The following is an 81,889-nucleotide window of genomic DNA, read 5'->3' as shown; positions in this document are numbered from 1 at the left end:
CCGCTAGGCGCACTATATAAAATGAGCTGCCGCACGTTAGTGCGACAGCCCCTTTTTCGTACTTATTAAACAATACCCTGGGCGTTCATCGCATCTACGACTTTCTCGAAGCCTGCAATGTTTGCGCCTACAACATAATTTCCTGCTTTGCCATATTTCTTGGCTGCATCATCCATGTTGTGGAAGATGTTGATCATGATCTGCTGCAGCTTTGCATCTACTTCCTCGAATGTCCAGCTCAAACGTTCGCTGTTCTGGCTCATCTCCAGTGCACTGGTAGCTACGCCGCCTGCGTTTGCTGCCTTGCCGGGAACGAATAAAACGCCATTTTCCTGCAGATACTGGGTAGCTTCCAGAGTGGTAGGCATGTTAGCACCCTCGCAGACAGCGATCACACCATTTGCAACCAGTGCCTTCGCATCCTCTAACTGCAGCTCATTCTGAGTCGCACAGGGAAGTGCGATATCAGCTTTCACACTCCATACGCCCTTGCCCTCATGATATTCCGCGTTCGGACGATACTTGGTGTACTCAGAAAGTCTTGCACGTTTCACTTCCTTGATCTCTTTTAATGCTTCCAGATCAACACCTTCCGGATCATAGATCCAGCCGGTGGAATCTGTGGCAGTAACAGGCTTTGCACCCAGCTGATATGCTTTTTCAATTGCATAGATCGCAACGTTTCCGGCACCGGAAACAATTGCAGTCTTTCCTGCGAGTTCAATGCCATTTTCCTTCAGCATTTCACGGGTCATGTACAGCAGACCATAGCCGGTTGCTTCTTTTCTAGCAAGAGAGCCGCCGTAGGTAAGGCCTTTTCCGGTCAGCACACCTTCATACAGACCGCGGATTCTCTTGTACTGTCCATATAAATATCCGATCTCTCGGCCACCTACACCGATATCACCGGCAGGAACGTCTGTGTCTGCACCGATATGACGATACAGCTCTGTCATAAAGCTCTGGCAAAATGCCATGATCTCACGATCAGATTTGCCCTTCGGATCAAAATCGCTGCCGCCCTTACCGCCGCCGATCGGAAGACCTGTCAGCGAATTTTTAAATACCTGTTCAAAGCCCAGGAATTTGATAATACCAAGATTTACGGAAGGATGGAAACGCAGTCCGCCCTTGTAGGGTCCGATTGCACTGTTAAACTGTACGCGAAAACCAGTGTTTACCTGAACCTGTCCCTTATCGTCTACCCAGGGAACGCGGAACATAATCTGTCTTTCCGGATTCGTCAGTCTCTCCAGGAGCGCGTTTTTACGAAATTCTTCTTCGTTTGCCTCTACAACGACGCGCAGAGACTCCAGTACTTCTTTTACTGCCTGATGGAATTCGGGCTGAACAGGGTTTTTCTCAACAACCTGCGCAATCACCTCATCAACATATGACATAAATCTTTCCTCCTTGTCCAGTTGTTCAGTTTCGAAGCTATTATATACTTATTGTTTTTTCAATGCAAGCACTTTATCACATTAAACTAAAAAATTTCCGAAATTTTTTGAACTGCTTTTGCGTTAAAGATACCTTTTCAGCTCTCGGATATTGTTTTCCTCAAAATCCAGCAGCTCCCCGGCAAGCTCCAGCGCTTGTCCATCCGCTTTTTCATTCCGGTTCATCGCTTTCCAGAGACTGGTCATCCCCATGCTGCTGCCGCGGATCAGCATTTCCGCCATATGGCTCGTAGTGGCATTAAACAGCGTGTTCCCATGAATGGACGCAGTCAGCATCAGCTGCTTTACCTTGTTGACTGGGTCCGGCGTCTGGTTTTTCGAAAACAGCACCGCCCTCGCGCGGTCGTGAAGTTCCCCATATTTAAAGGATTCCCGCGCCAGCATCAGCGCCATCGAATTGTCGTACACCTTCGGGTTAATGACCTCCAGAGCATGCATCCCCATTTCCGCATTCTTCTGAACCTCCCGAAGCAGTTCAATATCGTCATTTTTCATATCCGGTATTCCTCCCTTTTTCTGTCCCGAAAACAGGATAGCATCATTTCCTGTAACGTAAAAACCGGAAGTGTATCTCACTGTCAGAAACACTTCCGGTCTTAGCGTTCCCAAAAATCGGGAAAGAATACCGTTTTTCTTATTTTAAAACTTTTAAAACTTCGGTCTTTACATAGCCGGTTTCGCCGTTATATTTGACTCTAGTCCAGCCGTCCGCCTGCTGCATCACAATTTCCAACGTTTCGCCTGGAAATGCGGTTCCGATCTTGTCCGCAGTTTCGCTGCAGGCCTTCCGGATGTTGATTGTCTGTGCGATCTTGATCTTGCCGGATGCAGGCAAATCCGAGGACGTCGATGTTGTAGCTGCAGAAGACTCTGCCGTCTGTGCAGCTTCGGAAGCGGAAGACTCTGCCTGAGCCTCCTGTGTTTCTTCCACGTCCTTTAAATACTCCGATTTGATATAGCCTTCTTTGCCGTTATATTCGACCTTAGACCAGCCATTTTCCTTCTTCTCCAGCAGTTTCAGCACTTCGCCGACTGCCACCTTGCCAAGGCGCTCTGCCTGTTCACTATCGGAGGAACGCACATTGACAACGTCTGTCGCTTCTACCTTTGTTACAGTGGTCTGAGCTTCTGCTGCCGCCTCTGCAGGCTGCGTCTCCTCTTCAGAAGCCGTCTCAGCCTCTGCCAAAGCTTCACCGACCTCTACCTGCAGATCTTCTTTTAGCTGCGCCAGATAATTGTTGAGTGTATCGTCCTGCATAACCGCTTCATTAAAGACAACCTGTACCCGATTCATCAGGTCAATGACGTCGTCCTGCGCGGAAATATCTTCCAGATACTGATTGACCGAATCCTCCACATCGCCTTCATAAATATACAGGCTTCCGTCCTCTCTGGGATAAACCAAATACGGGCTGATGCCGGGCACTGCAGTTTCCAGGTCTTTAAACTTGATTTCATAATAAGCATAGACCAAATAAGAACCGTCTACCGGGCCTGTCTTTGTATAGCAGACCACGTTCTGGTACGCTTCAATATGCTCGCTCATCTTCTGCAGATAGATCTGCGTCTCCTGATCGTAGGTATTGACGATGGAATTGATCGTATCCATGTCACCGGCAGCAGCCGCATTATAATATTCGGTAATCAGCTGCGTTACTTCCGGCACGGTATTTTCTTCCAGCGGCATCTGCAGCGTTGTCTCCGTTTCCGCTGTCTCTGTCGTCGTTTCCGTCTGCGTCTGTGTTCCGGTGTTCGAAGCTGTCGTCTTTGCACCGTTTCCGAGCGTGATGCCGACCGCAACACATACCGCAATTACTGCAACACCTGCGCCTGCACCAATACAGGTCTTTTTCTTGTTATTCCGAAAAAAATCCAGAATTTCTTTCATCTTTTCGTTCTTCATACTTTCCGCTCATTTCTGCGCACGCTTTTTTGCGCATATCGAGTTTGTGTCAAGTGCGCGCAGACACAAATCTCGCGATTGAAAAATGTTATTTTTCAATCTTCTATCACAACCGTTTTGTCTGTTCTGTTTAATTTACGGGTTTCTGTTCTGTTGTTACAACAAAAAAAGTGATGCGATAAAATGCAACCGACAGGAATCGAACCTGCATTAAAGGCGTCGGAGGCCTTCGTTCTATCCGTTAGACTACGGTTGCAAGACTGCAATATACGAATATATTACAAATGTATTACGCATCACTATTTTGTATCTTATCACAGGCATGCCGGATTGTCCAGCACTTTTTTGAATTTCACAGGGTTTTCACGAATGACGTGGGGGAACTGTAACAATTCCGACCAGACAGGTTTCGCATGAGGCATCCGTTTCCCATGCGGTAAAAACGCCAGGCGCACAGTCACAGCTGCACCCCCGGCGATTCTTTCGTTCTCGATAACAAAATGTCCGCAGAACGCGCTTTTGCGAATGGTGCGAGTGAACTGTAACTATTTCAGTCCATGCTCCAGGCGCTCCTTATAGCCATCTGCATGCTTGACATCCAGCTTATTGTAACACATCTCATATTCCGCGTCGGAATAACATTTGTCGAACGACTCTTCCACATTCGTACGGTAAACCAGACCAATCGCAAGGGAAGGTGCGAGATACGGATCTTCATAGTTCGTACACGCCTGCTGGATTCTGTCACAGAACGCTTCCGCTTCTCCGTCCTCCGGTGTCGGAATTACGATTTCGAATACATCTCCGTCCACACGGCCGATCAGGTACTCTTCCTTCGCTTCCTTGCGGATCAGACCTGCAACGGTCTTGATCAGGCGGTCACTCTCCTCGTTGCCGAAATGGTCATAGACAAATTTCCAGTCGTTAATATTGGCGCAGATCACTGCAGCCGGAGCGGTCTCCTGCATTTCCAGAAGGCGTCCTTTCATATAGGTCTTATTCAGCAAACCAGTCAGGGCGTCTTCGTGTTCGCCGCGCTTGATGCGGTAAGCCTCCTGCTCCATCGCCTCTTCCAGCTCGTCTGCATAGATCGCTGTCTCACGGTAACGATAATGGTCACACGCCAGTGCTTCATACTGCAGCATCATATGTTCAACAATGCGCTCTGCAAGCTCCTGATCGGAAGCCTGATCCATTTTTACATAGAGATGACCAATCGTCCGATTGAATACGCGAAGCTTTCTGCCCGGATCGTTTACAACATCCGGCTCAAAGCCTGCAAAATTGCCGACCTCCACTGCGATTTCCCCGTGGCGCTGCGTCAGCAAAAGCTCGATTCCGAGCACTTTGGAAATATCCTCAAAACATGCCTTTACCAAAGAAAGATCCAGCAGATTCTCCAGGCTGTATTCTTTGATATGCTCTTTTAACCGTTCCTCCATTGTCATTGAACCGTATGCCATAAATGCTCTCCTTCCTGAATCTGATCCATCCTGTTCTTTCCTTTTTGACCGGTTGTTCTTTCTGATCATGATACGCTCTTTAAATTATAGTATCCAGAAAACCTTTTGTCCAGTAAAAAGCTTGCCCGGCGGTCATTTTTCACTTGAAATATTCATGATTTTCTGTAAAATAGGAAAGGATTGATATCATATTGTAGTTTTTTATGTATTTTCAGGAAAAGAAAGGTAATTCAACATGATCAGTGCAAACAACGTGACGCTGCGCCTCGGCAAAAAGGCGCTGTTTGAAGACGTAAACATCAAATTTACAGAGGGCAACTGCTACGGCCTCATCGGTGCCAACGGCGCCGGCAAATCCACCTTTTTAAAGATTCTTTCCGGACAGCTTGAGACCACCAACGGCGATATTGTCATCACTCCCGGACAGCGTCTTTCCGTGCTGGAGCAGGATCATTTTAAATATGACGAATACCCCGTTATGGACACCGTCATCATGGGTAACTCACGCCTGTATGAAATTATGAAGGAAAAGGACGCCATCTACGCAAAGGAAGATTTTACCGATGAAGATGGCATCCGCGCTTCCGAGCTGGAAGCAGAATTTGCAGAAATGGACGGCTGGAACGCAGAATCTGACGCTGCTACTTTATTAAACGGTCTTGGCATCGACACCGACCTCCACTACAGCATGATGCGCGACTTAAACGGCAGCGAAAAGGTCAAAGTCCTGCTGGCACGCGCACTGTTCGGCAACCCGGACATCCTGCTGCTCGATGAGCCTACCAACCATCTGGATCTGGATGCAATCGCATGGCTGGAAGAATTTTTGATCAATTTCGAAAATACCGTCATCGTCGTATCCCATGACCGTTATTTCTTAAATAAAGTCTGCACCCATATCGCAGACATCGACTACGGCAAGATCACCCTCTATGCCGGCAACTACGATTTCTGGTATGAATCCAGCCAGCTGCTCATCAAGCAAATGAAGGAAGCAAACCGTAAGAAAGAAGAAAAAATCAAGGAGCTGCAGGAATTTATCTCCCGTTTCTCCGCAAATGCTTCCAAATCCAAGCAGGCGACTTCCAGAAAGCGCGCCCTCGAAAAGATTCAGCTGGACGACATCAAGCCCTCCAGCCGGAAATACCCTTATATTGACTTCCGCCCCGACCGCGAGATCGGCAATGAAGTCCTCACCGTAGACGGCATCTCCAAGACCGTAAATGGCGTAAAAGTATTAAACAATATCTCCTTTATCGTTGGTCACAACGACAAGATCGCATTTGTCGGCAGCAACGAGCTGGCAAAGACCACGCTGTTCCAAATCCTTGCAGGCGAGCTTGAACCCGACGAAGGAACCTACAAATGGGGCATTACAACCTCCCAGGCGTACTTCCCGAAGGATCCTGCCGCAGAATTCGACAACGACGATACGATCGCAGACTGGCTCACCGGATACTCTCCTGTCAAGGACGCAACCTATGTCCGCGGCTTCCTCGGACGTATGCTGTTTGCAGGAGAAGATGGCGTGAAAAAGGTAAAAGTCCTTTCCGGTGGTGAAAAGGTGCGCTGCCTGCTTTCCAAAATGATGATTTCCGGTGCAAACTGCCTGATTTTAGACGAGCCGACCAACCATCTGGACATGGAATCCATCACCGCACTGAACAACGGTCTGATCAAGTTCCCGGGCGTTGCGCTGTTTGCCTGCCACGACCATCAGTTCGTACAGACGACCGCAAACCGCATTATGGAAATCCTGCCCGACGGTTCCTTAATCGACAAGATCACCACTTATGACGAATACCTGGAAAGCGATGAAATGGCGAGAAAACGTACCGTTTACACCGCTGACAGAGAGGGTGACGAAGATTGAACACCGTAGACCTTCATGTGCATTCCAACAAATCCGATGGAAGCTTTACGCCCTCCGAGCTTGTCGATATGGCGATTGCAAAGGGGCTGACCGCTTTTGCCCTGACCGACCACGATACGACTGCCGGTGTTAAGGAGGCCGTCGCATACGGACAGGAAAAAGGCATCGAAGTCATCCCCGGAATCGAATTTTCCACAGAATACTATGGAAAGGACGTCCACATCGTTGGTCTTTTTATCGATGAGAATGCTCCCGCTTTTCAGAAGCAGATCGGAAGCTTTGTTCGTGCGCGCGAAGAGCGAAATGAAAAAATGTGCGCCCGCCTCGCTGCAGACGGCATCGATATCAGCTATGAAAAGCTGCTGGAAGCCTTTCCGGACTGCGTCATTACAAGAGGGCATTACTCCAGATATCTGCTCGACCACGGCTATGTCAAAAGCCTGCCGGAAGCGTTCGACCGCTATCTCGGGGACCATACCAAATATTTTGTTCCCCGGGAAAAAATCACGCCCGCCCAGGCGGTTTCCCTAATTCTCGCCGTCAAGGGCATCTCGGTTCTCGCCCATCCGACGCTCTACCATATGGGAAAGGATAACCTTTCCTCCCTCGTCCGCCACTTAAAAGAAGCCGGACTGGTCGCGCTGGAAGCGGTTTATTCGACCTATTCCGCCGGGGAGGAGCGTCAGATGCGCCAGCTGGCTGCCCGCTATGGGCTGTTGATTTCCGGCGGCTCCGATTTTCACGGAAAAAGCAAACCCGGACTGGAGCTTGGAACCGGCTATGGCAAGCTTTTTATCCCGGAAGATATTCTGATTGCCCTCAAGAAAAAAAGGAAGGAACTGTTCGATGTCTGAAAAAATACTGTTTACCGACTTAGACGGCACGCTGCTCAATTCCGCGAAAAAAGTTTCGCCCGGTATGCAGCTGCTGCTTTCCAAAATGGTGCTAGCAGGCAACCGTCTGGTACTCACCTCCGGCCGTGCCCTGCCAAGTGTTTTAAAGGTTGCGAAAAATGCTGGTCTGCTCTTTCCCGATACGGTTATCATCGCTGCGAACGGAAACGAGGTCTATGACTGCGACACCAAAACCTTTCTGATGCGTAAAAGTGTCCCAATCGAAATCGCCGAGGATATCATTTCGATGGCGCAGGAAGAAAGCCTGTACCTACATTCCTACAGCGATACCTGCGTTGTTGCCCCCAAAGACGGCGTCGAAGTAAAACACTACTGCTCCCGCACCGGAATGGAATATCAGGTCAGCGACGATCTTTTAAAGACGATCGGACACGCACCCTGCAAGCTTCTGGCGATCGATATGGAAAACCACGGACGTCTGGAAGCGTTTCGCAGCAGAATTCAGGAAAAATACGGCGACAAGATCTCCGCAATTTTTTCCAATCCGATTTATCTTGAAATTTTCGATAAGACCGCCGGGAAGGGAAACGCTGTCCGTTTCGTCTGCGAGCATTTTCAGATTCCGCTTTCCAACAGTGTCGCTGCCGGAGACGCCGAAAACGACATTTCCATGCTGCAGGCTGCCGGAACTGCCGTTGCGATGGCAAACGCTACGCCCGAGGTCAAAGCCTGCGCCGATTTTATCACGCAGCAGGATAACGACCACGATGGACTCTCGGAAGCGATTTTACAGCTGTTTGAGATGTAAAAAGTATCATGAATAAAAAGCTCAGGGAACGTCACCTTTGTGACAAATTCCCTGAGCTTTTTAATTCGCTTTTATCCTTCTACGATCAGGTAGCGCCCATCTCCGACGTCGAAAACCTCTGCTTCGTCCAACACCTGATCCGGGTTCTCCACGTCGATTCCCGCTTCTTCAAAATACTCCATCACCGCAGCTTTGGAATCCACAACAACCGCCATGCAGTCCTCCAGGAAGGCTTCCGCTTCTTCCATTCCCTCTGCTACCGGCTCTGGAAACAGCCTGTCCTGCTGCTTCAAAAAACACTTCAGTACCGCCTCATCATACTCGTAACCCATAGAATCCTCCTTGTTTTTCTTTTTTGTTTTCATTCATTTCCACACTCATCTTCCAGTCCGTCCAGGAACACGGCAAGCGGGACGTCCAGCGCCCTGCAGATCCGCATGATCGTATAAATTCCCGGATTTTTTGTCGACCCGTCCGCGATGTGCGCGATCGTTGTCAGCGGCACACCGGATGCGGCTGAAAGCACATACAGCGACCAGCCTTTTCTCAGACAATACTCTGTCATCCGCCTGCCGAGCCGATTGGGCAGCTGCGCACACCACGATGGCGTGCGTCGTTTTTGTTTTGGGTTGTTTTCCGCCATGAAGCTCTCCTTTTCCAGCTGCCGTTTTATTTGTTCAGACAATAGCATGTTCGCAGAGCGTGCATTCTATTGCTTCAACGTCCCAGAATCGGAGTTTGCACCGGCAGCCTATACTTCTATATCCTGCCAAAGCGGTAAAACGTTACAGAAAAAAATAAAAAATTTCACAGCAATTCCAGCAGCTCGCCCGGGGCTGTAATCACCGCGTCCGCATGATGTGCCCGCAGCTCTTCCTCATCCCGAAATCCCCACAGCACGCCAACGGCGAAGTTGCCTGCGGCTCTGCCTGTTTCGATATCCACCCAGCTGTCGCCGACGTAAATCGTTTCCTCCGGCGAAACGTCGAGCCGTTCCATAATCGCGTATACGCCGTCCGGCGCGGGCTTTTTGGGGACATTCGTTTTCTGTCCCTGCACAGCATCAAAAAAGCCTTTGCCGAACAGCGTTTCTACCACATCAACCGTGTTGGCATGCGGCTTATTGCTGAACACGGCGATCTTAATCTTCTTCTCCTTCAATGTATCTAAAAGCTCTGGAATGCCGGGATAGGGCTTGACCTCATACAGGCAGTCCTTTGCGAAATATTCCATGTATCGGTCATAAACCTCGTCCAAAAGGCACGGAACCGCCGCAAAACCATCATCGTCCCGGACAGGGGAGGGCTGCTCTTTTGCCCCTACATAACGCAGTGCCCGCGTAATCTGCATGCGCGCGCCGTTTCCTACGAATTTTTTATAACATTCCTGTGGGATCGCCTGCAGTCCAAAATCCTCCAGCGCCCGGTTCGTGCAATAGGCGAGGGAAGTCAGCGTATTCGCAAGCGTTCCGTCCAGATCAAAAATCACTGCTTTTTTCATATGCATTTCCTCGGGTAACCTCTACTTCTTTGTTTCAAACTTGCTTCTACATCCATCCGCGGCTTTTCAGTTCCTGGTACAGACGCCCAACCGGCAGTCCTACCACATTGTTATAGTCACCACGAATGCCTTTGACAAACCGCGCGCCCAGTCCCTGAATGCCATAAGCGCCCGCCTTGTCCATCGGCTCTTTACTGTCAATGTATTCGGAAATTTCCACTTCCGTCATCGGATAAAATTCCACCTGCGTGCACTCGAAAAATGTGACCGTCTCGCTTTGACTGTAAAGCGTTACGCCGGTATAGACTTCATGACTGCGCCCCTGCAGAGCTGTCAGCATTTCTGCTGCCGCTTCTCTGCTATGCGGCTTTCCGAGGATCTTTCCCTCACAGCATACCACCGTGTCCGCGCCGATCACCAGCAACTCCGGCTGCCGTTTTCCGTTAAGGTTCGGCTCCTGTGTTTCCTCAGAGATCTGCTCCTGATCTGCGTCAGGATTCTGCCCCTGCCCGCCAGAAAGCTGCTCCCAGATATCCACCGCTTTCTGACGGGACAGCTCCTGCACCAGCGCACCTGCCTCCGTCGTTTTTGCATTTTCTTCTTTTGTGCTCGGCATAACGGTAAATTCCAGTCCGATCTGCGAAAGCAGCTCCCGGCGCCGCGGGGATGCGGATGCCAGTACCAGCCGAACGTTTTGCTCTTTTTGCATGTCCTTACTCCATTTCCACATGGGTTTCCGGAATGAATACCCGTGTGTCCCGATATTCTTTTTTGACGCTCATCTCCTGTGCCTCTTTGCAGAACACCTCCTGTGCGCAGTAGGGTTCCTTGCCGCGGCCGTCCGCCTTTTCATAGCTGCCGTCCGGCTTTAAGATATGTGCTTTCTTGTTGTCGCGCAGCTGTCCCTCCAGAATGTGCCAGAGCTTTTCTTTCAAAGCAGGTGCTTCGACCGGGAACAAAATCTCCACTCGGCGCTCCAGATTTCTCGGCATCCAATCTGCGCTGCTACAGTAAAATTCCGGATTGCCATTATTTTCAAAGTAAAATACGCGCGCATGCTCCAGGAAGTTTCCGACGATCGAACGCACGGAAATATTTTCGCTCACTTCCGGAATTCCGACTTTTAAGCAGCAGATACCGCGCACGATCAGCTCAATCCTTACACCCGCGCGGCTCGCCTCATACAGCGCCACGATAATATCCCGATCGCACAGGGAGTTCATCTTTGCAATGATATGTCCCTCACGCCCAGCTTCCGCGTTTTTCTTTTCCCGCTCGATCAGATACAGGAAACGATCTTTTAACCACAACGGTGCAAGGCTCAAACGGTTCCAGGAACGCGGCTCTGAATAACCGGACAACATGTTGAATACCGCCGTCGCATCCTCACCGATCGCTTCGCTTGCCGTCATCATGCCGATATCGGTGTAGAGCTTTGCAGTTGCATCGTTATAGTTTCCGGTTCCCAGATGTACATAACGGCGGATGCCATCCTCCTCCTTTCTGACAACCAGTGTAATCTTGCTGTGGGTCTTCAAGCCGACCAAACCATAGATAACATGACAGCCCGCTTTTTCCAGCTTTCTCGCCCAAACGATGTTGTTTTCCTCATCGAAACGCGCCTTTAATTCTACCAGAACGGAAACCTGCTTACCGTTCTCCGCAGCCTGCGCGAGCGCCGCGATGATCGGCGAATTTCCGCTGACACGATACAGTGTCTGTTTGATCGCAAGCACATCCGGGTCTTTGCTCGCCTGCCGGATAAAGTCCACGACCGGCACGAAGCTCTGGTACGGATGGTGCATCAGCACGTCGCCTTTTTTGATTACATCGAAAATATTGTCGGTACCGTCGAACTCCGGCACGGGCGCAGGCGTATATTTCGGCGCACGCAGCTCGTCAAAGCCCTCCAATCCGTATACCTTCATCAAAAAAGTCAGGTCAAGAGGTCCGTCGATTTCAAAAACGTCCTCCTTACGCACGGAAAGCTCGCGGCACAGAATCTTTAACAGCCGTCTGTCCGCAGCTGCCTCGATTTCCAGGCGGATTGCCTGTCCCCAGGTTCTCTTTTTGATCTGTTTTTCAATTTCCAAAAGCAGATCTTCCGCCTCATCCTCATCAATTGCAAGATCGGCATTTCGTGTAATTCGAAACGGATGTGCGCATAGAACGTTATAATTTAAAAACAGCTTGCTGATGTTGCGCTCAATGATCTCTTCCAGAAGCAGCACCGCAACCTCTGTGTCCCCCTCCTTCGCCGCCGGAATCCGCACAACTCTCGGCAAAACAGACGGAACCTGTACGGTTGCGAACTCGATTTCCGTATCCTTTTCTCCCTTTTTGGCAACCAGCGCGCCGATATTCAGCGTCTTGTTGCGGATCAGTGGGAACGGTCTGGAAGAATCCACCGCCATCGGTGTCAGAACCGGATACACATTTTCTTCGAAATATTCATCCACATACTGTGCCTGGCGCTCTGTCAGCTGCTCGTGATGCTCCACAAAATTTAACCCATTTGCCCGAAGCTGCGGCAGAAGCATCCGGTTGTAGGTGGAATACTGCAGCGCCGCAAACTTATGGGTTTCCTCCATCAGCGCGTCCAGCTGCTCTTTTGCAGACATTCCGGCGATGTCCTTTTTGGTATATTCGGCATGGATCATATCCACAAGGGAGCCGATCCGCACCATGAAAAATTCATCCAGATTGGAAGCGGTAATGCTCAAAAATTTCAGTCGTTCAAACAACAGAAGCTGTTTGTCGCGCGCTTCCGATAACACTCTTTTATTAAATAAAAGCCAGCTCAGCTCCCGGTTTGTATACAATGCGGGATTCTGAAGTTCTTTCTTATCCATATTTTCTGACCCTTTCTTTTTATTCATGACAATAGAATGCTCGCAGTGCGTGCATTCTATTGTTCTTTACTGCGATAGTTCCCGCTGCAGTCAAAGCATGTGCAGGCACAGTTTTACAAAATCCGTTTCTGCCGGATCACCGGCTCGATGCTGTAAACCTCCCGGAAAAACTCTGCCCGAGAACCGAACAGACCTCTTTCCAATGTAATATCCTCGTTGGTAGTGATTGTCAAAATCAGCTTGTCGTCCTTGCGCACCGCCTTGATATCCCTGCATTTCTGCTTGTGGCTGCGGTCAAGCGCGTTCGCGATCTGCAAAATCGCAGTCAGCTTGACGATCGTTAAGTATTCCTCCCGGTCGATCCCCTCGCTGTTTTCCATGCTGTAGTCGAATTCCAGGTGATTATAGCGCACGATATTGGCGACGATTTCCCGCTCCCGGTGCGACAACCCGATGATCTCCGTCGCCATGATGATCGCATAGGAGCACTCTCCGAGATTGACCATGCTGATATATTTGCCGCAGTCGTGCAGAAGCGTTGCGATCCGAAGCAACAGCCGTTCCCGTCTGCCCATACCATGCACGCGCTTCATGCTGTCAAAAATCGTCAGTGCGATCTGCTCCAGCGTCTCCGCACGGCGCTTGCTGCCCATATAACGCTTGCTGATGCCGCGCGCACAGGTCACGATATCCTGTTCGAAATCATGCACCTGTGCCAGAAGTTTATATTCTTCCGCATATTCGTATACCATGCCGTCGCATAGCGACACGCCCGGTGCCCAAATCATCTTTGCATCCGTCATCAGCGCGACCTGACGGACAATTGCGGATGAAATTCGAAGCAAAGGCACATTTTCTTCCGGTGTATCAAAATAGCGCACGATTTCCATATCCGTATGATCGTGCAAATAATTCATATAAGATGCCATCGAATCCCGGTCCAGATATCCGCTTCCGGCTACTTTACCGAGCTTTCCCAAAATCAGCGCGGAAATATAGTCATCCACTACGATGATATTTTCGATCACGCGATCCTTTAAATACATCTTGCGGAAGACAGAAAGCTGTGCTTCCAGAAGTTCCTCCAGAAGCGGACCGTTCTCAGAGGGGCGCACATTTAAGCGGCTCATTTTTTCCTGCAGCCGCAAAACGCCAAGGCGCATGTTCTGCGTCGCGGAAAGCTTATCCTTATCAAACAGTGACATCTGAATGCTGCCGCCGCCGATATCCAGAACAAGGGTTCCTTTTTCGATGATTTTTTCGAAGCCGCCGCGGCTGGCGATCGATTTATAATCGAGGAAACGCTGTTCCGAGTTGCTCAGCACATCCAGCTTGACTCCGGTACGCTGCATGATCTGATCCAGAACGATCGCCGTATTTTTTGTTTCCCGGATGGCGCTCGTCGCACAGGCGCGGTAGTCATCCACCCGATAGCCTTCCATAATCGAAACAAAATTGCGCAGTACCGCGCACAGTTCGTCCATCACCTCATGGCTCAGCTTTCCGGTCGCAAAGGTACCGCCAAGATCCAGACGATTCCGAATCCAATCCACCTCCCGGATGCCGCTGTTTTTGGTGATCGTATAAATTTTCAGGGACTGCTCATAAGAGCCCACGTTGATTGCTGCAAACGTTTTCATATGCCAGAATAATCCTTTCTGCCGCTTTTCCTGCCGTATACAACAGAATGCACGCTTACTGTCCTAACAGATAATCGATAAACTGCTGCGCCGTCCGTCCGGAAAGTCCGCCGTGGGACAGCTCCCACTGGTTCGCCTTTAACAAAAGCTCGTCTTCGCTCATCGCTACACCATAACGGTCTGCCAGCGTCTGAACGATCTGCTGGAACTGCTTTTTGTCCGGAGAGCCGAAATAAATGCTGACGCCGAAGCGCGACACGAGGGAAAGCTTCTCCTGCACGGTATCGTTGACATGCAGCTCTTCATCCCTGTCCTGTTTGTCCTTAAAGGTCTCCCGGATCAGATGCCGTCTGTTGGAGGTTGCATAGATCAGGACGTTTTCCGGCTTCTTTTCCAGACCGCCCTCGATGACCGCCTTCAGATATTTATATTCGATCTCAAATTCTTCAAAGCTTAAATCATCCATGTAAATAATGAACTTGTAGTTCCGGTTTTTGATCTGCGCGATTACATCGTTTAAATCCTGAAACTGATGTTTGTACACCTCGATGATACGCAGCCCGCTGCCGTAATATTCGTTGGCAATCGCCTTGATACAGGAAGACTTTCCGGTTCCCGCGTCGCCGTAAAGCAGGCAGTTATTCGCCTTTTTGCCGTTGACAAACGCTTCGGTATTGTCCGTCAGCTTCTTTTTCTGGATCTCATAGCCAACCAGGTCGGACAGCTTCACATGCGCGATATTGGTGATCGGCACGATTTCAGCGCGCCCGTCTCTCTTTTCAATCCGGAATGCCTTATGTAGCCCGAACCGTCCCACGCCGTATTCCTGATAAAATTCTGTAAGAGTCTGCTTCATTTCTTCCGGCGTATGGTCCAGACAGAACCGCTGCGCAAGATCGCAGATCCGGTCTCGGATACGGGTATTATATACTTTGCTCTCCTGCGGATTGCCCTCGTAGAAAAGCACGATAGAAAACTCCTCTGCTCCGAGCGCTTTTGCTACCGTTTGCAGATCATAATCATAAAATTCCTTGAAAATCCGGATATCGTGAAGCGCCGCCAGATTCACGCTGCCTTCCACGCTGCCACGGATTTCCGCGCTGCAGCTATAGCTGTTTTCCTTATTTACCAGAAGATTTGCAAGATAGCAGTGCCAGAGATTTCCATAAAAGCCGTATCTGCCCGCCATGTCTAACAGCCGATGCATGCAGTCGTATAAGAGCCCCGCCTTATCCGACAGATTGTAAAAATCGTCCGCATAGTTTTCTGCCAGCCAGACCATGTCTGTCAGCAAATCCCCTTCTTCAAAATCCCGGTAAAGGATCAGCTGTTCCGTTTTCATCTTGTTGTATTCTCCCTTTCCCCTTATCCGGCTGTTTTCAACCGTTTAGTAATTTCCCAGAATCTTCATGTTCGAGGCCTCTTCCCGAAGTCCCCGCAGCGCGTTCTTCACGGCGCTGTCTTCCAGATTTCCCTCAAAATCCAGGAAGAACCGGTATTCCCACGTCCGTCCCTCGATCGGACGGCTCTCGATCTTTGTCAGATTTAAATGATTGTAAATAAAATGCGACAGCATATGGTACAGCGAGCCGCTCTCGTGCGGTACTTCAAAGCAGATGCTGATTTTCTTTGCATTCTTCTTAAAAATCTTCTGGTTCGTCACGATGATAAACCGGGTTGAATTGTTGGAAACGTTGTTGACCGGCTTCTGTAATACCTCCAGCCCGTAAACCTTCCCGGCATACTCACTGGCGATTGCTGCCTGGGTTTTTAAACGATCTTCTGCAACCTTCCGCGCTGCAAACGCATTATTCGGCATGGAAATCTGCTGCCAGGAATGCCCGCCTAAAAAGCGCGAGCTCTGCATCAGCGACTGCGGATGGGAATATACGGTCTGAATGTCGGAAATCTTCGTCCCCGGAACACCCAGCAGGCAATGCTTGATTTTTAAAATCTGCTCACCGACGATATAGTTTTCAAATTCTACCAGAAGATCGTAAATCTCGCTAACGATCCCTGCCGTCGAATTTTCAATTGGAAGAACCGCAAACTCCGCGCTTCCCTCTTCGATCGCGCTCATTGCGTCCCGGAAGCTGCCCACATGGATGCTGTCGATGCGTTCCCCGAAAAAGCGCATCATCGCAGCCTGGGAATATGCGCCCTCTGCGCCCTGAAATACGACTCTCGCCTTTTTGGTATCCAGATTTTCGACCGGGATAAAGGGCAGCCTGCCGGTGCGTCCATGGCTTTCCAGCATCTGGTACTGGAGCTTTCGGCTCATCGCCATGATCTGTTCAAACAGCTCCGTCACACCCTGACTGTTAAAATCATTATGGGTCAGGGAGCGTACCCGCGCCAGCTTTTCTTCCTCTCTGGTTTTGTCAAATACTTTTTTTCCATTTTCGATCTTATATTCTGCCACCTGACTGCAGATTTCCATGCGCTGCTCGTACAGCTGCACCAGCTGGCTGTCAATCCGGTCTATTTCATTCCTGAGCGTAGACAAATCCATGAACGCTTCCTCCATCTGTATTTTTTACTCTTAATCTTAGCACAGTTTGCATGGAATTTGAAGTTTTGCACATACTATTTCCATGAAAAAATTGTGTAAAGATTTTTTAAAATGCGGCACCCTCGGCTGGTGCCTCGAAATCCTTGTATCTGGTGCAGAAGCGCTGCGCCGTCAGGACAAAACGCTGACCTGCCATACTTCTTTATGGATGTTTCCGATCTACGGCTGCGCCTGTCTGATCGGCCCCGTCTACCGGATTTTAAAGCATTTGCCAAAAACCGTGCGCGGGCTGATCTATATGACCGGCATCTTTTCCGTCGAGTACGCCACCGGGCGTTTTCTGGATAAAAAAGGCCAATGCCCCTGGAGCTACCAGAAAAGCCCCTGGAACATCAGCCATGTGATTCGCCTCGACTTCGCGCCGGCGTGGTTTTTAATCGGACTACTGTTTGAAAAAGCGGTCGCTGCAAACGATTCGCGGACGTGACAGCACAGGGCGGTTCGATCCCCCAGCAGACACCGGCAGCTGTTGCAGCAAAAAAGAATCCTGCGAAGCAGGATTCTCCGCCTGCGGCGGGTCGCGTAAGCGACATTCTACCATTCCGCCGCAGTGCGATCCGCGCGGAGCGTTTTTGTGTCATAGGACGAAGTTTCCTATGACACAAAAAAACTGCACCGAAGACCGGATCGTTTGCATCCACAGCAGCCGCGGCTGCTAAAGCTGTCGTGGCTGCCATAGCTTTCCGTCTGTGCTCAGCCCTTTTTGCGCTCATATTTAAGGAAATGATAGGTCAGGTCGAAGTAATACTGCTCGTCACTGTCGGCTGTTATCTCCCAGTCCGGATCCTCGTCCAGATTCGGGAACCACGCATCCGCTTCATAGGCATGGTCAATTTTAGTCACATGCGCGGTATCACAGTATGGCAGCAGCTGCTCGTATACGCTGCTTCCGCCGATGACATAAACCTCCTTCGTGTCATATCCCTTGACCGCCTCCAGAAGCTCTTCGACGGAATGCACAACCTGCGCATCCTTCTGCTGATATGCCTCGTTGCGGGACAGGATAATATTATCCCGGTTTTTGAGCGGCTGTCCGCCCGGAAATGTATCCATCGTCTTTCTCCCGAGCACGACAACCTTTCCGGTCGTCTCCTGTCGGAACATCTTATGATCTGCCGGAATCCGCACCAGCAGCTCCCCTTTATTGCCAATCGCCCAATTTTTATCCACTGCTACAATCAGATTCATGCGTATTCTCCTTTTATCGTCAAATTGCGATCGGGATGTCATTGATCTGCTCCCCGGTCACATAATCGTCTGCGCGCACGTCGTTTCTTGTGAACTGATAAAAATCCTTGATCTCCGGATTTAACCAGAATTTCGGTGCCGGATAGGGCGTCCGCGAAATCAGTTCTTTGATAATCGGCACATGGCGGTCATAGATATGCGCATCCGCAATGACATGCACCAGCTCGCCGACCTCCATATCGCACACCTGTGCCAGCATATGCAAAAGTACAGAATACTGCACCACATTCCAGTTATTCGCCGCCAGAACGTCCTGAGAACGCTGATTTAAAACTGCATTTAAAGTCAGTTTATCGTGTCCTATCTTCTGCGTCACATTAAAGGTCATGCTGTAGGCACAGGGATACAGGTTCATTTCATGCAAATCCTGATGCACATAAATATTCGTCAGGATTCTTCTCGAAAACGGATTGTTTTTCAGATCGTAAATCACGCGGTCCACCTGATCAAACAAGCCCTCTTTATACAGATGCTTTACACCAAGCTGATAGCCGTAAGCCTTGCCGATGCTGCCGTCTTCATCCGCCCATTCGTCCCAGATATGGCTGTGTAAATCATGGATATTATTGGATTTCTGCTGCCAGATCCACAAAATCTCGTCCGTCGCGCTCTTTAAAGCGGTGCGGCGAAGCGTCAGGAGCGGAAATTCCTTCGATAAGTCGTAGCGGTTGACTACGCCGAACTTTTTGATCGTATAGGCGCTGGTTCCATCCGGCCAGTGCGGGCGTACCTTTTCACCCTCCGTGCTCGTTCCATTTTCCAGAATATCCCGGCACATATTGATAAAGATTTCATCTGCCATGCTCATATGCTTATCCTTGATTCCTCCTGATTTTAATTCCATTTATCGCAAAGCGAATTGATCTGGTCTGCAAATTTCGCCAGATCCTTATTTGCCATTCCTTTGCAGTGCCCAATCAACGCCATCAGGCGCTGTCCTGCAGCCACAAGACGGTTGTATGCGCTGCTCTGCCCGCCGGATGCTGCAGCGGTCTTCTTTTTCACAGCGACAGGCTCTGTAATCTTTTCAAACGTCTCCGTCGTCAGATTAAAGACCGTTCCGCTGTAGGGTGCAAACGCATCGATCCCGTGTTCATCCTTTAAGCAGTCCGCAAACGACATCGTAACGAGATCCTCACCGTGCACAATAAACACTTTTTTCGGCTTTGTTTCAAAGCCCTCGATCCAGTCGATTAAACCGTTTTTGTCCGCATGTCCGGATATTCCGGTTAACACCCTGATCTGTGCGTTTACATCCACCGTCTCTCCGAACAGTCTCATTTCTTTCACTCCGTCTACCAGTGCCCGTCCCGGCGTTCCGACCGACTGATAGCCAACAAACAGAATCGTACACTCCGGTCTCCAGAGGTTGTGCTTTAAATGATGGCGCACGCGCCCGGCATCGCACATGCCGGAAGCGGAAATGATGACCTTCGGCGTTTCATCGAAATTGATCGCCTTGGATTCGTCGCTCGTGATCGCAAGGCGCAGCCCCGGAAACGTGATGGGATTGATGCCCTGTCTGACAAGCTCCATCGCCTCTTCGTCAAAGCAGGTCCGCTCGTTTTGTTTGAAAATGCCGGTTGCCTCCACCGCAAGCGGACTGTCCACATAGACCGGAAAATCCGCATGATTGGAAACCAGTCCATCTGCCTTGATTTTGCGGATAAAATACAGCATTTCCTGTGTGCGCCCAACCGCAAACGACGGAATGACCACATTTCCACCCTTATCCAGCGTCTCCTGGATGATCTGAGTCAGCTCTCTGACATAATCCGGGCGCGTACTGCCGTGCAAGCGGTCGCCATAGGTCGACTCCATCACGACATAATCTGCCGTTTTTGTATATTCCGGATCTTTTATCAGCGGCTGGTTTTTGTTGCCGATATCCCCTGAAAAAACAAGTTTTCTGCTGCAGCCCTCTTCTTTGAGCCATACCTCGATGCTGGCGGATCCAAGCAGATGCCCGACGTCTGTAAACCGGATCGTCACGTTATCGTTTATTTCCAATTCTTTCCCATACGGGCATGGTACGATACAGTTGATGGTGCCGATCGCATCCTCCATCGTATACAACGGCTCCTCCACTTCGATTCCGGCATGGCGTTTTGCCTTCCTGCTCTTCCACTCCGCCTCCTGCTGCTGAATGTGGGCGCAGTCCCGGAGCATAATGCTGCATAAGTCCGCGGTCGCTTCCGTTGTATAAATCTTGCCGCGGAAGCCGTGTGCGTACAAAAGCGGCAGCATGCCGGAATGATCGATATGGGCATGCGTTAAAAACACAAAATTGATCTGGGATTCCGGAACCGGCAACGGGCAGTTTTCAAACCGGTTGACGCCCTGTTCCATTCCGTAATCGACCAGCATATAACTGTCTCCTGCCTGCAGGTAATGACAGCTTCCTGTCACTTCATGATTCGCACCGATAAACTGCAGCTTCATACACCATTGCCCCCTTTTTTTTATTTCAATTCGTTCGCCATCCGGTAGAATTGGTCATATATGCCATGCTTTTCCAGAAGCTCTTCATGATTGCCTTCTTCCACGATGCCGTCATGGGTCAGCACCAAAATACGATCGGAATTTCGGATAGAAGAAAGCCTGTGTGCGATGGTCAGCGTCGTGCGCCCTTCAGACAGCCTGCCAAGGGATTTTGCTACCTCGTATTCGCTCTCGTTATCCAGCGCACTGGTCGCCTCATCCAAAATAATGATCGGCGGGTTCTTTAAAAAGACACGGGCGATGCTGATTCTCTGCTTCTGTCCGCCGGAAAGCTTTACGCCCCGCTCGCCCACGTAGGTGTCGTAGCCATCCTTCAACTCTGTGATAAACTCATGCGCGCCCGCACGTTTTGCAGCTTCCATCACTTCTTCACGTGTCGCATCCGGTCTTCCGTAAACGATATTGTCATAGATCGTGCCCGAGAACAGATAAACATCCTGCTGCACGATGCCGATATTATGGCGCAGGCTCTTTAACGTAAAATGTTTGATCGATTTTCCGTCAATTGTGATCTTGCCACCCGTCACATCATAAAAACGCGGGATCAGATTGCACAGCGTTGTTTTTCCGCCGCCGGAAGGTCCTACCAGTGCTACCTTTTCTCCCGGATGAATTGTCAGGTTTAAGTTTTTGAACACCTGATTGTGATCATCCGGATATTCAAAGCTCACATTGTGGAATGCGATTTCGCCCTTCGGCTCTCCCATTTCCACAGCGTCTGCCTCATCGAAAATTTCGATGTCCGCATCCATGATCTGCAAAAACCGTTCAATTCCTGTCATGCCGCGCTGGAACTGTTCCGCAAACTCGATAATCCTGCGGATCGTCGCAATCAGCGTCGTCACATACAAAAGAAACGCCACCAGGTCGCCTGCCGCGACCCATCCCTTTATCATAAATATGCTGCCGAAAAGCAAAACAGACACATACATTGCGCCATCAAAAGCGTGGGTTGTCGCATTAAAGACCGCCATCAGATGATAGGAATCTCGTTTGATGTCAAAGAACTGTCTGTTGTCTGTCTCAAACTTGTTCGTCTCCATCTGTTCATTTGTAAATGCCTTTACAACCTTCTGCCCCAGCAGGCTGTCCTCAATGCGGGCGTTTAATTCACCAATCTGGTTTCTCTGTCTGCGAAATACATCGCGCATTTTAAAATTCAGATGCATGCACACTGCAACCATGATCGGAACAATCAGGAAAATAATCAGCGTCAGAAGCACATTGATCCGCATCAGGATGATAAATGCGATCACGAGCTTAACCCCGGCAATAAAGAATTCTTCCGGGCAGTGATGCGCAAATTCGGTCACATCAAACAGATCGTTCGTAATCCGTCCCATGATCTGTCCGACCTTGGTATTATTATAATAGGTATTCGACAGCTGATGCAGATGCTGATACGCGTCCCGGCGCATGTCTGTTTCGATTTTCGCGCCCATGATATGTCCGACGCCCGCCATATAATAAGTGGCAACGCAGTCCACTATGCGCAGCGCCAGATAAATCGCAACCACGCCCAGAATTGTCTGAACCGAAAGCTCTGCCAGATGATACAATCCCTGATTGGTAATGTAACGCATAATCATCGGCAACACCAGCTCGCACAGTGTCGTCAGCCCGGCGCAGAATAAATCCAGCACCAGTGTTTTCCAGTATGGTTTAAAATATGGCTGAAAGCGCCGGAATAGCTCTTTTGTTGTATATTGCCTGTCTTTCATGGCAATTTTCTCCCCTCATCACTCGTATTTTACAGACGGACTATACCATCCGTTTTTTTTAGTATAACACAAAAACAGCTCTCATGTAAACGGCAGGTGAAACTGCTTCCCGCTTCGTCACCCCCTGTTTTTCTTCTTCATAAGATAAGAAAAAAGGCAGTGTCTTCCCCGTCTTTTGTAAGGAGACTTCCATGATGGCTTTCTGTTCTTCCTGCTGCCGTGCAGACAACGTTTCCAGCCGCTGCAGCGGTGATTCTCCGGGCTGTTGTACGCAAACCGCCTGCCCTGCTTCCGGCCGTCCGGCCTGCACGCTGCCAACCGCCTGCCGTCCCGGCGCTTCCTGCATATCCAGACAGGACATCGAACGCCTGCTTCTATGGAAGCTCGGGCTTATGAAATGCCAAAGCAACCGGTTTTGCTCCGGTTGGCAAAAGCGCCCAGGCGTGTGCCGTTCCGATTCCTTTTTTCACTGACGCAGCTTTGGCTGCCGGGATGCCTACAGCTGCCAAATACAGTCCGTATCTGCCTATAGCGTCCTTCCGGCGGCGGTATATAACAGGGCATTACAGATTGCCGCCGCTACGTTCGAACCACCCTTTCGTCCACGCGCCACAATATACGGCACCGGATCCTTCAGAATTTCTTCCTTGCTTTCCACTACATTGACAAAGCCCACCGGAACCCCGATGACCAGCACAGGATCCACTTTTTTCTCCAGGATCAGCTCATGCAGGCGAATCAGCGCGGTCGGCGCATTCCCGATCGCAAAAACCCATCTGCCCGGAAGCCTGGCCGCTTCCTCCATACTCACCCACGCGCGGGTCGTCTGTCTTTCTTTCGCAAGCCTTGCCACTTCCGGATCGCTCATAAAACAACGTGCGGTCCCGCCAAAGCTCTCCAGAGTGCTTTTATGGATGCCGGAAAGGGCCATCTGCGTATCTGTCACAATTCCAGCCCCGGCTTTGAATGCTTCCACAGCTTTTGTTACCGCGCCGTCCGAAAAAACAAGGTTGTCTACATAGTCAAAATCCGCCGTCGTATGAATCACCCGTTTGATAACCGGCTCGTTTTCCGGTAAAAGCTTCCGGTCACCCAGCTCCTTCGTAAGGATCTCAAAACTACGTTTTTCAATTTCACCCGGCAGTACATATTGATAGCTCATCTGTCGCCCTCCTGCTTCTCCATCATCCGGTAAATCTGTTCCATATCCAGTGCTTTTCTGACTTCAGCTGCCAGAAGATCATACTGACTTTCCTTAAATGCCGCATAATCCTGTGTCAGCGCCTCTGCACAGATTCCCTTTTTGGAAAGCAGCGCGCTACACAGATTTTTTGTCAGCGACCCGTCTTCAAAAAGTCCGTGCACATAAGTACCGGCAACATTGCCGCAGACTGCGCCGTCTGCCTGCCAGTCCTCCTCTGCTTCTGTGCTTCCGTTTGTCAGCGTCCGGATTCTGGAGAACGGGTTTTTTCCGTTTCCTGTTGTATGTCCCATATGAATTTCATAACCGGAAAATACACTGCCGCAAAGCGCAGCGAACAGTCCGTCTCCTGCGCCCGGGTTTTGAAGAATTTCTCCTGTCACCCGCGTCTGCACCTTTTCTTTTTCAAAAACGGTTCTAACCGGCAAAAGCCCCATTCCATGCAGGCTTCCGCCCTCTTCTTCCCCGCCCGGGTCTTCGATGCTTTCGCCCAGCATCTGATAGCCCCCGCAGATTCCCAGCACCGGCACGTTTGCTGCCGCAAGCTTCAAAATGGCGGCTTCCATACCATTCTGGCGCATCCATTTCAAGTCGCTCATCGTATTTTTGCTTCCGGGTACAATCACCATATCCGGCTGCCCGAACGTTTTTACATCCCCTGCATAACGCAGACTGATTCCGGGCTGCTGCTCCAACGGGTTAAAATCGGTAAAATTCGAAATATGCGGCAGGCGAACCACTGCGATATCCACGCCTGCCCCCGCCTGTACCCGGGACAGACGAGGCGCGAGACTGTCCTCATCATCCAGCTTTGCATAAATCCACGGAATGACACCTGCTACCGGAATTTTCGTCAGCTCCTCCAGCGTTGCAAGTCCGGGTTTTAAAATCTCAACGTCTCCCCGGAACTTGTTGATAATCAGTCCTTTCACCCGTTTTCTTTCTTCCTCTTCCAGCAGGGCAACTGTCCCGTAAAGCTGCGCAAAAACGCCGCCCCGGTCAATATCTCCGGCAAGCAGCACCGGCGCGTCCACCATCTTCGCCATGCCCATGTTGACGATATCGTTTTTCTTTAAATTGATCTCTGCCGGGCTGCCCGCGCCCTCAATCACAATAATGTCATATTCCTCTTCCAGGGATCGGTAAGCTTTCATGATTTCCGGGACAAGCTGCTTTTTATATTTAAAATAAGACGCTGCAGGCATGTTTCCGAGCACATGCCCGTTGACAATAACCTGACTTCCCACATCACTGGTAGGTTTTAACAGAATCGGGTTCATCCTCGCATCCGGTCTGATTTTCGCAGCTTCCGCCTGCATGACCTGCGCGCGCCCCATCTCTGCCCCGTCTTCCGTGATAAAACTGTTGAGCGCCATATTCTGGCTTTTAAACGGTGCAGTCTTAAAACCATCCTGCGTAAAAATACGGCACAGTGCCGCGCAGATCAGGCTCTTTCCGGCACTCGACATCGTGCCCTGAATCATAATATTTTGCTTCATTGTTTTTCCTCATTCCATTTCCGCAAACGCCTTCAGACAATCCCGACGCAATCGGGTTCAAAGCTGCTTTTTTCCCTGACACAAAAAAAGTGCCTCCAGAAACCCACGGTTTTCTTCCTCTGTGCGCACTGCAATCCGGTAGTCCCCGGGCTGCAGGTTATGATAATTGGAGCAATCCCGCATCGGGAATCCTGCTTCTTCCATTCTTTTTCCAAGCGTCGCATCGTGACTGCGAAACAACAGATAATTGGCTTTTCCCTCCCAGACTGTAAATCCTGCCTGCCGCAAACCCTTTACCAGAATCGGACGCTGTTGTTCCACCAGTTTTCTCACCCGGTCTGCATATGCCTGCTCCGAAAGTGCGGCGACTCCGGCTTCCTGTGCCAGAAGCGACACTCCCCACGGCTGTCCGCTTTCCATCAGCTGTTCTTTTCGTTTTGCATCACTGCACACGCAATATCCAAGCCGGACCCCCGCCATCGCATAGAGCTTCGTAAACGCCCTCAGAATCACTAGGTTCGGATACTGTCCAAGATACGGCAAAAGCGTCCGCTCCTTCCGATCCGGTAAAAATTCCAGAAAACACTCATCCAGCACAAGAAGTGCACTGCATTCCCGACAGCGCTCCAGAATTGCTGTCAGCAGGCTGTGTTTTGTGCACTGCCCGGTCGGATTATTCGGTTCACACAGAAAAACAAGATCTGTATCCGGCGTAATCTGTCCCAGAATATCCTCCTGAATCTGAAACTGATCTTCTTCTTTTAGTTCATAAAAATAAATCCTGCTCCCGACAAGTCCTGCCGCCTGCTCATACTCCGCAAATGCCGGAGCTGTCAGCAGCACTTTTTTCGGTTTTTCCGCCTGAAACAGCCGATAAATCAGATCCGCTGCCCCGTTGCCACAGACAATCCATTCTTCCGGACAGGAAAGCTCCTCCGAGAGTTTTTGAATCAGTTTTCTGCATAACGGATCCGGATAACGGTCTATTTTCCCTGCCGCCCGGCAGATCGCCTCCCGGACGCCATCCGGCACGCCCAGCGGACTGACATTTGCAGAAAAATCCCGGATGCTGCGGTTTCCCAGACGCTCCTTTTGTCCTGCCCAGTCTCCGCCATGAATCAGTTCCATTCTTTTCTCCCTCTGCCTGCGCACAGATTACACAGCTTTCTTTTGTGCATTCTTCTGCACCTTCCCCGCAAGCCATCTATATATTCTATAACAATATACACAGTACACATCTGACCGCAAGAAACAACACGAGCGCGATCAGGCTCGCTACGATCATCATCCGGTTAATCCGCATAATATCTGCTGCTTCCACCGGCCGCAGATTTTCTCCAATCGTCGGCTTTTTTACCAGCTTTCCAAAATACCATGCATCCCCTGCAAGCAGGATGTCCAGCGCTCCTGCCGCCACACTTTCTGTCTGGGCGGAATTCGGGCTTGCGTGATTGTAACGGTCGCGCTTCCAGATCTGAAACGCATGCTTTGCGTTCTGCCCGCTCAGACATGCTGCAAACATCATCAAAAAAGCAGAAATCCGCGCCGGAATATAGTTTGCAACGTCATCCAGCTTTGCTGCCGCGCGTCCAAAGTACAGATACCGGTCATTTTTATAGCCGACCATGCTGTCCATCGTATTGATCGCTTTATAGCAAAGTCCCAACGGCGCACCTCCGATCACCAGATAAAAAAGCGGTGCTGCCACACCGTCCGAAAAATTTTCCGCCACCGTCTCAATCGCAGCCTTTGCAACTCCCGCTGCGTCCAGATTCTGCGTATCCCTTCCGACAATTCTTGCCACCGCGCTCCTGGCGCCGGGCAGATCCTGTTCTTCCAGCTTTTTTTTCACCCGCATGCTCTCTGTATACAGTCCCTTCACCGCAAGCGCCTGCCAACACCACAGCGTTTCCAGCAAAAATGCCAGCACGGGATGCACCAGACCTGCCAGATAAATTGCGGCTGCCGCCATCAGAAAGCTTCCAAGCGGCAGAATCGCTGCCAGGGCTGCTCCCGCCATCAGAAGTCCCTTTTGAGTATCCGGAAACCTCCTGCGCAGAAATTTTTCCAGCGCGCTGATTGCTTTTCCCATATAAATAACCGGGTGCGGCATCCAGTCCGGATCCCCCAGGCATAAATCCATGAAAAAGCCGCATAAAACGGCTGCTGCTATTCTCATCTTTTTCCTCTCTTTTCCTGCTGCCTGCGAAACGAAAGCTGCCCCTTTATCCAGAGCCTTTCGTTTTCCCAGACAAGCTTCCAGCCGTCCCCGGCCTGCGTCTGTCCTTCATAATAACTTCTTTTCGGTTCTCCGAATTGTTCTAACAGAGCCATCTGCGTGCCGCCGTGAGCCACAACCGGATAAACTGCCTGCGGTTCTTTCTGCTGCCATTCCTGGGTCAGCTCCAAAAAAGCGCTGCAGACGCGGCTGCAAAAAACTGCTTTGCTCTCCCCGCCCGGACAGACATCCAGGCAGCCGCTCTCCACCCAGCTCCGATAGGCGCTGTCATTTTGCATCTCTTCAAAATTTTTTCCTTCAAAACTGCCGAAATTCATTTCTTCCAGCCCCGGTACAAGGATCTGCTTTGCTCCCGGAAACAGAATCTGCGCCGTTTCCTGTGTCCTGCGTCTGTTCGTCACCCATACTTTGGAAACGGTTTCCGAAGCGCGGATAAGCTCCGCTTTTCCAACACTTCCGAGGGAGGAATCCAGCCACCCGATATAACGGTGCTGCTCATTTTCTGGCGTTTTCCCATGACGGATCAGCCAGATTTCTATCTTCTGCTCCATATTTTCCTCTCATTTCTGCCACACCTTCCCTGTTGCCGGCCGGTCCAGACAGCTGTTATCGAAGGCTTTCCGGCAGGCCGCACCAGACACGAATGACTTTCTGCGCCCGTTTTGCAAGCAGAATCGACAGCCGTCCGGCTGCTTCTCTTGCCTCCCGCTCTGCAGCATCTATCGGCACGACACCACACCCGGTTTCCGTTGCGATGACGACTTCTTTTCTGCAAAGCTGTTCCGCCAGCTTTTCCAGCTCTTCCGGCCGATTTCCGACTTTGGAAGCCAGCTGCTGTGCATCGTAAAGCACCCTGCAGTTATCCTCTGCTTTTGTCGAAAAATCTGCTTCCGTATAGCCGAAAGTTTCCCGGACATACTCCCGTTTTCCGGCTGCATATGGTCCAAAAATATAAATCATGCCTGTTTTTTTCCCTTCTCCTGCAAAAACTACCCTTCGCCAGCGCCATTTACAAGATCGCATCTGCGATGTTTTCTGCCGCACTACAGATACTCTGTCAGTACCACTGCTGCCAGCATGAAAAGTTCGCACATCTGGACAAACCATCCTGCCAGGTCCCCCGACAGACCGCCGAATTTTCCAATCAGCCGGAACCGATAATACAAAAAAGTCCCGATTGCGGCAATGCTTACGCCAATGCCTTTTTTTCCGCAGCAAATACAGCAAAGGACACAAAGGACTGCTGCCAGGACAGCAAGAAACGTTCGCACCTTCTTTTTATCCGCGTACTCTGCAAAAGTATATGCCAGACCACTGTTTTTCGCAAGAGGAAAGCTCGCAACTGCAAGCCCGGAAAGGCTTCTGCTGATACAATAGCCAAACGCCAGCGCCGTCAGATCTGCCTGCATTTGTGCTGCCGTCACTGCAAGAGCAAGCTGGGCGATAAAATAACAGCCCAGCCAGATCGCCGCGAACGCGCCCATATGCGGGTCCTTTAAAATCTGTAGTTTTTTTTCTGTATCCTGATGACTTGCCAGCGCATCTGCCGTATCGCAGAAGCCGTCCAGATGAATGCCTCCGGTCACAAGCACCGGAAGTACACAGATTCCCGCCGCCAGTATCCATTCCGAAAACTCCATCCGCAGGCACACAAAACGCCACAGGCACACCAGCGCACCGATCACTGCGCCGATCAGCGGGAACGCGCACAACGCATAGCGCATACTTTTATTTGTCCATTCTGTCTGCGGCATCGGAATTGCCGAAAACATCGAAAATGCCACGATCACTGTCGAAATCATTGGATTTTTCCTCCCTGCTTATGCCAGATCCAACATCCTGCTGTAATTTCCGCTGCCGCATCCGCCATTTTTGCAATTTCCCGGTTGATTTTTCCGAGGATATCCAGATACCGCACCGTAGACGGATCATAATTTGTCCCGCCCTCGAACACTTCGTTGCTGACAATGATCAGATGCCTGCACTGGTTTTCCAGAGCTTTTACGCCTGCCAGAATTTCTTCGCTGCACCGATCCTCTCCGACGCCCTCCGGCGCGTAGATTTCATTCGCAGTCAGGTTGCTCATACATTCCAGCAAAACGACGCTGTCTTTCGGAACGCGCACCTGTTTTAAACCGGTATAACATTCCACAGTCTGAAAATTTTTCTGTGCGCGCATCCCACGATGTTTTTCAATCCGTGCCAGACATTCGTTGTCCATCGGCTGCATCGTTGCGATGTAAATACGGTTTTCTCCGGCTTCCATCGCGTAATTTTCCGCAAAAGCGCTCTTTCCACTCGCGCTTCCGCCCACAATCAATGTCAGCATATCCTTCCTCTTTTCCGTTTTCTGCTTCCTTACGGCTGGCTGCCCTGCTCTTCATACGCCTCGATCGAAAGCTCTCCGAATGTAGAACCCTGATAGACGCTGCACGCCATATCCAGCATCGGAATCGCGCACAGCGCACCGGTTCCTTCTCCGAGACGCATGCCCGCCGTGATCATCGGTTCCAGACCGATTGCATCCAGAATCATGCATCCGGCCGGTTCCGCAGATACATGAGTTGCCAGCATTGCCTTTTTGGAAGCCGGGCAGATTTTTACCGCCAAAAGTGCCGCCACTGCAGAGATCACACCATCAATCAGCACCGGAACCTGATACAGCGCGCCGCCAAGGTAGAGGCCGACCATTCCTGCAATATCGAACCCGCCAAGCATAGAGAGCACACTGAGCGGATCTTCCGGATCCGGGTGGTGAAGCTTTATCGCTTTTTTTATTGCCTCCAGTTTACGGGAAAGCCCGCTGTCAGACAAGCCTGCACCGCGTCCCGTCACAAGCAGCGGATCACAGCCAAGCAGAACCGAAGCAACCGCGCTGGACGTCGTCGTATTGCCAATTCCCATTTCTCCGGTCACCAAAAGCTTTACCCTATCCTCTTTTGCGCACTTTGCAAGCCCGATTCCCGTTTCGATACAGCGGTACAGCTCTGCCTTTGTCATCGCCGGCTTTTGTGTAATATCCGCCGTCCCGTTGGCGATCCGACAGTTTCGGACTCCAGGATTTCCCGGATAATTTAAAATTCCGAGATCGACCGCCTCTATCTGACAGTTCGCCACCTTTGCCATCCTGCAGGCGCTGCTTTTTCCGGCGGCAAAGCTGTCTGCCATCCGCGCGGTCACTTCGCTTCCGGTCTGTGTGACGTTCTGTGCCACTACGCCGTTATCCGCACACATCAGATACAATCTGCGCACCGACAGATCAATGTCCGCGCTCCCAGTCAGCGCTGCAATCCGAATCAGCGCATCCTCCAAAAGCCCGAGGCTTCCCAGGGGCTTCGCCACACTGTCCCATCGTTGCTTCGCTTCCGACGCTGCCTTTTTGTCCGGCTCCGATATCTGATTCAGCTGATTTGATAACCTTTCCAAATTCACAATGCCTTCTTCCTTTGCTTTTCCTGCCATTTTGCCGCTGCCCTGGCAAACCGTTCTGCCAGCCTTGGCTCTGCCAGAAAATATAAATGCGGAAAGCCTGCATACAGACTGCTTCCTGCTACGCTTCCCTCCCAGGTTTTGTTTCCGACCGGCTTTTTCATTTCAAACGCTGTCCCGTTCTGCGTACAGTCCCAGTAATGAAATTCATGCACCGGAATGCTTTCCCCTTTTTCAAACAGCATGGAATTTTCTTTTGCTGTCATGACCGCGTATCCAAAGCGCTGCAGGCGGTTCGTCCGAAATCCGCTTCCATCCAAAACGCCTGTCATCTCCCAGACCTGTCCGTCAGCGTCTTCCAGTTCCTTTTGCAGATACAGGAAGCCGCCGCATTCCGCAATCGTCGGCATTCCATGACGGACCGCCTCAAAAATTGCATGACGCATCCCACTGTTTTCAGAAAGCTTCCCGGCGTGCAGCTCCGGGTATCCGCCGCCCAGATACAATCCGCAGATGCCTTCCGGCAGCTTTTTATCTTCCATCGGCGAAAATTCCACAAGCTCCAATCCCTGTTGCCGCAGCGCTCTTTTGTTTTCTTCATAATAAAAACAAAACGCTGTGTCCTGTGCAATGCCGATTCGAAGGCACCCTTTATCCGGGGCAGGAAACTGTGGAAAATCCGGACAATCCGGGCTTTTTAACGCTGCTTCGCTTTTTATTGTCTCTGACACGCTGTCCGCTGTCGCTGCGATCCGCAGCACTTGCTCCAGATCAACATGTTGTAAAAAAGCATCTGCCAGCCTGTCCACCTTTTCCGACAGCGCTCCGACCTCCTGCGCTGTCACAAGCCCTAGATGTCTGCTTTCAAAAGAAGCATCCTCCACATAGGGCAAAAAACCAACAACCGGCAGCCCGGTCTGTTCCTCCAGCATCGGTGCAAGCAGCCGCGCCATCCTTTCCGAACAGCCATTGAGCAAAATGCCTGCAAGCTGGTTTCTTTTCCGGAAAGAAAGCATTCCCTGAACTTGTGCGGCAATCGTCAGGCTCGCACCTTTCGGACGCACAACAAGAATTACCGGAGTATTTGTTGCACACGCAACATCCCATGTAGAGTCCCGGTCCGACACGCCGCCCAGACCGTCATAATATCCCATCACGCCCTCCAGCACTGCAATTTTACACCGCTGTTCATAGCAGGCAATCTGGCGCTGCAGTGTTTTTTCATCTGCAAAAAACAGATCCAGATTTTCTCCCGGAATGCCGAGCACACGCTGATGGAACATCGGATCGATATAGTCCGGTCCGCACTTAAACGAAGCCGCAGAGATTCCTTTTTTCTGCAGCGCCCGCAGGCACGCACAGGTAACGGCCGTCTTCCCGCTTCCGCTGGACAGACCTGCAAATAAAATCCTATTCATCTGCACATCCTCCGGCACTGATTATAAAGATCGGATTATTGGCGCAAAGCATATGACCTTTTCCTGCCTTTTTCGACCGCGAAACCTGAAGCTGCATGATTTCTGCCGGCTTTAAGGTAAACGCTTCCAGACTTTCACATGCCTGCAGTGCTGTTTCCAGCAAAATCGCGGTCACAACGATCCGGACGGACGGATTTTTTTCAAAAAGGATGGATAAAATTTCCGGCAGATTCCCCTTCGTCCCGCCAATAAACACAGCGTCCGGCGCAGGAAGGGAGTCTAATGCCTGCGGCGCTTTTCCAAAAACCACATGCAAATTCCCGCAGCCAAACCGCTCCCGGTTCTTCCCAATCAATTCTACTGCTTTTTCCTCACACTCAATCGCATACACGTCTGCCTGTCCTGCCATCAGCGAAAGTTCGACAGAAACAGAACCGGTTCCTGCACCGACATCATAAAGGACTTTCGCGCCTGCCGCCCCGAGCTTTGCAAGCGCAGCTGCACGCACCTCCTGTTTTGTCATTGGAACCTCTCCCCGGACAAACCAGTCATCCAAAAGTCCGGGACCATGTGTTTTTGCACGCTCCCGCCAGCAAGATCCCGTAACAGAATTCTCAGAATCCTTTTTCGCAGATACCGTATCGTTTCCGATATCGTCTGCCGTTTTCTCCCGCTTCACCACCAGCACCGCCAGTGGCGCAAATATCTTTTCTGCTATTTCCCGAACTGTTCCGGACACAATCCGTTCTTCCGGATAGGAAAGCTTTTCTCCGACATACGCCCGGCACCCGCCAAATCCCGCCTGCATCAGCTGTCTGCAAAGTTCCTGCGCCGTATTGTCCGGTCCGGTCAAAAAAAATACTTCCGGATTTTCTGTAACTGCCGCAACAGGATCACAGGCTCTTCCGTGGGCACTCACCACTTTCCAGTCCTGCCACGGCAGCTGCAGTTTCGCAGCCAAATAGGACATACTTCCGATCCCGGGCAGAATGGAGAGCTCTCCGTCCCAGTATTTTCCAAGCCCGGTACAAAGGCTGTAACAGCCGGTGTCCCCGGTACAGACCACGCAGGGAAAGCTGCTGTCAGAACCATACACTGCATCACAGACCGCCTGGGCGGAAACCGCTAATTTCCGATTCTTCGAGCATCCCTCCGGAAGTGTTTCAAGCAGGCGCCCTGCCCCGACAATCAGGTCTGCTTTGCGTAACGCTTCCAACGCTTCCAGTGTCAGGCAGGACTGGCTGCCGGGTCCCATTCCAACGACTGTCAGTTTTCTCATTCCACAGCACCTCCTTTTGCATACAGGCTCTCCAGTACAAGGTTCCAGGCTTCTTCTACAGAATACCCTTCTTCCTGCGTCGGTCTGCCAATCACGACAAGCGCAGCCTTCTGCAGACGCGCAGCCTCCTGTTTTTCCAGAAAGCCACCTTTTTTGCCGCCATCCTTCGTCACGAGGATGCCGATATGGTACTGCTCCATCAGCGCAATATTTAACGCAGTTGTGAAGGGTCCCTGCAGCGCAAGAATGTGGCTGTGCGGAATCTGAGCCTTTTCGCACAGATCAAGCGCTTCTTTGGAGGGAAGCACCCGCACATAGAGCCGCTCTTTTTCCACGCCTTCAAATGCCGCAAGCTCCTTGCTGCCCGTCGTCAGCAGGACATTTCCAGAAAGCGTCTGCAACAGTCCTGCCGCTTCCTTTGCATCCTGCACCCAGTAACAGTCACTGCCGACCTTTGAAGCTCTCCGGCAAACCCGAAGCAGACGGATTTGCTCCTGCTGCGCTGCCTGACGGATATTTTCGCTCACCTCTGCCGCATAGGGATGGGTCGCATCAATCACAAGATCATAGCCCTTTTCCATCTCCTGCTCCATCTGTGTCCGATTCATCCGCCCTGCCAGAATCGTTGCCTGCGGCAGATCCTGCAGCAGTTCCTCTCCATATGGAGTTGCTACACTGACTTTGAAAATGACTGGAAGAGTCAACAGACGTTGTGCCAGCTCTCTGCCCTCCGTTGTTCCGCCAAACAGCAGGATTCTGAGCTTTTCCTTTCCGCCTGCCCGATTGACCGCCACCCGCTTTTCATAGCCGCGCTTTGTTACCAACAGACCGTTTTGGAAGCTTGTCCTGCTGCTGCCGATAAAGACCGTCGTAAACATATCCACCTGCTCTTTGGTAAGCTCCTGCAGCGTACAGGTTTTCTTCTCTTCATCCTGTCTTCCGATCATCCGCACCCAGCCACAGGGCGTATCCGGTGCATAATACTCGGATACAATCCGGCACGCCCAGCTTAAATAGTCCGCCCGCTTTTTGCTCGACGGATTGTACAGACAAATGGAAAAATCTCCCGCTGCCGCCGCACGGAGCCGCTTCTCGATCACGTCCTTTGGCGTCAGAAGGTCGGACAGGGAAATCACGGCAAAATCGTTCATCAGCGGTGCGCCCAGCCGAGCTGCCCCGGAAAGCGCCGCTGTCACGCCCGCAACGATCACAACCTCCGTCTCCGGATACTTTTCTGCCAACGACAGTACAAGCCCTGCCATTCCGTACACGCCTGCATCCCCGCTGCAGATCATTGCCGTCGTTTTTCCGTCCTGCGCTGCCAAAAGCGCCATATGACAGCGTTCGACTTCTTTTGTCATACCGCTGACCAGATATTCCTTCTCCGGATAATCTTCCCGGATTAAATCCGCATAGGCGGTATAGCCGCAGATTACTTCTGACTGTTCCAGCGCTTTTTTTGCCTCCAGCGTCATACCATCCCTGCCGCCAGGCCCAAGCCCTACTACAAAAAGACGTTTCATCGTTTTTCTCTCCGTCAATCGATATTTCACTGCATACAACTATCCTGAAATTTCTTCCCACAAAATAGAATTTTCAGGATACCATTCGCTTTAGAAGGAAATTTTGACCTCGTCCAGTACAAATGCTGCCGTCACGCCGTTTTTCGCCATTTTGGAAATCAGAATTTTCCCATTTTGGCTGCCCGCCATGGCACTCCGTTCACAGACATTGTCCACGCCCGTCACCTGACTGACAAATGCCGATGCGGTAAACTCCCCGTCCAGGTTTCGGAGCGTTTCCGCATCATAGGTTTCCAGCAAAATACCATGTTCTGCACAAAATAAAAGCAGCCCCGGTTCCTCTTTTTTTAAATCGATGCTGCATATTTTCTGAACCGCCTGCTGCCAGACATTGTTCTGCTCCAGCACTTCCTCAAACAGCGCATCCAGCTGTTCCCGCCGTGCACCTTTCCGGCATCCGATTCCTGCGATCAGCGCTGCAGGAATCAGATAAAGAGGCTCCTGCTTTCGGTCTGTCAGCCTGTGGATTCCGATATAAATATCGCAGGACGCTGCATCGGAAAAAACAAGCCCCTCCGGCAGCTTCCCGGAAATGGGAAATTCGCTGAACAGCTTTTTGGTCTGTCCCTGCAAAAGCCCTGCAGAAATTTCTTTAATTCCGGAAGGATTTGCAACCGTCAGCCCTTCCTGTTTCGCCCAGCTGTCCACCGCCCAGACGCCCCGCACATCTGTTGCCGTCGTAATCGCCGCCTGCGCGCCTGTCATTTTCGCAAGCTTATTGGCAAGAAGATTTGCTCCGCCGAGATGCCCGGACAAAATCGGGATGCACCAGTTTGCCTTTTCATCCATCACGACCACAGCCGGATCGCTTTGTTTTTCCCGGACATAAGGCGCGATCGCACGTACGGCGATTCCTGTCGCACCGATAAAAAGCAGATTGTTGCCCGGCTGAAAAACCCGCTTTGTCCAGTCCGACAGACTTTCGTGATCTGCTCCGAAACACTGTGTAAGTTCCCAGTCTGCAGCAAAGACATCCTCTCCCGCCAGAATCCTCAGCCCGAGCGTTGCGCCGCTTGGGCTGAAACAGATGATATGATTACTCATTTGCGTTTCCTTCCGTATCCGTGCCCTGCCGGTACTTTGTCGTAAACGCCGGGTCATACAGACACGATCTGTCATAAACATCCCCGAGGAAATTTCCGACCATTACAAGCGCCGTTTTGGATATGCCAGCTTCTTTCCCACACCGGGCAAGGTTTCCCAACGGACAGCGCAGCGTACGCTCTTCCGGCCAGCTTGCTTTGTATACAATCGCTGCCGGTGTCTGCTCCGTGTAAGCGCCCTTTAACAGCTCGCGCTGTAGTCCCTCCAGCATCCCGGCGCTCAGGAAAATGACCATCGCGCAGCCGTGCGCCGCAAGGGAGGCGATCGACTCTGCTTCCGGCACCGGCGTCCGCCCCGCCATCCGGGTAATGATCACGCTCTGCGTAATGCCCGGCAGCGTGTATTCTGCATCCAGAGCTGCTGCAGCACCACAGAAGCTCGAAACGCCAGGCGTCACATCGTAAGAAATCTCCTGCTCTTTCAGGCAGTCGATCTGCTCTCGAATTGCCCCGTACAGGCTCGGGTCACCCGTATGCAGCCGCACTGTCATCTGCTGTCTGCTTTCCGCCTCTTCCATGACGGCAATCACTTCTTCCAGCGTCATCTGCGCGCTGTTGTAAATTCTGCAATCTTTTTTTGCAAACCCGAGCAGTGCCGGATTGACCAGGCTGCCCGCATAAATAATGACATCCGCTTCTTCCAGAAGTCTGCGTCCCCGCAATGTGATCAGATCCGGCGCGCCGCAGCCTGCCCCAACAAAATGAACCACTTCTTTACTCCTTTACAATCACAGTTGTGAAATATCCATAAGCCTCGTTTTCCAAAAGGCCGTCCTTGACGACTTCTCCCGGCAGACCGCCTGCTTTGCAATTTCCAGCGCGGTTTTCTGTTTTCCCATCACACGTGCCGCTGCGATGACGTCTGCTTCCTTCAAAATGCGTACCGCCTTGACCGTCATCAGCTCCGGATCTCCCGGACCCGTGCTCACTCCGTAAAAAATCCCCTTTATATTTCCTGACACTGAGTTTCTCCTAACACTCCAAACCGATTGCTGAACACCAGAACCGTAACTTCCACCGTACCGCCCAGCCGGTGCGCTGCATGCTGTCCGATCTTTTTCATCAGACTCTGCATGACCGCTTCTTTTTTACCTTCCTCATCCAGAATTTCCAGACAGGCGTCCGTCGTCGCAGCCTCCATCAGTCTGCCGATCGCATCCCGGCTTACGCCCGCCAGTGCGGCATGGGCGGCGAACAGCTCACACCGGCAGTCTGCGACCCTGGAATGCGTATTCATAATACCACCCGCCAGCTTGACAAGCTTGCCAATGTGCCCCACCAATATGACCTTTGAAAATCCGCTGCTGACTGCAAAATCGAAGGCTTCTCCGATATAATTGGAACACTGTACCGGCGTCATGGAGGCAAATTCTGGTCGATCCTTTAAAAATTCCATGCCGTAATTGCCCGGTGTCAGTAAAAGTGCCTCTTCTCCCAATGCCCTTCGCTGACGTATTTCCAGACCGATGGTATCCACAAGCGCCTGCACGCTTTTCGGCTCAACAATCCCGGTCGTTCCGAGAATCGATATTCCGCCCTGGATGCCAAGCTGCGGATTGAAGGTCTTTTTGGCAAGTGCTTCCCCGTCCGGCACAAATACCGTCAGCAAAAGTCCGCCCTCATAGCCTGCGTCCAGGCACTCTGCCTCCGCCTCCTGCAAAATCATCCGCCGCGGGACAGAATTGATCGCCGCTGCGCCGACCGGCTGTTCCAGCCCTGGCTTTGTCACCCTGCCGACGCCGATGCCTCCGTCGATAACGATCTTGGTTCCCGCCGTTTTTTTTGCTTTGACACAGATCAGAGACTGCGCGGTGACATCGATATCGTCTCCTGCGTCCTTGCGCACGCCACAGCTGACCCAGCCGTCGCCGCTTTGAATTTCTTCCACCGCCGTCGTGACCCAAAGCCCCTTCGGCGTCAGGACGGAAATTTCTTCTGTTTTTTGTCCGCCAAGCAGCATCCGGACGGCAGCCTTTCCCGCCAGCGCCGCACACGTTCCTGTGGTGTAGCCGCAGCGCAGCTTCTGCTGTCCCTGCTGGATATAATGTTCAAACTCCATTTTCGATCCTATCTGCTGCCTCTGTTTTTGCCAGCGCCCTTTCCACCATAGATGCCTCCTGCACAGAGGAATTTCTGCTTTCACGCTGTAACCTATCATACAAAAAAATACACGTAAAGTAAACGTTATTTTTATCCAACTACCTGCCCTGCCGCAATCAAAAAGACACCGCCGTAATAAAACAGCAGCAGCACCGCGCCCTGCAGGCGGCTTTCGTAGCCGCTTAGCAGCCGCCAGATCAGAATATTGTCTGAAATGAAAAATCCAACCGCGCCAAAAGCCGTGAGCATGCTGCCAAAACTTTGCTCCTGTAGGCAATAGGTAATCGCGCCCGCCGTCATCGCACTCAGAACCAGCCCATAGGCCACAACAGACAAAATCTCCCTGCCGCTTTTTCCGATGGTATGTTTTCGGTGTATCAGGTACATCCCCGCCAGCAAAACGACAAGGCTGACCGCTGTAGCGATGCTAAAATGCGCTTCGGAAAAATACGCCGCCAGATAGCAGATATGCCCCAATGCAAACACGCACGCGCCGAAATTAAAAATCTGTTCCAGCAAGACGTCCGCGACCGCACAGCAAAGCGTCGCTGCCAGCACAAAGCATGCTGCCAGGCTGTTCTGCTGCCATACCGCTGCGCCCGCGACAAGCGCTGCAATCAGCGTCGTCCCGCCTTTTAACATCAATGTCTGTGTTGTTTTATGTTCTCTCTGCCTCTCATAAAGGCTGCCGCTCATAAGCATCAGAGCCGCCGCTGCTCCTAAAAACAGCGTCGGCTCCTCCTGCAGCCATATCCGGAAAGCTTCCATAGGAATCCTCCATTTATACACTGCGATACTTTGCTACATATACAGGGAAGCTGTCCGCTCCCTTGATTTCCTTTCCTGCTGAAATCGTTACGTTTTTGTCCGTAATGACATATTCTACATTAGCGCCCTCGCCAACGATTGTATCCTGCATCAGGACGCAGTTTTTCACCTTAGCACCTTTCGCAATTCTGACGCCACGGAACAGAATACTGTTCTCCACTTCGCCTTCGATGATGCAACCGTCTGCGGACATGATGTTCTTCGCTTTGGAGCCCTGAATGTAACGGGTCGGGTTGTCGTCACGAATCTTGGTGTAGATCGGGTTGCCGCCAAACAGACCGTCCAGATTTTCATCCTCTAACAGCTTCATATTCTCATCGAAATAGCTCTTGATATCACTGATGCGCGCCAGATAGCCATTAAATTCAAAGCCTCTGACATTCAGACGCTCCAGGTTCGGTGCCAGCAGATCACGGTCAAAATAAACCATGCCCTTACTATAGGCTTCGCTGATCATATGTACCAGAAATTCCCTTTCAATGATGTAAATGTTCATGGAAAGGTTCTGAACTCCCTCGTCCTCCGGATTGATCCGCAGCTGACGGATTCTGCCGTCATCGTCCAGTTCAAACGTGTAGTACAGATCCTTTGTAATATCAAACGGCTTTTTCATTCCGACGGGAATTTCCTGCTTCTTATATGCGATCGTCACATCCGCACCGCTTTCGATATGCTGCTCCAGCATCGCTGTAAAATCGAAGTTTACCGCAAGGTTAGCGTCAGACATCACGACATATTTTTCTCTCGCATCCTTTAACATATCCAGAATGCTCGCCAATGCTTCGATTCTTCCGTTGTATACTTTCACGGTATTGGAAGCAAACGGAGGCACGATATTGAGTCCGCCGTATTTACGGGTTAAATCCCATTCTCTGCCGGAGCCGAGATGATCCATCAGAGAGTGATAATTTTTACGGACGATCAGAGAAACATTGTCGATTCCGCAGTTCACCATGCTTGATAAAATAAAGTCTACCATACGGTAACGGCCTGCAAAGGGAATGGAAGCCATCAGACGCTCCGTGACAAGCTCCGGAACCAAACCATCATAGCTGTTGGGGAAAATAATTCCCAGCGCGTTCGCATTGGAGTTTACCATTGTTCTTCACCATCCTTTACATTTTGATCGATCATCGCTGCAGGGCCGACCTTTGCGCCGTCTCCGATATAAACACCGGAACCGATGGTTGCAACGCTGCCTGCGCCGTCTTTCGGCATCTCCCCTACAACCGCGTTTTCGCCGATCACGACATTTTCTGCAACAATACAGTGTTTGACGGATGCGCCCTTTTTGATGACGGTGCCTCCCATTACAACTGCATCTTCGATCTCAGCGCCCTCTTCTACCGATACACCGGAGAACAGGATCGAATGCTTGACATGTCCTGCGATCCTGCAGCCGTCCGTCACCATGGAATTTTCCACAACGCCGGTATCCAAAATTCTGTGACCGGTTTTCCCACTGTTTCGACTGTAGATTTTCCAGTCATCCTCAAATAAGTCAATGCCGCTGTGCTCCGGATCGAGGACCTCCATGTTTGCTTCCCAGAGAGAGCTGATGGTTCCGACGTCTTTCCAGTAGCCGCTGAAATGATAAGCGTACATATCTCTGCCATCACGCAGCAGGCTCGGAATGACGTTTTTGCCGAAATCGTTTTCAGATTCCGGATCCGCCTCATCCTCGATCAGATATTTCTTTAAAACATCCCAGTTGAAAATGTAGATTCCCATCGACGCAAGATTTGACTTAGGTTCCTTGGGTTTTTCCTGGAATGCGGTGATCTTGTCGTTTTCGTCCGTTACCATCAAACCGAAACGAGATGCCTCTTCCCACGGTACTTCCATAACAGCAACGGAAAATTCTGCGCCCTTTTCTTTATGGAAGCGTAAAAAATCGCTGTAGTCCTGTTTGCAAATCTGGTCGCCGGACAGGATGATGACGTATTTGGGATTATAGCGCTCGATAAACGGGATGTTCTGATAGATTGCGTTAGCTGTTCCCTTATACCAGTCGGATCCGGATGCCTTCTGATAAGGCGGCAGAACATGCACGCCTCCAATTAAGCGGTCCAAATCCCAGGGCTGTCCGTTTCCAATATATTCGTTCAGCACCATAGGCTGATACTGTGTCAGAATGCCTACTGTATCAATCCCGGAATTGACACAATTGGAAAGCGGGAAATCGATAATCCGGTACTTTCCACCAAACGGAACGGCAGGCTTTGCAAGTCTCTGGGTCAATGCATACAGACGCGAGCCCTGTCCGCCTGCAAGCAGCATTGCAATCATTTCTTTTGCCATGAAATCTTCCCCCTGTGTTTATTCTTGTAATATATTCAATATTACCATAAGAGACCATTTTTTCCCAGTCTATTTTTGTACTTTTGCAAAATTTTATTCTTTCCTCACAGATCTTTTTCGTCCTGTTTTCTTTTTTTTCAATTGAATACCGTACAAATCCATGCTATACTATTATAAATGCTGTTGCAGGCGCACAGCATCAGAAAGGAATGTGATCCCATGGCAGTAAATGAATCCGCGGAAAACTATCTGGAAACGATCCTTGTCCTGAGCAAGACCCATCCAGTTGTCCGCTCTGTAGATATCGCAGAAGAACTCGGCTTCAAAAAATCCAGCGTCAGTGTCGCTATGAAGAACCTACGCGAAAAGAACCATATTACCGTAACCAAAGAAGGGTTTATCTATCTGACCGATACCGGCCGTCAGATTGCTGAAATGATTTATGAACGTCATGAACTGATTTCCGGCTGGCTGATTCAGCTCGGCGTCGATCCCGGGACAGCCGTCAGTGATGCCTGCCGCATGGAGCATGTCATCAGCCCGGAAAGCTTCGCCGCAATCAAAAAACACGTTCTGGAAAACCGCGATAAACAATAATCTTTTTCCAAAGTGCATATTCTGTTGTTCGAAGCAGCGAACATCCATCGAAAAAGGCATTCCCGCAGGGTGATGTCTTTTTTTATTCCTGACAATAGGATGTGTACTCGGCGCATAGGCAGATGGTTGCCAAAGCAACCGCGCCTCGGCGCGAGAATCTGCCAAAGCACCTTCTTTATCTGTCATAGTACAACAAAAGGACAGCTATCCTTCATGGTAACTGTCCTTTTGCTGTGTCAAAAATTTTATCAAACAGGAAATTATGGAGAATCTTTTTGTTTTAAAGTTCTCAGGCGTTTGCAGCCAGCGCCTTGCCGAGATTTTTGCACTCCTCGATCATTGCATCGTCCGGTGTCTCCTGGCAGATTAAGCCCTCGCCGTTTACTACGGTTGCGCCTTCACCGGTCACGCGCTCTGCCCACTCGCGCATCCACTGTCCGTCGCCCCATCCGTAGGAACCAAACAGTGCGATGGTCTTGCCGGAGATGGAGCCGTCAATGCTCTCCATGAAAGGCTCGAACTCGCCCTCTTCCAGAACTTCTGCGCCCATTGCGGGGCAGCCCAATGCAAATGCTTTTTCTGCAGTTAAATCTGCAACGTTTACGTCTGAAACATAAACAACCTCTGCCTCTTTTCCTGCTTCTGTGATGCCGGCTGCAACAGCCTCTGCCATCGCCTGTGTGTTGCCGGACTGGGACCAGTATACTACGGATACCTTGCTCATTTTCCTACTCCTCTCGTATTCAGACAGCCAGCTTTTTCTCCTGACTGTCGACTTCAAAAACTTCTTTTAATTTTAAAATATTCTGTCTTTCATACGCCATAGAAAGGGCTAGATCCATCGCTCTGTCGTATTCTGAAAACAGTGCAATCTTTTCCTCCGCCTTCTCGTAGACCTTCCAATAGCCTGTATAAAGACACTTTTTATATCCGATCCCCATAAAGCCCCGGACGTCCTCTGCCGGATATCCCAGCAGCAGCCCCAGCTCATGAGGAAAAGGCATTTCACCGTTTCCGTGCCCGCCGATCCGCTGTTCCAGTTTTCTGAAAATCCGGTGCAGCTCCACGCTGTCGTAGCCGATCTCTTTTAAAAGGGCTTCGACCTGTACCGTTTTTACCCATTGCTCCAGTTCTTCTCTGCGGTACAGCAACAGGGTAATCTTATCTCTGCAGCGGTACAGCTTTCTGGCACACATTTCGGAATTGCGCAGCAGAAAACACAGTTCCTTCCAGTATCTTTCCTCGATGATCAGAAGATTGGAAACCTTGATTCCCGCCAGCACCGGTGCGCACTGGAGTGCCATCTGTACGAACAGATTCCGCTTATCCATTTTCAGAAACAGCCAAAATGCCTGTTGACTCATCGTAGTACCTCTCAGATGTCAGCTTTTTATCTGCCGAAAGCCGCCTTCCCAGGATAGCAGGCAGCCTTGCCAAGCTCTTCTTCGATTCGCAGCAGCTGGTTGTATTTTGCAACACGTTCACTTCTGCTGGGTGCACCGGTCTTGATTTGGCAGGTATTCAATGCAACCGCCAGGTCTGCGATTGTGGTGTCCTCTGTCTCGCCGGAACGGTGGGAGGTGATTGCACAATAACCTGCCTCGTGTGCCAGCTTGATCGCTTCCAGGGTTTCGGATACGCTGCCGATCTGATTTAACTTGATCAGAATCGCATTGCCGCAACCAAGGTCAATCCCCTTCTGCAGACGCTTTGTATTGGTAACAAACAGGTCGTCACCGACTAACTGTACTTTGTCACCAAGTTCCGCTGTCATATGCTTCCAGCCTTCCCAGTCCTCTTCGTCCAGACCATCTTCAATCGAAGCGATCGGATATTTCTCACACAGCTTTTTCCAGTGTGCAACCAGTTCTTCGGAGGTGAACTTCGTGCCAGCCTTCGGAAGCACATATTCCCCCTTCCTGCTGCCTTTCCATTCACTGGAAGCTGCATCCATTGCCAGAACGAAATCGGTTCCCGGCTCGTAACCTGCCTTCTTGATCGCTTCCAGAATAACTTCGATTGCTTCTTCGTCGCTGCCAAGGTTCGGTGCGAAACCGCCCTCATCGCCAACGGAGGTTGCAAGGCCTCTGGACTTTAACAAAGCCTGCAGTGCATGAAATACTTCTGTACACCAGCGAAGTCCTTCGGAAAAGCTCTTTGCGCCAACCGGCATAATCATGAACTCCTGTACATCTACGGTGTTTGCTGCATGTGCGCCGCCGTTTAAGATGTTCATCATCGGAACCGGAAGCCGATTTCCGTTTGCGCCGCCCAGGAAACGGTACAGCGGAATATTTAAGGACTGTGCTGCCGCTCTTGCAGCTGCGATGGATACTGCCAGAATCGCATTTGCGCCAAGTTTGGATTTATCCTCTGTTCCGTCTGCTTCGATCATCGCAGCATCTACTTTATAAGTGTCAAATGCATCTACTCCACAGAGTACATCGTTGATTACAGTATTGATATTGTTGACGGCTTTTAAAACACCCTTGCCGCCAAATCGGGATTTATCCTGATCACGCAGCTCCAGCGCTTCGAACTCGCCGGTAGAAGCTCCGCTGGGTGCCATGCCTCTTCCTACGGTTCCGTCCGTTAAAACAACTTCTGCCTCAACAGTCGGATTACCTCTGGAATCAATAATTTCTCTCCCGATTACTTTTTCAATGGTCAGATTTGCCATTTTAACCTCCATTCCGCAGGCGCTTTGCGCCGAAGGAACCGCGAGCAGAACTTCCAGTTCTGCTCTGCGATCCTAGCTACTTTGTGACGCCTGCGGCACAAATAGCTGTGTGAAAAATAAGCGATCACGCTTATTTTTCACACTAGTCTCCTTCCTTACAGTTTCCCAAAAGGGCCACCCGCCGTGTGTCAGCAGCGCACGGCGGATGGAGATAACCATGATTTATTCCTTTTTAGTTAGTCTTTTCTAACTACGCTTAGTCTACCAGAACTCTTTTCGAAAATCAAGTGCTTTTTTATAAAATTTCGAAAGAACCGGAGCGACGAAAAAAGAATGTGCCTTGGCGCATTCTCGCGCCGAGGCGCGGTTGCTTTGGCAACCATCTACCCCTGCGCCGAGTGCGCATCCTCGTAGAGCTTTTTTATCGTATAGAAGCATAGTTTCCTATACGATAAAAAAAGACGATACCGGTTCTTCTGACCGAAATCGTCCTCTTTTGATCCGTAAGCACTGCTTACTTTCCTGTCCTTATCAGTATTTCCACAGACTGCAGCCGTTATACACTGTCAATCCGTAATTTCTGTTACGTTCCTGCAGCCGCATCTTCTTACATATTTCAAAGCGCCTGCAGCGCTCCGCTTAATTCTCCCATCCGTGCCGCCATATATTCTTTGAGGGCGCTGCGCGGTATCTCCATGGCAATCGACAGCTCTGCATAAAGATTATCCTCCGCGGCTTTCAAATAGCGGCCGTCCATCGCGGGCATCCTGCGCCCCTCCAGCACTCGCTCCCTGCCGTAATCCGTAATTGTGCGGATCATACAGAGCATTCCTCTTGCATCGCTGTGATTGATAATCCTGCGGTAGGTCTCCTCTCGCCGTCTTTCATCCTTCTCCCAGCACAGTCTGCACTCCGGCAGCTGTCCCAAAAGCTCCTCTGCTTCTTCCTTTGTCAGCACCGCGCGCATCGCATTTTTTTCCTCCTGTCCGACGGGAGAAAAAATCCTGCTGCCGGCGTTGACCATGGACTGCATCTCATAATACAGACGGTCTTTGGGAATTCCCTCCAGGTTCAGCGTAGTAATGTTCTTAACTTCACAGACGCCCTTGCATCCGTAAGTAACCAGATCTCCTTTCTCAAACATAGATACCCTCAACTTTCTTTAAAAAACGACAGCTGCCATGGTTTCAGCCGCCCAAAACACTACACTTTTATTATACCCCCGATTTTTTTAAAAGGAAAATCAAAATCTGACAAAAAATGATTTTCGTCTGTTTTTACCATGAAAAGCGGGCAGATTTTTGTCGAATCTGCCCGTTCGAAAATCTTTATGCCATGCTTCGCAGGCGCGCAACCGCGTCCGGGATGACCTCCATCAGGAATTCTGCGTCCGCCTGTGTGTTCGTCTCATCCAGGCTGATGCGGATCGTGCCTTTTGCAAGCTCCGGCGATATGCCCATCGCTGTCAGCACATGGCTCGGCTCCAGTGCGCCCGCCGAGCACGCCGCGCCCGCCGAAACGGAGACGCCCTTCATGTCGAGGTACAGAAGAAGAGCTTCTGCCTCGATGCCGTCGAAGCTGATATTTAAGTTGCCGCACAGCCGGTCGGCACGGGAGACAGCAGTACCTGCATGTCGTACCGCAGCGTCGGTGCCCGCTGCTGCACCTTCACCGCCCTCCATGACCCCACAGCCGTTTAAATGGCTCCCTTCGATGGAAAGCAGGCGCTCTGCGACCTGTCTGCGCAGCTCCAGCACGAAGGTATCTTTTTTGTCGCGGTTTATCAGGCTCTCCTCCAGAGCCGCCGCCATGCCCACGATGCCGGGAACATTTTCGGTTCCGGCGCGCTTACCTTTTTCCTGCGCGCCGCCCTCCAACAGGCTCTCGGTCCGGAACCCGTTTTTCACATACAAAAATCCGCAGCCTTTCGGGCCGTGGAATTTATGTGCAGAGACAGACAGAAAATCCGCCTGCAGCTTTGTCAGGTCGATTTCCACATGCCCTGCTGCCTGCACTGCATCCGTATGAAACCACACGCCGTGCATCCTGCAGATCGCCGCAAGCTCTTCTACCGGCTGAATCGTGCCGACTTCATTGTTGGCATACATCACGCTTACCAGCGCTGTATCCGGGCAGATCGCAGCTTCCAGCGCTTCGGGCAAAACCAGCCCTTCCGGCGTTACTGGCAAATACGTCACCCGAAACCCCTGCCGTTCCAGCGACTTCGCCGGGTTTAACACCGCATGGTGCTCGATTGCCGATACGATAATATGCTTTTTGCCGATCCGTGCCCCGGCTGCTGCCGCCATCTGCAGCGCCCAGTTATCTGCCTCCGTACCGCCGGAGGTAAAATAAATTTCCTTCGCCTTCGCATGCAGCAGATGCGCGATTTTCTCCCGCGCTGTCTCGACTGCGTCCCGCGCTGTCCGCCCCTCTTCATACAGGGCGGACGGGTTGCCGAAGTTTTCTGTCATCCAGGGCAGCATCGCCTCCAGGGCTGTTTTACTCAGGCTGGTGGTTGCAGCCTGATCCGCATATACGCGCATGTCCGTCATCCTTTCCATTTCCGGCGCAGTGTCAACACCTCCCATCCAGCAGATCCTGGATCGATACGCTGGAAAGATATTCGTCTATAATTTCGTCCAGTCGATTCCACATCGGTCTGGTCAGGCAGTTCGCCAGAAGCTCACACTCCGGGCCGCAGCCTTCCCCGTCCATGCAGGAAACCGGTGCGAGCGTCCCTTCTGTCAGCTTCAAAATCTCGCTGACCGGGTATTCCTCCGGTCTGCGTGCCATCCGGTAGCCTCCGTCTTTCCCTCTTCTGCTCTGCAGAAGTCCCGCCTTGTTGAGCATACCGACAATCGATTCCAGATATTTCATCGAAATCTTCTGCCGCTGTGCAATATCATTCAGGGAAACATACTCCTCCTGCTTCTGCATCGCCAGATCCAGCATGACCCGAAGCGCGTATCTTCCCTTTGTGGAAACCATCATAGGGCATAGCCCTCCTTACTTACCTCTTGTATTTCGAATCGGAGCTTTCCTCCCCTGAAAATCTGCAGATCGAAATCAGCGCTGCCTTCGTTGAAACAGTAGAATGCACGCTCTGCGAGCATTCTATTGTCATGAATGAAAAACAGCGCCGACCGCCAAATTTCTTTGCTGCCGACGCTGTTATTATAGCAGATTTTCTTTTGGAATGCTATCAGGAATCCTGTTTCGTTTTTACACGCACTGCAATGCTGCAGCTTAACATAACTCAGCCCTGAATGCTCTGTACGGTATATCCTGCCTTTTCGACAGCTTCCCGTATCGCTGCATCTTCTACAACCTTTTCGTAGGAAACGACTGCTTCTTTCTTTTTCAGGTTGACCTTTGCAGAAACCCCGTCGATTTTGTTGATTGCTTCGGTTACGGCTCTGACGCAGTGATCGCAGTGCATACCAGAAATTTTCACGGTCTTTTTGCCGATGACAGGACCATCCAGCTTTTTATCCTCAATAATAATCGTATCGCCGCCACCGCAGCAGGGGCTTTCCCCTTTCAAATGCTTCAGCGTCCCTTTCAGCGCAAATCCCAAAAGAACAATTACAACTGCTACAACAATTACATTAGCCATTTTCCTGTTCTCCGTCTTTCTTTTTCCTTTTCCATTTCTGAATCCAGAGCACGACCTGATAAATCAGGACACCTGCCAGATAGATCACCAGAAAAGCACCAAAGCCGTAAAGCATGGAGCCTGTGGTGTTTCCAACATTTCCCATTTTTTCCTCTTTTCTTTGCGCAAAGGAAGGATCCCCTGGCTTCGGATCGGACAGTCTTTGTCACTGCTGCTTTACGCCTGTCAGTGTTTTTTCTTGTTTCCTTCTGTCCTGCACGCGCTGCAGCCGCTGCAACCGCCGCAGGAACCGCCACAGCCTGTACAGCCGAGATGTTTTCCGGCTTTTCTATTCTGAACCTGTTTGTAAATCAGGAACAGACAATATCCGATCACCAGAATCAGAATCACTGCATTTGCCATCGTGCATTCCTCCACATGTTTGGGAAAAGGCCGGACATCAGAAATGTCCAGCCTCCTCCGTTTCTATTCTTTACCCAGTCCTTAGTTTGCCGCCTGTACAGACCGTTTGGAGTAAACCTTCTGATCCTTGTAGGGATCGGGTCTGAATAACAGGAACAGAATGATTGCTGTGAATACAAATCCGAATACAGTGCCTACGCCGAAGCTGCCGCCGGTTACAAAGGAACCGATCTGGTAGATGCACAGGCAAACGATGTAAGCGAAGATGTTCTGGAACAGGATTGCAAACCAGAACCACTTTTTAGACTGCATCTGCTGTGCCATGGTTGCAATTGCAGCCAGACAAGGAGAATCCAGCAGGTTGAAGATCAGGAAGCTCAGTGCTGCCAGAGAAGTAGGGAACCATGTCTGTACAGCCTGTGCAACGGTTACTGCATCTTCTGTATCGCCAGTTACATTTGCAAGAACGCCCATGGTGGAAACGATCGCTTCCTTTGCGGTAAAGCCGGACAGAGAAGCTGCCACAGGCTGCCACTCGCCAAAGCCCAGAGGTGCAAACAGAGGTGCGATGAAACCACCGATTACAGCCAGTAAGCTGTTTCCGCTCTCTTCTACCAGACCGAAGCCGCCGTTTTCGAAACCAAATCCGCCAAGGAACCACATTACTACGCAGGCAAGGAACAGGATCGTACCAGCCTTGATGATGAAGCCTTTCAGTCTTTCCCATACATGAAGCAGTACGGTCTTAGCCTGAGGAACATGGTACTGAGGAAGCTCCATAACGAACGGAGCAGGCTTTCCGGAGAAAGGTTTGGTTTTCTTTAAGATAATGGCTGCCACAAGGACTGCTACAATGCCCATGAAGTACATTGCGGGAGCCATAAATCCGCCTGCTTCATAGCTGCCGGTTGCCCAGCTTGCCATTACGCCGCCCATCAGTGCGATAACAGGAAGCTTCGCGCCGCAGGGGATAAAGGTTGCTGTCATGATCGTCAGTCTTCTGTCGTTATCCTGCTCGATGGTCTTGGAAGCCATGATACCAGGGATACCGCAGCCAGAGGAGATCAGCAGCGGAATGAAGCTCTTACCGGACAGACCGAAATGACGGAACACCCGGTCCATGACAAAGGCAATACGAACCATGTAACCGCAGTCTTCCAGGATAGACAAAAACAGGAACAGGATTGCCATCTGAGGTACGAAACCAAGGACAGCGCCTACACCGCCGATTACACCATCCACAACAAGGCTTGTTACTACATCGTTGGTACCGATGCCTTCCAGGAATCCGCCTACGATTTCCTGAATGCCGCCAACGAAGGTATCATTTGTCCAGTCTGTTACAATCGTGCCGATCGTGGTAACAGAGATGTAATATACTACGAACATAACTGCGATAAAGATCGGGATACCGAGGATACGGTTTGTAACGATCTTATCGATTTTATCAGAAGTTGTCAACTTATCCTTGCCCTTTTTCACAGTCGTGCCGACAATCTTCTGAATGAATTTATAACGCTCATCGGTTACGATACTTTCCATATCGTCATCATGAGACTTTTCCAGACCAGCTCTTAACTCTTCGATCTTCTTTGCAGCGCTGTCTGTCAGCTTTACGCTTTCAGCAACCTTGGAGTCCTTCTCCAGGAATTTTACTGCATACCATCTCTTTTTGTTTGCATCGATGGAAGAAGGAAGAACTTCTGCTGCAGCGCTGACTGCATCTTCCAGATCCTTGTTAAAGATCTCTTTCGGAAGGTCTGCTTCTTTCTTCTTCGCGGTCTTGATCGCTTCGTCGATCAGCTTGTCAAGTCCTTCGCCCTTTAATGCAGAAGTCTCAACGATTGGACAGTCAAGGAGCATGGAAAGGCGGGCAACGTCGATCTTGATGCCTCTCTTTTCCAGCAAATCCGCCATGTTCAGCGCGATAACAACCGGAACACCGGTTTCAATCAGCTGAGTGGTCAGATATAAGTTTCTTTCAATATTGGTTGCATCCACCAGATCTACGATGACATCCGGATTCTCTTTTAACAGATAGTCACGGCTGACAACTTCTTCCAAGGTATACGGTGAAAGGGAATAAATACCAGGAAGGTCGGTTACGACTACCTCTTCCTTCACCTTTTTGCTTTTTAATTTACCTTCTTTTTTCTCTACGGTAACACCAGGCCAGTTACCTACATACTGATTGGCGCCGGTCAGCGCGTTGAACATGGTTGTTTTACCACAGTTCGGGTTACCGGCAAGCGCAATTCTAATTGCCATCTTCTCTTACCTCCTTAATCCCTCTGTAAAAATGCGGCTGTTTATTTTACCTGTACGCACTGTGCATCGTCTTTTCTGACGGTCAGCTCATAGCCTCTGACAGTGATCTCTACCGGATCTCCCAGCGGAGCAACTTTTCTGATGTAAAGTTCGCTTCCTTTGGTGATTCCCATATCCATAATCCGACGCTTATACGCACTGTCACCTTCAATCTTGGTTACAACAACCGTGCTTCCAACCTGTGCATCACGCAGTGTCATGGTCTTATCTCCTTTCCCTTAGCTCCTTTAATATATAGTATCGGCGATCATCAGATCACGATGTGCCGTGCCATATCTTCATTTACTGCAATTCTGGAATCCTTGACATTTACAATCAGGTTTCCTCCGATCGAAGATACAACCGTGATTTCCGTTCCCGCTACAAATCCGAGATTTTCCAGAAAACGTCTTGTCTCTTCGTTTCCGCCAACCTTCACGATCTTGTTGACTTCTCCCATCGTCGCCATTGTTAAAGGCATCTGCTCAACCTTCTTTCTTTTGCCATACTTCCGCTCATTTTTGCGCATGTCGCGTTTGTATCAAGTACACGCAGACGCAAATCTCACGATTGAAAAATTTACTTTTTCAATCTTTGTCTATCCTTCTTACTTCCAGACGCTAGTTAGTATATTCTAACGTTCGATAGATGTCAAGCACTTTTTTTATTTGTATCAAACTTATGATTCATATAGATAACTTATGTTATTTGATACTCTTTTTTGTTTTTCGATACCAACATTAGTCAGCGATGGAACGCAAAAAAAGAATGTGCCTTGGCACATTCTCGCGCCGAGGCGCGGTTGCTTTAGCAACCATCTACCCCTGCGCCGAGTGCGCATCCTCGCGGAGCATTTTGATCGTATAGAAGCGAAGTTTTCTATACGATCAAAAAGGGCTGTCGCACTAACGTGCGACAGCCCCATAGGATTCAGAAATGATATGAATTTAAAACAGTCATGGATGCTGCAGGGATTCACTGACCGAATTTCTTCATCAAAACCGGCATGAAGATACCGCCCTGTACGCTTCTCCCCATGAAGTGACAGTATTCGCCGGTTACGGTCTCGTACCAGTCAGAGAAAGGCACTCTGGTTGCGGTGGTTTCCAGATAGTGCGCAACCGGTGCGATCAGCGCCTGCGCCTCCTCGTCGGTCTTTGCCATCGATGCACACCATAATATCCAGTCGCTCTTGGTGTAATCCTTTCTGCTGTCCAGAGGCGTACCGTACTCGTTGGTCTTCTTGACATAGTATTTCAGCTCTTTCTCGTAAACTTCATCCGAGAACAGCTTGCTGCCAAAGAATTTATCCCATACAAGGTTGTATTTTAAGCTCCAGGTATCCGCATTACCGAAGGCCAGCACATAGTGGTCGTCTGCAATTGCGCGCTTCTCCCAGTCTTTTGCCATTTCAGCAGCCTTTGCATGATATTCTTCCGCTTCTTCTGTCCTGCCAAGCTGAGCTGCCAGACGCGCATAGGCCTCTATGCCCATGATCGCTTTTGCAGACAGATTTACATTGTGGGACAGATGTCCTGCAAAGTCGTCGGTGCACAACTGTTCGCCGGGGTCTGCACCGAATTTGACCAGATACTGTGTCCACTGCTTTAAAACAGCCATGTGAGGCTCTGCAAATAAAGCGTTTCCATCCAGCTTGCAGACAGCTGCCGTCATCAGCAGCATGTTACCACATTCCTCAACGGGCATCTGATATCTGAACTCGAAAATATCGGTTCCTGCAGGATACTGGTAGAACGGAGGGAAGATATCGTCGTTCCAGCCGGAGAACCACAGGTCACCCTTCTTGCCGTTTAAGCCGTAAACCTGTCCCCATGCGTAAGGGTAACGTCCAACGTCGTGCGGTGCGAAGTCAAATTCCCAGGAATCGCAGGCAGCAAATTGAAATACCGGACGCAGCATGCCTTTGACATATTCGGTGTTGAACAGTAAGAACAGGGGAACAGAAGGATAACTTACATCAACCGTACCGATACAGCCGTTGGAGTCGTTTTCCTTGGACAGGAAAATGATATTGCCGTCTTCGTCGGTGATCAGCTTGTGTGCTGCGATGGCATGACGGTAGCTCATGTTGCACAGGAATGCGTATTTCTCGCCGCCAGCCGCATAAGCTTCTTTTTCTACCTTTTCATCGACTGCTGCCGCATGCTTTAACGTCTCGTCGTGATCCGCAAACGCTGCGCCGATTGCATCCAGAATGGTTGCATAGGTGTTGGTCCAGTATGCCTTGCGCCACTGTCCGAAGTAGTTGATGGAAAGCAGATCATCATATGCCAAAATCATGCCGGCCTTGTCGTCATCCAGAGGCAGTCTGCAGATCAGCTTTTCATTTGCGGCATCGTAGGTGCATACTGCGCCTTTCTCTGCGGATGCCACATAAACATAACCCCAGTCGATCGTTACATGGTCGCCGCTGCCTCCCAGAGGCTTCTGTGCTGCTCTGCCCATCTGTGCGTAGTTATATGCGGGCGCGTCGTCTTTTTCCGGACGTCTTGCGTTGCAGCCGATCAGCTTCGCCTGCTTCTGGCTTACCAGATCAGAGGCTACGACAAAGTCCACCCTTACGTCGCAGTTTTCTTTCTTTTCTACTGCGTAGTCGATATAGGTACAGGGTCTGGAAACCAGCGTCAGGTCATCCAGAAGCAAAGGGGAAGTAAACTTCACATTCAGGATGATTTTTTCGTTTTCAAAGGTGTAGGTGGTGGAGGTCGCAGTTACGTCCACACCGGTCTGACCGATCGTCTCGTGGAACTCCTTGTCGCCAAGAAAGCTGTAAACGACGCCATCCACATTGACATAGCCTCTCAGCTGCTGGCGAATCTGGCTCCAGTGCACAGGATCCTTGTCATACAGATGATCCGCGCCGGACCAGATAGAAAAATAAGGGTCGTGTGTGACTAACGGAATGCTTGCTGCTCTTGTTACTTTCATATGAAACTCTCCTTTTGGTTTTTTGCTGTATTCCTATCGTACTGACCTTTATCTTACGCAAAATCGGGCAATCCCGCACTAAGTATTATCACAGCAGTTTTGATAGGAGGGTTTGATTTTGTGGATATCGTTGGGGTGAGCGTAAAAGAAAGCAGATTTTGCAATGAAGTCTCTGCGCCGAGTGCGCATCCTCGTAGCGCGTTTTATTTCATAGGACGCATTTTCCTATGAAATGAAAACGCGCCGCCCACAAGGGGCAGCGCCATGGTTATTTTATTTTTTCCCGCTCTTTTACAAGCTCCTGATACAGTTCCGAAAGCGTCCAGCCGACATTATAAGGCGTAACGATCGCCTTTAGACCTATCGAAATCCGGTTCTTTTTTAACAGCTCCAGCGCCGGGTCGATCATATCCGCCGTCGTCTGTGCGAACAAAAGCATATCCTCTCCAATTCGCGGCGGAAGGGCAAGAACGGGCAAAGGCGTTTCCCGATATCCGGAAACGCCCGCCAGATAACCGATCTTTTGTCCGGTCTGCATGGCGGCAACGGGCACGAAATCGTAGCCCGCTGACTTTGCCAGCTGTTCCAGTTCTTTTTTCTTCAGTAGATTGCCCGCATCAAAATAAATCAGTTTCATAGCTCACCCTTACAGATACTGTTGTAAAAAAGCAGCCGACTGCTCCATAAATGCCACCTGATCTGCGGCATTAAAATGCTCGATCGCAAGATAATCCTCATAACCGCTTTCTTTCAGGCGATCCAGAATTTCTTTCATCGGCAGATAGCCCGATCCGACCGCAGCCGCAAGAAGTCCCCGATTGTATCTGTGCTCCCCGGTCAATGCAGGATCAGCGTTTCGATCCTTGCAGTGCACATGGACAATATAATCCTTCAGCACTTCATACGCCTGCACGGCGTCCTCGTCGCTGTACGCGAAGTTGCCGGTATCCAGCGTAAATTTCAGCCCCGGAACATTCTCCATAAACCACAGCAGCTGATACATTCTTGCAAACGGCTGTACCGGACCGTCAAAATCCTCCAGCGTCACAAGGATGTTCTTTTCTTTTCCATAAGCAATCAGTTCTTTTAATGCCTGCACCATGTTCTGGATCGAAGCATTTTCAGACATGTAGGAATCCGTCTGCTCTTTCGACGCAGAAAGTGCGTTGAGTGCAGACGCCTCGTTTTCCGACAGCTCGCCCGGAATAATCAGTACCTTGGACACGCCGAACTCTTCTGCAAGGTCGATCTGCTTTTTTCCCTGCGCTGCATCCGGGTTGTGCCCAAAATCATAGAACGCATTGCTGCAGCTGACCTGCATATGGTTTTTCTCCAGCAGCTCTTTGATTTCTTCTTTGTTCTCGCGAAGCAGCGCATCTCCGATCTCAATCCCCCGAATGTTCCAGGATGCGCATTTCTCCATCAGTTCTGCCACACTTTTTCCAGACTGCTTTGCGCCCTCTAAAATGTGCTCATAAAATACAGCTGTTTTCATTTTTGTTACCCCCTGCTTTTATTCATGACAATAGAATGCTCGCAGAGCGTGCATTCTATTGTTTATAACAACAGAACGTTCGCAGCGTTCGCAGCGCATACATTCTGCTGTTATCTTTTCTCCCCTTTAAAGCCGCTTCCGGCTGCACGATAGCTTCCCTCTCCGGAAGTTCTTCTTCTGCCGCCGTTTTCTGCCTGCCGTCTGTCCGATCTGCGGCTGTCGTTGCCAAAGCGTCTCTGTCTGCCGTCGCGTTCCGAACGGTAGCTGCCGTTTTTCTCTCCGAAGCGTCCGCCATTTCTCTGGTCGCGGTCACTGAAACGTCCGCCTCTCTGATCACGGTCGCCGAAACGTCCACCGTTTCTGCTTCCAGATCCATCCCGGCGTCTATCCCCAAATCTCCGTTCTCCATCGCGTCTGACTACTTTAGGCTCTTCCACGATTTCTTCCGGCTCACCGCCAACCTGCTCATACAAAAATGCTGCTGCCAGCTCAATTGCGGAAATGCCGGTTTCTTTTTCAAAGCGCTCTACCGCACGATAGCAGTCCGCGGTATTTGCTTCCTCCATCACCTCGCGGATTTTCTGGAGTACAGATGCTTCCTTATGCTGACGCACTTCTTCTCCGGAGGGAAGCTGCTTTTCTTCCAGTTTTGTCTTGCAGACCCGCTCAATTTCACGGATTCTGAAGGACTCTCTACGGCTTGCCAGCGTAAAGCTCATGCCCTCTTTTCCTGCTCTGCCGGTACGGCCGATACGGTGCACATAATATTCGATATCCTGCGGAACGTCATAATTGATAACGCCATCCACATCGTTTACATCGATTCCTCTCGCCGCAACATCCGTTGCGATCAGCATCTGGAGATTACCGCTTCTGAAACGGTTCATGACCGTATCTCTCTGTGCCTGGCTCAAATCGCCATGCAGCCCTTCTGCCGCGATGCCTCTGTTTTTCAGATTCTCTGCCAGCTCGTCCACCATACTCTTGGTGTTGCAGAAAATCAGTCCTCTTTTCAGGTTATAATATTCAATCAGCCTTGCAGCTGCAGCTTCCTTATCCGATCTGCGGATATAATAAAGATACTGCCGGATTCTTTCTACCGTCAATTCCTTTTTGACAACCTTTACCATTTCCGCATCGGTCTGGAACTGATCGGTGATCTGTAAAATCGGCTCCGGCATCGTTGCGGAAAACAGCGCCGTCTGGTGCTCGCACGGAATCTGTCCCAGAATCGCCTCCATATCTTCCCGAAAGCCCATGTTCAGCATTTCATCTGCTTCATCCAGAACGACCATTTTCAGGTTGTCTAAGCGGATCGTGTGGCGTCTCATATGATCCATCACGCGTCCCGGTGTGCCGACAATGATCTGCACGCCGCCCTTTAACGCCTTGATCTGTCTATTGATATCCTGCCCTCCATATACGGCAAGCACGCGAATATTGTGCATATATTTTGCAAACTGTCTCAGCTGCTGAGCCGCCTGCATCGCAAGCTCTCTCGTCGGGCAAAGGATCATACCCTGCAGCGATCTGTCCTCTTCATCAATCTTCTGCAGCATCGGGATTCCAAACGCGGCGGTCTTACCGGTTCCTGTCTGCGCCTGTCCGATCACATCTCTTCCTTCCAGAAAAACCGGAATCGCCTTTTCCTGGATCGGCGTCATATGGACGAAGCCCATCTCCTCCACTGCGCGCAAAATCCGCTCGTCAATTCCTGATTCTTCGTAACGTACTAATAATTCTCCCATTTAATCTCCTTTAATCTCTATCACTACAAAACTCTTCTGAGTTTACGCGCCTTATAGCGGTTTTGTCAATGAAAGATTGAAAAATAAACAGGAAAAAAGGATTCATCCACAGCCTTTGAGAATGAATCCCCTGATCTTCTTTCTATCGAACTTCATCCGTTTCCCGGTACACCGGATACGGGTGTCCATCTGTCATTTCCATTCCGGGTACGCTGTCAAACGCCGCAGATTCCTTTAGCTCCCGGTCGTAACGCTGCATGCCGCCCTGCCGCGACATCTGCTGCCGGCAGTTGCAGTCCTGCTGTTCCGACACAGGTCCGGCAGTTTCGCCGCTTCGCCGCTGCATCCCTGCTGCGTTCTCCCGCTGGCAGTTGCAGCCTGACTGTCCAGTCCAGCCATCATTTTCGCAGCTGCAACCATACTGCACCCTGTCGCCGTTTCTGCAGCCACAGTCCGTATCCCGTATACGCATATCCTGCTGTCGGTTATCTCCTGCGTCTCTTCTTTCGTTCCAGTTTGCGCAGTCCGTCCGATTCTGACAGCTGCAGCACATCAGCAATACCAGCAAGCAAAAACCGTTCATCGTTTTCCCCTGTTTCAAACAGATCTGATATCACTGTATGCAAACCTTTCTGGCTCTGTGTCTGTCCGCCCGGCTGTACATCAGAAACTATGTCTGTCTGCCCGACGGCCTTTTTTCAAAATTCTGCGAACATAAGCGAACGTCTTTTCCTCGCCCTCTTCTGCCAGCATCGTCAGAAGGTGCTCCAGCTGCCGTCTCGTCTGTATGTGCATAAACGGCGGCTCTTTTGCATTTTTGTAATACGCGAGAGGATCGCTGTCTTTATAGGCGCTTCCCCGGTAGGTTTTGGACGCTGCAATCCGGTCCATCAGCATTTCTGCCACATATTTGCGAGGCATCGGCACCGGAGCCATTCCGCCCTCAATGCTCTGCGTGCTGTAATCCACCCAGTATTCGTAATGATGCCTGTTGCGTCCTTTATGATGCAGCCATGCAGAAGAATACCCTATATCCTCCCGCTCCGCGTTGTTCGGGCTTCGATTTCCCTGATAATATTTTGCTCCGACCCTAAATTCCGTCCAGGAATATTTGGAAAGGTCATGACAGATGCCCTGCCGGTACAAGCCGACCGCAAAGCATCCTTTCATCACCAGATACTTATGATAGGTAATCGTCTTAAAATGCTGTAACGCTTTCACTTTTCTTTTCTTTTCTTTCCTTTCCTGACCGGATTTCCTGTGCTTTCCAGAACCTGGATGCAACGTCCCGGAACGGTGATGGATTTTGTCAGCGGATCGGCCTGTGTTTCCACCACATCGCCCTGTGTATCCAACACCTTTTCCCAGCGCATGCCTGCCGGAAGATCAGGAAGCGCCAGCCGCTGGGGCTCCCAGTGCATGTTCATAGCGATATAGAAAAAGTCATCCTCCTGTGCACGGTCTTTTGGGGCATAACGACCGCAGTACATCAAACCTGCCTCCCGGTTTAACCGGTCGGCCATCAAGCGCCATGCATCCTTTCCATGATAAGATAAATCCGGATAGCCGCACGCCGCATAGTCCATCAGCGTCAGCTCTCTGCTCTGGTGGAGTACCGGATGCGCTTTCCTCAGCGCAATCAGTTCCTTTGTATAGTCCAGAAAATCCTTATTTTTCTCCGTAAGCTTCCAGTTCAGCCAGCTGATCTCGTTGTCCTGACAGTACGGATTGTTGTTGCCCTCCCGGCTCTGTCCAAACTCGTCCCCGGCTGTCAGCATCGGGGTCCCCTGCGAAAACAGCAAAAGCGCCAGTGCGTTTTTCATCTGCCTTTTGCGCAGCTGCAAAATTGTCCGCTTGCGGGTAGGTCCTTCCACGCCGCAGTTCCAGCTCGCGTTGTAGGGATTTCCGTCCTGATTGTCCTCCCCGTTTGCCTCGTTATGCTTGCGGTCGTAGGAAACCAGATCCGCCAGGGAAAAGCCTTCATAGCTGGTGATATAATTGATCACGCCGTTCTGCACCGGATTGCAGCGCATTCTCCGCAGCGCCTGATGCAGCGTATCCTCGTCTCCCTTTAAAAAGCGGCGCATGTCATACTGAAATTCATCCCGGCATTCCGCCAGATTGCGCACGTCCGGAACCTGCCCCACCGGATAAATCTCTTCATACGGAAATCCGTAATAAATCAGCTTCGTATCCGTAAGCATCGGGTCAGCTGCCAGAATTCCCACCGGAATCTGTTCTCCCATCAGATGCACGCCGTCGATATGGTACTCGTACACCCAATATCGGATCACTTCCAGGATCATCTCCCGATTGATTTCTTTCGGAAAATAGAACTGCAGAATTACCTCCATTCCCTCTGCGTGGAACGCACGCACCATTTCCTTGAATTCCAACACAGGATCCTTAACGCTGTATGACGCTTTCGGTGCGAAATAATAGCCTTTTTTAAAGCCCCAGTAATTGATCCGCGGCAGGGTTTCCTCCACAGGATTTCCTTCCTGATCTTTTGCCGGATAAGCATTCTGCCGCAGCGGCTTTACCGCTTCCAGTTCTGTGAATTCATACACCGGCATCAGCTCCACTGCCGTTACCTGCAGCGATTTTAAATAGGGAATCTTCTCTGCCAGACCAGCGAACGTCCCTTTCGCCGTCACGCCGGAAGACGTGTGCTTCGTGAACCCTCTGACATGCAGCTGATAAAAAATGCTGTTCTCATAAGGGATCTGCGGGCGTCTGTCATTCTTCCAGTCAAACGCATCCTCTGTGCTGTCGCTGCGAAGAGACGGGGAAATTTTTTTGCCCCATTTCTCATTGCCGCAGATTCTGCGCGCCTTCGGGTCTGTAATCACCTCTTCGCCACAGTAAAAATTATATTCATACTCCTGCGCATCCAGCCCGATCAGCTTCATGCAGCAGATTTTTCCGATTCGGTCTTCTTCCCGAAATGCCAGCCGTCTGGGCGCACCGCCTCTTCTGGGATACAGAAGGACCCCGCACTCTTTGCTGCGTTCCAGCACTGCTGCGAGATTGATGCTGCCATCCGCATTTTCCGTCCACCCCAGCGGATACGGTTTTCCTTTTTCCATTCTGATCTCTTTTGTTTCTTTCACGTTCCTGTTCCCGCCTTCTGACCTTTTTTCAATCCTGTTTCAGTATAGCACAAATAATTCTTGCATGCCACCGCAAGTTACGGTATGATAAGCGTGACAGGCATGTCTGATTATCGCGCGCTCTGACGCGCCTTTTAAGAAAGGATATCATCCATGGGTAAGGAACAGTTTGAAGAAATGGACGAAGAAATGACCGTAGAACTGGAGCTGGATGACGGCACGAATGTAACCTGTGCCATCATTACCATTCTCGAAGTAGAGGGCAAGGATTACATCGTTTTGATGCCGCTTGACGAAAACGGACAGAACGATGACGGAGAGGTTTGGTTCTATCGTTACTCCGAGAACCCCAATGACCCCAACGAAGAGCCTCAGCTGGACTACATCGATGACGATGCAGAGTATGAAAAGGTAGAAGAAGCGTTCGACGAATACCTTGACAGCTGTGAATTCGATGAGCTGGTTACTCTCGACGGAGAAGCAAACGAATAAAAACGAAACCAAAAGAACTGCCGTACCGGAGCTTTTCCATACAGGAAATGTTCCGGACGGCATTTTTTTCATTCCTGACATAGCAGTTCTCTGCGGTTTCGTTTCTACCGTTTCGGCTCCTTCCACCCACACTCAGCAAGAAACCGGGACGCAAACCCCTGCGTTTCCTTTGTTCCTTTCGTATACGACAGATACAGCTCTTTTTTCGCCCGTGTCATTCCAACGTAGAATATCCTGCGCTCTTCCTCCAGTGCCGCCTGATCCTTGCTCTTTTTGTGTGGGACGACGCCCTCCATACAGCACGGAAGAAAAACGGCGTCGTATTCCAGTCCCTTCGAACCGTGCATAGTGACAAGCTCGGCAATTGGGAGTGTTTTGAATGCTGCAGCCGTGTGCGCTGCCGTGTCTGCTGCGTCCGCCATGTTCTGATCCATCTGGTCTTCATATGCCGTCATTGCTTCCTCAAGCTCCGTCAGGCTTTGAAATTCCCGCGCCTGTTCCTGAAAAAAGTCGGCGGCTTCCAGATCCCGTTCCAGCTTTCCGGCTGCGTGTGCCCGGGCTCCTGCAGGTGCCCTCTCTTGTCCCTGCCGTGATTCTCCCGCCGACGGCGTCTGCCCGGCATTCTCTTTTAACCACGCATCGTATCCCATTCCGCGGCGGATATAATGAACTGCCGCATATAAATCCATTTTCGCCAGCCGTGAGATATCCGCTTCCAGACGGTGCAAAATCTCCTGCATATACGGCTTCTGTGCATACGCCCGGCGCAATGCTGAAAATGAAATTTCTGCATCCGGCAGCATCTGGCGAGACAGATAGCGGCATGGGCGGTTCATAATTCTCAGGAAATCCTTCCGTTTCCGCCCTTCCATCGCAAACTGCAAATAAGCGAGTAAGTCCTGACAGACCGGGGTTTCATACGGATTTTTCGGCTTTTCTTTCCAGAGATAGGGAATATTTCTGCACTTTAGCGCTGTTGCCAGCCACACTGCATCCGCATTCGTCCGAAAAATCGCCGCACAGCTTTTTCCCTGCCGCAACGTCTTCCCGATTTCATCTGCGACTGTCTCAGCCTCCTGCCTCCGATCTTGAAAACCGCAGACCAAGACGCTGCGATCCGTGCTTAAGGGCAACCAGCTCGTGCCGAAAGCAGCGGCGGAAATGCCTGATGCGGTGCCGGTTGGAATGGGTAAAGTGCTTTTTTCTCCCTGCATCCGGCGCGCCCCCTGCGTCGCTTCTGGCACAAAGCACACGTCCTGCCTCTCATCCGACGTGCTCTGTCCAGCCACGATCTGCTTCGGAAATCTCTCCCGGTTTTGCCCGATCAGCTTTCCTGCCGTCTCCACAATTCCGGCGCGGCTGCGATAATTGACCGACAGAAAAATCTGCTTTGCTTCCGGAAAATCCTTTAAAAACTGACGCATAATCGCCGGGTCAGAGCCCCGAAAGCCGTAGATCGCCTGATCATCATCTCCAACGACAAACAGATTTCTCTTTCCACCGCAAAGCAGCTTTACTGCTTCATACTGTGCTGCGTTGATATCCTGAAACTCATCCACCAGAAGATAGGAATATTCCCGCTGCCAGCGCGCAAGTTCTGCCGGATTTGTCCGGAATAAATGACAGACCGCCGCCGCAAAATCGTCCAGATCAAGCTTCTTTTCCTGTGCAAGCTGCTTTTGAAACGATACGAAAATCCGCATAAATTCCTGTCTGCTGACGTATTCACTTGTAAAATCAGCTGGAAGCTTCCCGATATTTTTGATAAATCCGATTTCTGAAAGAAGTCCCTGCTCCCATTCCTGGTCCATTTTCCCATCGTTTTGGGCATAAAATTTTTTCGGAAGCGTAAGCAGAGCCGCACGCAAATATTCTCTTTTCTCTTTTTCTTTCAAAATGCTCGACCCATTATAATGACAGGATGTTTTTAAAATGTGAAAAAAGACGGCATGAAATGTGCCGAAGGTGACCGGAAAGAACTGATTGTCCATCCGGGCAAAGAAACGGTCCCGCATCTGCCGGGCTGCCGCTTTTGTGAATGTAATGACTAAAATGTGGGACGGATCTGCATGATGGACTTCGATCAGATACCGTACCCGTTCGACCGTTGTAAAGGTCTTACCGGAACCCGGACCGGCAAGGATCAGTGCCGGTCCGGTATTGTGGGCAATCGCCCGTTGCTGCTGTTTGTTTGCCTGCAAAAAATACTCCTGTTTATGCCTGCTCCAAAAGTTCGATTCCCTTGCGGATTCTGGACAAAGATTCCTCTTTGCCAAGGATTTCCATGATTTCCGTTGCGCCTGCAGGAGTCATCTGCTTACCGGAAACCGCAGTACGAACCGGCCACAACACATAGCCGTTCTTGCAGCCCTTTTTCTCCACATAGGAAAGCAGAAGCGCATACAGTGCGTCGTTGGTATAGTCCTCCTGCTCTTCCAACAGCGGAAGCAGTTCTTTTAAAACCTCCAGAGCGCTTTCTTTGGTTGTCTTCATCTTCTTATGTACATACATGGCAGGATCATATTCCGGAAGGGTCTCGAAGAAATCTACCATCTCTTCGATTTCAGGAAATACCTCAATTCTTGTCTGAACCATGTCTGCGATCTTATCCAGATCCTGTCCCTTTGTCAGAGCCTTTTCCAGATAGGGCTTTGCATGCTCCATAAAGGTCTCATGATCCATCTTCTTGATATATTCGCCGTTCATCCATTTCAGCTTGGTATAATCAAATACTGCAGGGGATTTCGACATCCGGTGATAATCAAATTCCTTCACCAGCTCTTCCAGAGAAAAGATCTCATTCTCGCCCTCCGGGCTCCAGCCAAGCAGCGCCACAAAATTGACAACGGCCTCCGTCACAAAGCCCTGATCGATCAGATCCTCGTAGGAGGAATGACCGCAGCGTTTGGAAAGCTTGTGATGCTCCTCGTCTGTGATCAGCGGACAATGAATGTATACCGGCACCTTCCATCCAAAGGCATCATAAAGTCTGTTATACTTCGGAGAAGAGGAAAGGTATTCATTTCCGCGTACAACATGGGTAATGCCCATCAAATGGTCATCTACAACGTTTGCAAAGTTATAGGTCGGATAGCCGTCGGATTTGATCAGGATCATATCGTCCAGCTCGGAATTCTCTACCGTGATATCTCCGTAAATCTCATCATGGAAGGTTGTGGTTCCCTCCGTCGGATTGTTCTGACGGATTACATAAGGGACCCCTGCTGCCAGCTTTGCTTCTACCTCTTCTTTGGATAAATGCAGGCAATGCTTGTCGTATACATTGATTTCCTTGCCTGCGACAACCCGGTTTAAGGTTGCCAGACGCTCTTTATCACAGAAGCAGTAATAAGCTTCGCCTTTTGCGATCAGCTGCTTGGCATATTCCAGATAAATTCCGCTTGCCTGACGCTCGCTCTGAACGTAAGGGCCTACGCCACCGTCTTTATCCGGACCTTCATCATGCACCAGACCGGTCTTTTCCATCGTACGATAAATGATATCTACTGCGCCTTCTACATAACGCTCCTGATCGGTATCCTCAATTCTAAGGATAAAGTCTCCACCTTCGTGTTTTGCCACCAGGTATGCGTACAGTGCCGTACGCAGATTTCCTACATGCATCCGTCCGGTCGGGCTGGGTGCAAAACGGGTTCTGATCTTTGTCACTTTTTCATCCTCCATGAACGAAACCGTCTCTTTTCCCCGAGACGGTTTCTCTTTTTTTGTTTGTTGATCTATGGCTTTCGGAAAAGCTCTGCTGCCTCCGCAAAATTTACTTTGCCTCGTCCATCGCGTTCTGTGGCGGAAGCTTTCTTTCTGCCTCATTCTGGAAGCTGCTCAGTGCTTTTTGTGCCTGCAAAATTGCAACATTGGTACCAGCACCTGCAATACAGCCGCCGGGACACGCCATTCCTTCAATCAGGCAGCCGTTTTTCTTACCCAGCTTTGCAAGCATCAGGATCTTTTTACAGTCTGCGAGACTTTCGACATGCTCAATATGAACGGTTGTATCCGGATAATACTCCTGTACACACTTCTCGATAGCACTTGCCACACCACCTGACGCAGCATACCCACGACCTGCTGAGGTCGCATCCATAATCGGTGTTTCTTCCTCTACCTTTGTAATATCAATTCCCTTTGCTTCAAACATACCGGTAAGCTCTTCAAAGGTAATGACAAAATCCACATCGGAACGAACGGATCTTCTGGAAGCCTCCAGTTTTTTTGCTACGCAGGGACCGATAAACACAACAGATGCATCGGGATGCTCTTTTTTGATGACACGTGCAGTCGCTACCATAGGTGTCAGGGCGTTGGAGATTTTATCGATGGTCTCCGGGAAGAATTTCTTTGCCAGCATTGACCAGGAGGGACAGCAGGACGTCAGCAGAAACGGCAGTTCGCCGGTTGCCACTTCTTTCACATAATGCTCCGCTTCTATTGCCGCTCCGATATCGGCTCCGATGGCGGTTTCATAAACATCTGCAAAGCCAAGCTGCTTTAACGCGGTCTTGATCTTCCCAGGCGTCGCTGCAGGACCAAACTGACCGACAAACGCAGGCGCTACCTGTGCAATGATCTCTCTGCCGGACTCAAGGGCATGGATCAGCTGAAAAATCTGGGATTTATCTGCAATTGCGCCAAAGGGACAGCTTACCATACACTGGCCACAGGTGACACACTTCTCGCTGTCGATAACCGCCCTGCCGGCCCCATCGCTGCCGATCGCACCCACACCGCAGGCTGCGCTGCAGGGTCTCTGCTGATGGGAAACTGCATCGTAGGGACACACTGATTTACATTTACCGCAGCGAATACATTTGCTCTGATCAATGACCGACTTGCCATTTACGGTGCTGATCGCCCCTCTCGGGCATACAACCTGACACGGATGTGCTACACACCCCATACAACGGTCTGTTACACAATATTCATTTTCAGGGCAGGCATTACATGCCGAGGGAATCACCTGGATCATCGGAGGCTCGTAATATTTTTCGTCAATATTGCTCTCCTCCAGCCCCTGTGTCACATGCACCGGTGCGTCTTCCGGGCGAAGCGACAGCCCCATCGCAAGCCGGATCTGCTCTCTTACTATTTCACGCTCCCGGTAAATGCTTTCCCGATAAATCGGAGTTTCAGGATTCACAATTTTATAGGGTAACGCTTCTACATCATCATTCAGATTGTCAGAATGATATGCAAGCTGCGCGATCTCTTTAAAAATCTCTCTCCGCATTTTTCTGACAGGTGTATCAATTCCTCTCATGACTACCTCCATTGGCACCTTTCCTTTTTACCGTATTTTATTTTTGCACAAACCCTCGGTAAAATCAAGCCCCTTTCGCTTCCCGCACCGCTTCTGTTACCTCCAGCGTAATCTGATCTCCGCCCGCTTCCATCCATTCTTCCACAAATCTGTCAAATTCATCCAGCTCCTTCACTCCTGTGATGATTTCCAGATATAGCTTCTTTTCCATTTCCTGAAGCTTCGACCATTTCGTCTTCATGGTTTCCGTCTCCCCGGAAAAGACAGTACTGCACACCTCCAGATCCTTATTATCCAGCAGAGCACAGGCACGGATCCTGGATTCATAAGCCGCCCAGGTTTCCGCGTCTGCAGACTGGGAATTTTCCAGATAATCTTTGCATTTTTCATAATAGGCATATTCGAGAACCTGCAGCTCATCCGGATCCTTTTTCCCGGTCAGTGCACCGTTAATATCCTCATAGCAGCGATGCAGCGCATCGCTGTAATCAATATTGATGGAGATCGGCCGCGCCGTGGAATCCACATTGGTCTGAAAATAATAAGCAAGTTCTTCGTTGTATCGTCCTTCTGTACGCATTTTATCGAACATCACGCTTGCCATTTTAAATACGATCTCCGGATGCTCAAAGTCTTTTCGCACCACAACGTATTTGTAGCTCGGATTCTGATCATAATACTGCAGCTTTCCATCCTCTGTCGTCCGGATCAGATAGGGCTCCCATACCGCATCCGGGTTTTTCTCCATCGCTTCCATCAGCGGATTGTTCGGCGCCCACCAGGGACCGAAAAACGAACCGCACTTTCCGTCTACGATCAGTTCCGCAATATTTGCCATCGTACGGAGCATAAAGCTATCATCCAGCAGCTTCTCTTCATACAATTTTCTCACTTCGGCAAGTGCCTCTTTTACCTGCGGCTGCACCGAGCCGTAAACCACTGTGCCGTCCTCCTGCAAAATCCACTGCTTTGGAAATGCACTATAGGATGCAAAAAGTGTATTCAGCTGAAATTCATAACGATATCCTGTTTCTCCGGTCAGATCGGAATGGCACACCAGGCCAATGGTGTTGCCTTCTCCGTTATTTCCGGGATCCTGTTCCACAAATGCCCGTACGATCTCCACAGCCTCCTCCATCGTATCCGGTGCTTCAAGTCCCAGCTCGTCCATCCAGTCCCTGCGCAGCCACAGCAGATTCGGACCGTCTACAAAACTCGGCTCCGGAAGCGCCATCAGCCTTCCGTCGATCATCGCTGAATCCAGCGCAGACACCTCGTAGCTGTCATACATTGCCTTTATCCCGTCGCTGGCGCAGTTTTCCAATGCCTCGCTCAGATCAGCAATCATTCCCCCCTCGGCAAGCCGGATCAGAGTCTCCCGATCTTCTATGACCATGACATCCGGAAGCTCTCCCGATGCGATCGCCATATCAACGTTTACCGTATACTGATCCTCCATTGCCTCGAATACATCCTTGTTCTGGATATTTAAGCACTCCCGGAGATATCTCGTATAAACGTTATCTTCATAGGTGTCCCGTTCCGGCATATTGGAACGATTGCCGCCGGTCATCTTTCCGAGGGTATAGGTGATCAGCTCCGGATATTTTCCGTAAGGCGTGTTTTTTGCCTCCTCCCATGCCTGCAACTCTTTCTCCGAGGATTCTCCTGGCCGTGCCATCTCAGTGCCTACGATCTGTCTGCTGCCGCATCCAAAAAGTGCTGTACAGGCTGTCCCTGCCGCCAAAATAGCAGCCAGCCAGCGTTTTCGTCTCATTCTTTAATCCACCCCGCTTTGTTTCAGGATCACAATTCCATAGGCGGGCAATTCCAGCTTGTTATTCTCCAGCTTTTCCTGCTGGTCTCCAACGTTTAAACTGCCCTTTAGAGTATAATTATAACCTTCCGGAAGGGCTTGCTGCAAGTCTATTTCCACAGATTCCGTTGCATTATTACATAAAATTACACTTACCTTTCCTTCCCATTCTGTCAAAAGCACACCGATATCTTCCGGAAGCTCTCCGTCCGGAACACTTATACTTCCCCTCGCGATTTCCGGATTGCTTCTGCGCAACTCGATGGCGTTCTTATAATACTGTAAAATGGACCCCGAATCCTTTTCCTGCTCCTCCGCAGACGGAAACTTCTGCTCCACTGCATCTGCTGTCTGAGGCGCATCCGGTGTCTTAGACAAATCCTGTGCAGACCAGTACATTGGAAGGCGCTTGTTTTCATCCTTTGTTCCGGAGCTCTTCATCCCCAGCTCTTCTCCGTAATAAACAAAGGGACTGCCCGGCATCATCATCATCAACCCTGCAGCAAATTTCATCTGCTCTTCGTTGTTGACGCACTGGGCGCTGATCCTGGTGGTATCGTGATTGCTGATAAACGGTGCATCAATATAATCCGGATTTGCCAGTCTGTCTGCAGTCTGCTGCTTTACCATCCAGGAGAAAAACTGCTGGGGCGTCACTCTTGCCTTGGCAGTCTTTATGATCGCGCCATCCTGCTGTGACGCCGGGAAATTAAATAAGCTGTCGATCCCGCTTTTGTAATATTCCTGCAGCACTCCCTGTCCTTCCCAGACCTCGGCTACCAGATATGCCTCCGGCTTTACACTTTTCACGTAGGTTTCAAACCAGTTTAAAACCTCTATATTCTTTTCTGCGTATCCTGTAAAATATTCCTTCGCCGCATCCAGTCTGAAGCCGTCTGCACCCTTCTCCAGCCAGAAGGAGGCAACCTGCTCCAGCTCTTCTCTGACCGCTTCACTATTCAGATTCAGATCCGGCATACCATCCCAGAAAACCCCCTCATAGTACCAGTCCGATCTGCCTATCTGATACCAGTTTGGAGTTTGTGCCTGATCCTTTGCAAAATTATAATAGTTCACATACTTGCACTCGTTTTCGTCCGGTTCCTTTTCTCCAAGCTGCTCCAAATAATCACAGGCCTCCAAAAACCACGGATGGCTGCTGGAGGTATGATTGAACACCAGATCCATAATCAACCGGATATTGCGTTTGTGACATTCCTTAAGCAGTGTCTCAAAATCCTCCATCGTTCCAAAGGACGGATCGATCCCGTAATAATCTGTGGCATCATATTTGTGATAGGTCGGTGACGGCATGATCGGTGTAAGCCAGATCCCGGTAAAACCCATATCTTCGATGTAATCCAGCTTTTCTGTGATTCCGCTTAGATCGCCGCATTTGTCTCCGTCACTGTCGCAAAACGAACCGACAAAAATTTCATAATAGCAGCGGTATGCATCGTCCGGCTCCCTGACAGTCTCCGTCGTTTTCCCGCATCCTGAGAGCAGCTGACAAAGAAGCACTACGCATAGTATTAAACTCAGTCTCTTTTTCATCCCTATATCCGCCTTTCTGCAGATCTTTGTTTTCAGTAGCAAAACAGGCGAAAACGATATTCGTTTTCGCCTGCTGTAAAACTATTTTCGGCTGTCTGCTGTCAGTCCTTACAAACTGCCATCAGCCCTTAACTGCTCCGGACATACCTTCTGCATAGTATTTCTGCAAATTCAGGAACAGAATAGCGATCGGAATGGAAACGCAAACTGCGCCAGCTGCGAAGCAGGCATACCAATTTACGATATTTTCCTTGGTCAGCATCGTGTACAGACCGATCGCAACCGTATAATATCTCGGATCCGCACCTGCAATTACCTTTGCGAAGATGAAATCCAGCCAGGGAGCCATGAAGGAAGTCATGATCGTGCTTACAATGATCGGTTTCGACAACGGCATAATGATCTTGGAAAAGACATCCCATTTCGTTGCGCCGTCCACGATTGCAGCTTCATCCAGTGCCTTCGGAATCGTATCAAAGAAGCCCTTGGATACGTAAAAGCCCAACCCCGCACCGCCGGAATATACCATAATCAACGCCAGGAAGATCATGGGACCCTTGGTCAGTCCAAAGCCCTTTAAGATATAATAAACGGCGATCATGGACATAAAGCCGGGGAACATACCAAGAATCATGGCAACATTCATATAAGGCTTACGGATCTTAAACCGGAGTCTGGACAGACAATAGGAAATCGCCAAAACAAAGAATGTTGTCAGGATACAGGAACAAATTGCTACAAACAGCGTATTCAAAAACCACTTCGGGAAATTGAACAGTGCAGTATCTGTAAACAGCTTCACATAGTTTGCCATCGTAAACTTTTTAGGCCAGAACGATGTGATATACTGTCCTTTCTGTTCTCTGAAGGATAACAGGACTACCCAGAAAATCGGGAATACCCAGATCACGGAAAGGATCGTCAGAAACAAATGCACAAGCACATTGGTGACTTTCTTTTTAATGCTTGCTGAATTCTGTCTGGTGTTTTTCATGAGAATCCCTCCTCGTTTTTATAGGATCCGGTCCGTCTGTACGTTATCAGAGACAACGTCGCCATCAGGACAAAGGTCAGGATACCGATTACGGCACCCAGGTTATAGTCCTTATTATCAATTGTCAGCTTGTACAGCCAGGTAACGAGCAGATCCGTCTTACCCGCAGTACCGCGGTAATAGGTATCGCAGGCCGGCGCGCCGTTTGTCAACAGGTAAATAACGTTGAAGTTATTGATATTCCCTGTAAAGGTTGTAATCAGATTCGGCGTCATGACAAACATCATGTACGGCATGGTGATCTTAAAGAAGGTAACAAACGCATTTGCGCCGTCCACCCTTGCCGCTTCGTACAGCTCTGCAGGAATATTCTTCAAAATACCGGTTACTGCAAGCAGCGTATAAGGAATGCCGACCCAGAGGTTGATGACAATAACTGTCACTCTCGCCCAGGTCACATTGGTCAAGAACGGCAGCGGTCCTACACCGAACAGTTCCTTTAACAGCAGATTGATTACACCGTGCTCCTGGATCATGGTATTGACTACCAGCAGGGATACAAACTGAGGCACAGCGATGGTCAGTACGAAGATAAAACGCCAGAAGGCTTTGAACTTCGTCCCATCCCGGTTGATGATGATCGCCAGGATAATACCAAAGATATAGTTTAAGAAGGTTGCAAAAATAGCCCAGATGATCGTCCAGCCAAGCACCCTCCAGAAGGTCTCTCCAAGTGCTCCGCCTGCATTTAATACTCTGGCAAAGTTCTGGAAGCCTACCCAGTCAAACAACTTACCTGGCGGCAAATGATCACGGTCATAATTGGTAAATGCCATCAGGATCATGAATACCAGAGGCATTACCGTAAACAATATAATTCCCAGGAACGGGAAAAGCAGGAAGAGCTGATACATCCTGTTATCTTTCAAGTCTTTTAAAATCTGGCCGAAGGTAATCGGCTTCTTTCCTGCTTCCTGTGCTTTCTGCGCAATATAGGAGGAGCGAATTGCAGCTCGCCACAGCAGGATAAATCCAATTGTCACAAAGAACGTAACAACACCATAGAGCAGGCAGAGCTGGGAGTTATCTCCTGTCGCATACTCATAAACCTGTGTCGCTTCATTGAAAACCTTTTTCTGCGTTTCGGTACCCAGCGTAACGAAATTCTGCAGAGCCTTTGCCCCGTAGAAAACCATATAGAAAATATATGCAAGTTCTCCTGCCAGGAACAAAAGTCCCTGTATGATCTGTTTTCTCGCAAGATTGCCCGCGCCCATGATCAGACAGGTCAGTTTTGTAAAAATATCACCTTTTCGAATCGCTTCGGATACCGGTATCACATCCGGAAATTCAGAAGCTTTTTTCTTTTTTCCAAAAGCTGCCATCGTATTCTTCCTTTCCCTCATACAGTTTCAGGCAGACACTGTGTCATCCCCAAATGTCCGTTTCTGAAAGAAAGGCTTCACCGGAAGATCGGGTGAAGCCTTAAAATCAAGCCGGAATCTTACTCCAGAGAGCCGCCTGCATTTACGTTTGCAATGAAGTTGGTCAGCTTATCCTGTGCATTGTCGTGGTTAACCTCACCAGCTACGATTGCTTTGCCGAATGCTTCTGCGTTGCTCCACCAGCCGTTCATCTCAGAAACCAGAGGCTGAGCAACAGAAGTGTTGTTTACAGTGTCGGTAATAGCGTTTAACATTACATCGTCGATACCGGTGGAATCCAGCGGAACTACACCACGAACTTCATAACGGATCTTCTGGCAGTCAGCGTTGCCAAGATATACAGCCAGTGCAACTGCAACGTCCATGTTCTCGCAGGTAGGATTTACACCAATTGCCTTGGAACCTGCATAGGACTTCATTGTGCCTTCATAATCGCCAGCCTTGAAGGAAGGAAGCTGTGCACATGCGAAGTTGTCGCCCAGAGCAGTTTCAATTGCTTCACGATCCCAGGAGCCGCTAAAGAATGCACCCAGCTTACCTTCGGTGAACAGGTTGATTGCCTTACCTGCTTCTTCGTTTGCCTGGTTTGTGAATTTCGGATTTGCAGCAAGGTCAATGAGGTAATTGGTTACTGCAAGACCCTTTTCATCATCGAAATCACAGGGAACAGAGCCGTCTGTACCGTCAGGACCAAACATTGTGCCGCCAACGCCATAGAAGAAGGAAGGAATATACCAAGAGTTGCTCAGCTGGAAGCATACATTGGTCACATCATCTCCCAGATCCTTTGCCAACATAACATCCAGATCCTTAACTTCGTCTTCTGTAAATTTGCTGCTGTCATAGTACATGAACCAGCCGTTGTATGCATAAGGAACACCGTATACACCGCCCTCATAAGTAACAGTGTTTATCATAGATTCGGAGTTGGTCGCCTTAACCTCTTCCAGGTTTTTGCCGCCCAGCTCTGCGATGGCACCAGCCTCTACCAGAATCGGCAGCTGGTCGTTTGCAAACATGTAAACATCTGCTGCTGCATCAACGTCCTTGGTTACTTCGTCTTTTGCAACGTCTTCACCGCATACGCCATATTCATATGTAATGTTCCATTCCGGATGTGCTTCATTAAAAGCATCACACATTGCAGCCAGCATACCCTTGTCATAAGTATCTGTCGGGTTCTGGTCTTCCTGAGGTGCCCAAACCTTCAGGGTAACATCCTTTGTTTCAACAGGAGCTTCTGCTGCATCATCTGCAGTATCTGCTGCTGCACTCTCTGCGGGAGCTGCTGTCTGGCTGTCTGTTGTAGCTGCTTTGGATCCGCAGCCTGCAAGAGCTGTTGCAGACATTGCTACGCAAAGCGCCAGTGCTGTCACTTTTTTGAATTTCATAGCTTTTTCCTCCTATACACCACACCTTTTCGGTGTTTCGTGTTTGCTTGATGGTATTATTGTAAACTATAAAAAAGCAGCCGTACATATCAATGTTTTAAGAATGATATCATTTTTTTAAGAACTTTGTGATTTTTGTATATCCGTAAGCCGTCTTGCAGGAAAGTGAATTGTCATTTTTGTACCTTTGCCGACAACACTTTCTACCTTCATCGCATATTTTTCTCCATAACAGAGGCGGATCCGTTCATCAACATTCCGAACTCCATAGCCCTTGGATTCCATTGTCAGGATTTTATCTGCAACCTCCTGCTCCATCCCGACACCGTTATCCTCTACCATAAACCATACACAATTGTCTTCTTTCCATCCCCGGACAGTAATTTTACCTCGTCCGTCTGTTTTTTCTTCGATTCCGTGATGGATCGCATTCTCAACAAGGGGCTGCAGGATCAGATTCAGAGACTCGCACTGCAGGATTTCCGTCTGTGCTTCGATTTCATAATCAAAATCCCCGTCATGCAGCATGCTTTGAATTTCCAGATAGGCACGGGTATTACTCAGCTCAGTCTCTACCTGTAGCACATTCCGCCCGCGGTTTAAGGCAGTGCGGTAAAAGGTAGACAGGGCCAGTGTCATCCTGCTGATATCCTCTTCTCCTGCCGCCAGTGCCTTCCAGTTGATCAAAGACAGCGTATTATACAGAAAATGCGGATTGATCTGTGCCTGCAGTGCCTTCAGCTCCGCCTCCTTCTGGGTGATCTTGCTGAGATAAACTTCATTGATCAGTGTCCGTATTCGCTTCATCATGCTGCCAAAGCCACGGTAAAGCATCCCAATTTCATCCCGATCATCGCTCTCCATCTGCATATCCATGCTGCCCTCCTGCACCTCCTGCATGAAGTGCGTCAGCCGTTCAATCCTGCTGCTCACCATGCCGGAGGTGATAAAATAAGCAAGCACTGCTGCGAAGATACAGATCAGGATCGTCACTCCCGCCATCACTCCGATCGGCCGCATCGCTTCTCCTGCAAGTCCAACCGGTTGATACAGCCACACCGTCCATCCTGTTGTATTTGACTGCTCACAGAGAATGATATAATCTGTACTGCCCCTATCCCGCTGCTCCAGAAATTCGGAATACGTCAGATCATAGTTCTGATTCTTTCCGGAAAATCTGCTTTCCTCAAAGACCAGCTTACCATCCTGATCTGTAATATAAAGCCCGCATTCTGAGATCAGCGTTTCTGCATACGGCGTAAAAAGCTTCTGATAATCCACATCCATATACAGGATGTTCACGCCCTCTCTGGCACCGGAAAAGGCAAGCTTCCGGGCGGAAAACAGTGTCTCTTCCTGATAATTTGCAAACCAGTTAAGACCCGGGTGCTCCAATGTCTTCTGATACCAATCCGTCTCCTCAATCTCTGACACCGGCGCAACCGTCGTGTCATGCTTGACCATTCCATTATCCGTATAGATCGTGATCTGCTGCATCCCGCCATGAAAATAGCTCGCTGTCCGCAGGATCGGATCCACCTTCTGTGTCAGCTGCTCATACTGCTCGTAGGGTGTCCCATATTCCATGGAAAATACCTCTGCCAGCGTCCGGTCAAAGGCAATATAATCCGACAGGCTGTTATAGCCGTCCAGAGTTCGGTCCATCGACGACACCGACTGCTGCAGATAGGACTGCAGGTTCATTTTTCCCTTATCGTCAATAATACTTCGCATCTGCAGAAAGCTCAGCCAAAACAAAAGCATCACCGGCAAAAAGCAAAACAGGGAATAAAAGATCGCCAGCTTATACCGCAGCTTGATTCCGTTAAACCAATGCAACAGCTTCTTCATCTTGTTCTGCATTCTCTCCTTGATCGCGATATTTCTGCGGCGTCATCCCATAATACTCCCGAAAGCTCTGACAAAAATAGGAAACATTCGGATATCCTACCTTTTCGCTGATGCTCACGATTTTGTCCTTCGTGCCCTCCAGCATCTCGCGTGCTTTTTCCATTCGGCAGATCTTGATAAATTTGCTTAAATTCTGGCCGGTTTCCTTTTTAAAAATCGTACTCAGATAACTGGGAGCCAAAAAAACGCGCTCTGCCAACATTTCGATGCTTATCTCTTCCCCGTAATGCGTATTGATATAGCGCTTGACCTCTTCTACCTCCCGATGAATATTGCCACTGTCCGTCTGGGTCTCCTGCTCCAGAAGCTGAATGTTTTTTTCTATGATCCGCCGGATCTCATCGATATCCGCTGTCCGGTAAAGCATTTCCATTTCTTCATTTAAGTCCCTGTCGTTTTTACCCGGAATCGCTTCATATAAAACCTTCAACAGGCTGGAAAAGACGAATTTCACATAAATCTGGGAAAATCCGACGTTCTGTCGGTAATTGTGGAACAGTCTGTCCACATGCTCGGAAAGGCTTAACATATCCTTCGTTCGAACATCCTGCTGGATCTGCTTGATCAGTGTGTTGTCGTCCAGCTGCACGTCGTCCGCGCATTCCACATCGTATTCCGCCATGAAAATATGGCTGTCCAGACCGTAAAAACGGTTTTCCATCAAAAGCTCCGTCTCCCTGCAGCGCTCCGCCAGCTGACTTCTGTTCTTGAGGCCGGAGGAAACCGCAACGTAACATTTTGCGTCCTTGCCGCTCAGCTCCTCCAAAATTCCAAGCACCCGGCGCGCCGTCTCCTTCCAGTCGTCGCTTTCCGATTTAAATAAAAGGATTCCCTGCTGAGGGCTCACATTCAGATAGTCTGCATTTAAGCCGGCAAGCTTAAGTCCCCCCAGAAGCTGACTGCTCTTATTTTCAAAGAAATCCCCGCTAACCTCCAGAAGCATCAGACGTTTGTAGCTGTTCAGAAAATCCATCGGATAAATTCCGGCTGCGCGTTTTTCAAGCTCTGCCGCGTCCGTCCCGTTAAAAATCGCATTCAGAATATATTCCTTAAACAGGCTGCCTTCTGTCTGCCTGCGGCTCTTTTCCTGTTTGCTCTCTTCCAATACACGTATAATCTTTTTTATCGCGTTCTGAAATTCTGTCGGATTTACCGGCTTCAAAATATATTCCTCTACTCCAAAGCGCATCGCCCTGCGCGCATATTCAAATTCTCCGTAGCCGGAAAAAACCATGGCTTTCATATCCGGATAAAGCCGCGCTGCCTGCTCCACCAGCTCCAGTCCATCCACAAACGGCATACGGATATCCGTCACCAGAATATCGGCGCGGTTACAGGAAAGCCATTCCAGCGCTTCTTTTCCGTTTACGGCCTCTGTAATTTCAAATTTCTGATCCATTTTACCAAGCAGAAGCCGAAGTCCCGTCCGCTCGATTTTTTCATCATCTACTATTAAAATACGATACACGATCCCACTCTCCCCTGCGCAGTTTATGCGCATTTCTGATACATATATCCTTATTGTAACACTATTTTGACAATTTTTACAACTACAAAAAGAAATCCTGTACGATTCGCCCAATTCGACGCACCTGTACAGGAATCTTTTTTCCTCATATTGCTTTGTATTCTGTGTTTAGCGTACCGCTTTCCGGTAGCCCGCTGCCTGTGCCTGCTCCTCGCTGTCGAAAATCACGAGGTTCGGGGAATCCTTCATCTCCTCATACGCCGCCTGTCCGGGACAATGGTAAATTTTCGAGCGCCTGTTCCCATAAATTTTCTGCGCCGAAGGATCTGCCGTCTCTTCCTGCGCAATCCTGCTGCTCGTACCGTCCGCGTAACAGATGGAAATTCCGGGCTGTACATTGTATACAAACACGTTGAAGCATACGCCTTCCCCGTTATCCTCTACCGACCAGCCCTCCATTTTGACGCCGCGCGCAACCAGCTCATCCTGATAAAACACCGGCGTTACCCGGTACAGGACATGTCCCTTTGTTTCATTTACATAATCCGCCACCATATTTTCAAACGGCAGCATCCCGGTGACATTCAAATAACGTGTCCCGGTAATCAGATTTTTCTCGTTTGCATTTTCCGCCGTCAGCTGATAACCGATCAGATGACAACGATTATATAGATATTTTCCATCGATTCCGTCATATTCCGACTTCTGCCAGCCGGTCGGCTTCACCTGGCTGATGCTCTCCCGCTCTTTGGTCGGCATCAAATCCTGCCCGACGTTTGCATAAGCAGTCGTACATCTGCCAAGGCTGTCCAGCTCGCCGTAGGTTTCAAAGGATTTCGTCGAGTAGTCCTTTTTCGTAAAAAGCGGAACGTTGTTGTTTAATTCGATCCAGGCCTTTCCCTGATAGACGGGGATTTCAGTGCCCCAGAAGCCGTCCTCTGGCGTTTCTGCAGCGGATGTGCCGCCGCATTTCTTATCTGACGCTACATCACCGTCATCTCCTGCCTCGTCCCGCGCCCCATCGATTCCTTCCTCCATCCATGCCTTCGCCTGATCCAGCAGCACGTCCCCAGTCTCTTTCAGAACGCTGTAGCCGGTCATCAGCACGGATATCGCCAGCAACACTGTTATGAGCCATTTTCGAAAACCGCTGGAATGCCGTTTGCTCCATTTCTCTTTTTTCATAATCTCTCTTCCTGCTCTTGCCTGAAATTTTCTGTCCTGTCCGCAGGTTCATCTGTTTCCTGTTAAAATTTCGCCCTGTCTTTTTTCCGATAACGTTCCAGATCGATCTCCTCATGCGAATAGCCTGCAAAGGTTTCGATCAGCTCCTTCTCCCAGTCATCCGCCGGAAATTTCAAAAAAACGTCCGCCGGATAAACGCGTTTCCATCGAAAAACGATCCATTCATCGATCATTTCGTTTTCCAAATTAACTGCTTCTTCGATCAGGCAAAAGGCCGCTTCGCCCGGCTGCTGCCAAGGCTCCTTCTGTGCAGCTTCCTCCCGTTCCAGCTCCTCCTGCGCAGACTCCACCTGTTCCGCATCTTTCCTTGCAGGCTCTGTCAGCTTTCCCACAAGATCCTCTGCCACGCAGACTGGCGCATCCTCCGGGAAAATACGCCTGCTGTAAGCGCTCATCCAAAGGGGCTTTCCTTCCGTCATCGAAAGGATTTTCTCTGTCACCACGCGATCACGGCTCTGTCTTCTGCCGTTAAACAGCAAACCGTCCTCCTGATCCAGACATACAATTCCTGTCATCCTTCTTCCTCCCTTCTGTCTCTTAACCTGCAATCCCTCTGTCTTACCCTGTCCTTTTCATTCTCAGTCAGAAAATTCCCTGTATTTTTCCAATCCATACTGATTTCTTCCAAATGCCCCTTCGGGCAGAAAGCGTTTTTGCCCTTCGAAAAAAGAATGTGCCGTGGCACATTCTCGCGCCGAGGCGCGGTTGCTTCGGCAACCATCTACCCTTGCGCCGAGTGCGCATCCCCGCGGAGCTTTTCTTATCGTATGGAAACGAAGTTTCCTATACGATAAGAAAAACACTGCCCAGGAAAACTCCTGCGCAGTGCTTTTGCCGGCAAGCAAAACGATAAGCCGGGTTATGTCGTGAATGGTCATCTATCTAGTCCTGCCGTCGCCGGCAGGCTCAAGCGACCTACCTGAAAGCAGATCGGGCAAATCTGTTGCTTTCTATTCGGTCTTGCTTCGGATGGGGTTTACATATGCCCCGTCCGTTACCGGACGGGCGGTAGTCTCTTACACTGCCCTTCCACCCTTACCAGGCAAAGCCTGGCGGTTCATTTCTGTTGCACTATCCTTGGAGTCACCTCCACCGGACGTTATCCGGCATCCTGCCCTGTGAAGCCCGGACTTTCCTCACCTGTCCCCTTTCGGGTGCCTTACGGCTGACAGCCGCGACCATTTATCTTACTTGCCATGTGCCATTTTAACAGCATTTTCCCTGCTTGGCAAGGAGAAATTCTGTCTGTAGCTTCAATGTCAGCCACAGCTTTCATGCGTTTCCGCACGCTTGTCCCATTTTCAGACGCGGAAGCAGCTGCCTCCGACAAACTCCCGCACAATCGAATTTTTCGGCAAATTCTCGCTGCTGACGCCCAGGAAATAGTCCAGGAACTTGAGCAGCCGCTTTGCCTCAAAATATTCCGGATCGCCCTTCTGAATACCGTAAAGCAGCGGTTCCGCATAGGTTTTTAAGACGCAGAGCTCGTAAATTAACGCAGAATTAAACGTCGCATCCGCACTTTCCTGGAAGGGAAAAATATTCTCTTCCTCGCCGCGCCGCACAGACGGCCACTGGGCAATTGTCTGTCCTGCGCTCGTTCCTCTCGTCCGGGCATCCCGCACCAGCCGACGCAGCAGTCTTCCGTCTGCCGTGGAAATCCGATTATGCTCATCCACGTTCAGGCTCGTCAGCGCGCTGATGTAAATTTTGTATTTGCTCTCGTTTGGCAGCGCGTAAGACATCTTATCGTTTAAGCCGTGAATGCCCTCAATCACTAAAATATCGTCTGCCCCGAGCTGTAAAAAGTTTCCCTTATATTCCCGTTTGCCGGTCTTGAAATTAAACGTCGGCAGCTCGATACGCTTTCCTTCCAGCAGCTCGCACATATCTCTGTTGAACCGCTCTGTATCGATCGCGTCCAGGCTCTCGAAGTTGTAATTGCCGTCCGCGTCCCGCGGCGTTTTTTCTCTGTTGACAAAATAATTGTCCACCTCGATCGGATGCGGCGTCAGTCCAAACGTCTTTAGCTGAATGGAAAGTCGATGAGAAAATGTCGTTTTCCCGGAAGAAGAAGGTCCCGCAATCATGACGAATTTGACACCCTTGCGTCCTGCGATGTCCTCTGCAATCCGTCCAATTCGGCTCTCCTGCATCGCCTCCTGTACCAGAATCAGCTCTGCCAGATCGCCGCCGCAGATCTTGTCATTCAAATCTCCAACCGTCGTAATGCCGAGCTTCTCGCCCCAGCGCGTCGAATCCTCCAGCGCTTTAAAAAGCTTTTTTCGCTCTTCAAAAACAGGCAGCTGCTCCGGATCGCGCCGTTCCGGAAGCAGAAGCATCAGTCCGTCCTGGTAAGGGAACAGGTCAAAACAGTCGATATAGCCCGTATCCGGCACCATGTAGCCATAATTATAATCATAATAACCGTCCAGCTCATACACATTGATACAAGAAGCTCTCCGGTAACGGAACAGCTGCACCTTATCCGTCATTCCCTGTGATTCAAACAAAGCGATCGCATCGTCCGTCGTTTTCGTCATTTTTACAAACGGAATTTTTTGCGCCGCCAGCTCTCTCATCCGCTCCCGCACTTGATCGATGAACGTACTGTCCACCTTCCGTCCATCCCGTGGAGAGCAATACAGCCCTCTTCCAATGGAAAATTCTACTTTCAGCTTTCCCTTCTGTAGGCTGCCTGCCACATCGGATGCCGCTTTCATCAAAAGCATGACTGCGCTGCGCACCCAGGTATCATGACCGATCCGGTCAGCCGTCGTCAAAAAGGAAATCTCCTCGCCCTCTTTCGCTGTCTGGAACAACTCCCGGATTTTGCCGTCTGCAATTGCAAGTACAATCTGATGCTTTTCTGTTTTCTGTGCCTGTCCGGCAAGTTCCTGATATGTCACCTTTTTTTCCTGCATCTGTACGATCTCCTTTCCGTTTTCGCCAACGGAAACTGCTCCCGGAGCGTGCGCTCTATTGCTTTTCCATTTTCAAAACTTCCAGCACTTTTTCAGAAAGCTGTATGCGCGCCTCCAGCTCCGTTCGGCGCTTTAAAATACGCTCTGCAGCGTCGTCGCCAGGCATCCGCTGATCGCTGCAGTCTGCCGCCCGATCACCATCCGGCTTCGGCATCGCCAAAAGCAGCGCTTCGTCTGTTTTGATTGTATGTTCCAGGAAGGAAAACAATACCTCACTGCGGCTGTCCATCAGCTGCCAGCCAAGCCAGTCTCCGGCAAATCGGCACGTCTCATCGGTCAGCCCCGACTGCAGAAGCTTTTCCGCCAGTTGATGTTTTTTGCGCTGCGCATTTTCCACTTCGACGTCCCAGTCTGCGCCTGCCCGGACTGCCAGCATCATTGGGTAATACTTTCCATCTTCCAGCACCATGTTTTCTTCGATAATAAAAAAATCGAGCTCTGTCAATGCCTGCCGCACCAGCCAGATTTCCGACTGAGGGGAAAGGACACACCAGGAAAGCTGCGCCGTTTTTTTCGGTACCGCCGTCAGAATCGAAACGATCAGCTTGCCGCCCATCCCGGCAGCGATAAAGCCGTCCGCGCCGCTGCCACAAACCGGCACATCTTTCAATCCGTCCGACAGCACCGCCGTAATCTTATCCTTCAAGCCATAGGATGCGATATGCTCTTTTGCGCGATCCAGCGGTCCCTTGCGGACGTCCGCCGCATAGACGTGCGGACAAATGCTACGCTGCACCAGATCAATCGAAACAAACCCGTGGTCGCAGCCGATGTCCGCAGCGACATGGCCTTTCGGGACGAGTGCCGAAACCGCCTGCATTCTTTCCGATAATTCTATTTTCATCTTAGTCCAGATAATCCTTTAACTTGCGGCTGCGGCTGGGATGGCGCAGCTTTCTGAGCGCTTTTGCCTCAATCTGACGGATACGCTCTCTGGTAACGTTAAATTCCTTGCCAACCTCTTCCAGTGTTCTCGCACGACCATCATCCAGACCAAACCGCAGGCGCAGAACCTTCTGCTCCCTCTC

The 81,889-nt window shown here is 50.2% G+C and carries 76 protein-coding genes, 1 tRNA gene and 1 other RNA gene (1 of these 78 cut by a window edge); 6 read left to right on the top strand and 72 right to left on the bottom strand.

Annotated elements, in window-relative coordinates; genetic code table 11:
- Positions 1-65: 65 nt before the first annotated feature.
- From gdhA to ACLTOQ_RS09670, 5 genes are all read right to left on the bottom strand, one after another.
- Positions 66-1,400, bottom strand: coding sequence for an NADP-specific glutamate dehydrogenase (gene gdhA / locus ACLTOQ_RS09690; protein ID WP_412272004.1), 1,335 nt, complete (start codon positions 1,398-1,400; stop codon positions 66-68).
- Positions 1,401-1,523: 123 nt separating this feature from the next.
- Positions 1,524-1,955 (bottom strand): hypothetical protein, encoded by a 432-nt coding sequence (locus tag ACLTOQ_RS09685; protein WP_412319320.1) that lies wholly within the window; start codon positions 1,953-1,955, stop codon positions 1,524-1,526.
- Positions 1,956-2,094: 139 nt separating this feature from the next.
- A complete protein-coding gene (locus tag ACLTOQ_RS09680; RefSeq protein WP_021915726.1) occupies positions 2,095-3,363 on the bottom strand; it encodes an SH3 domain-containing protein in 1,269 nt (422 codons plus the stop codon).
- A 184-nt stretch (positions 3,364-3,547) separates the two neighbouring features.
- A tRNA-Arg gene (locus ACLTOQ_RS09675) sits at positions 3,548-3,619 on the bottom strand.
- A gap of 289 nt (positions 3,620-3,908) precedes the next feature.
- On the bottom strand, positions 3,909-4,826 hold the full coding sequence (locus ACLTOQ_RS09670) for a GGDEF domain-containing protein (protein ID WP_412272000.1): 918 nt from the start codon (positions 4,824-4,826) through the stop codon (positions 3,909-3,911).
- 235 nt (positions 4,827-5,061) lie between these two features.
- Between ACLTOQ_RS09670 and ACLTOQ_RS09665 the strand changes: the two genes are divergently transcribed.
- From ACLTOQ_RS09665 to ACLTOQ_RS09655, 3 genes are read left to right on the top strand one after another with little or no spacing between them, the layout of a single operon-like run.
- The gene (locus tag ACLTOQ_RS09665; RefSeq protein ID WP_337597615.1) at positions 5,062-6,699 is read left to right on the top strand and encodes an ABC-F family ATP-binding cassette domain-containing protein; all 1,638 of its coding nucleotides are present in this window, start codon (positions 5,062-5,064) and stop codon (positions 6,697-6,699) included.
- Positions 6,696-7,553, top strand: coding sequence for a PHP domain-containing protein (locus ACLTOQ_RS09660; RefSeq protein WP_412271998.1), 858 nt, complete (start codon positions 6,696-6,698; stop codon positions 7,551-7,553). Before ACLTOQ_RS09665 ends, ACLTOQ_RS09660 begins: the two co-directional genes overlap by 4 nt.
- Positions 7,546-8,361 carry a Cof-type HAD-IIB family hydrolase gene (locus tag ACLTOQ_RS09655; RefSeq protein WP_021915722.1) on the top strand — a complete coding sequence of 272 codons (816 nt, stop codon included), beginning with the start codon at positions 7,546-7,548 and terminating at the stop codon, positions 8,359-8,361. Before ACLTOQ_RS09660 ends, ACLTOQ_RS09655 begins: the two co-directional genes overlap by 8 nt.
- A 71-nt stretch (positions 8,362-8,432) precedes the next feature.
- On the opposite strand, the gene ACLTOQ_RS09650 is transcribed toward ACLTOQ_RS09655, so the two are convergent.
- The 8 genes from ACLTOQ_RS09650 to pheA form a co-directional block, all read right to left on the bottom strand.
- A complete protein-coding gene (locus ACLTOQ_RS09650; protein ID WP_117959676.1) occupies positions 8,433-8,693 on the bottom strand; it encodes a glyoxalase in 261 nt (86 codons plus the stop codon).
- Between the two features lie 29 nt (positions 8,694-8,722).
- Positions 8,723-9,004, bottom strand: a complete 282-nt coding sequence (locus tag ACLTOQ_RS09645) for a helix-turn-helix domain-containing protein (RefSeq protein WP_021915720.1) — start codon at positions 9,002-9,004, stop codon at positions 8,723-8,725.
- Between the two features lie 164 nt (positions 9,005-9,168).
- A complete protein-coding gene (locus ACLTOQ_RS09640; protein WP_337622621.1) occupies positions 9,169-9,861 on the bottom strand; it encodes an HAD family hydrolase in 693 nt (230 codons plus the stop codon).
- Positions 9,862-9,907: 46 nt separating this feature from the next.
- Positions 9,908-10,570: a Maf family protein gene (locus ACLTOQ_RS09635; RefSeq protein ID WP_337672536.1), complete on the bottom strand. Its 663-nt coding sequence runs from the start codon at positions 10,568-10,570 to the stop codon at positions 9,908-9,910.
- A gap of 4 nt (positions 10,571-10,574) precedes the next feature.
- A complete protein-coding gene (locus tag ACLTOQ_RS09630; RefSeq protein ID WP_412271995.1) occupies positions 10,575-12,740 on the bottom strand; it encodes an RNA degradosome polyphosphate kinase in 2,166 nt (721 codons plus the stop codon).
- 86 nt (positions 12,741-12,826) lie between these two features.
- The gene (locus ACLTOQ_RS09625; protein ID WP_337561239.1) at positions 12,827-14,353 is read right to left on the bottom strand and encodes an HD domain-containing protein; all 1,527 of its coding nucleotides are present in this window, start codon (positions 14,351-14,353) and stop codon (positions 12,827-12,829) included.
- 55 nt (positions 14,354-14,408) lie between these two features.
- The gene (locus ACLTOQ_RS09620) at positions 14,409-15,695 is read right to left on the bottom strand and encodes an ATP-binding protein (RefSeq protein WP_337561240.1); all 1,287 of its coding nucleotides are present in this window, start codon (positions 15,693-15,695) and stop codon (positions 14,409-14,411) included.
- Between the two features lie 45 nt (positions 15,696-15,740).
- Positions 15,741-16,865 carry a prephenate dehydratase gene (gene pheA / locus ACLTOQ_RS09615; protein ID WP_412271992.1) on the bottom strand — a complete coding sequence of 375 codons (1,125 nt, stop codon included), beginning with the start codon at positions 16,863-16,865 and terminating at the stop codon, positions 15,741-15,743.
- Positions 16,866-16,947: 82 nt separating this feature from the next.
- Here pheA and ACLTOQ_RS09610 point away from each other — a divergent pair, with 82 nt between their 5' ends.
- Positions 16,948-17,352, top strand: a complete 405-nt coding sequence (locus ACLTOQ_RS09610; RefSeq protein ID WP_337672743.1) for a putative ABC transporter permease — start codon at positions 16,948-16,950, stop codon at positions 17,350-17,352.
- Between the two features lie 266 nt (positions 17,353-17,618).
- Here the strand turns inward: ACLTOQ_RS09610 and ACLTOQ_RS09605 are convergent, their stop codons facing one another.
- The 24 genes from ACLTOQ_RS09605 to ACLTOQ_RS09490 form a co-directional block, all read right to left on the bottom strand.
- A complete protein-coding gene (locus ACLTOQ_RS09605; protein ID WP_021916044.1) occupies positions 17,619-18,113 on the bottom strand; it encodes a dihydrofolate reductase in 495 nt (164 codons plus the stop codon).
- Positions 18,114-18,132: 19 nt separating this feature from the next.
- Positions 18,133-18,981 carry a thymidylate synthase gene (thyA, locus tag ACLTOQ_RS09600; RefSeq protein WP_337622626.1) on the bottom strand — a complete coding sequence of 283 codons (849 nt, stop codon included), beginning with the start codon at positions 18,979-18,981 and terminating at the stop codon, positions 18,133-18,135.
- Between the two features lie 26 nt (positions 18,982-19,007).
- The gene (locus ACLTOQ_RS09595) at positions 19,008-20,615 is read right to left on the bottom strand and encodes an MBL fold metallo-hydrolase RNA specificity domain-containing protein (protein ID WP_412271989.1); all 1,608 of its coding nucleotides are present in this window, start codon (positions 20,613-20,615) and stop codon (positions 19,008-19,010) included.
- Positions 20,616-20,635: 20 nt separating this feature from the next.
- Positions 20,636-22,396: an ABC transporter ATP-binding protein gene (locus ACLTOQ_RS09590; RefSeq protein WP_412271987.1), complete on the bottom strand. Its 1,761-nt coding sequence runs from the start codon at positions 22,394-22,396 to the stop codon at positions 20,636-20,638.
- A 58-nt stretch (positions 22,397-22,454) separates the two neighbouring features.
- Positions 22,455-22,757, bottom strand: a complete 303-nt coding sequence (locus ACLTOQ_RS09585) for a hypothetical protein (protein WP_337561248.1) — start codon at positions 22,755-22,757, stop codon at positions 22,455-22,457.
- Positions 22,758-22,922: 165 nt separating this feature from the next.
- Complete coding sequence (locus ACLTOQ_RS09580; RefSeq protein WP_021916049.1) at positions 22,923-23,558, bottom strand: precorrin-8X methylmutase; 636 nt, start codon at positions 23,556-23,558, stop codon at positions 22,923-22,925.
- A complete protein-coding gene (locus ACLTOQ_RS09575) occupies positions 23,555-25,096 on the bottom strand; it encodes a cobyric acid synthase (protein WP_412271985.1) in 1,542 nt (513 codons plus the stop codon). The genes ACLTOQ_RS09580 and ACLTOQ_RS09575 overlap by 4 nt, the downstream gene beginning before the upstream one ends.
- A 57-nt stretch (positions 25,097-25,153) precedes the next feature.
- Positions 25,154-26,224 carry a histidinol-phosphate transaminase gene (locus ACLTOQ_RS09570; protein ID WP_337754532.1) on the bottom strand — a complete coding sequence of 357 codons (1,071 nt, stop codon included), beginning with the start codon at positions 26,222-26,224 and terminating at the stop codon, positions 25,154-25,156.
- Positions 26,225-26,309: 85 nt separating this feature from the next.
- Entirely contained in the window at positions 26,310-27,275 is a 966-nt protein-coding gene (cbiB, locus tag ACLTOQ_RS09565; RefSeq protein ID WP_337754531.1) for an adenosylcobinamide-phosphate synthase CbiB, read from the bottom strand.
- The gene (locus tag ACLTOQ_RS09560) at positions 27,272-27,886 is read right to left on the bottom strand and encodes a histidine phosphatase family protein (RefSeq protein WP_337754530.1); all 615 of its coding nucleotides are present in this window, start codon (positions 27,884-27,886) and stop codon (positions 27,272-27,274) included. The genes cbiB and ACLTOQ_RS09560 overlap by 4 nt, the downstream gene beginning before the upstream one ends.
- A gap of 55 nt (positions 27,887-27,941) precedes the next feature.
- Positions 27,942-28,295, bottom strand: coding sequence for a bifunctional adenosylcobinamide kinase/adenosylcobinamide-phosphate guanylyltransferase (locus ACLTOQ_RS09555; protein WP_021916054.1), 354 nt, complete (start codon positions 28,293-28,295; stop codon positions 27,942-27,944).
- Between the two features lie 83 nt (positions 28,296-28,378).
- Positions 28,379-29,137 (bottom strand): adenosylcobinamide-GDP ribazoletransferase, encoded by a 759-nt coding sequence (locus ACLTOQ_RS09550; protein WP_021916055.1) that lies wholly within the window; start codon positions 29,135-29,137, stop codon positions 28,379-28,381.
- On the bottom strand, positions 29,134-29,664 hold the full coding sequence (locus ACLTOQ_RS09545) for a bifunctional adenosylcobinamide kinase/adenosylcobinamide-phosphate guanylyltransferase (protein ID WP_021916056.1): 531 nt from the start codon (positions 29,662-29,664) through the stop codon (positions 29,134-29,136). Before ACLTOQ_RS09545 ends, ACLTOQ_RS09550 begins: the two co-directional genes overlap by 4 nt.
- Positions 29,665-29,693: 29 nt before the next feature.
- Positions 29,694-30,797 carry a nicotinate-nucleotide--dimethylbenzimidazole phosphoribosyltransferase gene (cobT, locus tag ACLTOQ_RS09540; RefSeq protein ID WP_412319319.1) on the bottom strand — a complete coding sequence of 368 codons (1,104 nt, stop codon included), beginning with the start codon at positions 30,795-30,797 and terminating at the stop codon, positions 29,694-29,696.
- Positions 30,764-32,182, bottom strand: coding sequence for a cobyrinate a,c-diamide synthase (locus ACLTOQ_RS09535; RefSeq protein ID WP_337426546.1), 1,419 nt, complete (start codon positions 32,180-32,182; stop codon positions 30,764-30,766). The genes cobT and ACLTOQ_RS09535 overlap by 34 nt, the downstream gene beginning before the upstream one ends.
- Complete coding sequence (gene cbiE / locus ACLTOQ_RS09530; RefSeq protein ID WP_337426547.1) at positions 32,175-33,461, bottom strand: precorrin-6y C5,15-methyltransferase (decarboxylating) subunit CbiE; 1,287 nt, start codon at positions 33,459-33,461, stop codon at positions 32,175-32,177. The genes ACLTOQ_RS09535 and cbiE overlap by 8 nt, the downstream gene beginning before the upstream one ends.
- Positions 33,458-34,984 carry a precorrin-3B C(17)-methyltransferase gene (cobJ, locus tag ACLTOQ_RS09525; RefSeq protein ID WP_337426549.1) on the bottom strand — a complete coding sequence of 509 codons (1,527 nt, stop codon included), beginning with the start codon at positions 34,982-34,984 and terminating at the stop codon, positions 33,458-33,460. The genes cbiE and cobJ overlap by 4 nt, the downstream gene beginning before the upstream one ends.
- 90 nt (positions 34,985-35,074) lie before the next feature.
- Complete coding sequence (locus ACLTOQ_RS09520) at positions 35,075-36,088, bottom strand: cobalt-precorrin 5A hydrolase (protein ID WP_412271977.1); 1,014 nt, start codon at positions 36,086-36,088, stop codon at positions 35,075-35,077.
- Positions 36,081-36,857 (bottom strand): precorrin-4 C(11)-methyltransferase, encoded by a 777-nt coding sequence (cobM, locus tag ACLTOQ_RS09515; protein WP_337426552.1) that lies wholly within the window; start codon positions 36,855-36,857, stop codon positions 36,081-36,083. Before cobM ends, ACLTOQ_RS09520 begins: the two co-directional genes overlap by 8 nt.
- 18 nt (positions 36,858-36,875) lie before the next feature.
- Positions 36,876-37,109, bottom strand: a complete 234-nt coding sequence (locus ACLTOQ_RS09510; RefSeq protein ID WP_412271975.1) for an SAM-dependent methyltransferase — start codon at positions 37,107-37,109, stop codon at positions 36,876-36,878.
- Positions 37,094-38,206 carry a cobalt-precorrin-5B (C(1))-methyltransferase CbiD gene (gene cbiD, locus ACLTOQ_RS09505; RefSeq protein WP_337426553.1) on the bottom strand — a complete coding sequence of 371 codons (1,113 nt, stop codon included), beginning with the start codon at positions 38,204-38,206 and terminating at the stop codon, positions 37,094-37,096. The genes ACLTOQ_RS09510 and cbiD overlap by 16 nt, the downstream gene beginning before the upstream one ends.
- A 131-nt stretch (positions 38,207-38,337) precedes the next feature.
- Positions 38,338-39,015, bottom strand: coding sequence for a lysoplasmalogenase (locus ACLTOQ_RS09500; protein ID WP_337426554.1), 678 nt, complete (start codon positions 39,013-39,015; stop codon positions 38,338-38,340).
- Between the two features lie 13 nt (positions 39,016-39,028).
- On the bottom strand, positions 39,029-40,174 hold the full coding sequence (gene glgD / locus ACLTOQ_RS09495; RefSeq protein WP_337426555.1) for a glucose-1-phosphate adenylyltransferase subunit GlgD: 1,146 nt from the start codon (positions 40,172-40,174) through the stop codon (positions 39,029-39,031).
- Positions 40,168-41,376, bottom strand: coding sequence for a glucose-1-phosphate adenylyltransferase (locus tag ACLTOQ_RS09490; protein ID WP_021916067.1), 1,209 nt, complete (start codon positions 41,374-41,376; stop codon positions 40,168-40,170). The genes glgD and ACLTOQ_RS09490 overlap by 7 nt, the downstream gene beginning before the upstream one ends.
- Before the next feature lie 219 nt (positions 41,377-41,595).
- Between ACLTOQ_RS09490 and ACLTOQ_RS09485 the strand changes: the two genes are divergently transcribed.
- Complete coding sequence (locus tag ACLTOQ_RS09485; protein WP_337426557.1) at positions 41,596-41,973, top strand: metal-dependent transcriptional regulator; 378 nt, start codon at positions 41,596-41,598, stop codon at positions 41,971-41,973.
- A 289-nt stretch (positions 41,974-42,262) separates the two neighbouring features.
- On the opposite strand, the gene ACLTOQ_RS09480 is transcribed toward ACLTOQ_RS09485, so the two are convergent.
- The 19 genes from ACLTOQ_RS09480 to ACLTOQ_RS09390 form a co-directional block, all read right to left on the bottom strand.
- Entirely contained in the window at positions 42,263-42,697 is a 435-nt protein-coding gene (locus ACLTOQ_RS09480) for a flavodoxin (RefSeq protein ID WP_117959533.1), read from the bottom strand.
- 19 nt (positions 42,698-42,716) lie between these two features.
- Complete coding sequence (locus ACLTOQ_RS09475) at positions 42,717-43,337, bottom strand: DUF3793 family protein (protein WP_337426558.1); 621 nt, start codon at positions 43,335-43,337, stop codon at positions 42,717-42,719.
- A gap of 26 nt (positions 43,338-43,363) precedes the next feature.
- Entirely contained in the window at positions 43,364-44,653 is a 1,290-nt protein-coding gene (gene eno, locus ACLTOQ_RS09470) for a phosphopyruvate hydratase (RefSeq protein ID WP_337426559.1), read from the bottom strand.
- A 616-nt stretch (positions 44,654-45,269) separates the two neighbouring features.
- On the bottom strand, positions 45,270-45,797 hold the full coding sequence (locus ACLTOQ_RS09465) for a CarD family transcriptional regulator (RefSeq protein ID WP_021916072.1): 528 nt from the start codon (positions 45,795-45,797) through the stop codon (positions 45,270-45,272).
- 184 nt (positions 45,798-45,981) lie between these two features.
- Entirely contained in the window at positions 45,982-47,244 is a 1,263-nt protein-coding gene (locus ACLTOQ_RS09460; RefSeq protein ID WP_337597597.1) for a cysteine desulfurase family protein, read from the bottom strand.
- Positions 47,231-47,647, bottom strand: coding sequence for an RrF2 family transcriptional regulator (locus ACLTOQ_RS09455; RefSeq protein ID WP_021916074.1), 417 nt, complete (start codon positions 47,645-47,647; stop codon positions 47,231-47,233). The genes ACLTOQ_RS09460 and ACLTOQ_RS09455 overlap by 14 nt, the downstream gene beginning before the upstream one ends.
- A gap of 265 nt (positions 47,648-47,912) precedes the next feature.
- Positions 47,913-48,272 carry a heavy-metal-associated domain-containing protein gene (locus tag ACLTOQ_RS09450; protein WP_337426562.1) on the bottom strand — a complete coding sequence of 120 codons (360 nt, stop codon included), beginning with the start codon at positions 48,270-48,272 and terminating at the stop codon, positions 47,913-47,915.
- Positions 48,265-48,417, bottom strand: coding sequence for a hypothetical protein (locus ACLTOQ_RS09445; RefSeq protein ID WP_021916076.1), 153 nt, complete (start codon positions 48,415-48,417; stop codon positions 48,265-48,267). Before ACLTOQ_RS09445 ends, ACLTOQ_RS09450 begins: the two co-directional genes overlap by 8 nt.
- Before the next feature lie 80 nt (positions 48,418-48,497).
- Positions 48,498-48,674, bottom strand: coding sequence for a FeoB-associated Cys-rich membrane protein (locus ACLTOQ_RS09440; RefSeq protein ID WP_021916077.1), 177 nt, complete (start codon positions 48,672-48,674; stop codon positions 48,498-48,500).
- Positions 48,675-48,755: 81 nt separating this feature from the next.
- Positions 48,756-50,942 carry a ferrous iron transport protein B gene (gene feoB / locus ACLTOQ_RS09435; RefSeq protein ID WP_262585635.1) on the bottom strand — a complete coding sequence of 729 codons (2,187 nt, stop codon included), beginning with the start codon at positions 50,940-50,942 and terminating at the stop codon, positions 48,756-48,758.
- Between the two features lie 41 nt (positions 50,943-50,983).
- Positions 50,984-51,202, bottom strand: coding sequence for a FeoA family protein (locus tag ACLTOQ_RS09430; RefSeq protein ID WP_021916079.1), 219 nt, complete (start codon positions 51,200-51,202; stop codon positions 50,984-50,986).
- 50 nt (positions 51,203-51,252) lie between these two features.
- Positions 51,253-51,462: a FeoA family protein gene (locus ACLTOQ_RS09425; protein ID WP_021916080.1), complete on the bottom strand. Its 210-nt coding sequence runs from the start codon at positions 51,460-51,462 to the stop codon at positions 51,253-51,255.
- A 494-nt stretch (positions 51,463-51,956) separates the two neighbouring features.
- Positions 51,957-53,930 carry a glutaminase domain-containing protein gene (locus ACLTOQ_RS09420; protein WP_262585636.1) on the bottom strand — a complete coding sequence of 658 codons (1,974 nt, stop codon included), beginning with the start codon at positions 53,928-53,930 and terminating at the stop codon, positions 51,957-51,959.
- A 268-nt stretch (positions 53,931-54,198) separates the two neighbouring features.
- Positions 54,199-54,567, bottom strand: a complete 369-nt coding sequence (locus ACLTOQ_RS09415; RefSeq protein ID WP_412319318.1) for a DUF3783 domain-containing protein — start codon at positions 54,565-54,567, stop codon at positions 54,199-54,201.
- Positions 54,568-54,576: 9 nt separating this feature from the next.
- Positions 54,577-55,425 (bottom strand): sugar phosphate isomerase/epimerase family protein, encoded by an 849-nt coding sequence (locus tag ACLTOQ_RS09410; protein WP_412272095.1) that lies wholly within the window; start codon positions 55,423-55,425, stop codon positions 54,577-54,579.
- Positions 55,426-55,535: 110 nt separating this feature from the next.
- Complete coding sequence (locus ACLTOQ_RS09405; protein ID WP_337622646.1) at positions 55,536-57,173, bottom strand: DEAD/DEAH box helicase; 1,638 nt, start codon at positions 57,171-57,173, stop codon at positions 55,536-55,538.
- Positions 57,174-57,315: 142 nt separating this feature from the next.
- Positions 57,316-57,756 (bottom strand): hypothetical protein, encoded by a 441-nt coding sequence (locus ACLTOQ_RS09400; protein WP_337673073.1) that lies wholly within the window; start codon positions 57,754-57,756, stop codon positions 57,316-57,318.
- Positions 57,757-57,836: 80 nt separating this feature from the next.
- The gene (locus tag ACLTOQ_RS09395; protein ID WP_337561299.1) at positions 57,837-58,394 is read right to left on the bottom strand and encodes a DUF5662 family protein; all 558 of its coding nucleotides are present in this window, start codon (positions 58,392-58,394) and stop codon (positions 57,837-57,839) included.
- Complete coding sequence (locus ACLTOQ_RS09390) at positions 58,391-60,286, bottom strand: hypothetical protein (RefSeq protein ID WP_412319317.1); 1,896 nt, start codon at positions 60,284-60,286, stop codon at positions 58,391-58,393. Before ACLTOQ_RS09390 ends, ACLTOQ_RS09395 begins: the two co-directional genes overlap by 4 nt.
- 153 nt (positions 60,287-60,439) lie before the next feature.
- Here ACLTOQ_RS09390 and ACLTOQ_RS09385 point away from each other — a divergent pair, with 153 nt between their 5' ends.
- Complete coding sequence (locus ACLTOQ_RS09385; RefSeq protein ID WP_262585642.1) at positions 60,440-60,778, top strand: DUF1292 domain-containing protein; 339 nt, start codon at positions 60,440-60,442, stop codon at positions 60,776-60,778.
- Between the two features lie 104 nt (positions 60,779-60,882).
- Here ACLTOQ_RS09385 and ACLTOQ_RS09380 read toward each other — a convergent pair whose 3' ends face one another.
- From ACLTOQ_RS09380 to rpoD, 16 genes are all read right to left on the bottom strand, one after another.
- The gene (locus ACLTOQ_RS09380; protein ID WP_337597586.1) at positions 60,883-62,979 is read right to left on the bottom strand and encodes an ATP-dependent helicase; all 2,097 of its coding nucleotides are present in this window, start codon (positions 62,977-62,979) and stop codon (positions 60,883-60,885) included.
- Positions 62,980-62,992: 13 nt separating this feature from the next.
- Positions 62,993-64,447 carry a glutamate--tRNA ligase gene (gene gltX / locus ACLTOQ_RS09375; RefSeq protein WP_021916090.1) on the bottom strand — a complete coding sequence of 485 codons (1,455 nt, stop codon included), beginning with the start codon at positions 64,445-64,447 and terminating at the stop codon, positions 62,993-62,995.
- A gap of 106 nt (positions 64,448-64,553) precedes the next feature.
- Positions 64,554-66,053, bottom strand: coding sequence for a 4Fe-4S dicluster domain-containing protein (locus ACLTOQ_RS09370; protein WP_021916091.1), 1,500 nt, complete (start codon positions 66,051-66,053; stop codon positions 64,554-64,556).
- 64 nt (positions 66,054-66,117) lie between these two features.
- Positions 66,118-67,830, bottom strand: a complete 1,713-nt coding sequence (locus ACLTOQ_RS09365) for an extracellular solute-binding protein (RefSeq protein WP_021916092.1) — start codon at positions 67,828-67,830, stop codon at positions 66,118-66,120.
- 3 nt (positions 67,831-67,833) lie between these two features.
- Entirely contained in the window at positions 67,834-69,423 is a 1,590-nt protein-coding gene (locus ACLTOQ_RS09360; RefSeq protein WP_412319316.1) for an alpha-amylase family glycosyl hydrolase, read from the bottom strand.
- A gap of 121 nt (positions 69,424-69,544) precedes the next feature.
- A complete protein-coding gene (locus tag ACLTOQ_RS09355; RefSeq protein ID WP_412279545.1) occupies positions 69,545-70,417 on the bottom strand; it encodes a sugar ABC transporter permease in 873 nt (290 codons plus the stop codon).
- Positions 70,414-71,802 (bottom strand): carbohydrate ABC transporter permease, encoded by a 1,389-nt coding sequence (locus ACLTOQ_RS09350; RefSeq protein ID WP_337597584.1) that lies wholly within the window; start codon positions 71,800-71,802, stop codon positions 70,414-70,416. The genes ACLTOQ_RS09355 and ACLTOQ_RS09350 overlap by 4 nt, the downstream gene beginning before the upstream one ends.
- A gap of 119 nt (positions 71,803-71,921) precedes the next feature.
- Complete coding sequence (locus tag ACLTOQ_RS09345) at positions 71,922-73,253, bottom strand: extracellular solute-binding protein (protein ID WP_412319315.1); 1,332 nt, start codon at positions 73,251-73,253, stop codon at positions 71,922-71,924.
- Between the two features lie 117 nt (positions 73,254-73,370).
- Positions 73,371-75,104: a sensor histidine kinase gene (locus ACLTOQ_RS09340; RefSeq protein ID WP_337597582.1), complete on the bottom strand. Its 1,734-nt coding sequence runs from the start codon at positions 75,102-75,104 to the stop codon at positions 73,371-73,373.
- Positions 75,079-76,632 carry a response regulator gene (locus ACLTOQ_RS09335; RefSeq protein ID WP_262585645.1) on the bottom strand — a complete coding sequence of 518 codons (1,554 nt, stop codon included), beginning with the start codon at positions 76,630-76,632 and terminating at the stop codon, positions 75,079-75,081. The genes ACLTOQ_RS09340 and ACLTOQ_RS09335 overlap by 26 nt, the downstream gene beginning before the upstream one ends.
- A gap of 168 nt (positions 76,633-76,800) precedes the next feature.
- On the bottom strand, positions 76,801-77,817 hold the full coding sequence (locus tag ACLTOQ_RS09330; protein ID WP_337597581.1) for a DNA/RNA non-specific endonuclease: 1,017 nt from the start codon (positions 77,815-77,817) through the stop codon (positions 76,801-76,803).
- A 62-nt stretch (positions 77,818-77,879) separates the two neighbouring features.
- Positions 77,880-78,392, bottom strand: coding sequence for a hypothetical protein (locus ACLTOQ_RS09325; protein ID WP_021916100.1), 513 nt, complete (start codon positions 78,390-78,392; stop codon positions 77,880-77,882).
- 319 nt (positions 78,393-78,711) lie between these two features.
- Positions 78,712-79,071: RNase P RNA component class A (rnpB, locus tag ACLTOQ_RS09320), an RNA gene on the bottom strand.
- 107 nt (positions 79,072-79,178) lie between these two features.
- Positions 79,179-80,801 carry a nucleoside kinase gene (locus ACLTOQ_RS09315; protein WP_412319314.1) on the bottom strand — a complete coding sequence of 541 codons (1,623 nt, stop codon included), beginning with the start codon at positions 80,799-80,801 and terminating at the stop codon, positions 79,179-79,181.
- Between the two features lie 55 nt (positions 80,802-80,856).
- Complete coding sequence (locus ACLTOQ_RS09310) at positions 80,857-81,705, bottom strand: class I SAM-dependent methyltransferase (RefSeq protein WP_412319313.1); 849 nt, start codon at positions 81,703-81,705, stop codon at positions 80,857-80,859.
- Between the two features lies 1 nt (position 81,706).
- Positions 81,707-81,889 carry the final stretch of an RNA polymerase sigma factor RpoD gene (rpoD, locus tag ACLTOQ_RS09305; protein ID WP_117959666.1) on the bottom strand. The gene runs 930 nt beyond the window's last position, so only the last 183 of its 1,113 coding nucleotides appear in the window; its start codon lies beyond the right edge, outside the window; its stop codon occupies positions 81,707-81,709.

The sequence above is a fragment of the Gallintestinimicrobium sp. genome, from assembly GCF_046968865.1.
Lineage (GTDB): Bacteria > Bacillota > Clostridia > Lachnospirales > Lachnospiraceae > Gallintestinimicrobium > Gallintestinimicrobium propionicum.
This window is presented reverse-complemented; position numbering and strand designations above follow the sequence as displayed.

Coding starts and splice junctions, on each gene's coding strand:
- gdhA (WP_412272004.1), bottom strand. CDS start 1,400: ATGTCATATGTTGATGAGGTGATTGCGCAGGTTGTTGAGAAAAACCCT.
- ACLTOQ_RS09685 (WP_412319320.1), bottom strand. CDS start 1,955: ATGAAAAATGACGATATTGAACTGCTTCGGGAGGTTCAGAAGAATGCG.
- ACLTOQ_RS09680 (WP_021915726.1), bottom strand. CDS start 3,363: ATGAAGAACGAAAAGATGAAAGAAATTCTGGATTTTTTTCGGAATAAC.
- ACLTOQ_RS09670 (WP_412272000.1), bottom strand. CDS start 4,826: ATGGCATACGGTTCAATGACAATGGAGGAACGGTTAAAAGAGCATATC.
- ACLTOQ_RS09665 (WP_337597615.1), top strand. CDS start 5,062: ATGATCAGTGCAAACAACGTGACGCTGCGCCTCGGCAAAAAGGCGCTG.
- ACLTOQ_RS09655 (WP_021915722.1), top strand. CDS start 7,546: ATGTCTGAAAAAATACTGTTTACCGACTTAGACGGCACGCTGCTCAAT.
- ACLTOQ_RS09650 (WP_117959676.1), bottom strand. CDS start 8,693: ATGGGTTACGAGTATGATGAGGCGGTACTGAAGTGTTTTTTGAAGCAG.
- ACLTOQ_RS09645 (WP_021915720.1), bottom strand. CDS start 9,004: ATGGCGGAAAACAACCCAAAACAAAAACGACGCACGCCATCGTGGTGT.
- ACLTOQ_RS09640 (WP_337622621.1), bottom strand. CDS start 9,861: ATGAAAAAAGCAGTGATTTTTGATCTGGACGGAACGCTTGCGAATACG.
- ACLTOQ_RS09635 (WP_337672536.1), bottom strand. CDS start 10,570: ATGCAAAAAGAGCAAAACGTTCGGCTGGTACTGGCATCCGCATCCCCG.
- ACLTOQ_RS09630 (WP_412271995.1), bottom strand. CDS start 12,740: ATGAATAAAAAGAAAGGGTCAGAAAATATGGATAAGAAAGAACTTCAG.
- ACLTOQ_RS09625 (WP_337561239.1), bottom strand. CDS start 14,353: ATGAAAACGTTTGCAGCAATCAACGTGGGCTCTTATGAGCAGTCCCTG.
- ACLTOQ_RS09620 (WP_337561240.1), bottom strand. CDS start 15,695: ATGAAAACGGAACAGCTGATCCTTTACCGGGATTTTGAAGAAGGGGAT.
- pheA (WP_412271992.1), bottom strand. CDS start 16,865: ATGGATTTGTCTACGCTCAGGAATGAAATAGACCGGATTGACAGCCAG.
- ACLTOQ_RS09610 (WP_337672743.1), top strand. CDS start 16,948: ATGAAAAAATTGTGTAAAGATTTTTTAAAATGCGGCACCCTCGGCTGG.
- ACLTOQ_RS09605 (WP_021916044.1), bottom strand. CDS start 18,113: ATGAATCTGATTGTAGCAGTGGATAAAAATTGGGCGATTGGCAATAAA.
- thyA (WP_337622626.1), bottom strand. CDS start 18,981: ATGAGCATGGCAGATGAAATCTTTATCAATATGTGCCGGGATATTCTG.
- ACLTOQ_RS09595 (WP_412271989.1), bottom strand. CDS start 20,615: ATGAAGCTGCAGTTTATCGGTGCGAATCATGAAGTGACAGGAAGCTGT.
- ACLTOQ_RS09590 (WP_412271987.1), bottom strand. CDS start 22,396: ATGAAAGACAGGCAATATACAACAAAAGAGCTATTCCGGCGCTTTCAG.
- ACLTOQ_RS09585 (WP_337561248.1), bottom strand. CDS start 22,757: ATGTCCTGTCTGGATATGCAGGAAGCGCCGGGACGGCAGGCGGTTGGC.
- ACLTOQ_RS09580 (WP_021916049.1), bottom strand. CDS start 23,558: ATGAGCTATCAATATGTACTGCCGGGTGAAATTGAAAAACGTAGTTTT.
- ACLTOQ_RS09575 (WP_412271985.1), bottom strand. CDS start 25,096: ATGAAGCAAAATATTATGATTCAGGGCACGATGTCGAGTGCCGGAAAG.
- ACLTOQ_RS09570 (WP_337754532.1), bottom strand. CDS start 26,224: ATGGAACTGATTCATGGCGGAGACTGGGCAGGACAAAAGGAGCGTCTG.
- cbiB (WP_337754531.1), bottom strand. CDS start 27,275: ATGAGAATAGCAGCAGCCGTTTTATGCGGCTTTTTCATGGATTTATGC.
- ACLTOQ_RS09560 (WP_337754530.1), bottom strand. CDS start 27,886: ATGGAGCAGAAGATAGAAATCTGGCTGATCCGTCATGGGAAAACGCCA.
- ACLTOQ_RS09555 (WP_021916054.1), bottom strand. CDS start 28,295: ATGATTTATATTTTTGGACCATATGCAGCCGGAAAACGGGAGTATGTC.
- ACLTOQ_RS09550 (WP_021916055.1), bottom strand. CDS start 29,137: ATGATTTCGACAGTGATCGTGGCATTTTCGATGTTTTCGGCAATTCCG.
- ACLTOQ_RS09545 (WP_021916056.1), bottom strand. CDS start 29,664: ATGCTGACATTGATTGTGGGCGGAAGCGCGAGTGGAAAGAGCGCTTTT.
- cobT (WP_412319319.1), bottom strand. CDS start 30,797: ATGGCAGGAAAAGCAAAGGAAGAAGGCATTGTGAATTTGGAAAGGTTA.
- ACLTOQ_RS09535 (WP_337426546.1), bottom strand. CDS start 32,182: ATGAATAGGATTTTATTTGCAGGTCTGTCCAGCGGAAGCGGGAAGACG.
- cbiE (WP_337426547.1), bottom strand. CDS start 33,461: ATGAGAAAACTGACAGTCGTTGGAATGGGACCCGGCAGCCAGTCCTGC.
- cobJ (WP_337426549.1), bottom strand. CDS start 34,984: ATGAAACGTCTTTTTGTAGTAGGGCTTGGGCCTGGCGGCAGGGATGGT.
- ACLTOQ_RS09520 (WP_412271977.1), bottom strand. CDS start 36,088: ATGAGTAATCATATCATCTGTTTCAGCCCAAGCGGCGCAACGCTCGGG.
- cbiD (WP_337426553.1), bottom strand. CDS start 38,206: ATGGAGTTTGAACATTATATCCAGCAGGGACAGCAGAAGCTGCGCTGC.
- ACLTOQ_RS09500 (WP_337426554.1), bottom strand. CDS start 39,015: ATGGAAGCTTTCCGGATATGGCTGCAGGAGGAGCCGACGCTGTTTTTA.
- glgD (WP_337426555.1), bottom strand. CDS start 40,174: ATGGTAAACTCCAATGCGAACGCGCTGGGAATTATTTTCCCCAACAGC.
- ACLTOQ_RS09490 (WP_021916067.1), bottom strand. CDS start 41,376: ATGGCAAAAGAAATGATTGCAATGCTGCTTGCAGGCGGACAGGGCTCG.
- ACLTOQ_RS09485 (WP_337426557.1), top strand. CDS start 41,596: ATGGCAGTAAATGAATCCGCGGAAAACTATCTGGAAACGATCCTTGTC.
- ACLTOQ_RS09480 (WP_117959533.1), bottom strand. CDS start 42,697: ATGAGCAAGGTATCCGTAGTATACTGGTCCCAGTCCGGCAACACACAG.
- ACLTOQ_RS09475 (WP_337426558.1), bottom strand. CDS start 43,337: ATGAGTCAACAGGCATTTTGGCTGTTTCTGAAAATGGATAAGCGGAAT.
- eno (WP_337426559.1), bottom strand. CDS start 44,653: ATGGCAAATCTGACCATTGAAAAAGTAATCGGGAGAGAAATTATTGAT.
- ACLTOQ_RS09465 (WP_021916072.1), bottom strand. CDS start 45,797: ATGTTTGAGAAAGGAGATCTGGTTACTTACGGATGCAAGGGCGTCTGT.
- ACLTOQ_RS09460 (WP_337597597.1), bottom strand. CDS start 47,244: ATGGGAGGTGTTGACACTGCGCCGGAAATGGAAAGGATGACGGACATG.
- ACLTOQ_RS09455 (WP_021916074.1), bottom strand. CDS start 47,647: ATGATGGTTTCCACAAAGGGAAGATACGCGCTTCGGGTCATGCTGGAT.
- ACLTOQ_RS09450 (WP_337426562.1), bottom strand. CDS start 48,272: ATGGCTAATGTAATTGTTGTAGCAGTTGTAATTGTTCTTTTGGGATTT.
- ACLTOQ_RS09445 (WP_021916076.1), bottom strand. CDS start 48,417: ATGGGAAATGTTGGAAACACCACAGGCTCCATGCTTTACGGCTTTGGT.
- ACLTOQ_RS09440 (WP_021916077.1), bottom strand. CDS start 48,674: ATGGCAAATGCAGTGATTCTGATTCTGGTGATCGGATATTGTCTGTTC.
- feoB (WP_262585635.1), bottom strand. CDS start 50,942: ATGGCAATTAGAATTGCGCTTGCCGGTAACCCGAACTGTGGTAAAACA.
- ACLTOQ_RS09430 (WP_021916079.1), bottom strand. CDS start 51,202: ATGACACTGCGTGATGCACAGGTTGGAAGCACGGTTGTTGTAACCAAG.
- ACLTOQ_RS09425 (WP_021916080.1), bottom strand. CDS start 51,462: ATGCCTTTAACAATGGCGACGATGGGAGAAGTCAACAAGATCGTGAAG.
- ACLTOQ_RS09420 (WP_262585636.1), bottom strand. CDS start 53,930: ATGAAAGTAACAAGAGCAGCAAGCATTCCGTTAGTCACACACGACCCT.
- ACLTOQ_RS09415 (WP_412319318.1), bottom strand. CDS start 54,567: ATGAAACTGATTTATTTTGATGCGGGCAATCTACTGAAGAAAAAAGAA.
- ACLTOQ_RS09410 (WP_412272095.1), bottom strand. CDS start 55,425: ATGAAAACAGCTGTATTTTATGAGCACATTTTAGAGGGCGCAAAGCAG.
- ACLTOQ_RS09405 (WP_337622646.1), bottom strand. CDS start 57,173: ATGGGAGAATTATTAGTACGTTACGAAGAATCAGGAATTGACGAGCGG.
- ACLTOQ_RS09400 (WP_337673073.1), bottom strand. CDS start 57,756: ATGAACGGTTTTTGCTTGCTGGTATTGCTGATGTGCTGCAGCTGTCAG.
- ACLTOQ_RS09385 (WP_262585642.1), top strand. CDS start 60,440: ATGGGTAAGGAACAGTTTGAAGAAATGGACGAAGAAATGACCGTAGAA.
- ACLTOQ_RS09370 (WP_021916091.1), bottom strand. CDS start 66,053: ATGAGAGGAATTGATACACCTGTCAGAAAAATGCGGAGAGAGATTTTT.
- ACLTOQ_RS09365 (WP_021916092.1), bottom strand. CDS start 67,830: ATGAGACGAAAACGCTGGCTGGCTGCTATTTTGGCGGCAGGGACAGCC.
- ACLTOQ_RS09360 (WP_412319316.1), bottom strand. CDS start 69,423: ATGAAAAAGAGACTGAGTTTAATACTATGCGTAGTGCTTCTTTGTCAG.
- ACLTOQ_RS09355 (WP_412279545.1), bottom strand. CDS start 70,417: ATGAAAAACACCAGACAGAATTCAGCAAGCATTAAAAAGAAAGTCACC.
- ACLTOQ_RS09350 (WP_337597584.1), bottom strand. CDS start 71,802: ATGGCAGCTTTTGGAAAAAAGAAAAAAGCTTCTGAATTTCCGGATGTG.
- ACLTOQ_RS09345 (WP_412319315.1), bottom strand. CDS start 73,253: ATGAAATTCAAAAAAGTGACAGCACTGGCGCTTTGCGTAGCAATGTCT.
- ACLTOQ_RS09340 (WP_337597582.1), bottom strand. CDS start 75,104: ATGAAGAAGCTGTTGCATTGGTTTAACGGAATCAAGCTGCGGTATAAG.
- ACLTOQ_RS09330 (WP_337597581.1), bottom strand. CDS start 77,817: ATGAAAAAAGAGAAATGGAGCAAACGGCATTCCAGCGGTTTTCGAAAA.
- ACLTOQ_RS09325 (WP_021916100.1), bottom strand. CDS start 78,392: ATGACAGGAATTGTATGTCTGGATCAGGAGGACGGTTTGCTGTTTAAC.
- ACLTOQ_RS09315 (WP_412319314.1), bottom strand. CDS start 80,801: ATGCAGGAAAAAAAGGTGACATATCAGGAACTTGCCGGACAGGCACAG.
- ACLTOQ_RS09310 (WP_412319313.1), bottom strand. CDS start 81,705: ATGAAAATAGAATTATCGGAAAGAATGCAGGCGGTTTCGGCACTCGTC.